General features: G+C 71.5%; 93 protein-coding genes, 1 tRNA gene, 1 pseudogene and 1 riboswitch (1 of these 96 running past the window's edge). Of the genes and pseudogenes, 47 read left to right on the top strand and 48 right to left on the bottom strand.

The features are described from left to right. Positions 1-386, top strand: partial view of a type 1 glutamine amidotransferase domain-containing protein gene (locus HMPREF2833_RS02720; RefSeq protein WP_070636622.1) — the 3' portion only. Its footprint begins 169 nt before the window's first position; only the last 386 of its 555 coding nucleotides appear in the window; the start codon falls outside the window, past its left edge; its stop codon occupies positions 384-386. 87 nt (positions 387-473) lie between these two features. Here the strand turns inward: HMPREF2833_RS02720 and HMPREF2833_RS02715 are convergent, their stop codons facing one another. From HMPREF2833_RS02715 to HMPREF2833_RS02690, 6 genes are all read right to left on the bottom strand, one after another. Then, positions 474-1,568, bottom strand: a complete 1,095-nt coding sequence (locus HMPREF2833_RS02715) for a pyridoxal-phosphate-dependent aminotransferase family protein (RefSeq protein WP_070636621.1) — start codon at positions 1,566-1,568, stop codon at positions 474-476. Positions 1,569-1,799: 231 nt separating this feature from the next. Next, positions 1,800-3,023, bottom strand: a complete 1,224-nt coding sequence (locus tag HMPREF2833_RS02710) for an MFS transporter (RefSeq protein ID WP_070636620.1) — start codon at positions 3,021-3,023, stop codon at positions 1,800-1,802. A gap of 231 nt (positions 3,024-3,254) precedes the next feature. Continuing rightward, a complete protein-coding gene (locus HMPREF2833_RS02705; RefSeq protein WP_039100965.1) occupies positions 3,255-3,719 on the bottom strand; it encodes an SRPBCC domain-containing protein in 465 nt (154 codons plus the stop codon). 65 nt (positions 3,720-3,784) lie between these two features. Next, complete coding sequence (locus HMPREF2833_RS02700) at positions 3,785-4,501, bottom strand: glycosyltransferase (RefSeq protein ID WP_223246105.1); 717 nt, start codon at positions 4,499-4,501, stop codon at positions 3,785-3,787. A 269-nt stretch (positions 4,502-4,770) separates the two neighbouring features. Then, positions 4,771-6,108: a PIG-L family deacetylase gene (locus HMPREF2833_RS02695; RefSeq protein WP_019311089.1), complete on the bottom strand. Its 1,338-nt coding sequence runs from the start codon at positions 6,106-6,108 to the stop codon at positions 4,771-4,773. Then, positions 6,102-7,265, bottom strand: a complete 1,164-nt coding sequence (locus HMPREF2833_RS02690; protein ID WP_019311088.1) for an acyl-CoA dehydrogenase family protein — start codon at positions 7,263-7,265, stop codon at positions 6,102-6,104. The genes HMPREF2833_RS02695 and HMPREF2833_RS02690 overlap by 7 nt, the downstream gene beginning before the upstream one ends. Before the next feature lie 154 nt (positions 7,266-7,419). Here HMPREF2833_RS02690 and HMPREF2833_RS02685 point away from each other — a divergent pair, with 154 nt between their 5' ends. From HMPREF2833_RS02685 to HMPREF2833_RS02670, 4 genes are all read left to right on the top strand, one after another. Continuing rightward, positions 7,420-7,788: a GntR family transcriptional regulator gene (locus HMPREF2833_RS02685; protein ID WP_070636618.1), complete on the top strand. Its 369-nt coding sequence runs from the start codon at positions 7,420-7,422 to the stop codon at positions 7,786-7,788. Between the two features lie 158 nt (positions 7,789-7,946). Then, positions 7,947-8,360, top strand: a complete 414-nt coding sequence (locus tag HMPREF2833_RS02680; protein WP_019311086.1) for a hypothetical protein — start codon at positions 7,947-7,949, stop codon at positions 8,358-8,360. A gap of 4 nt (positions 8,361-8,364) precedes the next feature. Next, positions 8,365-8,973 (top strand): molybdenum cofactor guanylyltransferase, encoded by a 609-nt coding sequence (locus HMPREF2833_RS02675; RefSeq protein ID WP_019311085.1) that lies wholly within the window; start codon positions 8,365-8,367, stop codon positions 8,971-8,973. A gap of 22 nt (positions 8,974-8,995) precedes the next feature. Next, positions 8,996-10,384, top strand: coding sequence for a molybdopterin molybdotransferase MoeA (locus HMPREF2833_RS02670; RefSeq protein WP_019311084.1), 1,389 nt, complete (start codon positions 8,996-8,998; stop codon positions 10,382-10,384). A gap of 433 nt (positions 10,385-10,817) precedes the next feature. Here the strand turns inward: HMPREF2833_RS02670 and HMPREF2833_RS02665 are convergent, their stop codons facing one another. Together HMPREF2833_RS02665 and HMPREF2833_RS02660 are read right to left on the bottom strand one after the other, a co-directional pair. Further along, positions 10,818-11,318, bottom strand: coding sequence for a DUF456 domain-containing protein (locus tag HMPREF2833_RS02665; RefSeq protein ID WP_070636617.1), 501 nt, complete (start codon positions 11,316-11,318; stop codon positions 10,818-10,820). A 281-nt stretch (positions 11,319-11,599) separates the two neighbouring features. Beyond that, the gene (locus HMPREF2833_RS02660) at positions 11,600-16,732 is read right to left on the bottom strand and encodes an NAD-glutamate dehydrogenase (RefSeq protein WP_070636616.1); all 5,133 of its coding nucleotides are present in this window, start codon (positions 16,730-16,732) and stop codon (positions 11,600-11,602) included. Positions 16,733-17,071: 339 nt separating this feature from the next. Between HMPREF2833_RS02660 and HMPREF2833_RS02655 the strand changes: the two genes are divergently transcribed. After that, entirely contained in the window at positions 17,072-17,926 is an 855-nt protein-coding gene (locus HMPREF2833_RS02655) for a formate/nitrite transporter family protein (protein WP_019311081.1), read from the top strand. A 58-nt stretch (positions 17,927-17,984) separates the two neighbouring features. Here the strand turns inward: HMPREF2833_RS02655 and HMPREF2833_RS02650 are convergent, their stop codons facing one another. After that, positions 17,985-18,530 (bottom strand): histidine phosphatase family protein, encoded by a 546-nt coding sequence (locus HMPREF2833_RS02650; RefSeq protein WP_019311080.1) that lies wholly within the window; start codon positions 18,528-18,530, stop codon positions 17,985-17,987. Positions 18,531-18,771: 241 nt separating this feature from the next. Further along, positions 18,772-19,221: a YsnF/AvaK domain-containing protein gene (locus HMPREF2833_RS02645; protein ID WP_070636615.1), complete on the bottom strand. Its 450-nt coding sequence runs from the start codon at positions 19,219-19,221 to the stop codon at positions 18,772-18,774. Positions 19,222-19,327: 106 nt separating this feature from the next. Between HMPREF2833_RS02645 and HMPREF2833_RS02640 the strand changes: the two genes are divergently transcribed. The 3 genes from HMPREF2833_RS02640 (at position 19,328) to HMPREF2833_RS02630 (ending at position 21,724) form a co-directional block, all read left to right on the top strand. Beyond that, entirely contained in the window at positions 19,328-19,963 is a 636-nt protein-coding gene (locus HMPREF2833_RS02640) for a tetratricopeptide repeat protein (protein ID WP_019311078.1), read from the top strand. Then, on the top strand, positions 19,960-21,036 hold the full coding sequence (locus tag HMPREF2833_RS02635; RefSeq protein WP_224764901.1) for an aldo/keto reductase: 1,077 nt from the start codon (positions 19,960-19,962) through the stop codon (positions 21,034-21,036). The genes HMPREF2833_RS02640 and HMPREF2833_RS02635 overlap by 4 nt, the downstream gene beginning before the upstream one ends. Positions 21,037-21,172: 136 nt before the next feature. Beyond that, positions 21,173-21,724, top strand: a complete 552-nt coding sequence (locus HMPREF2833_RS02630; protein WP_019311076.1) for a DUF2617 family protein — start codon at positions 21,173-21,175, stop codon at positions 21,722-21,724. A 21-nt stretch (positions 21,725-21,745) separates the two neighbouring features. Here the strand turns inward: HMPREF2833_RS02630 and HMPREF2833_RS02625 are convergent, their stop codons facing one another. After that, positions 21,746-22,222 carry an acyl-CoA thioesterase gene (locus HMPREF2833_RS02625; RefSeq protein ID WP_019311075.1) on the bottom strand — a complete coding sequence of 159 codons (477 nt, stop codon included), beginning with the start codon at positions 22,220-22,222 and terminating at the stop codon, positions 21,746-21,748. Positions 22,223-22,339: 117 nt separating this feature from the next. Between HMPREF2833_RS02625 and HMPREF2833_RS02620 the strand changes: the two genes are divergently transcribed. The 4 genes from HMPREF2833_RS02620 to HMPREF2833_RS02605 all read left to right on the top strand — a co-directional run bounded on the left by HMPREF2833_RS02620 (position 22,340) and on the right by HMPREF2833_RS02605 (position 26,160). After that, positions 22,340-22,978 (top strand): YdcF family protein, encoded by a 639-nt coding sequence (locus tag HMPREF2833_RS02620; RefSeq protein ID WP_223246107.1) that lies wholly within the window; start codon positions 22,340-22,342, stop codon positions 22,976-22,978. Positions 22,979-23,301: 323 nt separating this feature from the next. Then, a complete protein-coding gene (locus HMPREF2833_RS02615) occupies positions 23,302-24,216 on the top strand; it encodes a metal-dependent hydrolase (RefSeq protein ID WP_019311073.1) in 915 nt (304 codons plus the stop codon). Between the two features lie 173 nt (positions 24,217-24,389). Beyond that, a tRNA-Leu gene (locus tag HMPREF2833_RS02610) sits at positions 24,390-24,473 on the top strand. A gap of 211 nt (positions 24,474-24,684) precedes the next feature. Next, positions 24,685-26,160, top strand: coding sequence for an RNA-binding domain-containing protein (locus HMPREF2833_RS02605; RefSeq protein ID WP_019311072.1), 1,476 nt, complete (start codon positions 24,685-24,687; stop codon positions 26,158-26,160). 160 nt (positions 26,161-26,320) lie between these two features. Here HMPREF2833_RS02605 and HMPREF2833_RS02600 read toward each other — a convergent pair whose 3' ends face one another. Continuing rightward, entirely contained in the window at positions 26,321-26,809 is a 489-nt protein-coding gene (locus HMPREF2833_RS02600) for an Lrp/AsnC family transcriptional regulator (protein WP_019311071.1), read from the bottom strand. 188 nt (positions 26,810-26,997) lie between these two features. On the opposite strand from HMPREF2833_RS02600, the gene hisC reads away from it, so the two are divergent. From hisC to HMPREF2833_RS02585, 3 genes and pseudogenes are all read left to right on the top strand, one after another. Next, positions 26,998-28,131: a histidinol-phosphate transaminase gene (hisC, locus tag HMPREF2833_RS02595; RefSeq protein WP_180956141.1), complete on the top strand. Its 1,134-nt coding sequence runs from the start codon at positions 26,998-27,000 to the stop codon at positions 28,129-28,131. 5 nt (positions 28,132-28,136) lie between these two features. Beyond that, positions 28,137-29,570, top strand: a complete 1,434-nt coding sequence (locus tag HMPREF2833_RS02590) for an amino acid permease (protein WP_070636613.1) — start codon at positions 28,137-28,139, stop codon at positions 29,568-29,570. A gap of 11 nt (positions 29,571-29,581) precedes the next feature. Further along, positions 29,582-31,267 (top strand): annotated as a pseudogene (locus HMPREF2833_RS02585) (thiamine pyrophosphate-dependent enzyme). Positions 31,268-31,311: 44 nt separating this feature from the next. Here the strand turns inward: HMPREF2833_RS02585 and HMPREF2833_RS02580 are convergent. From HMPREF2833_RS02580 to HMPREF2833_RS02570, 3 genes are all read right to left on the bottom strand, one after another. Then, entirely contained in the window at positions 31,312-32,697 is a 1,386-nt protein-coding gene (locus tag HMPREF2833_RS02580) for a hypothetical protein (RefSeq protein WP_239356529.1), read from the bottom strand. 279 nt (positions 32,698-32,976) lie between these two features. Continuing rightward, positions 32,977-34,014: an NAD-dependent epimerase/dehydratase family protein gene (locus HMPREF2833_RS02575; protein ID WP_059281800.1), complete on the bottom strand. Its 1,038-nt coding sequence runs from the start codon at positions 34,012-34,014 to the stop codon at positions 32,977-32,979. A 125-nt stretch (positions 34,015-34,139) separates the two neighbouring features. Then, positions 34,140-35,231 carry a DUF808 domain-containing protein gene (locus tag HMPREF2833_RS02570; protein ID WP_070636612.1) on the bottom strand — a complete coding sequence of 364 codons (1,092 nt, stop codon included), beginning with the start codon at positions 35,229-35,231 and terminating at the stop codon, positions 34,140-34,142. Between the two features lie 306 nt (positions 35,232-35,537). Between HMPREF2833_RS02570 and HMPREF2833_RS02565 the strand changes: the two genes are divergently transcribed. Further along, the gene (locus HMPREF2833_RS02565; RefSeq protein ID WP_070636611.1) at positions 35,538-36,641 is read left to right on the top strand and encodes a type I restriction endonuclease; all 1,104 of its coding nucleotides are present in this window, start codon (positions 35,538-35,540) and stop codon (positions 36,639-36,641) included. 49 nt (positions 36,642-36,690) lie between these two features. Here the strand turns inward: HMPREF2833_RS02565 and HMPREF2833_RS02560 are convergent, their stop codons facing one another. Next, positions 36,691-37,290, bottom strand: coding sequence for a class I SAM-dependent methyltransferase (locus HMPREF2833_RS02560; RefSeq protein ID WP_070636697.1), 600 nt, complete (start codon positions 37,288-37,290; stop codon positions 36,691-36,693). 152 nt (positions 37,291-37,442) lie between these two features. On the opposite strand from HMPREF2833_RS02560, the gene HMPREF2833_RS02555 reads away from it, so the two are divergent. Together HMPREF2833_RS02555 and HMPREF2833_RS02550 are read left to right on the top strand one after the other, a co-directional pair. Further along, positions 37,443-38,288: a sulfite exporter TauE/SafE family protein gene (locus HMPREF2833_RS02555; RefSeq protein ID WP_235012809.1), complete on the top strand. Its 846-nt coding sequence runs from the start codon at positions 37,443-37,445 to the stop codon at positions 38,286-38,288. A gap of 152 nt (positions 38,289-38,440) precedes the next feature. Then, positions 38,441-39,898, top strand: a complete 1,458-nt coding sequence (locus tag HMPREF2833_RS02550) for an MFS transporter (RefSeq protein ID WP_039101370.1) — start codon at positions 38,441-38,443, stop codon at positions 39,896-39,898. A 190-nt stretch (positions 39,899-40,088) separates the two neighbouring features. On the opposite strand, the gene HMPREF2833_RS02545 is transcribed toward HMPREF2833_RS02550, so the two are convergent. Both HMPREF2833_RS02545 and HMPREF2833_RS02540 read right to left on the bottom strand, forming a co-directional pair. Then, positions 40,089-41,318, bottom strand: a complete 1,230-nt coding sequence (locus tag HMPREF2833_RS02545) for an MFS transporter (RefSeq protein WP_070636610.1) — start codon at positions 41,316-41,318, stop codon at positions 40,089-40,091. 160 nt (positions 41,319-41,478) lie between these two features. Beyond that, entirely contained in the window at positions 41,479-42,228 is a 750-nt protein-coding gene (locus HMPREF2833_RS02540) for a rhomboid-like protein (protein ID WP_047978773.1), read from the bottom strand. Positions 42,229-42,562: 334 nt separating this feature from the next. On the opposite strand from HMPREF2833_RS02540, the gene HMPREF2833_RS02535 reads away from it, so the two are divergent. Next, positions 42,563-43,102, top strand: coding sequence for a gluconokinase (locus HMPREF2833_RS02535; RefSeq protein WP_070636609.1), 540 nt, complete (start codon positions 42,563-42,565; stop codon positions 43,100-43,102). 138 nt (positions 43,103-43,240) lie between these two features. On the opposite strand, the gene rlmC is transcribed toward HMPREF2833_RS02535, so the two are convergent. Next, complete coding sequence (gene rlmC, locus HMPREF2833_RS02530; protein WP_070636608.1) at positions 43,241-44,377, bottom strand: 23S rRNA (uracil(747)-C(5))-methyltransferase RlmC; 1,137 nt, start codon at positions 44,375-44,377, stop codon at positions 43,241-43,243. Between the two features lie 143 nt (positions 44,378-44,520). Here rlmC and HMPREF2833_RS12645 point away from each other — a divergent pair, with 143 nt between their 5' ends. Continuing rightward, a complete protein-coding gene (locus tag HMPREF2833_RS12645; RefSeq protein ID WP_019311057.1) occupies positions 44,521-45,429 on the top strand; it encodes a hypothetical protein in 909 nt (302 codons plus the stop codon). Positions 45,430-45,492: 63 nt separating this feature from the next. On the opposite strand, the gene HMPREF2833_RS02520 is transcribed toward HMPREF2833_RS12645, so the two are convergent. The 3 genes from HMPREF2833_RS02520 to HMPREF2833_RS02510 form a co-directional block, all read right to left on the bottom strand. Further along, positions 45,493-46,662, bottom strand: coding sequence for a PrsW family intramembrane metalloprotease (locus tag HMPREF2833_RS02520; RefSeq protein WP_070636607.1), 1,170 nt, complete (start codon positions 46,660-46,662; stop codon positions 45,493-45,495). Continuing rightward, positions 46,659-47,204, bottom strand: a complete 546-nt coding sequence (locus HMPREF2833_RS02515) for a hypothetical protein (RefSeq protein WP_059281793.1) — start codon at positions 47,202-47,204, stop codon at positions 46,659-46,661. Before HMPREF2833_RS02515 ends, HMPREF2833_RS02520 begins: the two co-directional genes overlap by 4 nt. A gap of 221 nt (positions 47,205-47,425) precedes the next feature. After that, complete coding sequence (locus HMPREF2833_RS02510) at positions 47,426-48,799, bottom strand: LssY C-terminal domain-containing protein (protein ID WP_070636606.1); 1,374 nt, start codon at positions 48,797-48,799, stop codon at positions 47,426-47,428. Between the two features lie 348 nt (positions 48,800-49,147). On the opposite strand from HMPREF2833_RS02510, the gene HMPREF2833_RS02505 reads away from it, so the two are divergent. Further along, the gene (locus HMPREF2833_RS02505) at positions 49,148-50,917 is read left to right on the top strand and encodes an alpha/beta hydrolase (protein WP_224764903.1); all 1,770 of its coding nucleotides are present in this window, start codon (positions 49,148-49,150) and stop codon (positions 50,915-50,917) included. Positions 50,918-51,196: 279 nt separating this feature from the next. Here the strand turns inward: HMPREF2833_RS02505 and HMPREF2833_RS02500 are convergent, their stop codons facing one another. From HMPREF2833_RS02500 to HMPREF2833_RS02465, 8 genes are all read right to left on the bottom strand, one after another. Beyond that, positions 51,197-54,349, bottom strand: a complete 3,153-nt coding sequence (locus tag HMPREF2833_RS02500) for a hypothetical protein (RefSeq protein WP_070636604.1) — start codon at positions 54,347-54,349, stop codon at positions 51,197-51,199. Then, positions 54,349-55,431: a DUF1839 family protein gene (locus HMPREF2833_RS02495; RefSeq protein WP_070636603.1), complete on the bottom strand. Its 1,083-nt coding sequence runs from the start codon at positions 55,429-55,431 to the stop codon at positions 54,349-54,351. Before HMPREF2833_RS02495 ends, HMPREF2833_RS02500 begins: the two co-directional genes overlap by 1 nt. After that, positions 55,428-56,360: a class-II aminoacyl-tRNA synthetase family protein gene (locus HMPREF2833_RS02490; protein ID WP_239356499.1), complete on the bottom strand. Its 933-nt coding sequence runs from the start codon at positions 56,358-56,360 to the stop codon at positions 55,428-55,430. The genes HMPREF2833_RS02495 and HMPREF2833_RS02490 overlap by 4 nt, the downstream gene beginning before the upstream one ends. 5 nt (positions 56,361-56,365) lie before the next feature. Then, on the bottom strand, positions 56,366-57,580 hold the full coding sequence (locus HMPREF2833_RS02485; RefSeq protein ID WP_019311049.1) for an acyl-CoA dehydrogenase family protein: 1,215 nt from the start codon (positions 57,578-57,580) through the stop codon (positions 56,366-56,368). Continuing rightward, the gene (locus HMPREF2833_RS02480) at positions 57,573-57,827 is read right to left on the bottom strand and encodes an acyl carrier protein (RefSeq protein ID WP_019311048.1); all 255 of its coding nucleotides are present in this window, start codon (positions 57,825-57,827) and stop codon (positions 57,573-57,575) included. Before HMPREF2833_RS02480 ends, HMPREF2833_RS02485 begins: the two co-directional genes overlap by 8 nt. Positions 57,828-57,926: 99 nt before the next feature. Next, positions 57,927-58,337 carry a holo-ACP synthase gene (locus HMPREF2833_RS02475; protein WP_047978976.1) on the bottom strand — a complete coding sequence of 137 codons (411 nt, stop codon included), beginning with the start codon at positions 58,335-58,337 and terminating at the stop codon, positions 57,927-57,929. Further along, positions 58,334-59,488: an alpha/beta hydrolase gene (locus HMPREF2833_RS02470; protein ID WP_235005119.1), complete on the bottom strand. Its 1,155-nt coding sequence runs from the start codon at positions 59,486-59,488 to the stop codon at positions 58,334-58,336. Before HMPREF2833_RS02470 ends, HMPREF2833_RS02475 begins: the two co-directional genes overlap by 4 nt. Continuing rightward, entirely contained in the window at positions 59,485-61,149 is a 1,665-nt protein-coding gene (locus HMPREF2833_RS02465) for an alpha/beta hydrolase family protein (RefSeq protein WP_239356497.1), read from the bottom strand. Before HMPREF2833_RS02465 ends, HMPREF2833_RS02470 begins: the two co-directional genes overlap by 4 nt. A gap of 499 nt (positions 61,150-61,648) precedes the next feature. On the opposite strand from HMPREF2833_RS02465, the gene HMPREF2833_RS02460 reads away from it, so the two are divergent. The 3 genes from HMPREF2833_RS02460 to HMPREF2833_RS02450 are packed head-to-tail and all read left to right on the top strand — an operon-like array spanning position 61,649 to position 65,077. Next, positions 61,649-62,914, top strand: coding sequence for a glycosyltransferase family 4 protein (locus HMPREF2833_RS02460; RefSeq protein WP_019311044.1), 1,266 nt, complete (start codon positions 61,649-61,651; stop codon positions 62,912-62,914). Between the two features lie 52 nt (positions 62,915-62,966). Next, complete coding sequence (gmd, locus tag HMPREF2833_RS02455) at positions 62,967-64,010, top strand: GDP-mannose 4,6-dehydratase (protein WP_019311043.1); 1,044 nt, start codon at positions 62,967-62,969, stop codon at positions 64,008-64,010. After that, positions 64,007-65,077 (top strand): GDP-L-fucose synthase family protein, encoded by a 1,071-nt coding sequence (locus tag HMPREF2833_RS02450; protein WP_019311042.1) that lies wholly within the window; start codon positions 64,007-64,009, stop codon positions 65,075-65,077. The genes gmd and HMPREF2833_RS02450 overlap by 4 nt, the downstream gene beginning before the upstream one ends. Positions 65,078-65,346: 269 nt before the next feature. On the opposite strand, the gene HMPREF2833_RS02445 is transcribed toward HMPREF2833_RS02450, so the two are convergent. From HMPREF2833_RS02445 to HMPREF2833_RS02430, 4 genes are all read right to left on the bottom strand, one after another. After that, positions 65,347-66,606, bottom strand: a complete 1,260-nt coding sequence (locus HMPREF2833_RS02445; protein WP_019311041.1) for a lipopolysaccharide biosynthesis protein — start codon at positions 66,604-66,606, stop codon at positions 65,347-65,349. Next, on the bottom strand, positions 66,600-67,454 hold the full coding sequence (locus HMPREF2833_RS02440; protein ID WP_070636601.1) for a glycosyltransferase family 2 protein: 855 nt from the start codon (positions 67,452-67,454) through the stop codon (positions 66,600-66,602). The genes HMPREF2833_RS02445 and HMPREF2833_RS02440 overlap by 7 nt, the downstream gene beginning before the upstream one ends. A gap of 67 nt (positions 67,455-67,521) precedes the next feature. Further along, the gene (locus tag HMPREF2833_RS02435) at positions 67,522-68,931 is read right to left on the bottom strand and encodes an O-antigen polymerase (RefSeq protein WP_070636600.1); all 1,410 of its coding nucleotides are present in this window, start codon (positions 68,929-68,931) and stop codon (positions 67,522-67,524) included. A gap of 14 nt (positions 68,932-68,945) precedes the next feature. Further along, the gene (locus HMPREF2833_RS02430) at positions 68,946-70,292 is read right to left on the bottom strand and encodes a polysaccharide biosynthesis tyrosine autokinase (RefSeq protein WP_158217872.1); all 1,347 of its coding nucleotides are present in this window, start codon (positions 70,290-70,292) and stop codon (positions 68,946-68,948) included. A 563-nt stretch (positions 70,293-70,855) separates the two neighbouring features. On the opposite strand from HMPREF2833_RS02430, the gene HMPREF2833_RS02425 reads away from it, so the two are divergent. The 4 genes from HMPREF2833_RS02425 to HMPREF2833_RS02410 all read left to right on the top strand — a co-directional run bounded on the left by HMPREF2833_RS02425 (position 70,856) and on the right by HMPREF2833_RS02410 (position 76,233). Further along, positions 70,856-71,392, top strand: a complete 537-nt coding sequence (locus HMPREF2833_RS02425) for a DapH/DapD/GlmU-related protein (protein ID WP_070636599.1) — start codon at positions 70,856-70,858, stop codon at positions 71,390-71,392. Between the two features lie 5 nt (positions 71,393-71,397). Further along, on the top strand, positions 71,398-72,513 hold the full coding sequence (locus HMPREF2833_RS02420) for a glycosyltransferase (protein ID WP_070636598.1): 1,116 nt from the start codon (positions 71,398-71,400) through the stop codon (positions 72,511-72,513). 574 nt (positions 72,514-73,087) lie between these two features. Continuing rightward, entirely contained in the window at positions 73,088-74,284 is a 1,197-nt protein-coding gene (gene serA / locus HMPREF2833_RS02415) for a phosphoglycerate dehydrogenase (RefSeq protein ID WP_019311034.1), read from the top strand. A 308-nt stretch (positions 74,285-74,592) separates the two neighbouring features. Continuing rightward, positions 74,593-76,233 carry an SLC13 family permease gene (locus tag HMPREF2833_RS02410; RefSeq protein ID WP_070636695.1) on the top strand — a complete coding sequence of 547 codons (1,641 nt, stop codon included), beginning with the start codon at positions 74,593-74,595 and terminating at the stop codon, positions 76,231-76,233. A 280-nt stretch (positions 76,234-76,513) separates the two neighbouring features. On the opposite strand, the gene HMPREF2833_RS02405 is transcribed toward HMPREF2833_RS02410, so the two are convergent. After that, positions 76,514-77,131 (bottom strand): Dps family protein, encoded by a 618-nt coding sequence (locus HMPREF2833_RS02405; RefSeq protein WP_047979305.1) that lies wholly within the window; start codon positions 77,129-77,131, stop codon positions 76,514-76,516. A 193-nt stretch (positions 77,132-77,324) separates the two neighbouring features. On the opposite strand from HMPREF2833_RS02405, the gene HMPREF2833_RS02400 reads away from it, so the two are divergent. From HMPREF2833_RS02400 to pknB, 8 genes are all read left to right on the top strand, one after another. Then, positions 77,325-79,427 (top strand): NADPH-dependent 2,4-dienoyl-CoA reductase, encoded by a 2,103-nt coding sequence (locus tag HMPREF2833_RS02400; RefSeq protein ID WP_070636597.1) that lies wholly within the window; start codon positions 77,325-77,327, stop codon positions 79,425-79,427. A 247-nt stretch (positions 79,428-79,674) separates the two neighbouring features. Further along, a complete protein-coding gene (locus HMPREF2833_RS02395) occupies positions 79,675-80,502 on the top strand; it encodes an FhaA domain-containing protein (RefSeq protein WP_019311030.1) in 828 nt (275 codons plus the stop codon). 1 nt (position 80,503) lies between these two features. Next, positions 80,504-81,019: an FHA domain-containing protein FhaB/FipA gene (locus tag HMPREF2833_RS02390; protein WP_047979306.1), complete on the top strand. Its 516-nt coding sequence runs from the start codon at positions 80,504-80,506 to the stop codon at positions 81,017-81,019. A 3-nt stretch (positions 81,020-81,022) separates the two neighbouring features. Beyond that, the gene (locus HMPREF2833_RS02385; protein WP_070636596.1) at positions 81,023-82,606 is read left to right on the top strand and encodes a PP2C family protein-serine/threonine phosphatase; all 1,584 of its coding nucleotides are present in this window, start codon (positions 81,023-81,025) and stop codon (positions 82,604-82,606) included. Beyond that, positions 82,603-84,312: an FtsW/RodA/SpoVE family cell cycle protein gene (locus HMPREF2833_RS02380; protein ID WP_059281466.1), complete on the top strand. Its 1,710-nt coding sequence runs from the start codon at positions 82,603-82,605 to the stop codon at positions 84,310-84,312. The genes HMPREF2833_RS02385 and HMPREF2833_RS02380 overlap by 4 nt, the downstream gene beginning before the upstream one ends. Further along, positions 84,309-85,751, top strand: a complete 1,443-nt coding sequence (locus tag HMPREF2833_RS02375; protein ID WP_039101341.1) for a peptidoglycan D,D-transpeptidase FtsI family protein — start codon at positions 84,309-84,311, stop codon at positions 85,749-85,751. The genes HMPREF2833_RS02380 and HMPREF2833_RS02375 overlap by 4 nt, the downstream gene beginning before the upstream one ends. Continuing rightward, complete coding sequence (locus HMPREF2833_RS02370; RefSeq protein ID WP_083310909.1) at positions 85,748-87,496, top strand: protein kinase domain-containing protein; 1,749 nt, start codon at positions 85,748-85,750, stop codon at positions 87,494-87,496. Before HMPREF2833_RS02375 ends, HMPREF2833_RS02370 begins: the two co-directional genes overlap by 4 nt. Before the next feature lie 5 nt (positions 87,497-87,501). After that, a complete protein-coding gene (gene pknB, locus HMPREF2833_RS02365; protein WP_070636594.1) occupies positions 87,502-89,436 on the top strand; it encodes a Stk1 family PASTA domain-containing Ser/Thr kinase in 1,935 nt (644 codons plus the stop codon). A 171-nt stretch (positions 89,437-89,607) separates the two neighbouring features. On the opposite strand, the gene HMPREF2833_RS02360 is transcribed toward pknB, so the two are convergent. After that, complete coding sequence (locus tag HMPREF2833_RS02360; RefSeq protein WP_059281469.1) at positions 89,608-90,249, bottom strand: anthranilate synthase component II; 642 nt, start codon at positions 90,247-90,249, stop codon at positions 89,608-89,610. A gap of 186 nt (positions 90,250-90,435) precedes the next feature. Here HMPREF2833_RS02360 and HMPREF2833_RS12580 point away from each other — a divergent pair, with 186 nt between their 5' ends. Together HMPREF2833_RS12580 and HMPREF2833_RS02350 are read left to right on the top strand one after the other, a co-directional pair. Then, positions 90,436-91,143 carry a cell division protein CrgA gene (locus HMPREF2833_RS12580; RefSeq protein WP_052239279.1) on the top strand — a complete coding sequence of 236 codons (708 nt, stop codon included), beginning with the start codon at positions 90,436-90,438 and terminating at the stop codon, positions 91,141-91,143. After that, positions 91,140-91,388, top strand: a complete 249-nt coding sequence (locus HMPREF2833_RS02350; RefSeq protein WP_124109503.1) for a hypothetical protein — start codon at positions 91,140-91,142, stop codon at positions 91,386-91,388. Before HMPREF2833_RS12580 ends, HMPREF2833_RS02350 begins: the two co-directional genes overlap by 4 nt. Before the next feature lie 198 nt (positions 91,389-91,586). Here HMPREF2833_RS02350 and HMPREF2833_RS02345 read toward each other — a convergent pair whose 3' ends face one another. The 4 genes from HMPREF2833_RS02345 to HMPREF2833_RS12485 all read right to left on the bottom strand — a co-directional run bounded on the left by HMPREF2833_RS02345 (position 91,587) and on the right by HMPREF2833_RS12485 (position 94,863). Further along, positions 91,587-92,141 carry a YceI family protein gene (locus HMPREF2833_RS02345; RefSeq protein WP_059281470.1) on the bottom strand — a complete coding sequence of 185 codons (555 nt, stop codon included), beginning with the start codon at positions 92,139-92,141 and terminating at the stop codon, positions 91,587-91,589. Positions 92,142-92,295: 154 nt separating this feature from the next. After that, on the bottom strand, positions 92,296-92,958 hold the full coding sequence (locus HMPREF2833_RS02340) for a flavin reductase family protein (RefSeq protein WP_019311019.1): 663 nt from the start codon (positions 92,956-92,958) through the stop codon (positions 92,296-92,298). A 272-nt stretch (positions 92,959-93,230) separates the two neighbouring features. Further along, complete coding sequence (locus HMPREF2833_RS02335) at positions 93,231-93,758, bottom strand: flavin reductase family protein (RefSeq protein WP_039101334.1); 528 nt, start codon at positions 93,756-93,758, stop codon at positions 93,231-93,233. Between the two features lie 160 nt (positions 93,759-93,918). Next, positions 93,919-94,863 (bottom strand): alpha-ketoglutarate-dependent dioxygenase AlkB family protein, encoded by a 945-nt coding sequence (locus tag HMPREF2833_RS12485; RefSeq protein WP_168165709.1) that lies wholly within the window; start codon positions 94,861-94,863, stop codon positions 93,919-93,921. Between the two features lie 296 nt (positions 94,864-95,159). Between HMPREF2833_RS12485 and HMPREF2833_RS02320 the strand changes: the two genes are divergently transcribed. Both HMPREF2833_RS02320 and HMPREF2833_RS02315 read left to right on the top strand, forming a co-directional pair. Beyond that, positions 95,160-96,137, top strand: coding sequence for an LLM class flavin-dependent oxidoreductase (locus HMPREF2833_RS02320; protein ID WP_039101333.1), 978 nt, complete (start codon positions 95,160-95,162; stop codon positions 96,135-96,137). A gap of 251 nt (positions 96,138-96,388) precedes the next feature. Then, positions 96,389-97,651: a low temperature requirement protein A gene (locus tag HMPREF2833_RS02315; RefSeq protein ID WP_070636593.1), complete on the top strand. Its 1,263-nt coding sequence runs from the start codon at positions 96,389-96,391 to the stop codon at positions 97,649-97,651. A 27-nt stretch (positions 97,652-97,678) separates the two neighbouring features. Here the strand turns inward: HMPREF2833_RS02315 and HMPREF2833_RS02310 are convergent, their stop codons facing one another. The 8 genes from HMPREF2833_RS02310 to HMPREF2833_RS02275 all read right to left on the bottom strand — a co-directional run bounded on the left by HMPREF2833_RS02310 (position 97,679) and on the right by HMPREF2833_RS02275 (position 104,555). Then, on the bottom strand, positions 97,679-98,551 hold the full coding sequence (locus HMPREF2833_RS02310) for a prenyltransferase (protein ID WP_070636592.1): 873 nt from the start codon (positions 98,549-98,551) through the stop codon (positions 97,679-97,681). After that, positions 98,541-98,903 (bottom strand): lycopene cyclase domain-containing protein, encoded by a 363-nt coding sequence (locus HMPREF2833_RS02305; protein WP_070636591.1) that lies wholly within the window; start codon positions 98,901-98,903, stop codon positions 98,541-98,543. Before HMPREF2833_RS02305 ends, HMPREF2833_RS02310 begins: the two co-directional genes overlap by 11 nt. Beyond that, the gene (locus tag HMPREF2833_RS02300; RefSeq protein ID WP_065118179.1) at positions 98,900-99,298 is read right to left on the bottom strand and encodes a lycopene cyclase domain-containing protein; all 399 of its coding nucleotides are present in this window, start codon (positions 99,296-99,298) and stop codon (positions 98,900-98,902) included. Before HMPREF2833_RS02300 ends, HMPREF2833_RS02305 begins: the two co-directional genes overlap by 4 nt. Then, the gene (gene crtI, locus HMPREF2833_RS02295; protein WP_083310921.1) at positions 99,298-100,959 is read right to left on the bottom strand and encodes a phytoene desaturase family protein; all 1,662 of its coding nucleotides are present in this window, start codon (positions 100,957-100,959) and stop codon (positions 99,298-99,300) included. The genes HMPREF2833_RS02300 and crtI overlap by 1 nt, the downstream gene beginning before the upstream one ends. 35 nt (positions 100,960-100,994) lie before the next feature. After that, on the bottom strand, positions 100,995-101,894 hold the full coding sequence (locus HMPREF2833_RS02290) for a phytoene/squalene synthase family protein (RefSeq protein WP_070636590.1): 900 nt from the start codon (positions 101,892-101,894) through the stop codon (positions 100,995-100,997). An 11-nt stretch (positions 101,895-101,905) separates the two neighbouring features. Continuing rightward, positions 101,906-103,066 (bottom strand): polyprenyl synthetase family protein, encoded by a 1,161-nt coding sequence (locus HMPREF2833_RS02285; protein ID WP_059281473.1) that lies wholly within the window; start codon positions 103,064-103,066, stop codon positions 101,906-101,908. Then, entirely contained in the window at positions 103,063-103,584 is a 522-nt protein-coding gene (locus HMPREF2833_RS02280; protein WP_246829067.1) for a MarR family winged helix-turn-helix transcriptional regulator, read from the bottom strand. Before HMPREF2833_RS02280 ends, HMPREF2833_RS02285 begins: the two co-directional genes overlap by 4 nt. Before the next feature lie 101 nt (positions 103,585-103,685). After that, positions 103,686-104,555 carry a fructosamine kinase family protein gene (locus HMPREF2833_RS02275; RefSeq protein ID WP_070636589.1) on the bottom strand — a complete coding sequence of 290 codons (870 nt, stop codon included), beginning with the start codon at positions 104,553-104,555 and terminating at the stop codon, positions 103,686-103,688. 307 nt (positions 104,556-104,862) lie between these two features. On the opposite strand from HMPREF2833_RS02275, the gene HMPREF2833_RS02270 reads away from it, so the two are divergent. The 6 genes from HMPREF2833_RS02270 to metE all read left to right on the top strand — a co-directional run bounded on the left by HMPREF2833_RS02270 (position 104,863) and on the right by metE (position 113,258). Next, a complete protein-coding gene (locus HMPREF2833_RS02270; protein ID WP_245190506.1) occupies positions 104,863-105,786 on the top strand; it encodes a carbohydrate ABC transporter permease in 924 nt (307 codons plus the stop codon). Further along, positions 105,783-106,601, top strand: coding sequence for a carbohydrate ABC transporter permease (locus tag HMPREF2833_RS02265; RefSeq protein ID WP_070636587.1), 819 nt, complete (start codon positions 105,783-105,785; stop codon positions 106,599-106,601). Before HMPREF2833_RS02270 ends, HMPREF2833_RS02265 begins: the two co-directional genes overlap by 4 nt. Positions 106,602-106,656: 55 nt before the next feature. Continuing rightward, positions 106,657-107,958, top strand: coding sequence for an ABC transporter substrate-binding protein (locus tag HMPREF2833_RS02260; protein ID WP_070636586.1), 1,302 nt, complete (start codon positions 106,657-106,659; stop codon positions 107,956-107,958). A gap of 155 nt (positions 107,959-108,113) precedes the next feature. Continuing rightward, complete coding sequence (locus tag HMPREF2833_RS02255) at positions 108,114-109,268, top strand: ABC transporter ATP-binding protein (RefSeq protein WP_019311272.1); 1,155 nt, start codon at positions 108,114-108,116, stop codon at positions 109,266-109,268. A gap of 101 nt (positions 109,269-109,369) precedes the next feature. Then, a riboswitch (SAM riboswitch) is annotated at positions 109,370-109,486 on the top strand. Between the two features lie 43 nt (positions 109,487-109,529). Continuing rightward, a complete protein-coding gene (locus tag HMPREF2833_RS02250) occupies positions 109,530-110,627 on the top strand; it encodes a methylenetetrahydrofolate reductase (protein ID WP_053069486.1) in 1,098 nt (365 codons plus the stop codon). A gap of 198 nt (positions 110,628-110,825) precedes the next feature. Then, a complete protein-coding gene (gene metE, locus HMPREF2833_RS02245) occupies positions 110,826-113,258 on the top strand; it encodes a 5-methyltetrahydropteroyltriglutamate--homocysteine S-methyltransferase (protein ID WP_070636585.1) in 2,433 nt (810 codons plus the stop codon). Positions 113,259-113,837: the final 579 nt, after the last annotated feature.

The raw sequence follows: 113,837 nt of genomic DNA, 5'->3' as shown, positions 1-113,837 counted from the left end.
GCGAGACCTTCCCCGTGGACGCGACCATCTCCTCCGTGGACGACGCCGCGTACGACCTCCTGCTGCTGCCCGGCGGCACCCTGAGCGCGGACTCCCTGCGCCTGGACGAGGACGCGCAGAAGATCGCCAAGGCCTTCGCCTCCTCCGGGCGCCCGGTGGCCTCCATCTGCCACGGCCCGTGGCTGCTCGTGGAGACCGGCCTGGTGGACGGCAAGACCCTGACCTCCTACCAGTCGGTGAAGACGGACATCGTCAACGCCGGCGGCAGCTGGGTGGACGAGCAGGTGAAGGTGTGCCCCGCCAACGGCTGGACGCTCATCACCTCCCGCAACCCCGGTGACCTGGACGCGTTCGTGGGCGCCATCGAGGACCAGCTCACCGCCTGATCCGCGCCCCTTCACACCGCACGACGACGGCGGGCCCCACCTTCCCGGTGGGGCCCGCCGTTCGCGTGGGTCAGGTGGTTGCAAGGGTCAGCGACCCAGCACGTTCCTCAACGCACCGAGGATCAGGGTCACGGACTCCATCGACGCGTTCGGGCCCATGAGACCGATGCGCCACACGGTGCCCGCGTACTCCTTCACACCGGGGCCGATCTCCATGTTGTAGGTCTCCAGCAGCTCCTTGCGGACCGCGGCGGAGTCCACACCCCCCGGGACCTTCACGGTGGTCAGCTCCGGCAGGCGGTGGCCCTCGCGGGCGAAGAGCTCCAGGCCCATCTCCTGCAGACCGTCCTGCAGCGCACGGCCCGCGGCCTCGTGACGCTCGCGGACGGCGTCGAGCCCCTCCGCCAGCACGCGGCGCAGACCGGCCTCCAGCGAGGCGACCATCGCGACCGGCGCGGTGTGGTGGTAGGTGCGGGTGGCCCCGGAGGCCTCACCCACGTAGCCACCGAGCATCCCGAGGTCCAGGTACCACGAGCGGGGCTTCTCCACGCGGCGCTCCCACGCCCGGTCGGAAACCGTGAACGGCGCCAGGCCGGGGGCCACGCCCAGGCACTTCTGGGTGCCCGCGTAGCCGATGTCGATGCCCCACTCGTCCGCCTTGAGCTCGATCCCGCCGATGGACGTCACGGCGTCCACGAGCAGCAGGGCGTCACCCTTGAGCGCGCCGAGGGCGGCGATGTCCGAGCGGACACCCGTGGAGGTCTCCGCGTGCACCGCCGCGATGATCTTCGGGGACGGGTGCGCCGCGGCCACCTTCTCGGGGTCCACGGGCTCGCCGAACGGGAAGTCCACGCGGGTCACCTCGGCACCGCAGCGGGCGGCGACGTCGCACATGCGCTCCCCGAACAGGCCGTTGACCGCGATCACCACGGGGTCCCCCGGGTTCACGAAGTTCACGAACGCGGCCTCCATGCCCGCGGAGCCGGTGGCGGACAGCGGCAGGGTGCGGCGGTTCTCGGTGCCCCACACCTTCCGCAGCCCGTCGCACGCGCTGTCCATGACCGCGAGGAACTGGGGGTCCAGGTGGCCGAGCAGCGGGCGCGCGAGTGCCTCGGTGGCCTCCGGGTACGGGTTGGTGGGGCCGGGGCCGAACAGGTGGCGGACGGTCATGATCTCGCTCATGGAAGGGTCTCCTGACTGCGCCGGCCGCGCTCACGTCCTCGCGAGGCGGTGTCCGCGGGACAACCGGCGGACGGCGGCGCGCTGTGGTGTGCGGGGCCACCTCCAGAGTAGAGCCATATCACAGCCCACGCGATGACCGGCCGTTTCACGCCCCGGCCCCTCGCTCGCGCTTCTGCGGTCGAACCGCTTCACCCCGGCGCTCTCGTGCCGTGCCTTCCGCCCGAGGAGGGCCTATCGGCAGGATGCTGCCGCTCTGGGCAGGAGGCTCAGTGCGAGAACCACGGCCGCGACGATGAGCCCCAGGATGCACAGCACCGCCCCGTTCCACCCCGCGGCGGTGAACGGGACGCCCACCGCGTAGCCGAGCACCGACGATCCCCCGTAGTAGAACAGCGTGTACAGCGAGGACGCCTGCGCCCGACCCTCCGTGGCGAGGGCGGGGACCCACCCGTTGGCCACGGAGTGCGCCGCAAAGAATCCGGCCGTGAACACGAGCAGCCCCGCCACGACCACCGGCAGCCACGGCACGGCGGTGAGCAGCAGCCCGCCGAGCATCACCAGGGAGGAGCCGAGCAGCACGGGCTTTCGGCCGAAGCGACCCGCGAGGCCCCCGGCCCGGGCGGAGGACCACGTGCCGGAGAGGTAGGCCAGGAACAGCACCGAGATCACGCTCTGGGGCACGTTGAACGGCTCCTCCCCCAGGTGGAAGCCGATGTAGTTGTAGACGGCCACGAACCCGCCCATGAGCAGGAAGCCCTGCAGGTAGAGGGTCAGGAGGCGGGGGTCCTTGAGGTTGGTCCACAGGTGGTCGAGCAGTCCGTGCTGGCCCGTGATCTTGACGGGCTGGGCCGTGAAACCGCGCTGCCGGGGGGCGAGCAGGATGAAGACGACGGCGGCGGCCGCCGCGATCAGGGCAACCACCGACGTGCCCACGCGCCAGCCGAAGAAGTCCGCGAGGGGTGCGGCCACGATCCTGCCGGAGAGCCCACCGAGACTCGTTCCGGAGATGTAGGTGCCCGCGGCCACCGCTCCGTGGCGCGAGCTGACCTCCTCCGCGAGGTAGGCCATGGCCACCGCCGGGATGCCACCCAGGGCCACACCCTCCGCGAAGCGCAGGGCCACGAGGGACTCGAACGTGGGCATGAGCCCCACGAGCACACCGAGCACGGTGGCCGCGCTCACCGCGGCGACCATCGTGCGACGTCGCCCCCACCGGTCGGAGACCAGGGACCAGGGGATCACACCCACCGCCAGGCCCATGGTGGCGGCGGAGACCGCGAGTGCCGACTGGGCGGCGTCCACGTGGAGGTCCTCGGCGAGGATGGGGAGCACACCCTGCACGGAGTACAGCTGCGCGAACGTGGCCACCCCCGCACACAGCAGCGCCACGAGGATCCGCCGGTACCCCGAGCTGCCCTTCTCGTAGCCCTGCCACGCTGTGCGCGACGATCCCATGCTCGAAGCCACCTTCTGCTCGCCGACGATCCTCTGCCCCGGGCACCACGTGGACGTCCGTGCTCCGCCCGGCCCCCGCCAGGCTACGCCCGGACGACGACGCCCGGGTCCAGGAGGCGACCGTGCGGCGTCGCCCGCACGGCCCCGAGCACGACGGCGCCCGCACCCTCCCGTGGGAGAGCGCGGGCGCCGTGCTTCACCGCTGTGCGAGGCAGTGGCCCCGCGAGAGTGTCAGGAACCCGAGACGGACGCGGCGAGCTTGTCCAGGGACTCCTCCAGGACGTTCTGGTCGAAGACCGGGAAGCTGACCTTCTTCTCCACCTTGGGGTTGGCGTGCTCCCACGAGTAGGTGAGGGTCACGGTGGTGGAGTCCGAGCCCTCGGGCTGCAGCTCGTACATCCACTCCCAGCCGTTGTCCTCCACGGAGGTGCCCTCCGGGCAGGGCTTCCACGCGATGAGCTTGTTGGGGTCCAGGCCGGTGACGTGGTTCTCCATCTTGTAGTCCCCGCCCATCATCTCGGCGTTCATGTTCATCACGAACACGTCCCCCACCTTCTGGATGCGCTGGTCCGTGCCGGAGATGACGGTCCCGGAGGCGTCCAGGCCGGGGTGCTTGGCCGGCAGGGTCAAGACCTCGAAGATCTCCTCCGCCGGGGCGTCGATGACACGGCTGACAGTGATGCTCTTCTCGCTCACGAGATACCTCCTGTGTGGTGACGTGCTCTTTCCCACCCACGGTAGCCAGGACCGGGGGTGGAGGTTCAAGCGTTTTTGCGGTGGGCGAAGAACTCCGGGCCGTTCGGGCGGCCCGCGGGCTCGGGCCGCTGCGGCTGCGCGGGCCACGGCCACGGCGCCTCCTCCGGCTGACCGGCCAGCTGCGCGAGGCCCAGCAGGTGGTGGGCGAACCCGAGCTCGGCGCGGCCCTCGAACCGCGCGGAGGTGATCGCCCGGATCCGGTCCGTGGCCTCGATGCGCGCTCCCACCCGGTGCAGTGCGGCCACGAGCGCCTCGTCCTCGCTGCACTCCAGCGCGGGAAACCCACCCGCACGCTCGTAGCTGCGCGCTCGCACCCCCATGTTCGCGGCGTGGATGTGCGGGTGCCCCTCCGCGAGCGTGTGCTCCCGCTGCCACAGGCGGTACACGGCCACCGGGCACTCCGAGGGGTCCGGCTCCACGGTGCCGAGGACCGCGTCCACCCCGTGCGCCGCGCGCTCCAGCTGGTAGGCAACCCAGTTCTCGGGCACTGCGGTGTCCGCGTCCGTGGATGCGATCCACTGCGGCCGGCTGTTCGCCAGGGCCCACGACGCCGCGGCCGCCCGGGCCCCGCCCGCGCTGCGCCACGATCCCGTCACCACCTCCAGCTGCGCGGTTTCCGCAGGCAGTCCCGACGCCGCCCACGCGGCGCTCGCGCGCTCCACCGTGCGGTCGGTGCACGCGTCCGCGGCAAGCACCACGGTCACGTGGAGCGGCGCGGACACGCCGGGTCCGCCGGGTCCGTCGGGTCCGTCGGGTCCGCCTGGAGACGATAGCTCGGAGTCGGCCGGCGGCACGGCGGCGTCGTCCCCCGGCGGCGCGGGCTCCGACCCCGTGGGCACGGCAGGCACCACCCCGGGGGCCGTCTGCGACGGCGCGCCCATCACGCGAGCCGTGGTGCAGGCCGCCGCAATCGCCGCGGCCACGGACGCGATGCACCGTCCCACGCGCTGCTCCTCGTTGCAGGCCGGGACCACCACCGCGACCCGCCGGATCATCCCTGCTCCCACGGCACGGGTTCGAAGATCTCCAGCTCGAAGTCCCGTTCCCGGTGGCTCACCACGCGCCGCAGGTCCGGGCGGCGACGCGCCTCGCGGTGCACGTCCGCGCCGTCCAGGGGCCAGTCCTGGATGGGGTGGCGCCAGTGGCACAGCACCAGGTGCCCCTCCGGCTCCAGGGCGGTGGCACAGCGCTCCAGCAGCTCGTCCCACTGCTCGGGCGAGCAGAAGTACCCCATCTCGCTCACCACGATCAGGTCTCTGGGAGTCCACTCCTCTCGCCACTCTGCGGGCAGCACGGCGTGGACGAGGTCGACGTTGGCGGCGCCCACCTCCGCGAGCCGGGCGCGGGCGGCACGCAGGGCGACGTCGCTCGCGTCCACCGCGGTCACGGCACCCGCCCGCCGGGCGAGCTCCGACGTGAGCGCGCCCGTGGAGCAGCCGATGTCGAGCACACGCTCGTAGCACGGACGCGGCAGGCAGCCGAGGAGCACCTCGCGCTTGCGCCGCTCGTACCAGGAGGTGTCCACGTCCCAGGGGTCCTCGGCGTCGGAGTGCACGCGGTCGAACACGGCCGCCTGGTCCGGGGCGGCCAGCACGAAGAGCTCGGCGGAGCGGTCAAAGTGCGCGAGCACGTGCTCCCCCAGCAGCACCTCGTCACCGGGCCGGTCCGAGAGCGGACGCACCTGCGTGACGTGGTGGGCCAGGGCGTCCCGCTTGGCCGCGCGGTCCTCTTCCGACAACGGAACCCGCACCAGCCCGCGAGGCAGGCGGGTGGGTGAGCCCCAGTGCCAGAACCACACGGGGTACTGCACGCAGCGCACACCCCGCGCACCGGCGGCGCGGGCCACCGCGCGGGCGAGCACCTCGTGGTCGGTGTGGCCGTCCCGCTCCCACGTGCAGAGCGCCAGGGGCTTCTCACCCTGCTCCGCCCAGTCGAGGTGCTCGGCCACGGGGGCATCGAGCTGCTCCTCGGTGAGGCCACCGTCCGTCAGGGACAGGTACACGGGTGGCGCATCCTGCCCGGTCAGGGTCCGCACCGCGGCGGCCAGCTCCTCGTGACGCAGCCGCGCGAGCTCGGCCGACGTGAACGTGGTGGAGTCCGGGTGGGAGTTCTCCCCCAGGGTCGCCACGACCACGCGCACCTCCGTGCCCTGCCGCGCGAGCCGGTGCACGGTGCCGCCCGCGCCGAGGGTCTCGTCGTCCGGGTGCGCGGCGAACACGACGGCGCGGTCCACCCCCGCGAGGTCCAGCTCCGGGGCACGGTGCAGGGCGCCGCAGCGGGCCCAGTCCTCCTCCGGGGTGCCCGGATCCCGGTGGTCGAAGGTCACCACGGGGTGTCCTCTGGAGCCGCTCCGGCACCGGGGACAGTCCGGGGCGTTCCCGATGCCCAGCTCTCGGCGGCCGAGCGGGTCGCCCGCGCGGGCGAAGTCGCGGCGGGCCCAGTGGTTGCCGCGTCATCGGCCCGGGCCGAGTCCTCGGCGGCGAGCGCCAGCAGGGTGCGCCCCAGCGCGGCGGTGTCCCGCTCGGCGTGGTCCTGGCGGATGTAGACCTGGAGGGACTCCACGCGGCGGATGTGTGCGGGGTCCCCGGTGAGCGGGCCGGGACCCGTGGCGCGGGAGACCACGCGGATCACGGTCTCGGCGGCGTCGGCCACGGTGCGGCGCACGCGCAGGGCCCAGGCGGCACCGCGGTCCCCGGCGGCGTCGCCCGCGTCCACGGCCGCCGCGGCCTGCTCCAGCACGGCGCGGGCCGCCCCGAGCGTGAGGTCCAGCTGCCCGAGGGCGGTGTGGGCGGCGTCGTCCACGGGGCGGCGGGGGTGGCGCAGCTGGTGCCACAGCAGGTCCGCGACGGACTGCGCGCCACCCAGCCAGATGGCGGCCACGCCCATACCGCCCCACGCGAAACCGGGGCGCGTGAGGTACCACTCGTCCGCGCCGAGCGGCTCGGCCGGGACGGCCTCGAAGGTAACTGGCACGGTCACGACCTCCGCGAGCCCGTGCGAGGTCCACTGCGTCACGGGCGCGGGCTGGAAGCCGGGGTGGTCGGTGGCCACGACGAAGGCGCGGCGATGTCCGGTCGGCTCGCCGTGCTCGTCGGTCACGTGGGCCGTGACGACGGCGCGGGTGACGGAGTCCGCGAGCGAGCACCACGGCTTGGTGCCGGTGAGGGCCCAGGTGGTGCCCGGCTGGCCGCCCGCGCCGGTGCCCCCGGGCGGCGTCGTCGGCGTGGCCAGCAGAGGCTCTCCCGGACCCTCCGCGGCCCACACGGCCCAGGTGTCGTGGTCGGTGACGAGGTCCTCGCGACCGGCCTGGTGGAGGATCGCGAGGGCGTCCAGGTGGGGCTCGATGATGCGCGCGTACGCCAGATCGGTGCGCCCGAGCTCGCTCAGGGTGCGCCACAGCTCGGCCGTGCGTCCCTCCCCCGGTGCGGGCAGCTGCGGCCCGAGTTCGCGGGCACGCTCCAGGGCACGGTCGACGAAAACCCGCACCGCGTGCGGATCTGGAACGGCAGCGGGCGGAAACGGAAGTTCTGCAGGCTCGGACACGACCATCAGCCTACGTGCAGTGACGGGCGTCTCCGCCGCACCCCGCCGGAGGTGGGACGGGCCCTACGATGAGGGCAGACGACGGAAAGGCGCACCCATGTTCACGGTCGATCCCCACTCCACCACCCCGGTGTACGAGCAGCTCGTGGAGTGCGTGCTGCGGGACGTCTCCGCAGGTGACCTCGTGGTCGGTGACCGCATCCCGCCCGTGCGCACCCTCGCGGCAGATCTCGGGCTCGCGGCCGGGACCGTGGCCAAGGCGTACCGGGAGATGGAGACCCGAGGGATCATCGAGACCCACGGCCGAAAGGGCACGTTCATCGCGCAGGGCCGTGACGACCGGGAGGGCGCGGCGGCACGCGCGGCCACCGCGTACCTGAGCGTGGTGGCGGGACAGCTGCACTACTCGCCCGAGGAGTGCGTGGCGCTGGTGGAGCGGGCGCTGGAGAGGCGAGCGGTGGGCTGAGAACCGGAGCAACCACCCGCCCGGCGCCGCGAGTGCGGGGGCATCATGACCGCCCCAGAGCTCGGCCGCCGTGGTGCTGTGCTGCCTCCACTGCGCAGCGGGTTCCACGCGCCCGCTCCCTGCGGGCGCCCGGCCGGCCGCGCCTAGACTGGTGACCCATGAAGTCCTTCGTAGCTCCCGCCCTGCTCGTGATCACCGCCGTCCTCCAGTCCATGGGGGTCTACCCCTACTTCCAGGACGGCATCACGCTCGCCGGGCAGCTGCTTTTCCCCATCCTCTTCGGGCTCACGGCCATGTACCTCTCCCGCAAGGGCCGTCCCGGGGTCTTCGGCACCGCGCACATGATCGTGCTGATCCTGTCCGTGGTCCTGCTGGTGCTGTCCCTGGTGGGCATGAGCCAGCAGCTGCCGTACTTCTACCCCACGATGATCATCTACTACATCGCCTTCGTGCTGCTCGTGGTCGAGTGCGGGCTGCGGATCGCCGGGCTGCCCAAGAAGGAGCGTCCCAAGGATCCCGAGCTCGACGAGGACTTCGAGGACGCGCAGGACGCCGACGAGCCCGCCCGCTGATCCCGTGACCACCCGCGGCGACGCCCGCCAGGGCCCCCGTTTCGACACCGTGGTCGTGGCGGGTGGCCGCTCCTCGCGGCTCGGGGGAACCCCCAAGGCGCTGCTGCCCGTGGCGGGCTCCACCCTGCTGACCCGCACCGTGGACGCGGTCCTGCCGCTCGGGACCGTGGTGGTCGTGGGCCCGGAGGACCTCCCTCTGCCGCCTCACGTGCTGCGCGTCCGCGAGGATCCCCCGTTCTCGGGGCCGGCCGCCGCGGTGGCCGCGGGCGTCGTCGCCCTGGCGGCCACCCCCGAGCGGCTCCCCTGGACCGCCGTGCTCGCGTGCGACATGCCGGACGTGCACCGCGCCGTGGCGCAGCTGCGCGCGGCGGCGGGCCGGGCGGCGTCGGACGTGGCAGGGCTGATCGCGGTGACCGGTGAGGGACGCCGGGAGAACCTGGTGGTCCTGGCCCGCACGGACGCGCTCTCCCGCGCCCTCGCGGCTGCGCCCACCGAGAACGCGTCCCTGCGTTCCGTGTGGCGGCGGCTGGGCCCGCAGGAGGTCACCGTGCCCGCCGGGAGCACTGCGGACGTGGATACGTGGGAGGATGTTCACAGGCTCGACTCGTACTGAATCAGCACGCTGAGGAGACAAGATGCCCGGACTTCCGCACCCGCACGATGCCGCCGCCCACGAGGACCACGAGCAGTCGCAGCACCGCGAGGCCGGCGAACCAACCGCGCACTGGGCGTCCTGGGACGAGGCCCGCCGCATCGCGTACGGCGTGCCCCAGCCGCTGCCCAACATCCTCCTGCCGCTCGCCCAGTGCCTCGAGGAGACCCTTGCCGAGTCCGTGACCGCAGAGATGCCGGTCCCCCACTACGCCACGGCCGCCACGGACGGCTGGGCGGTGGCCGGCGAGGGCCCGTGGCGGGTCCGCACCCCGCAGCCCGCCGAGACCGACGAGCGGCTGCTGCTGACCCTGCCCCCGGAAAAGCGCATGCTGGCCGTGGTGGAGCTGCACCCCGGGGAAGCCACCCACGTGAACACCGGGGACGCCGTTCCCTACGGAACCAGTGCCGTGCTGGAGGCCCACCGCGGTCACGTGGTGCCGGCGGACCCCGCCGCTGACGTCCCCGAGGACACCGAGCACGGACGCAGGGCCGTGGAGGGCGACACCCTGGAGGACGCCACCCCCGCCGCTCCCCTGGTGAAGAACCAGGACGTCCGCGCCGTGGGCGAGGAGATCCAGCAGGGTGACCTGCTGCTGCGTGCGGGCCGCAAGCTCAACCCCGTGCACCTGGGGCTCGCGGCGAGCGCCGGCCACGACATGCTCCCCGTACGACGCCGCCCGCGCGTCACCGTGCTGCTCGGCTACGCCAACGTGGTGGAGGACGGCATCCCCGGGCCCGGTGAGGTGCGCGACTCGCTGAGCCTGCAGCTGCCCGCGGTGCTCCGGGAACTGGGCGCGAACGTGGACCAGGTGCGCCGCGTGGCGGACGGCTGCGAGGGCATGGTCTCCGCCCTCACGGAGTCCCCCATGGGTGCGGGTTCGCTGCTGGACGCCCGCGCCGAGATGGTCGTGACCACGGGCGGCACGGGCCACGGGGAGGACGACCACGTCCGTCAGGCCCTCGAGGAGCTGGGCGCCCACCTCATCCTGGACGGGGTGGCGCAGGAACCGGCTCACGGCGTGATCCTGGCGAAGCTCCCGGAGGACGGTCCCGTGGTGCTCGCACTGCCGGGCTCGCCCCTGTGCGCCATGACCGGTCTGCTCACGGTGGGCCACGCGCTGATCGCCGGGGCCACCGGTGAGGGACTGCCCACCACCCGCCGGCTCACGGCCGGACGTGCACTGGACCCCCTGGGCCGCACCCGCGTGATCCCGGCCTACATCCAGGACGGCCGGGTGATCCCCGAGCCCACGGTGGGCCCGGCCATGCTCTCGGGCCTCGCCCACGCGGACGTGCTGCTGGTGGTCCCCGAGGACGGGATGCAGCCGGGCCAGGACATGGAGGCCATCCCGCTGCCCTGGCGGTTGTGAGCCGTCTCGCGGGGGAAACACGCCGGTGCTCCGTGGCGTGAGCCGGGCCCTGCAGAGATCAGCCGAATCCCCACCCCTGAGGTAGTGGGCTCCGCGCCCAGAAAAAGTGCAGGTTTTGCCACAAAAGCGTCGTTCTGTGGCAAAACCTGCACTTTTCGTTGGAGGAGGTCAGTGGACAGGGCGCGTGGGCCACTCTCCCGTGCCGCGCTGTGCTGTGAGGTGCTGTGCTGTGAAGTGGAGTAAATGCAACAGAACGGGCCTCAGCGTGCTTTTACTCCACTAGAGAGCACCATGATTCGGCTCCGCTGCCGCCCGGCGGGGCGCCTCGCCGGTAGAGGCGCGCCTCCGGTCGGGCCGCACCGTCAGCAGAGGCGCACCGCCGGTCGGGGACCCCCGGTAGGGGCGCCCCCACCGATCACGCCGGCTGCGGCTGTCACGCCGTCACGAAGTACGTGATCGCCCCCACGATGAACGTCAGGGACGCCAGCAGCGCGCACGTGAGCTCCAGCAGGAGCCCCACCCCCATGGCCTTGGCCGCCACCCAGGAACTGGCCAGCGCCGTGTTGAGGTTGCGGTTGCGCACGGTCTCGGAGAGCAGCAGCCCCACCAGGAACCCCACGAACAGGCCCACCACCGGGATCACGAACATCCCGACCACGGCGCCCACCACTCCGAAGAGCAGCGTGCGGTTGGGGATGGCCCGGCGCTTGAGCTTGCTGCTGGTGAGCACCATGCTCGAGGACAGCCCCGCGATCAGCAGGGTCCCACCCAGGGCGAGCACCACCCACCCCTCGGGGGCGTTCACCACGAAGGCCCAGATCACCAGCCCGATCAGCGCCAGGATGGATCCGGGCAGCACGGGGATCACGATTCCCACGCAGCCCACGATGATGAGGGCGACGGTCACGATGGTGGCAATGATGTCTGCGGTCACCGGCCCATCGTACGGTGACGGGCCCGTGGGCGACGGCGCTCCCGCACCGGGGCGGTGAGATCCAGCCCTCGCCGCTCGCCTGCCCACCGGGCCACCTCCCCGGCCCCATCGTTCGCCTACCCACCGGGCCACCTCTCCGGCCCCCGCGCTCCGGACGCCCGCGCCGGTCGGGTGCCAGGACCGGTCGGGTGCACGACCGCGCCCCCGCCGCCCGGCACCTGGGGTGCGTGGGCCGCGGGGGCGCGGTGCGGCGTCGTCGGGCGGGGCCGACGGCGTGAGGATCAGTCCACGAGCGCCCCGCGCAGGGTGCGCAGCGCCACGGACAGCGCGGCGAGCTCGGCGCCGGCGTCGTCCGACTCGGACATGGACTCGATCTCGTCCAGCACCTCCCGCAGCCGCTCGAGCCGGTCGGCGTTCTCCTGCTCCCACGCCTGCACCTTCTGCTGGGCGTCCTCACCCGGGGACTCGAGCGCCTGCGCGGCGAGCGCCACGAGCGTGGAGTACAGGTCCTCGCGCATCGCGATCCGCGCCATGTTCTCCCAGCGGGTGGTCTGCGGCAGGGCGCTGATGCGGTTGAGCAGGTTCTCCAGCCCGTAGCGGTCGAACAGGGAGAAGTAGACGCGCGCGATCATCTGCACGCTCACGCCGTTCCCGTCCGTTCCCCCGGTCAGGCCGCGCTCGGAGGACGACGCCGCCGCGCCGCCTCCGCCGCCCGCCGTCCCGTCCTGCGCCGGGCCGGTGATGCCCTGCTGCTCGGCGAGCCGTGCCACGTCCAGCAGCGCGAACGCGTCCAGCAGCTCCGCCCACTCGACCGCGAGGTCCAGCGGCACGCCGTGGCGCTCGGCGAGCTCCGCCTCGGTCTGGGTGCGCTCCTCGGACTCCGGGCCCATCAAGTGCTCGGAGCCGAAGCGCAGGGCCACGATGGGACGGTAGGTGTCCACGAGCTCCTGGATCCCGGTGTCCGCGTCCTGGCGGTGCAGGAACCAGCGGACCACGCGGTCCAGCAGGCGCCGCATGCGCAGCGACATCCGGTTCCACACCTCCAGGGGCACGTCCGCACCCAGCTGGGCGTGGCGGTCGGCGTAGCTCTCCAGCTCGAAGATCTCCATGGCCGCGGTGAACGCGCGCGCCACGTCCGCGAGGTCCGAACCGGAATCGTCCACCACGCGGTACGCGAACGCGATCCCGCCGAAGTTGATGATCTGGTTGGCCACCACGGTGGAGATGATCTCCTTGCGCAGCGGGTGGGTGTCCAGCTCCGCGTCGAAGCGCTCCCGGATCTGCGCCGGGAAGTACTGGGACAGGGTGCGGTGGAACCACGGGTCGTCCGCGAGGTCGCTGTCCACGAGCGCCGCCGTGAGCTGGATCTTGGCGTACGCCGTGAGCACGGACAGTTCCGGGCCGGTCAGGGGCTGGCCCTGAGCGGCACGCTCACGCAGCTCGGCGTCGGAGGGCAGGAACTCCAGCTCCCGGTTGAGGTCCGCGGTGTCCTCGAGCCAGTGCATGAGCCGGATGAACATCTCCGTGAAGGAGACCCCGCGGGCGCGCTCGGTGGTGAGCAGCACGTTCTGCGCCACGTTGGTGCGCAGCACCAGCTCCGCCACCTCGTCCGTCATGGACTCGATGAACTCGGCGCGCTCCCCCGCGGAGAGCAGCCCGGCCTGGACCATGCCGTCCACGAGGATCTTGATGTTCACCTCGCGGTCGGAGGACTCCACACCCCCGGAGTTGTCGATCGCGTCCGTGTTCACCAGGATCCCGTTCAGCGCGGCCTCGATGCGCCCGAGCTGGGTGGCGCCCAGGTTGCCGCCCTCGCCGATCACCTTGACGCGCAGGTCCTCGCCGTTGACGCGGATGGCGTCGTTGGCCTTGTCCCCGACCTCCTGGTGGGTCTCGGAGGAGGCCTTCACGTAGGTGCCGATGCCGCCGTTGTAGAGCAGGTCCGCCGGCGCGAGCAGGATGCGGCGCACGAGCTCCTGCGGGCTGAGCGACTCCACACCGTCCTCGATGCCCAGCGCCTCGCGCACCTGCGGGGTGAGCGGGATGGACTTCTCGCGGCGCGAGTACACGCCGCCGCCCTCGGAGATCACGCTGCGGTCGAAGTCCTGCCACGAGGTGCGCCCCGCGTTGAACAGCCGCTCACGCTCCTTGTAGGAGGCCGCGGCGTCCGGGGTGGGGTCCAGGAAGATGTCCCGGTGGTCGAACGCGGCGATCAGGTGGATGTGCTCGGAGAGCAGCATCCCGTTGCCGAACACGTCCCCGGACATGTCCCCCACGCCCACCACGGTGAACGCCTCGGACTGGGTGTCCACGCCGAGCTCGAAGAAGTGGCGCTTCACGGACTCCCACGCACCGCGGGCGGTGATGCCCATGGCCTTGTGGTCGTAGCCCACGGAGCCGCCGGACGCGAACGCGTCCCCGAGCCAGAAGCCGCGGTCCAGGGAGATCGCGTTCGCGGTGTCGGAGAACGCCGCCGTGCCCTTGTCAGCCGCGACCACCAGGTAGGAGTCGTCGCCGTCGCGGCGCACCACGTTCTCGGGGTGCACCACGGTGTCCCCGGCCTCGCCGGAGGTCTCGGCGGAACCGCTCGCACCGCCCTCGGCACCCGGGGTGGCATCCCCGCGGGACGACGACGCCGCACCCTGCCCGGTCTCGTCCGTCCCGTTCTGCGCGGAGACCTCCTGGCCGGCACCGGTCTCCGCCTCGCGCACGATGTTGTCGGTGACGTCCAGCAGGGACGCGATGAACAGCTTGTAGGCCTCGCGCCCCTCGGTCAGCCAGCCCTCGCGGTCCGTCGCGGGGTCCGGCAGCTGCTTGGGGAAGAACCCGCCCTTCGCGCCCGTGGGCACGATCACGGCGTTCTTGACCATCTGGGCCTTGACCAGGCCCAGCACCTCGGTGCGGAAGTCCTCGCGGCGGTCGGACCAGCGCAGACCGCCGCGGGCCACCTGGCCGAAGCGCAGGTGCGTGCCCTCCACGCGCGGGGACCACACCCAGATCTCGAAGGCCGGGCGCGGCTGCGGTGCCGCGGGGATGGCCGCGGGGTCCAGCTTGAACGCCATGGTGGGGCGGTTCTGGAACACGTTGGTGCGCAGGGTGGCCGTGACCACGTCCGCGAGCGCCCGGAACAGGCGGTCCGCGTCCAGGCTGGGAACGCTCTCCAGCACCGCGGCCAGCCGCTGGAGGGCGGCCTCGCGCGCCTGGCCGCGGGCGGCGTCGTCGTCCGTGAAGCGGGACGGGTCGAAGCTCGCGGAGAACAGCTCGGCGAGCTCGTGCGTGGCCTGCGGGTGGTCCACCAGGGTGTCCGCGATGAACTCGAACGAGTTGGGGTAGTTCAGCTGCAGCAGGTAGCGCACGTAGGCGCGCATCACGGCCACGGTGCGCCAGCCCATGCGCTCGGTGAGCACCAGGCGGTCCATGCTGTCGGACTCCGAGCGGTTGGAGAGCACCGCGCACAGGGTGTCCTCGATGAGGTCCTCCGTCTTGGCGTCCTCGGGGCCCTCGGGGTCCACGCCCTCGGGCAGCTCCACGCCGAAGTCGTAGAGCTGGAACTCGCGGCCGTCCGCAGGGGTGACCGTGTAGGGGCGCTGGTCCAGCACGCGCAGGCCCATGTTGTGCAGCAGGGGCAGCAGCTCGGTGAGGGACAGGGACTGCGTGAGGTAGATGTTCAGCCGGACCTGTCCGTCCTCGGTCTGCGCCACACGGACCTCGGCGGGCAGGTCCGGGTCGCGGCCCCACAGCTCCTCGCAGCGCTTGAGGTCCTGGATGGCCTCCTCGATCTCGTAGTCCTCGCGGTACGAGCCCGGAAACGCGTCCGCCCACACGGGGCCCAGCGCGCCGGCCTTCTCGTCCTCGAACTCGTGGCCGATCGCGCGGCCCAGGGACTCGGGCCAGGAGCGCACCGCGGCGCGCAGGCGGGACTCGAGGTCCTCGTGGTCGAAGTCCCGCACCTCGCCCGTGTAGGGCAGCCGGATGCGGAAGAACAGGCGGGCCAGGGAGGAGGAGGTCAGGCGCACCTCGAAGTCGATGGCCTCGGCGTCGAAGACCTCGAACAGCTGGGTCTCGATGCGCTGACGCACCGAGGTGTTGTAGCGGTCCCTGGGCAGGAACACCACCGCGGACATGAAGCGCCCGAAAGTGTCCTGGCGCAGGAACAGGCGGGTCTGGCGGCGCTCGTTGAGCCCCAGCACGCCACCGGCCGTCTCGTAGAGCTTCTCCGCGGACATGTGGAACAGCTCGTCCCGCGGGTAGTCCTCGATGATCCCCATGAGGTCCCGCGCGGAGTGCGAGTCCGGGAGGAAGCCGAAGCGCTCGACCACGCGCTCCACCTTCTCCCGCACGAGCGGGGTCTGCTGCGCGGGCACGGAGTAGGCGTGACGGGAGAACAGACCCAGGATCAGGTACTCCCCGTCCACGTCCCCGTTCTCGGCGAACGTGCGCACACCGATGTAGTCCAAGTACTCGCGGCGGTGGATCGAGGAGCGGCGGTTCGCCTTGGTCACGAACACCGCCTGGTGGTCGCGGGCGTGCGCGCTGCCCAGACCCGTGAGCTTCTGCGCGTGGCCCTCGGACCCCTGCTCCCGCAGGAGCCCCAGGCCCGTGTCCGGGCGGGAGTGCAGCACGGCGTCCTCGCCGTCCGCCTCGAGGTCGTAGCGCTTGATGCCCATGAACACGAAGTTGCCGTCCCGCAGCCACTGCAGGAAGTCCTGGGAGGCGCGGACGTCCGGAAGCCGGGAGCCGTCCTGGAACGTGAGGTTCTCGAGGGGCGCGAGGGAGTCTGCGATCACCCGGGCCTGCTCGTGCATGGCCTCCTGGTCCTCGGCCACCCGGCTCACGTCCGCCACCAGCGACTCGATGTGACGGGCCAGCTCACCGCGTTCCACCTGGTCCAGGGAACGGTGCAGCTCCATGCGGATCCACGACTCCACCGCGGTGGACGAGTCACGGCCCCCGGCTGCCGCCCCGGCCAGCTCGTCCGTGATGGGGATGGCCGTGGTGTCACCGGAGGACACCGCGGAGATGTTGGGGACCTCGTCCAGGGACGTGAGCTCGTGGGAGCCGGCGTCGCGCACGGCCAGCAGCAGCGGGTGCAGCACCAGCTTGGCGCCACCCCAGTTGGCGGCGATCTCCGTGGTCAGCGTGGACACCAGGAACGGCATGTCGGTGGTGACCATGTAGAGCACGGTGACCCCGTGGTCCTCGCGGACGTCGATGCACAGCTCGCCGGCGCCGCGGGTGCGGCCCACCTCCCGGTGGGTCTCGGCCCGGTCGGTGAGCACCGGTTCCTGGGTGCCCACAAGGTCCGCGTCCGGCGCGGAGCGGTAGTACTCGTTGATCCATGCCTGCGCTCCGCTCCATCGCGGTCGCTGCCACACCGTGGGGATGGCCTGGGTGGTGGCTTGAGGAGAGGTCACTACTGCATCACGCCTTAGCTGTCGTTGAGTCGGGGATCGTAACTCCACGGCGTGGCACGTGACGCCCTGTGGGGCACCTCCGGGCAGGGTCCACCGGAACGCTCTCCCGGAGTCCACGACCTCTGCACCGCCCACGGCCACACTGCCGCATGTTCCACCACCATAGGACCCGAAACGCACGGGGACCAGACACGGCGCGTGTTCACCGCAGGGTTGCACGGTCCTACACTCGTGCGGTCACGGTTTTCCCGCTCGCATCCCCCTGCACGAGCCGGTGCGGGCGCCCGTGGCGCCACCGACGGGCACCCGGCCCGCCCCAAGACAGAGAGCAGGGCAGCCATGACCACCGTGAAACCCGCAGACGTGGTGACGGACGCCGTCGCCGCCGGACAGGCGAAGGCGACCGCGTCGTCCGGTGCCCTGGTGCTGCGCGGCGTGCTGGGCGGCGCCGTCCTGGCGGCCACCACCTCGTTCGCCGTGTCCGCGACCGTGAGCTCGGGATCCCCCGTGGTGGGGGCCGTGCTGTTCCCCGCCGGGATCACGATCGTGATCCTCATGGGGATGGAGCTCGTCACGGGCGGTTTCGCCCTGACCCCCATGGCGGCGGTGCGCGGGCTCGTGCCGTGGTCCGCCGTGGGTCGCTACAGCCTCATGGTGGTCGTCGGCCACATCATCGGCGCCGCCGCGTTCGCCCTGCTCTACGCGGGCGCGCTCACGGGCTTCGGCTCGCACGACGCCGGTGCGCTCGGGCAGAAGTTCGTGGACACCGCCCAGGCCAAGACCACCGCGTACGCCGCCATGGGAGGCGCCGGCATGGCCACGGTCCTGGTCAAGGCCGTGCTGTGCAACTGGCTCGTCTGCCTGGGAGTGTTCATGGGCATGGTCTCCAAGGACACGATCGGGAAGATTGCGGCCATCTGGCTGCCCATCATGGCGTTCTACGGGCTGGGCTTCGAGCACGCGGTGGTCAACTTCTTCATGATCCCCATGGGCATGCTCCTGGGCGCGGACGTCTCGTTCGGCGACTGGTGGCTGTGGAACCAGATCCCCGTGCTCGTGGGCAACTTCGTGGGCGGGTTCGTGTTCACGGGGCTGTCACTGCTGCACGCCCACCGCCCAGCTCGCTCTCACCAGGACGACGCCGCGGGCCCGTCTACCACCTCGGCCGGCAGCTCCCCGGGCACCGCGTCCTGAGCGGGGCCCGGCGGACGGGCGCCGCAGACGGGCGCGGGAAACGTCTGGCGAGACCCGTTCAGTCCGCGGACAGCACCTGCTCCGCGGTGACCGTGAGCACCTGACCGTTCTCCAGGCTGGGCAGCTCGGTGTCCAGCACACGGTCCAGGGTGAGCCGGATGAGGGTGCCGTGGGCCACCACCATCACGTCCTTGCCGGGGAAGTCCGCGAGGATCGTGCGCAGCACCGAGAGCCCCCGCTGCACCACGTCCTCGGTGGCCTCACCGTGCTTCTCCATCATGGCGTGGCGCTCGTTGTCGCCCATTCCCGTGCAGTCGCGGCCCTCCACGTCACCGAAGGCGCGCTCCACGAGATCCTCGTAGGTGCGGGAGAGCTCCAGCCCGATCTCCCGCCCGATGACCTGCGCGGTCTCCCTGGCGCGCTGCAGCGGTGAGGAGACCAGCACGTCCCAGTGCCCGCCCGAGGCCGCCAGCTCGCGGCCCACCGCTCGTGCCTGCTCCCGGCCGGTGTCGTTGAGGGGGATGTCCGAGCGTCCCTGCAGCCGGCGCTGCAGGTTCCAGTCGGTCTGGCCGTGGCGGATCAGGGTCAGGGTCGTTTCACTCACCCGCCCAACCTACCCCCGGGCCACGGCCACGGACGGACGACGCCGCCCGCGCCCCACGGCACGTCCGGCGGAGGACACCGTGCCGGTTCCGCAGGGTGGCCCCTGAGAGCTCAACGCCCCGTGAGCCGCCCCCTCGCGGAGCGCGGCACCCCGCCATTCGGTGGCCCGGCAGAGCACGACGCCGCGCCCCCGATCGGCGGGGCGCGGCGTCGTGGTACCGGCAGGGCCGGGAGACAAGACCTCAGACGCGGGGCTCGTCCTGGGTCTCGATGTCCACGCGCTCCTTGCGCAGGGTGTCCTCGACGACCTCGGTGCGCTCCACCCGACGGGCCACGAGACGCACGCGCTGGTAGGGCACACGCACGGTCTGCACCACGGGCTCGGAGCGGTAGAGGATGACCTCGTCCTCCCCGATCGGCAGCTCGCGGCCGTCCAGGAACGCCTGGCGCTCCTCGGCCGTGATGGGCGTGCGCACCAGGTCCGGCTCCTCGGAGCCCAGGGTGACCTCCTGGCGCACGGGCTCGGTGACCACGTACTTGCGCAGCCGGGCGCGGCCCGTCTCGGCCTGCTCCCGCTCGATGACCAGCCGCTCCTCGTGACGGATCACGGAGGCGTGGTCCTCGTGGTGGGCTGCTGCTGCGTGGCGGGGATTGCGCGGGTCCTGCCCCGGCGCGGTGTGCTGTGCTGCCATCCTGACCTCCTGGGAGAGTGTGGGTCCGAGATTATCAGCAGGGTTGCCACCCCCGCTCCCCGAGTAGCATGGGGGGACTTCGCTGCGATCCCGGGAGGACGGGCCGATGAGCTACTCGGATGACGGAAACGGCTTCTTCACACGCGCCCTGGACGCGGAGGACCGAGGTGACCACACCCTGGCGGAGACCTCCTACCGGCAGGCCATCGAGCTCTTCCAGGAGTCCGGCCCCGCGCACAGGGAACTCGCCGCGTGCCACTACAACCTGGGGCACATCCACCTGGTCATGGACCGCACCAGCAAGGCGGTGGCGGAGTACCAGAGCGCCCTGGAGCACTTCTCCCGGCTGGAGGGCAGCGGCAAGCACAAAGCCCGTGCGCACCTGATCCTGGGGTCGCTCCTCGTGGAGACCGGTGACCTGCACGGCGCGGAGACGCATCTCCTCGACGCCCTCGGGCAGTACTTGGACGCCCCGCACGAGCCGCGGGACCAGGCGGACTGCTACGTCAACCTCGCGCGCGTCTACCGGGAGACCCGCCGCCACGCCCAGGCCGTGACCGCCTACAACCGCGCCGTGGACTTCTACGAGCAGGACCCGGACTCGTTCCGGGACCGTTCCGACTGCTTCACCGAGCTGGGCGCTCTCCACGAGTCTGCGGGGCAGCTGGACGAGTCCGCCGCGGCGTTCGCGGAGGCCGCCCGGCTGCGGCGCGCCGCCGAGCAGCACGGCGGACGCGCGTGAGCCACTCCTTGGTCTTCGGATGCATGAACCTGGGCGGCGCCTGGGGCCAGGAGCGCATCCCGGCCGCCCAGTACGACGCCGCCCGCGACGCCGTGCACGCCGCGCACCGTGCCGGGTACACGCTCTTCGACCACGCGGACATCTACATCGGCGGGGACTCCGAGACCGTGTTCGGGCGGATCATCGGCGAGGACGCCGTGCTGCGCCAGGCCGTGCAGGTCCAGACCAAGTGCGGCATCCGGCTCCCCGGGAACACCGCTCCCGCGGGGGCTCCCGCCCACTACCGGCTGGACCGGGACGCCGTCCGCTCCTCGCTCGAGGGTTCCCTGCAACGGCTCGGGGTGGACCGGGTGGAGCGGCTGTTCCTGCACCGCCCGGATCCCCTGACGCCCCCGGATGAGACCGCCGCCGCCCTGGACGAGCTGCACCAGGAGGGGCTCATCGGCTCCGTGGGGCTGTCCAACATGACCACGGAGCACGTGGTGGAGCTGCGCCGCCACCTGCGGGCACCCGTCACTGCCGTGCAGATGCAGCTGAGCCTGGCCCACCGGGACCTCGTGGAGGCCCAGGTGCTGGCCAACCACCCGGACGGGGCCGCCGTGTCCTTCCCCCGCGGCCTGCCGGAGCTGTGCGACGCGGAGGGCATCGAGATCCAGGCGTGGGGTGCGCTGGCCGGCGGCGTCTACTCCGGTGCCACCCCTCCCCGGGCGCCCGCAGCGGCCCACGGCCCCTCGGACCAGGGTGATGAGGGCGGACGGGACCGCACGGCCGCCGACGCCGCGGGGGAACCGGACCGTGCGGCGTCGTCCGCCGGTGCCGGGGGCCTCCCCGACACGCCCGAGGAGCGCACGAGCGCGCTGGTCGCCCGACTCGCTGAGCGCCTGGAGGTGCCGGCGGAGGCCGTGGTGGTCGGCTGGCTGCTGCGACTGCCCCACGGCATCCGCCCCGTGGTGGGGACGCTGAATCCCCGGCGGATCGCGGCCTGTGCGCAGGCTCCCCGGGCGGCGCAGCTCATGACGCACGAGGACTGGTACGCCCTGTGGACCGCGGCACGCGGACGCCCGCTGCCGTAGCCCCGCAGTCCTGATGCGCGCCTCCCGTCACCGAACAGTGACCATTCGGTGCTTGCCTGTCCCCCGAGCCGGGGATATTTTCGATCGTTAAGAAGGCGCGGCGGGCTGCCGCGCGGCCGACAGGAAGATGGCAAGCATGGAGCATGACTGGCTCACCCGAGTGCCCGGGCACGTCGTGTGCCGCCCGGACCAGTTCGGCTACCGCACGGACCTCCCGGTGCTCGACGCCCCCGCGGGCCGCCGCCTCCGGGTGGACGGGCTCACGGACGTGGAGCTGCGCGTGGGATCCGGGCACCACCAGTTCGTCATCACCCACGCGGGGCAGAGCTGGGTGGAGACGGTGGGGGTCTTCGAGGACGGCGCCGCCGAGCTGCCCATCCTGCGCGACATCTCGCACCCCTGCCCCTTCGCCTCCCGCGTGGAGGTGGGCTGCACCGTCACCGAGCACTCCGCCCGCGGACTGCGCAAGGAGCTCGCGCGGATCCGGACCACGCTGGAGAGCGCGCCCCTGGCGGTCTGCGTCCAGGACCCGGAGGAGCCGGCCGCCATCACGGCAGCCACGTGCCACGTGGACCGGGAGTCCCACGCCCTGCTGTGGTGGACCTGGCGCGTGCTGCCCGAGCACGGCGCGGTCCTGCGCACGCGCGCCGAGCTGCAGTTCGCCACGGCCCCGGGCGTCGCGGCCTGAGCCCTGCGCGCCCGTCCTGCCTCAGAACGGCGACGGCGCGGTGTGCGGCGCGAGCACGTCCCGCTGCTCACGCGTGAGGCGCAGCACCGTGCGGGTCTCCGGCAGGTAGAACGCCAGCTGGGTCTGCGCGCGCACGCACGGGGAACCGTCCGCGGAGTCCAGGATCTCGAACCCCAGCACCAGGGTGGCGGCCCTCGCCGAGACCACCCACACGCGCACGTCCACCGGTTCGTTGCGGTACTCCAGGGGCCGCAGGTACTTCACGCGGTGCTCTGCGATCAGTGCCTGGGTTCCTTCCGGCAGCACGGAGAACAGCGGAATCCTGGGCGGGACCACCTGCTCCCCCGTGCCCACGGGAACGCCGAAGGCCGCGATCCGAGCTTCCTCCAGAACACGGATGACCTCCACGTTGTTCACGTGGCCGTACGGATCCATGTCCCCCCACCGCAGAGGAACCGGGCAGGTCACGGCGCGTTCGAGGTGTTCATCCGATCGCATGTGCTGACTCCTTGCTGGGCGTTTACCGGCGGACGCACGCAGCCGTGGGTCCCTGCCGTGCTGGGTGAGATGATATCCGCGGCGCGCCCGCCGAACAGCCCCAGTGAGAGGAACCCCGTGGCCCCGACTCCCTCCGGGCACCCCCCTGCGCTCAGGCGGAAGTGGCCCCTCGTGGTGCTGATCACCCTGACGCTCCTCGTGACCCTGTGGCTCGCCGTGTGCCACGCCGTCCTCGACAGCCCGGACGTGGACCCGCCCCGCACCTCCGACGCCGTGTTCGTGCTGGGCCCTCCGGACCCCGCCCGCATGGCCTACGCGGAGGACCTCGTCTACAACCAGCACATCGCGGACACCCTGGTGGTCTCCACACCGGACGCCCAGCCCTTCGACCCGCCCGAGATGGTGGAGTACTACACCGCCAAGTCGTTCTGCGAACCCCGCGACGGTGTGGAGGTGCTGTGCTTCAAGCCCAATCCCTCCACCACGCAGGGAGAGGCCATCAAGCTGCAGGAGCTCTCGGCGCAGCACGGCTGGGACACCGTCACCGCCGTGACGTTCACCCAGCACGTCTCCCGTTCCCGGCTGATCCTGGAGCGCTGCTACTCCGGGGAGCTGCGGATGTCCGCGGTGGACTTCCAGCTCACGGGCAAGAGTCTCTTCAACCAGTACCTCCACCAGAGCGCCGGGTACGTGAAGGCCTGGGTCACCCCGGGGTGCGACCAGCAGCTGCCCTGGACCCCCAAGTCCGAGGACTGAACCGGAGCGCAGCCGTCCGATCTCGTGGCCCCGCTCCGGATCGTTGCGGCCGGAGGCTCTGAAGGTCGCGCGACGGGCACCCCGCCCACGGGGTCACCGGCCCGCACCGCGGGGACACCGGGCGCGCCCTCTCCGTGGGGACACCGGCCCACTTCGCGGAGACACCGAGCGCGCCGGTCCGCGAGCGGCGTCGCCCCCACGCAGACCGGCCCAGGACGCTGACCGGAGGGCGCTTATGCGGGTCGGAACCCGTTCCTAACCTGGGGTTTCTCTTCTTCCCCGAGGTCTGGAAAGGACCGCCCCATGCCCAGGACCGCCCCGTGATGGGCCCCAGCCACGCCGCGTGCGGTGCCGCCGCGTGGGTGGCACTGACCGGCACCTACACCGTGGATCTCGCGGACGTCTCCTTCCCCGTGGGCCTCGGTCTCATGCCCGTGGGGGATCCCGGGGTGGTCACCGGCGCGCTGATCTGCGCCGGGGCGGCCCTGCTGCCGGACCTCGACCACCCGGGCGGAACCGTGGCACGGTCCCTGCCGCCGGTCTCGCGCTGGCTCGCGAAGGGTCTGAGCCGACTCGCCGGCGGGCACCGCCGCGGCACGCACTCGCTTCTGGGCTTGCTTGCGATCATGGTGCTCGCCGAGCTCTCCCAGCGCGCTTCTGTTCCGGTGGGCGACGCCCTGCAGTGGAGCGGCACGGAGTCCGCGGCGGACACGACAGGCGGTGCGGCCACCGGTGCCGCGGTGTCCGGCGGGCTGGGCGCAGGGTCCGGGGGGTCGGGGGCGGTCGGTGACGCGGCGGCGTTGTTGCCCGGGCAGGTGTGGCCGCTGGCCGCGGTGCTGTCCGTGCTGCTGATCGCGTGCGCGGTCAAGGTGCTGGCCTTCGTCCCGGACCGGCTCTCCCACGCCAACTGGGTGGTGGGCATCCTGCTCGGGGCGTTCGTGGCCGCGCACCCCCCGGAGCATCCGCACTGGTTCGTGGTGGCCGTGGGACTCGGGTGCGCCGTGCACATGGCCGGCGACCTGCTGACCACCCAGGGCATCCACCTGCTGTGGCCGCTGCGCCTCCCCCTCCCGCTCCCCGCCTCCCTCTACCGGCGGCGCTCGTTCGTGCGCCTCCCCCTGCTGGGCAACGCCGGATCCGGCCGGGAGATCCTGCTGCTCGTGCCCGTCACGCTGTACGCGGTGGCGGGGCTGCTCTGCGCCGCGATCGCGTGGACGGGGCTCACGGTCAGCATGTGATGGCGACGACGCCGCGGCCCGGGTCGCGGGCGGCGTCGGCCCCGGCTCCGAGCACGCCGCGACGCGCTGTCGCGCGCCGCACCCCGCCTTCCGAGGCCACGATTCGCCAACCCGGGCAGGGTGGGGTAGGCTTTTCGACGTTGCTCACGGGCGTACGCCGAGTGGGACAACGAGCGCGAGTGGCGGAATAGGCAGACGCGCACGGTTCAGGTCCGTGTGCCCGAGAGGGCGTGGGGGTTCAACTCCCCCCTCGCGCACCGCAGGAAGTCCCGTTCGACCGGATGGTCGGGCGGGACTTCTGTCATTCCGATGGTCATGCGCCCCGGGGACTCTCATCACGCACTTGTCACTCACTTGCACCGTCACTGAGAATCAAAGTGTCAATCAAACTCACAATTTTGTCACTGATGCCAGTACTCTGACGCCACGGCATGGAGCACCGCCCGTCTGCAGTCCGTTCTGGAAGACATGCGTGCCCGCAGGGGAGACACCACCTCGGTCGAAGTCAAACGGGCGTCCGGTGGCCTACCCCACCTCGCCGACACCATCTGTGCCTTCGCAAACATGCCCGGGGGCGGAAGCATCATCCTGGGGGTCGACGAGTCCTCGGGGTCGTTCGACGTGACAGGACTGGACGACGTCGCAGCAGCAGAAAGCGGGCTCGTAGCCACCGCGAGACAATCGGTGTCCCCCTCCCCGCACATCACGACCGAAACCCACACCCTCGATGGGCGTGTGGTGCTCGTGGCCCACGTTGCCCCATTGCGCATCGTCGACAAACCGGCAACTACGGGCGGTCGAGCCTACCTACGGCAATCGGACGGCGACTACACCATGCAGGAGCACGAACTCCGGATGCTGGAGGTGGCCAAGCTGCACGCTGACGAACAGGTCGACTACGACCTTCAGCCAGCGCGGGGCCGCTCCATCGACGATCTGCTGCCCGAGGCGGTGAGCACGTACCTTCACACCACCCGCGAGCGGGACCAGCGCCTTCGATCGCTTGACGACGACAAGATTCTTCGCACGACCTCGGTGGTGACGGCGGACGGCGTTCCGACCCTCGCAGGACTCTATGCCCTCGGCATGTATCCCCAGGGACACTATCCAGGGCTCACTGTCACGGCTGCCGTGCAGCTGCCGGAGAGCGGGGGCAATGTTCGAAATCAGAATTTGGAGGATTTCACCGGGCCACTCCCCGTCCTTCTCGAAGACCTCTTGGCATGGGTTCGGCGGAACCTGGGGACAGTTCAGCGGTACAGGGAAGACGGGCACATGGAATCCGTGGCCGAGATCCCGTTGAACGCCGTCCGAGAGCTCATCGGAAATGCTCTCGTCCACCGGGATTTGGGACCGAACACCCTCGGTGTGGGCAAGTCGATCCAGGTCAGACTGACGCCAAGAAATCTGTTCGTCCTGAGCCCCGGGGGACTGCGCGGGGTGTCTCTCGCACAGCTTGAAAGTGAGGACCATGCTCAGGCTGCAGTGAACCAGCGCGTTTACCAGATGGCAAAAAAGCTCACCACGAGTGACGGCGCTTCGATCATCGAAGGCGAGGGCGGCGGGCTCCGGGAGGTCTACGACGCCGCCCGCCGGCACGGCCTGCCGCGCCCGCAGTTGCACGACACGGGGGTGCAGTTCAAGGCACTGCTGTGGCGCCCCACGAGCCAGACCCCGCATTCCGGGACTCCGCCAGCTGCGAGCGCAGCGCAGCGCAGCAAGGCCACGCCGCAAACCTCCGCCCCTACCGTTCACGAAGCCAAGGTGCTGGAGGTTCTGCGTCTCCATTCCCCTCTTCGGCTGGAAGATCTCGCAGTCCAGACGGGTTTGACCACATCCCAACTCCGCTATGCCCTGCGCTTGCCGCTCGCGGAGGGTCTTGTGGCGATGCAGGGCGGCCAGGGACGCAAGGGGACGCGGTACGTCATGAACAACGACGCATAGGGCTGCCGCCGTCGTCGACAACCATCTTTCGAAAATGGGCAGTTGCGCGTCCGCCACGAAAGACTGCAAGCCGCACTGCACGAGCAGTGGTGGGTGCGCCGGTACGAACCAAGGCATCCATTTGGGTTGTTCGCGACTTCTCAACTCGCCGGGGCCCGAATTATCCCTCCTGTGCCGCGGCCGACCCGCCCACCTGCGCGAACAGCGGCAGCACCCGGTTCTGGAAGTGGGTCTGCAGCACCACCACGCTGCGGGTGCGGTTCACGGCTCCGGTCCGGGCGATCGCGTCGATGACCCGCTGCAGGTCGTCGTTGGAGCGGGCCACCACGCGGACCATCACGTCGTGGTCCCCGGAGACCGTGTACATCTCGATCACCTCGGGGATCTCGCGCAGCGCCTCCCCCACGGGAACGTGGCCCACCCCCTGGCTGATCTCGATGGAGACGATCGCCATCACGGGGTAGCCGAACCGGGCCGGGTTCAAGGTGGGTGCCACGTCCTGGATGACACCCGCAGCCTTGAGCTTGTCGAGGCGGGACTGCACAGTGGGGCGGGCCACCCCGAGCGCGCGCGACGCCGCGAGCACCCCGATCCCGGAATCCTCGCTGAACAGCTGCACGATCCGGACGTCGAGCTCGTCGATCTTCATATCCGATCCCCTTGCCTGAGTACCGCCTGAGTGCCACCGCACACGCGTTGCACATGACATATTGTGCAGTGATCACCGGCACACACGCTGAGAACTGCACATTGTGCTCACTCCGGACTGACCCGGTTGTGCGCCCCCATGGGCTGTGTCACTGTGACTGCCACCACAGATCCCGCAAGGAGTCCTTCGTGTCCCATCATTCTTCGGGAGACGCGGCCCGATCCGCCGTGTCCCTGCGTTCCGCCCTGCAGTCGCTTCCCCCGTACAAGCCGGGGAAGTCCGCGGCCTCGTCCGACGTCATCACGTACAAGCTGTCCTCGAACGAGAACCCGTACCCGCCCCTGCCGTCCGTCCTGGACGCGGTCAACCAGATGTCCCCGGAGATGAACCTCTACCCGGACATGACCTGCCAGGCCGTCACGGAAGCCGTGGCCAGCCGCTGGGGCGTGGACCCCTCCTCCGTGAGCTTCGGCAGCGGTTCCGTGGAGGTCGCCTCCCAGATCATCCGCGCCGTGTGCGAGGAGGGGGACGAGGTCGTCTTCGCGTGGCGCTCCTTCGAGGCGTACCCGATCCTCACGGGGCTCGCGGGCGCCAAGGCCGTGCACGTGCCGCTGGACGAGAACGAGCGCCACGACCTGCCAGCCATGGCCGCTGCCGTCACCGAGCGCACCAAGGTGATCCTGGTCTGCACGCCCAACAACCCCACCGGCACCTCCGTGACCGCTGACGAGCTCCACGAGTTCATGAAGCAGGTCCCCGAGCACGTGCTCGTGGTGGTGGACGAGGCCTACGTGCACTTCAACGTGGACCCGGACGCGGCCCGCGGCATCGACTTCTTCCGCGCCTACCCGAACGTGGTGGTCCTCCACACGTTCTCCAAGGCGTACGGGCTGGCCGGTCTGCGGATCGGCTACGCGATCTCACCGGACTACATCAGCGCCGCGCTGCGGGCTGTGGCCATTCCCTTCGGAGTGACCAACCTGGCGCAGCAGGCGGCCCTGGCCAGCCTCGCCGCAGAGTCCGAGGTCGAGGAGCGCATCACCGCCCTCGTGGAGCAGCGCGACCACGTGCACCAGCGGCTCACGGAGCAGGGCTGGGACGTCGTGGAGTCGCAGGCGAACTTCGTGTGGCTGCGCACCGGTGAGCACACCGCGGCCGCGGAGGAGATCTTCACCCGGCACGGCGTGATCGTGCGCGCCTTCACCGACGAGGGCATCCGCGTGAGCATCGGCTCCCCCGCCGGCAACCAGGCCTTCCTGGTGGCTGCGGAGGAAGTCCGCGCCCACCTCGACGGCGCCGCGACCTCCCGGAACGAGGGCTGAACCCCATGAGCACCACCCCTCAGGCCCCGGGTCACGCCCCGGACGCCTCCACCAAGACCGTCCGCGGCCTCAAGCCCCGCCAGCTGACCATGATGGGACTGGGCGGCGCGATCGGCGCGGGCCTGTTCCTGGGCAGCGGCAAGGGCGTGGCCGTGGCGGGCCCCGCCATCCTCGTCTCCTACGTGGTGGCGGGCGCCCTGGTGGTCCTCATCATGTGGATGATCGGCGAGCTCTCCGCCGCGAACCCCACGAGCGGCGCCTTCTCCACCCACGCGCAGAACGCCTTCGGCCCCGTGGCCGGGTACACCGTGGGCTGGCTGTACTGGGTGCAGCTCGCGGTCGTGACCGCCGCCGAAGCCAACGGAGCCGCCACGATCCTCACGGGCATCCTGGGGGACTCCGTGGCAGGGATCGGCGTGCCACCCACATGGGTGCTGAGCCTGGTCTTCATGGCCGTCTTCACCGTGATCAACATGTTCGCCGTGAGCAAGTACGGCGAGTTCGAGTTCTGGTTCGCGTTCCTCAAGGTGGGCGTGATCCTGGCGTTCCTGGTGGTCGGCATCCTGATGCTCTTCGGAGTGATCCCCGGCCACGAGGGCGGGCTGTCCAACTTCCAGGACTTCGCCCCCACCGGGATCGCCGGTGTGGGTGCGGGCCTGCTGATCGTGATCTTCTCCTTCGGCGGCACCGAGATCGTGGCGATCGCCGCGGGTGAGACCGCGGACCCGCAGAAGAGCGTGGCCACGGCCATCCGCACCGTGGCGTGGCGCATCGTGCTGTTCTACATCGGCTCGGTGTTCATCATGGTCGCGATCCTGCCGCCCTCCCAGGCGGATCCGCCCGAGGGCCCCTTCGCGGCGGTGCTGAACGTCGCCGGCCTCCCGGCTGCGGGCAGCATCATGGCTCTGATCGCCGTGTTCGCCCTGCTCAGTGCGCTCAACGCCAACATCTATGCCGCGTCACGCATGATGCACTCCCTGGCCCAGCGCAACTACGCGCCGGCCGCGATCAAGCGCACCGCGCACAACAGTGTGCCGCGCCGCGCCGTGCTGCTCACGGTGTCCTTCGGGTTCGTGGCGAGCATCCTGGAGGCGCTGTTCCCGGGCAAGGTGCTGGACACGCTGCTGGCAATCGTGGGCTCCACGATCATCATCATCTGGATCTCCGTGGCCGCCTCGCAGATCACCCTGCGCCACCGCCGCGAGCGGGAGAACCCCGGGGTGCGTGCCAGCACGTATACCATGCCGCTCTTCCCGTTCCTGTCCTACCTCACGGTGGCCATGCTCTTGCTGATCGTGGTGGTCACCATGTTCGACCCAGCCTCCCGCAACCAGCTGCTGCTCACGGTCACCGCCACGGCGCTGATCGCGCTGACGGGCGTGTTCGTGACCCGCCGCTCCGAGCAGCCCGCCACCGAGCACGCGGACCTCGGCGAGTAGGAGCGGCACGCATGAGCACGCACGACGACGCCGCGGCCGCCCACGATTCCGGCTCGCCCCGCGGGACGACCGCCGGTCGGGCCGCCGTGGCGGCGCTGCGGGAGCACGGCGTGGACACCGTGTTCGGGATCCCCGGTGTGCAGACCTACGAGCTGTTCGAGGCTCTGCGGAAGGAACCCGGCATCTAGGTCATTGCCACGCGGCACGAGCAGGCGAGCGCCTACATGGCGCTGGGCTACGCCCAGTCCACCGGGCGCCCGGGCGTGTTCAGCGTGGTGCCCGGACCGGGCGTGCTCAATGCCGGCGCGGGCATGCTGACCTCGCTGGCGACGAGCACGCCCACGGTGTGCCTCACGAGCGAGATCCCCACCGAGTTCATCGGCAGGGGGATGGGCCACCTGCACGAGATGCCGGACCAGCAGGCCACGGTGGCCTCGTTCACCAAGTCCGCGTGCACCGTGACCGACCCCGCCGAGGTGCCCGCGGCGGTGGCCGAGGCGTTCACCCGAGCGACCGGCGGGCGGCCCGGACCCAGCGTCGTCGCCATCCCGTGGGATGTGCTCACGCAGAAGGCGGAGATGCAGAGCGTGGTGGCGCCGCCCGTGGCTGCACCGGAGGCGGACGCGGGTGAGGTGGCCCGCGCCGCGGAGCTGCTGCGCTCCGCCCGCAACCCCATGCTCATGGTGGGCAGCGGTGCCCGGCACGCGGGCACGGAGATTCTGGCCCTGGCCGAGAAGCTGCAGGCCCCTGTGGTGTCCCTACGGGGTGGTCGCGGGATCGTGTCCGACGAGCACCCGCTGGGGTTCACGAGCGCTCAGGGCTTCGAGCGCTGGGCGGAGACGGACGTGCTGCTCGGCATCGGCACCCGGCAGGAGCTCGTGTGGTTCCGCTGGCCGGACACCCCCGAGGGGCTGCGCACCGTGAACGTGGACATCGACGCGGCCCAGCAGGATCGGCTCACGCCGGACGTGCCGCTCACCGGGGACGCCCGGGCGGTCACCGCGCAGCTGCTCGAAGCCCTCGACGACATGCCCGCACGGGCATCCCGCTCCGCGGAGTTCGAGGAGGTCAAGGAGGGCGTCCGGGACGAGATTGCACAGCTGCAGCCCCACAGCGACTACCTGGCCGCGATCCGCGAGACCCTCCCCCGGGACGGCTACTTCGTGGAGGAGGTCTCGCAGATCGGCTTCGCGTCCATCTTCGCGCTGGAGGTCTACGAGCCCCGCCACTTCATCACCAGCGGCTACCAGGGCAACCTGGGATACGGCTTCCAGACGGCGCTGGGGGTGCAGGCCGCGAACCGGGACAGCGTGGTGGTCTCCGTGACCGGGGACGGTGGTTTCCTGTACGGCGTGCAGGAGCTCGCCACCGCCGTGCAGCACGGGCTGAACCTCATCACGGTGGTGTTCGACAACCAGGCCTTTGGCAACGTCCAGGCGGACCAGGTGCGGATCTACGGCCACGGCTCCGCCACCGAGCTGGCCAATCCGGACTTCGTGGCGCTGGCGGAGTCCTTCGGTGCCCTGGGCCTGCGCGCCACGTCCCCGGACGAGCTGCGCACGGCCATGACGGAGGCGATCGCCGCCCGGCGCCCCACGGTGATCGAGGTGCCCATGCCGCTGTCCCTCGAGCAGAGCCCCTGGAAGTTCCTCATGCCCGCGAGCCGCGCGAAGGCCGCGGAGCCGGAACGGCCCTGAGCGCGCGGCAGCGGTGACCACGGCGGGGCACGACGCCGCCGCGCTCAGCCCCGCGCGACCGTCACCTTCCCCGTGGCGCGGTGCCACGTGGCGGTGCACCCGTTGGAGAACTTCTGCGCCATGCCCCCGGACACCGCGTACTCGTCCGTGACGGGAAAGCCCCAGCCGTGCTCGTGTCCTGCCCTGGACCATGCCGAGCCGATCCCCCCGCTGAGCTTGACCACGTGCGTTCCTCCGCGGGGTGAGTACATGGCCCGGAAGCGGGCGCTGCCCTGGTGGAAGTCCTGGTACGCCCCACCGGAGAGAGGCTTCTCCGCCATCACGGGATATCCCCACGCGCGTTCCAGACCGGCGGCCTGGTACGCGTTGCCGATGCCGGTCCCCCACTTCACGGGGTGCGCCCCGGTCTGCGAGCTCCAGTAGTAGGTGTAGTTGGCCGTGAAGCCCTGGTAGACCCCGCCCCGGTGGCCCGTGGGCTTCTCGGGGGAGGTGGGCTGTCCGTAGCGCGCAGCCCCGCCGGTGGCCAGGTAGTCGGTCCTGATGGCGCCCTTCAACCAGGACGAGGTCTGTGCGGGTGGAGCCGGGGGCAGTGCCGCGAGGTCGTGACGCAACAGGCCCACGATGTCGTACTCCTCGTGGTCGACCCCCGGCAGGGTGGACAGGGAGGTGCGGGTGAACCCGTCCTTCACGTAGCGCTTCTGGCCCTTGGTCGCCGCGTTGCGGGCCGACCACGTGGGCGGGTTGGTGCTGCCCGCCACGTCCTCGGACCCCACGTGCCAGCTCAGGGGCAGGGAGCGCACCGCGGCCCCGGGGTCCGTCTGCATCCCGTAGGAGCCGCCGCCGCCGATGATCGTGGCACCCCCGCCCTTGATCCAGCTCTGCCGGTCCGCGAGCAGCTCGTAGGTGATGAACTCGGCACCGCCCGAGTAGCCGGTGAGCCACACGCGGGAGGTGTCCAGCCCGTACCGGGCCGTGAGGGAGCTCTGCAGGGCCCGGAACCAGTCGCCGTTGGCATCCGCTTCCTCCCACCACGTGATGCCGTTGCCCCTGGCCTGACGGTCCGGTGAGATCGGGACCACCAGCACCATGTTCTTCTTCCGGGCCTCCGCGGCCATGGCCCGCATGTGCGATCCCCCGGGGTCGTGGACCCAGGACTCGCCGGGCTTGTCGTAGTCGCCACCCAGGTAGAAGACCGCTCCCACGGCCTTCGAGGGGTCCAGGCCGTCCGCGTAGACGTGGTAGGTGGAGGTCAGTCCCGCCGCGGTGAACCTCTGGTGGAACGCCGTGGTGGGAGGGACCGCGCGGGGCGCCTGAACGGTCGCCTGCTGCGGCTGCGGTGGGGCTGCTGCGGCGGGAGAGCCGGCCAGCAGGGTCAGGGTTGCCGCACACAGGACTGCAGCGGGCATGACGGAAGAACGGGGGGAAGGCATGGGGGGATGCTTTCTGAGGGGGATGTGCAGTTGTGGCCCCGACCGGTCAGCTCAGGCCCGGTCGCGGCGGTGGTCAGGCGTGCCGGGGGCGCACGTCCGTCCAGTGAACGATCATGCCATCCCCTGGTCTCCTGTTCTGCGATGCTGGCCGTTCTGACCTGCGGTGACTCCCCCTCCCGCGGTACGGACGGTGGGCTCAGGACGCCGGGCGGGGCCCAGAGCGTGCGGCCCGGTCCTTCAGAGGTGGCGCGGGCCACGGGACCGCGACGGACACCACACTCATCCCGCCAGGCCCCGCTCCACCATGGATCGGGCGCCGTCCACCACGGCTGTGCCCCACGGGCGCGGAGAGATGCCCAGGAGTTCATGCTGGCGTGCAGCGGACACCCGCTTCACGGTCCCGAGATCAGGGACCATGCTCCGGGCCGCCGGAACCACGAGTGCGGCGGCGCGGATCAGACCGGACGGGACGCGGCGCACGGGCCTGCCGGCCCGGGTCTCCGGGAACGTGGTGCGCAGCAGCTCGGCCACCTCCCGCAGCGGGGTGGCTGCCTCCTGCGAGGCCACCAGGATGCGCTGCCCGGCGGCGCGGGGCGCCCCCAGCGCGGAGATGTGCGCGGCGGCAACATCCCGCACGTCCACCAGCGGCACGGCCACGTCCGGGACGCCGGGCATCCTGCCGTTCAGCAGCATCTGCAGCATGTGGTTGGTCCCTGTGACCGCCTCGCTGAGCACGGGGCCCACCACGGCAGTCGGAAGCATGGTCACCAGCTCCAGCTGCGGGTGACGCTCCGCGAAGTCCCAGGCCGCCCGTTCCGAGAGCACCTTGCTCCGGCCGTAGGCGTCCATGCCGGGGCCGTCCAGGGGGGACCAGTCGGCCTCCGTGAAAACCCGGTCCACGGCCCCGTGCCCGAACCCCACGGCGTGGAACGCGGACGTCAGCACCACGCGCGGTGCTCCGGTGTCCGCAGCGGCCCGCAGCACCCGAAGCGCCCCTTCCCTGGCGGGGACCACGAGATCGTCCTCGTTCTCCACACGCCCCGGCGCCACCGGGGAGGCCACGTGCAGAACCCCCGCCGTTCCCCGGGTGGCGTCCAGCCACCCGTCATCCCGTGTGAGGTCCGCCGTGACGAACTCGAGCAGGTCCACGTTCTGCGCACCGGCACGCACCAGGATGCTCCGGGCCCGCCGCGCGCTCGACTCGGAGCGCACCGTGGTGCGCACGGGCCGCCCCGCGTGCAGGAGCTGGAGGATGCAGTGGCCGGCGATGAAGCCGGTGCCGCCCGTGACCAGGACGGGCTGGGTGGGGTATGCCATAGGCCCAGTATGGCCCGGAGGTCAGACGGTCCCCGAACACCCGCCACGAAAGGCACCCCGGGGAAACACCCGGTCCATGCCCCCGGCCCACCCGCGACCTGAGCGGTGGCCGGATCGGCGCGCGGTCACCGACCGGTGGAGGGATCCTGCGCCGCACTCGATCCCGAGCCGGCGCTCGGGGATCCGAGGTCGGAACCGTGGACAGGAGCCGCGGTCCCGGAGCCCTGGTCCTGCCGGGGCGCAGTGCCCTGGGCATCGGCCTCCGAGGCCGACGCGGCGTCGTCGTCGTGCTTCTTGCCGAACGGCAGGACGTGGACGATGCCCACGATGATCGCGCCCCAGATGACGCCGAGGACCAGCGCGCACACCGTCTCCACGAGCCACGCGAGCACCGGGCCCACCACGGCCACGTGGTGCACGGCCTCGCTGAGGTGGTGGACGAGCTCCTCTGGGGCGGTGAACCCCAGCTCCGCCGTGCCCACCAGGATGATGTGTCCGCCGACCCACAGCATGGCGAACATGCCCACGATGGAAATCACGTTGAGGACCGAGGGCATGGCGCGCACCAGGAACTCACCGAAGCGCTGGGACTTCTCCGAGTCCCGCTTGGCCATGGCCAGGCCGATGTCGTCCATCTTCACGATCAGGGCCACGACCCCGTAGACCAGGAACGTGATGAAGATGGCCACCGCGATCAGGATGAGTGTGCGGGCCAGCAGGGGCTCGTTGGCCACCTCGTTGAGGGAGATCACCATAATCTCCGCGCTGAGAATGAGGTCCGTGCGGATGGCGCCCGCGGTGATCTTCTTCTCCGCATCCGGGCCCTTTTCCGCTGCAGGCTTCTTCTCCGCGTGGCCCTTGGAGAACAGGTGCTCGCCGATGGCCTCCGCACCCTCGAAGCACAGGTAGGTCCCGCCGAGCATGAGCAGGGGCGTGAGCAACCACGGCGCGAACTCGCTCAGGATCAGGGCGATCGGCAGGATGATGAGCAGCTTGTTGCGCAGCGAGCCGATCGTGATCTTCTTGATGATCGGCAGCTCGCGGCTCGGGCTGATGCCCTCCACGTAGCGGGGGGTCACGGCGGTGTCGTCCACGACGACGCCCGCGGCCTTCGCGCTCGCCCGCCCGGCGGCCCCGGCAATGTCGTCGACGTTCGCGGCCGCCATCTTGGCGAGCGCCGCGACGTCGTCCAGCAGTGCGGCAAGTCCAGCGGACATGCGTGTACCTCTTCCCGTTCACCCAACACACGTGTGCGGGTCAAGCGTACGGGGTTTGCCCGGGAGCCTTCCCCAGCGACTGGCGTTGGTCCCGCGAGAAGAGATACGTGACGTTCCGATGCCACTCGGTTCGAACCACTCGGCGCTCCCGCTGGCGACACAGAGGTGCTGCTGGATCGAGACTCGCGCGAATCAGCCCGTAAAGTGTCGACATCTCAGTAGTGTGTATGCAGTTTCGCAAATTTTCATCCGGGGGCAACAGCCTGCAGCCCAGGTTTCGCCCTCCCCTGTGCACTCGGAGGAAGCATGGATTTCGCAGAGCGGTTGTCCGCACTGGCTACCAAGGTGGCCCATCAGAAGGCCGCCCTGGAGACCGAGGAGGCCACGAAGAACGCTTTCGTGATGCCCTTCATCTCCACCATCCTCGGGTACGACGTCTTCAACCCGTCCGAGGTCGTTCCGGAGTTCACTGCCGATGTCGGCGTCAAGAAGGGCGAGAAGATCGACTATGCCATCGTCCAGGATGGCCAAATCCAGATGCTCATCGAGTGCAAACACGTCGGTTCACCCCTCTCGCTGGAGCACGCCTCGCAACTGTACAGGTACTTCGCAGTGACGAATGCCCGCATCGCCGTCCTCACAAATGGCGAGAAGTACCACTTCTACACCGATCTCGATGCACCCAACCGAATGGACGCGAAACCGTTCCTCGTTCTGGACCTGCTCGACATCGACACCACGTTGCTCCCCGAGCTGCTCAAGCTCAGCAAGACGGAGTTCGACCTGGACTCGATCATCAGCGCGGCGGGTGAGTTGAAATATGTGGGACAGATCAAGCGGGCCATCGCCGCAGAGTTCAAAGACCCCTCTGACGACTGGATCCGCTTCTTCACCAACCGGGTCTACGAAGGCGCGTTCACGCAGAAGGTGAGGGAGCAGTTCACCCCTTTGGTGGGCAAGGCATCCCAGCAGTTCCTCAACGAGCAGGTGAACAACCGGCTCGCGACCGCGTTGGGGGCTGGCTCCACTCCACCACCGCTCCCCCCAGAAGTCGACCCTGCTGGAGAGATCAGCAGCCAAGAGGAAGCTGTGCGGGATCTCGAAGAGACCCAGGAGGAAATCATCACGACTGCGGAGGAACTCTCCGCCTTCAATATCGTGCGCGCCATCGTCTGTAATCAAGTGGACATGTCCCGAGTCTCATACCGGGACGCGAAGTCGTACTGCGCGATCCTTCTGGACAACAACAATAGAAAGACCATTGCTCGGCTGCACTTCAACCGCAGCCAGAAGTACATCGGCATCCTGGATGAAAACAAGATTGAAACTCGTCACCCTTTGGACGCCCTTGAGCAGATCTACACGTTGAGCGATCAACTGCGAGCCACGGTTGAACGGCTGAGCGCCTGACGTGTAGATGGCTGGCCCAGCCAGTCATCTACACCCCGCGCTTATTGGGTCATCGGCGCCCCAGAACGGTCACCATGAAGTCGGTGTCCTCGGTCCAGGGGCGCAGGTCCCACCCCGCCAGGGTGAGCTGGGGTGCCAGACCGGAGGCGGCGGCGTCGGCGAGGAAGTCTCCGGCGGGGTAGCCGCGTCCGGCGCCGAAGCCCACGACGGCGCGTCCCTCGTTCGTCAGGTGGGCGGCGAAACCGCGCAGCACGTCCCGGCGCGTGCTCTCCGCCAGGAACGTCATCACGTTGCCGGCGCACACGATGAGGTCGAAAGGGTCGCCCAGGTCCAGCTCGGTCAGCAGCGCGAGGTCCGCCACGCGGTAGTCCGGCCCGGGGTGGTCCTCGCGGGCGGCGCGAATCAGCTCGGGGTCCACGTCCACGGCCGTGACCGTGTGGCCCACCCCGTGGAGGTGGCCGGCAATCCGACCCGCCCCGCAGCCGGCGTCCAGGATCCTCGCCCTGCGGGGGACCATGGCGTCCACGAGGCGCGCCTCCCCCACGATGTCCTCGCCGCGCCGCGCCATGGTGCGGAACCTGTCGATGTACCACTGCGAGTGCCTCGGGTTCTGCGCCACCTGGGCCATCCACCTGCTCTGTTCCACCATGGGGCCAGGGTAGGCCCTGCCGCGGTGCCGCACGCCAGGACCGTCCTCCGCCGCTGCCCGCCGCTGCCAGGGTCGGGCCCGCCACCGGTCACGACGACGCCGCGGCGTCACCCCGGTGCGCACGGCCACGAGGGAGCGCCCCGTCTGAGAGCATGGACCCCGTTCACGGGGTTGCCGTGCACCGCACCACGGACCCCGCGCCATGCCCCGCCAACCGCACACGCGCGGCGTACCCCGAGGAGCAGCACATGAGCATCCTGCTGGCCGCCCTGGCCGCCGTCCTGGTGGGCACGATCCTGCAACGGGTCTCGGGCACCGGTGTGGGCCTCGTGGTGGCGCCCGTGCTGTCCCTGCTCATGGGACCGGGTGCCGGCGTGCTGGCCACCAACGCCGCCACCACGTGCTCCGGGTTCCTCATCACGCTCTCCGTGCGCCGGCTCGTGGAGTGGCGCCACGCCGCCGTCCTGGTGGCGGCCGCGGTTCCGGGCATCGTGGCGGGGGCCGTGGTGGTGCGCCACGTGCCCAGCGCGTGGCTGCAGGTGGCCGTGGGCTCGGTGGTGCTCGCGGGGCTGGCCATCACCCGCTTCTCCCCCGCCACCCCCTACGCTTCCCGACGCGCCACGGTGGTGCCTGCGGGCGTGATCGGCGGGTTCTTCAACGCCACTGCGGGTGTCGCGGCGCCGGCCATGGTCATCTACTCGCGAGTGACCCGGTGGGACCAGGTGCACTTCGCGGCCACCATGCAGCCGGTGTTCATGTCCATGGGGGCGCTCTCGGCCGCTTCCAAGCTGGTGGCGGGTGTGCACTTCGCCCTGCCCGTTCCGGCGCTCGTGGCAGTGGTGGCCCTCGTGCTCACGGTCCTGGCCGGGATTGCGATCGGGACATGGCTGGCCCGCCACATGTCCAAGGCGACTGCGCAGAAACTGGCCATGACGCTCGCGACCGTGGGCGGCGTCGTCGTGCTGGCCCGCGGAACCATCACCCTGCTGACCGCCTGATCCGGGCGACATGCCCCGCGCCTTCGAAACCGGCGAGCGCCTGTGAGTACCATGGCGTTTTCCTCCGCTCCTCCGGGGAACACGACCGGCTGAACTCTCCGGGCACCCCGGGTCAGCAGCGGCCCTTCCCTGAGACCTGAGAGGTGGAGCGCATGTCCGCACCCTCACCACAGTCCGCCGCAACCGCCGCGGACCCCGCCTCCGCGAGGAGCGCGCCCCGCGCGCTGCGCTGGCTGGCTGCCCCACCCACGGCCCCCCGGCTGCCGGAGGACGAGGTCGCCCGGAGCTACCCCCGCCTGCGCCTGCAGGTGTTCCTCGGGATCTTCATCGGCTACGCCGGGTTCTACCTGATCCGCAACAACATCTCCCTGATCGCACCCCTGCTGATGGACGAGGGCACCATCAGCACCGTGGGGATCGGCATCATCGGCAACGCCGTGCTGCTGGCCTACGGGTTCTCCAAGTTCTTCTCCGCGACCATCTCGGACCGCTCCAACGCGCGGTACTTCCTGCCGATCGGCCTGGCGCTGTCCGCCGTGGCGAACCTCGTGGTCGCGTTCGTCCCCGCGGTCTCCGCCTCGGTGGCGCTTTTCGCCTCGGTCATGTTCCTCAACGGCTGGGTGCAGGGCATGGGCTGGCCGCCGTGCGGGCGCGTGCTCGTGCACTGGTTCTCCACCAACGAGCGCGGCTGGAAGACCGCCATCTGGAACACCGCGCACAACGTGGGCGGCATGGGCGTGGGCGCACTGGCCGCCTTCGGCCTGGCCATCACGGGCGACTCGTGGCAGTCGGCATTCTGGGTCCCGGCTCTCGGCGCTCTCGTGGTCGCCGCGATCGCCTTCGTCATGGTCCGGGACCGCCCGGAAGCGGTGGGCCTGCCCCCGATCGAGGAGTACCGGGACGATCCCGCCAAGGTCGAAGCGGATGCGAGCGACCTCGAGGGGTCCTCCTACTGGGGGATCATCACCAAGCACGTGCTGCTCAACCCCACCATGGTGTTCCTGGCGCTGGCCAACGTGTTCATCTACTCCCTGCGCTACGGCGTGCTCAGCTGGGCACCCACCTACCTGGCGGAGCACCACGGCATGTCCCTGGCACAGGGCATCGCCGGCTTCTCCCTGTTCGAGCTCGCCGGGATCTTCGGCACACTGGCGTGCGGCTGGGTCTCGGACAAGGTGTTCCGCGGCAACCGCAGCTGGACCGGCATCGTGTTCATGCTCGGCGTGGGCGTGTTCCTGGTGGCCTACTGGCTCGCCCCGGTGGGCACGCCGTACTGGCTGCTCATGGTGTTCCTGTTCTTCATCGGCGCGTTCATCTACGGCCCCGTGATGCTCATCGGCCTGCAGGCCCTGGACATGTCCGCGCGCCACGTGGCGGGCACGGCCGCCGGCTTCACGGGCCTGTTCGGCTACGTCTTCGGCGCCACGCTCGCGTCCACCGGCGTGGGGTGGGTGGTCCACGAGTTCGGCTGGGGCGCCACCTACGGGCTGCTCACGCTGTCCGTGGTGCTGACAATCGCCCTGCTGCTGTGCGTCCTGCCGCGGGAGAAGCAGCTCATGGCGCACCACCGTTCGCTGAGCGGCACGGACGCCCAGGAGACCCGCTCCTGAGCCTGCCCCGTGCCGGGCGGCGCGCGTCCGCTGCGCCGTCCGGCCCCGGACCCTGCCATTTCGCGGACGACGCCGCAGGGCCAGAATTCCGGCGGTCACCGCACGGCGCGGTCGGTGTCCACGACCGACGACGCCGCACGCCCCGTGACCCGCGCCGGGTCCGGTGGCGTGCGGCGTCGTCGCGACAAGGTCAGGAGCGCCCGGCGGCGCCCGCCTCCACCGCGTCCAGGTCCCGGACCTCGTGGCGGCGGCCGTAGGCCATGATGCCCAGGCACAGGGTGGCGATCACGGCGCCGGAGGCGAACAGCCAGGGGTAGGTGGTGAACTCGGAGATCAGCGCGAGCACCATGGGCACGAAGAACCCGATGTAGGTGAGCGAGTAGAACACGGCGGTGAGCCCGGCGAGGTCGTCCGGGCGGGCGATCCGCTGGACCTCCTGCAGGCCGGAGACCAGCACGAGCCCGTAGCCGCAGCCCAGCACCGCGGAGGCCAGCAGCACCAGCGCGAGGTTCAGGGTGGCCGAGGCCAGCACCGCCGCGAGCATCCCCAGGATCACGGCGCACATCCCCACGGCGAGCGAGCGGATGGAGCCGTCCCGGTCCAGGCGCTTGCCCAGGGGCTGGATGAAGAACCCGAAGCCCAGCCCCACCAGGCACATCAGCCCGGAGAACGCGATCCCGTACTGCGGTCCCACCACGTCCGCCATGAGGGCGGGCAGGATCGCATAGGCAGAGGCCGCGCAGCCGAAGACCCACGGGGCGGAGGGCGCCACCACGAACCAGAAGCGGTGCTGCCGGGTGGCCGGGATCTTCAGGTCCGCCAGCAGCGGCCCGTGTGGGGGCGTGGCGCGCCGGGTCTCGGGAGCGCCGGCCACCAGGAACACGGCGGGCAGACAGATCGCCAGGTTGATCATGTAGGGCAGCACGGTCTGCAGGGGCGCGAACTGCGCGAGGGCCGCGGCCACCGCGGCACCGAGGGCGAACCCGGCGGTCAGGGACAGGGAGGCGCGACGCGCTCCCGAGACGCGCTCGGGGTGCTCCTCGCACGGTTTCTCGGAGAGCTCCTTGATCCAGGAGGTGCCCACGGCCATGCCGAGCCCGAGGGCCAGCCCGGAGAACACCCGGCCCACGAACAGCAGGAGCAGACTCTCGGCACCCACGGCCAGCAGGATGCTGCCCACCATGGCCAGCACCGGGGCCGGGATCATGAGCGTGCGGCGCCCGTGCCGGTCCGAGAGCGGCCCACCGATCAGCAGTGCGGGCACGATGCCCAACACATATGCTGCAAGGAGCATGTCAACGGCCACCTGCTCGTAGCCCTCCACCGTGCGGTACATGACCAGCAGGGGCGTGAACTCGTTGCCTCCCCACGCCACCGCCAGCAGCGCGGAACTGACCCTCATCCAGGGCTTGGTTCTCATGACGTCATTCCCTCGCAGTCACCCTCGGGGTGGGGGCCCGCCACCGGCGGCACGCGACCCCTGAACAGTGTCTGCATGCTAGGGCAGGGTGGGACAGGTCACAAAACTCGCCGGTAACAAATGGGGTCCAGAGCGGGACGGACCCTGCCGCGCCGGCTGGTCAGTGCTCGCTCTGGTAGAGCCGCCGGGCACGGACCCGCGCCTCGTGGTGGACCGCGGCCTCCGGGCGCACGAGCCGGCAGAACGCGAACCCCAGCAGCGCCGCCACGGTGTGCCCGATCGAGGACCAGTCGAGGTCCAGGAGCAGGCCCGTGGCGAGCAGCGCCACGAGCGCCCCGGCCCACAGCAGTCTGCGCAGCAGCGCTCCCCGGTAGGTGGCCAGCGCGGCGAGGGCGCAGAACCCGTAGCTCGCCCCCACGTCGATCAGCACGGGGGACGGCACGGGCAGCTCCGCGGTGCGGAACAGCCACACCTGGAGGTAGGCCACGGCCACGGTGGCGCCCACGTGCCCCAGTGCGAACCCTGCAAGAGTACGCTGCCATCCGAAGCGGTGCTCCAGGGGTGCGACCACCAGGCTGAACCCCACCCACCAGATGAGCAGCTCCACGGGGGACACGTACATGGCACTGCGCACGAGCACCGTCACCGGGTTGGTGCTGAGCTCGTGCAGGTTGGTGGACTGCTCCGCGAGGAACGCCTTGCGCAGCGGCTCGGAGGTGTTGGCCAAAAGCCACGTGGTGAACGTGAGCAGCGTGAGGTACAGGTACGTCAGCGGGGCCCGGCGCACCCAGTCCTTGACCGGCTCACCACGGCGCAGCCACCACGCACTGATCCCGCGGAACCCGGGCCAGGCGTGGTCCACGGCGTAGAGGAAGCCCACCACCAGCAGCACGAGCGCGAGAGTGATCACGGGGAAAGTATGCGCCCGTGGTGCACGCCCCGGCACCGGAGTCGCCACCGCCCGGGACACCGTGCCGCCCTCGGCTCGGCCAGCACGGTGGGCCGTCGGGAAGCGGGGGGTCGTGCGCGGCCGGCCCGGCGGCGTCGTCGCCCCGTCCCCTTCGGACACGCCCGTCTCGCACGAAGGCCCCCCGGCGTGGCAGGGTTACCGGGTGACCTCGTGGTCACGCTCCGTCTGAGAGGAACACCGTGAACGACGACGACGTCCGCACCGGCCCCGCGCCCCGGGACTCCGCCCCGCAGGGCCCGGCAGCACACCCGGCGCCCACCACGGGGGCCGGGGCATGAGCCGGGTGCGCGAACCGTTGCCACCGCTCGTGGTGGTCATGGGGGTCTCGGGCTCCGGCAAGACCACCATCGGCACGCTCGTGGCCCACGAGCTGGGGGTCGAGTTCATCGACGGGGACAGCCTGCACCCCCTGGAGAACGTCCGGAAGATGGCCGCGGGCACCCCCTTGGACGACGACGACCGCTGGCCCTGGCTCGAGATCGTGGGCCGCACCCTGCACGAGCACGGCGAGCGCCGCGAGGGCCTCGTGGTGGCGTGCTCCGCGCTCAAGCGCGTCTACCGCGAGCGCATCCGCTCCCAGGTGCCCTCCGCACTGTTCCTGCACCTGGACGGCACCGTGGAGGTGCTGACCCGGCGCATCGAGGGTCGTAGCGGACACTTCATGCCGGCCGCTCTGCTGGAGTCCCAGATCGAGACCCTGGAGCCGCTCGCCCAAGAGGAGGGCGGGTACGTGCTCAACATCGACCAGCCCGTCGCGGACATGGTGGACGACGCCGTCACCCGGCTCCGCGCGCTCGTGGCCGCACAGTCCTGAGCGCGCCGGCCTGACCGGATCGTCCGGGCCGGGCCCTCCCGGCGGAAGGTCTCGGGGCCGCGGGACGGAATCGACGGGGCGGACGCGCGCTGCCCCGGGCCTGGCGGCGTCGTCCCGCGCCGGGCGCCGCCTGCCCCCTCAACCGCGCCGCAGCAGCACCGCCACCTCGTAGTGCCCGGTGTGGGGGAACATGTCCAGCAGCCGAGCCTCCACGGGGCGCAGGGACGGCATGCGGGCGAGGTCGCGCGCGAGGGTCGTGGCGTTGCACGAGGAGTACACCGCGTGACCCACGGACGAGGTCTCGAGCCACGCGCACAGGGAGGCGTCCAGACCGCGCCGCGGCGGGTTGACGATCGCGAGCTCCGGGGTGCCGGGCAGGTCCGCGGGGGTCGCGGCGGCGTCGTCCGCCAGGAAGCGCACGGAGCCCGGGCCGTCCTGCGGCAGTCCCATCGCCCGGGCGGTGCCCCGAGCCGAGGCCACGGCCTCCTCCGAGATCTCCGTGCCCACCACCTCGCGCCCCGGCCCGGCCACGTGCAGCGCGAAGCCGCCGACGCCGCAGTACAGGTCCCACACGCTGGCGGGCCCCACGGCGTCCACCCACTGCGCCACCTGCCGGTACAGCTGCTCGGTCACGGCCGTGTTGGTCTGGAAGAAAGAGCGCGGCCGCACGCGCAGGTCGATCCCGTTGAGGCCCATGACCAGCTCGCGCTGCTCGCTCAGCAGGATCTCCTCGGGGCCCTCGATCACCGCTTTGTGCTCGGGCTGGATGTTCACGGAGACCACCTCCGCCGCGGGCACCAGCTCGCGCAGCAGGTCCAGGTTCTCGGCGACCTTGGGCAGCTGGCGGGTGCTGCGCAGCACGAAGCGCACCATGAGCCGGCCCTCGGGGCTGCCTGTGACGATCACGTGCTTGATCTCCCCGCGGCGCTTCGCGACGTCGTAGGGCAGCAGCCGCACCCGCCCGATGAACTCCGCGAGCGCGTGCAGGGCGCGCGTGACGGGTTCGGGGTACAGCGGGCAGTCCCGGAGGTCCACGCCCGCCGCGCCGTCCAGGATGCCGAGCGTGGGCGCCCCCACCTCACCGGCCACCACCATCTTGGCCTTGTTGCGGAACCCCCGCTCCGCCGAGGCCACCGGCTCCAGCCACCGCGGCGCACCGTGCGCGTCCACGAGCTCCCGCACCAGCTCCTGCTTGCGGGCCAGCTGCCGCGCGTACGGGACCTCGATCACCGTGCAGGACCGGCACTCGCCCCGGTCGTAGTATCCGCATTCCACCCGCCCGAGTGTACGGCGGGCCTCGCCTGCCGGGCACGACGACGCCGCACGGCCGGGTGGGGTGCCCCTCCACCGTGTGTGGCGCGGGCCCGAGGATCGTGGCACCGTGAGGGCATTCGCCGCCCACCCCGAGGACCACAGCCATGAGCAACCAGCGCCCCTCCCCCGCCGTGATGCGGGGCCGCACCGATCCCGCGCGGGACGTGCGTCCGGTGGACTACACCTCGTGGCGCCCGTCCCCTGCGGCCCCGGGGATCGCCGGCGAGGAGGGAACGGAGACCACCGCGGCACGGAACGCGGCAGAACGGGGCACGCGGGCGGCGTCGTCCCCCGCGGCACCCGGAGCTGCGGCGCACGTGGCACCGGGCGGGACGCCCAAGCCGGGACCCGGACCTCGCCCGGCGCCCGCGGTCACCGTGGGAGACGCACCCCGCGAGCTGACCGTGGACCCGCAGCTCGCGGCCATGGTCGCGCGGCTGCGGTCCGAGGTGGCACCGGTGACGGGCACGCCGGAGAACGCGTTCTACACGGTGGACTCCGCACCGGGGCAGGAGCGGGAGCTGGACGTCCCCGCGGACGGGGTGGACGTGCACGGCGTGTGGGACGTGGGCGAGGACGCCCTGCGGGCCGTGGTGGCGGACCCCGAGGACACGTGGACCGCGGACCTGGGCCGCACCGACTACTACGTGCGCGGCCCGCTGTGCGTGCAGGTCACGCGCGCGGAGCACCGCGTGGTGGGGATCTACCGCAGCGGCTGGGCGATCGCGCGCCGACCGGACGAGACCTGGGCCGACACCCCCGACTCCCTGGAGCGCACGGGTGCCAAGCCCGGCGGCAGCGGCACGCGCTACCCCACCAACCGCCGGGAGCTGCTGGAACGGCTGCGCGCGGCGGGCTTCGAGGTCACCACCTCGGGGCCCACGCACGGCAAGATCACCCACCCGGACGTGCCCGGCCGGTTCCTGCCGTTCTCCTCCACACCGTCCTCGCAGCGCTACGGGCGCCACGTGGTCACCGCGGTCAAGCGGGTGTTCGGCATCGACGTGCGGTGAGCCGGGCCCGGGAACCAGCACGGTCCCCGGGCCCGGCCCACGGCGTTGCCCGACGACTGCCCGTCAGACGGACGCCGGCAGCTCGTCCACGCCGGTGCCGCGGCGCCCCCACGCCTGCAGCACGTCCAGGTAGCCCGCGCGGGTGCGCCGGGCCTGCTTCACGGCGCGACGCCCCCCGGCCTTGCGGGCCTCCTTGAGCCCACGACGCCGCTGCGTGCGCGTGCCCACCGCGCTCGTCACCGCGGGCTGCCCGTACTCGGCCGGGAGCTCCCGGGCCAGAGGCGACCCACGCAGCTCCTGCTCCGCCCGCGCGAGGTACTCGCGCTCCTGACGCCACGCGATCCGCGCCACCAGCACGAAGCACACCAGCGCCAGCACCACCTTGACCGGCATGCCCAGCCACGGCAGCGCCGCCACCGGAGGAGCGTTCCAGAGGAAGTGCAGCACCCACCCCAGGGCGTAGAGCCCGGCGAATGCCGAGATGCGCACCATCATGGAACAGTGCTTCACGGTGCGGCCCAGAAGATATGCCACCCCCACGCCAATGATCGCGGAGTACAGCCAGTGGGAGGAAATGCCAATGGTGCTGCGCAGCAGCGTCACACTGAAAGCACCCGAGAAATCACTGTTCGCATCCGTGGGCGCATTGTTCGCGGCATAGGAGACATTCTCGAAGATCTGGAACCCCAGACCCACGAACGCCCCCACCAGCAGTCCGTGCATGGGCCGGGTCAGCGTGCGGGAGGCCACCAGCATGATCACGAGCACTCCGATGGTCTTGCCCCACTCCTCGCTCGTGGGCCCCGCGAACGCGGCCCCCCAGTCCGCGCCCACTCCCCACGGGAGCAGCTTGGCCGCGAGCTCCAGGATGTGCTCGTTGGCGTGACCCCCGAGCCACGTGGGAACGGTGGCCCCGAACACGGTGGCCAGCAGCAGGATCCACGGCCGACGCGCCCGGTACGGGTCCGCCCACAGCACGATGACGGCGAACAGCACCAGGGTGAGCGCGAAGATCGGGGCGATCGCCAGCAGCGAGTCCTTCGCGGTGGTGAAGGACTTCGCCACCGCCAGGGACACCCCGGTGGTGCCCAGTGCCACCAGCACGCAGAACAGCCACCACACGGCCGAGCGCGGGCGGAAGAACTCGTGGCCGTACCCGGGTCCGTCCTGATCGGCTGTGACTCGCACGGCGGGGCGGGCCGGGGCCGCGGGGGTTGCGGTCGCGGTGCTCATTGCGCGCCCTCCTTGCTCGCGGCGAGGCTGTCCAGCAGACCCTGAAGGTCCGGAGCCTCGTCCTTGCTCGTGCTCGTGGCGGTGACCAGGACCACCGTGGCACCGTTGTGGACCACGGCGCACGGGCCCGTGGCCTTCTGCTCCGTCTTGATGGCCACGCAGCTCTTGCCGGTGAACCCGCCACCCCCGGACACGCTTCCGCCGTCGAACGCGGCGGAGGTGCCGTCGAGCGCCTGCTGGCGCAGCACGCGGTCCGCGGTGGTGTCGAAGTTCTGGCTGCCGTCCACCACCGACAGCGTCAGCTCCTGGTCCTGCTCCGCCCGGGTGAACGTCACCGAGGTGCGGCTCGTGGACGGGCTCGTGCTCCACCCCTCGGGCGCCCGGAACGTCACCGTGGTGCCCGCCGTGCTGTCCAGGGCACCCTGCTCGTGGGCCCCCACGGTCAGCTGCGGTGCGGGCACGGCGTGCGAGACCGCTGCGGGAACCGCCCACGTGCACGCCGTCATGACGGCGAGCACCGCGGCGGATGTTTTGTGCGTCACTTTCATTTCCGTGTATCTTTCTCCCTCACGACAAGGACACGTGACGATATCACGGAAATGCGGGGGCAATTGTTTTCCTGTGACCTCCGTCAAACATTTTGTTTATGCAGGAGAACTAAGCAACGGTAAAAGCCCATGTCGGATTAGTGGCCACGCCCGAATTGTTCTGCAGGAGTGGTGCAGAACACGCGTGGTGGACCGCGTCGACAGCGCTCCCGGACTCAGCCGGCGGCCTCGGCTCGGGCGCGCTCGGCCCCACCGCGGGTCCAGGCCCGGGCGGAGAGACTGGTGAGCGCGTACACGGTGAGCAGGTCCACGGACGCGGACAGCAGGGCTCCCGCCGTGGGACGGCCGCCCTGGAAGAACGCGATCATCTGGAAGATCTGGGAGAAGGTGACCAGCGCAATCATGATGAGCCGCGAGCGCTGGCTGCCCTGGAAAGTGCGCCACCCGAGGAACAGGATGGCTCCCAGCATCAGCGCCAGGAGGACCACCATGAACGTCACCACGGCCACGCCCAGTCCCTGCGGCTCGCCGTCCAGTTGGAGGTCGCTCGTGAGCTCACCGGGGTGCAGCACCAGATCCAGCACGAGGGCCAGGGCGGAGAGCACGGTGAGCGCCCAGGCGGCAACGATCGAGAAGGGCCTGCGGGCGACGTCCTGGAGCACGTCCTCCGCAGAGGTCGCACGGTCGGTGGCCCGCCCTGCCTGCACTGGCGTGGTGGGCCCCACCGTGGCGGGCACGTCCTCGAGCAGCAGCACGGGCAGGTCGCCGTCCGTGCGGACGGCGTCCCCGCCGCCGTTGCGGCTGTGGTAGCCGGTGGAGAAGTCCTCGATCACCGCCACCTCGGCCTCCGGCACGGCGTGCAGCACGGTGTCCACCACGTAGTCGCGCTCCACGTCGATGTCCGCGTCGATCTTGTGCGTCACCTGCAGGGTGAACAGTGAGAGCCCCACCGCACGGTCGTACGTCCCGGCGGCGAGCCACTGCACGCGGTGGCCACCCGGCAACGGCCACCCCTCGGGGCAGGGCCAGAAGCGGATGTGGTGGCGCTGGGCGGCGTTGCCGTCCACTTCCTGCTGGTACGCGAACTCCTGGACCTTCCCGAACAGCAGCAGGGGGCTCACCGGCGCCTCAGGATAGCTCTTGCGGGTCACGGACGACTTCACGATCCCCCAGCTCGACCCGATCGTGATGGGATCCGCGAGCGTCCACCCGGCCGCCCGCATGGCCGTGTGGATCTGATCCCGTGAACCGTTGACCGCGAGGTTCACGGGATCTCCGAGCAGCCCGTCCGGGGTCACGGTGCGCCCGATGAAGTAGGAGGGCACGTAGATGGCCGTGAGCGTGCGGTGCAGCCGGGGAAGCGCCAGGTACGCCATGATCCCCCAGAAGACGATGCTGTAGCCCAGCAGCGTCCACCCGTCGTCCACGCTGCGCAGGATCACCACCGCGAACACGAAGACCAGCACCATCACGATGCCGAAGAAGACGTTCTCCACCATGTCCATCCCGAGCCCGGACCGCCGGTCCTGGACCTTCACGGGCGGGTGCCGGTACTCGGCGGGCCGCCGCGACGAGTCGTAGTGCTTCATGTGGTCTCCGTCCCGGGCACATGGCGGCTTCCGCCGACCGGCCGCGCTCAAGCTGTTCTGGCGCCCCGGGAACCTCCCGGTCTGGGCACCGCGTCCTGGCCGCGATCCTAGGCCAGGGGGCGCAGAAGAATTACCCGCGCCATCCGGTGACTGCTCGTTCCCATCCGGCCTGACCCCACTTCGGGGGACCACTCCACCAAAGTGTGGGCGAGTGCTCCCGGGCCCGGGCCGGGGCGGGGAAGTTAGGCTGGCACAGTACACACGGCGTGGCGCCCGCGGCACCGCTCAGGGGAGAGACGGTGGACGCCCACGGGGCGCAGCGCCGCACGTCTTTCGGGGGAGAGTTCATTGTTCAGCTTCTCAGGTCCGGGCCGCCCGTTGCGGTCCATGATCGGCACGTCGTCCCGCGCAGCCACCGCCCGCGCGAGCAGCCCGGACGAGGGCGTGGGCCACGGCTGGATCCCTGCAGGGGAGCGCTGGCTCGCGGTGGACGTCCACGAGCCCTCGGCCCCCGCGCGCGGTGCCACGGTCGTGGTGGCCGCCCCTCCGGGCCGGGAACGGGTCACGATGACCCGCACGGTGCTCCACACGGCGCGGGCTCTCGCGGCGGACGGCTGGCGAGTGGTGCGGTTCGACTGGTCCGGGACCGGGCAGAGCCCCTGCCTGGACGAGGCCTGCGACGCCCGGTGCTGGGCCGAGGACGTGCGCGCGGTGCGGGAGTGGGCGGGCGGCGGGCACCCGGTGCACGGTGTGGCCTTCAGCGTGGCGGGGGCTCTCATGGCCGCGGACGAGGACCACGGCTGGGCCCAGCGGATCCTGCTGGCCTCCGTGTCCGGGAGGCAGTGGCTGCGCCACCAGAGTGCGCTGCGGCGGATGGCCGGCGCGGACCTGCCCCCGCGCGTCACGGAGGGAACGGAGCTGCTGGACCTGCAGCTGGCCTCTGAGGGCGTCTCAGCAGTGAAGGCCGTGCCCGCCCCTGCGGAGGATGCCGCACGAGGCCTCCGGGTGCTCGGCGAGGATCTCACCGGTCCCCTCCCCCTCGACGTCCACCCCCGAGCAGCCACGGTGCCGGAGGGTCTGACGAGCACGGTGACCCGAGCACTGGCCGAGCACGCGCCGGCGCGCGGTGCGTCCACCCGGCAGGACGACGCCGGGGGCGAACCCGTCCGGTGCCTCACACTGGACGTCCACGGCACCGCGGTCCGTGTGTCCCGCGCCACCGTGGGACACGGCGAGCGCCCCGCGATCCTCACGGAACCCGTGGAGCGGGCGGCCGAGGCGCCGGGCCTCGCCCTGGTCTCCCCTGGTTCGGACGCCATGGAGACCGCGAGCGGGCTGTGGTTGCGCACCGCGCTTCTGTCCTCGGGTCGCGGTGCCGTGTGCCTGCTGGCCGAGCGCACGGACACCGGCGAGCTGGTGGACGCCACCCTGGCCCGCAACTCGAACCCCTACGCCCGGCACACCGTGGTGGAGTGCCGCGAACTCGTCACGCGGCTCGCGGACCTCACGGACGGGCCTCTCACGGCGGCGGGCATCTGCCTGGGCGCGTGGGGACTCGTGGCGGCGGCCCCGGAGCTTCCGCGGGCGGTCGCCGAGCGGCTGACCTTGCACGTGGTCAACAACGTGGCGTGGCAGCGGGAGCCGTGGCGGTACTGGCGCCAGGGTCTGCGCAGTGGGCCCCTGGCACCCCGGCTCCCGGGGGAGGAGTCACCCGCGCCCGAGGCCGCCCCGGAGCAGGGCGCACCCGCCCCCCGTTCGCCGGGACGGGTGCTCATCTCCCGCGCGGGCAGCGTGGGCCGGACCGTGGTGCGCGGCACGCGGGCCAGGGCCCACGCGGCGTCGCCCGGGATCAACTCGCTCGCCGCCACCGTGGGCATCATCGACGTCCCGCAGCCCGCGCTGCGGCGGCTGGCCCGGATTCCGGGTCTCACCGTCAAGGCGGTCTTCGGGCCCGCCGACGCCGCGCACTGCCACGTCACCGCCGCGCAGCAGGACGGGCGGTCCGCCCTGCTGCTGCTGGAGCCGCTGGACCACTCGGTGTTCGCCACGGCCTCCCGGGACACCCTGGCCCGCTACATCGTGGACGAGACCACGGCGCTGGGGCCCACTGGGCACTGACCGGGGCGCGGGCGGCACCACCGCCCGCGCCGGACGCGCAGACAACGAACGGCGGGACCCTGCAGGGTTCCGCCGTTCGGGCACTGCGGGGCATGTCCGGACGGGCTCCGGGCGCCGTGCGGCATGAGCTTCCTGAGAGCGTCCCCGGACGCGGGGCGGTCCCCTGCAAGCGGCTCAAGGCCGTGGAGATCACCCCGGAGCGCCCACGGACTTGGGGCGGTTCCGCGGTCTCCGCCGTAAGCACCGCCGCCCGACGAGCGCCGCCCCCACCGGGCGGCCTCAGCCGCCCTCCACGACCACGGGCATGGCACCCAGTGCCCGCACGCGTGCGTCCCGCCGCACGGCAGCCGTGACGGCACCGCGCACCGGCAGGTGCGCCGTCTCACCGGGCAGCACGTGCACGTAGCCGTCCTCGGCCACCGCCTCCCCCGCCGAGAACGCGCCGGAGGCTGGGAGGTCCAGCGCCACGAACCGGGCCAGCCCCGTGGCCGTGACCGCGACCCGCCAGGCACCGTCCTCCGCACGCTCCCACCGTGCGGCGAGGTCCGGGTCACCGGGGGCGTCCCTGCGGGGCCCGCCGCTGAGGTGCGTGTCCCGCGCGAGCACGCGGCCGGCGTCGTCGAGCAGCACGGCGGAGACCGCCTCGTACGCGCGCTCCCCGAAGCCGTAGGCGTGGTCCAGGTCCCGGAACGTGCCGTCCGCGAGGTCCGCGCGCAGCGTGTACTCGCCGTGCGCGGGCACCTCCACGGGGACCTCCAGCGGCGCCTGGCAGCCCCCGCGGACCGTGGCCACGGTCAGCCGCACGGTCGCGGTGAGGGGGTGGGCGGCGTCGTTGAAGACGTGCAGGGGCAGGCCGTCCCCGCCCGCGGGCACGAAGCACAGGGCCACGGGCGCGCACGCCCGCCGCATCCCGTACCACGCGGCGGTGGGCCGGCCGGTCACGTCCAGCACGCCCCACCCCGCCCCGGGTGCCGTGGACATCGCCGAGAGCACGAGAGCTCCCCGGCACGCGGACGTGGCCGCGCGCCACTGCGCGAAGGTCCGCTGGAACACGTGGGCGAGGGCGGCACGCTCCAGATCGAGCCGCGCGCCGTGGTCCGCCGGGGCGCCCTGCGGTGCCGGCCGTGCGGGACGCGCGAGGCCCGCGTCGGGATCGCTGTCCCGGTCCAGGAAGAGCCGGTGGACGTAGAGCCGCGTGGTGTCCTCGAAGGTCCACCCGGCGCCGGGATCGTGGGCCAGACCCTGCCGCCAGGCGTGGGCGGAGCCGGTGCCGTCCAGCGGTGCGTCCGTGCCGAACTGGGCCCGCACCACGGCCGGTTCGGGAGGCACCGCGAAGGCGAGGGACTCCGCGGCGAAGCGCACCCCGCGGGTCACGGCGTCCTCGACCGGACGCCCGTACGCCCCCACGCCGAAGTAGTGGCAGACGCCGTCCGCCGCGTCCACCGGGGAGCACGCCGGACGTTCCACCGACGACGCCGCCGCCTGCGCCGTCGGGACGCGATCCGCGCTGTTCGCCCGTGCTGCCACCGCTGGCGCCGTCCCGCCCGACGGGCCGGGCCCGCGCGAGGCCGCTGTTCCGCTCGTCGTGCCCTGGGCGGCGACCACCGCGGTTATCGGGGTGGCCCCGCGCGACGGCGCCCGGCCGCCCTCCCGCCCGCCGGCAGCGGGCAGGGACGGGAACCAGAGCCTGTGCGCCCGCTGCCGGGCGGCCTCCTGGGCGTGGCGCGCCGCGTCCAGGTCAGCGTCCGAGCACGGTGAGGACGGTACGACGACCACGTCCGCCCCCACCTCCCCCACCGCTGTGGGGATGTCCCGCACCAGCACCGGCGGAGTCCACTGCTCGGCGGGCCGCCCCGCGAGCACCGGCGCCTGGATGACCTCCGTGCCGCCGGAGAGCACCGCCGTGGAGGGGTGCGCGGCCAGCCGGGACGCCAGGGCACCCACCTCGGCGCGCAGCCCCGCGCGCCAGATCGGCTCGTCCGGAGGGTCCAGGGGACCGAGAGCCACGTCCTGCCATACCAGGATTCCCAGCTCGTCGCACGCCCGGTGGAACTCCTCCCTCTCGTAGCAGCCGGTTCCCGGGATGCGGACCATGGTGGTGCCCGCGTCCCGCAGCCGCGCGAGGACCGCACGAACGCACTCGGGGGATGCCGCCACCTCGTACGGGTCGGCACCCGTCCACACCGCACCGCGCACGAACAACGGAATGCGGTTGATCGTCAGGGCCAGTCCGCGGTGCTCGGCATCGCGGGGTTCGGCCTCCACCGTGCGGAAACCCACGGTGGCCGTGTGCTCCGCGCCCGCGGCACGCACCCGCACCGTGTAGCGGGACTGCCGGCCCATGCCGTGGGGCCACCACAGCTGGGGTCGGGGCACCGTGAGCCGCAGGGTGATGCATCCGTCGCTGTCGGCGTCCGCCGTCGAGACCTCCTGCTCGCAGGACACCGGGGCGTCGGCGGTGTCTCCTACCGCCGCGACCTCCACGCGCACGCGGGCTGCCTCGCGTCCCCTCAGCAGGTCCGCCACGGCGCACCGCACGCCCACCACCCCGTCACCGTGCTCGTCCACGAGGGTGCGCACCGCGAACGGCTCCGCTGGCAGCGCGCGTGCAGCCGCGGGTGCGGAGGCGGCGTCGTCGCCAGGGCCCGGCTCGTCCCGGAGTGTGACGTGGGGCGCGCCGACCGGACGGGCGCGCGGACCGCCCCACGGTCCGATCACGGGTTCGGTACCCCTCGCTGCGGCGGCCTCGTCGTCCGTGCCCGGCGCTTGCGGGAGGGCGGCGTCGAGTGCGGAGACCGGACGGGCGCTCAGCCCGCCCCACGGACCGATCACGGGACGGGCTCCCGGCCAGTCGATCGAGCCCACGAGAGGGGTGCGGCGCCAGCGCACCGAGCGGTCGGGGACCAGCGGCGAGAGCCAGCGGGCGCGCGGCTTCCGCGGTACCGGGACAGTGCTCAGCGGCAGCAGCCGGAGAGTGATGTCGCACCGGCCGGGCGGCAGCTCCACCGTGACGTCCCACGGCAGGAAGGCCGTGTCCGAGGCGTGGACCTCCTCCCCGGCCGCGAGCAGGCGGGCCACGGTGGCCACGCCGGTCGAGGTGAAGCGGTGGGGGCCGCCCGCGGTGGTGAGGCTGGTGCGGTACTCCCACACGGCGTCGGGCGCACCCGAGCGCAGGATCTGGTCCACGGCATGCTCCCCGAGTGCGTCGCGCAGCGCGCCGGTCACGGTGCCCGGAACTCGTGCTGGAACGCCCTGCGTCAGCACCGCGGCCCACGCGGCCAAATCGCCCTCCCGGGACGGAACCTCTTCGCCGGGCAGGACGTCCTCCCCCGGCGTGGCGGCCACCCCGTGGGTAGCATCCGCCTCAGCGGCCGGGTCCACGCGGTGCAGCGTCCACGTGGCCCGGGCCAGGACGTCCTGCGCGGCAGGCATCACTCGCCCATGCCCACGGCGTCCCGCACGCTCCGCATCCCGGTGTCGTAGCCGGAGACGAAGGCCTGCGCGGACGCGTCCACCCGCGGGGTGCGGCCCGACGCCGCCCGGGCCAGCTGGAACTGCAGGGTCTTGGCGGCGGCCGCGGCCGCGTCCAGGGACTCCGCGGCGGCCCGCAGCTGCAGGGCGTCGAGGTCGCTCGGCCACTGCTCCGCTCCCTCGGCGAGGTAGCGGCACGCGTGGGCCGCGAGCCCCGCCGTGAGGCCGGCCTGGCGCGTGGTGGCGAAGGAGTAGACGTGGAAGTAGTCCATGCCGCGCTCGGCGAGCGCGGGGAGCTCCTCGCGGATGGCGGCCACGAGCCGCTGGGCCGGACTCGTGTCCGGGGCCCGGCGGACGTGGGCCCGCGCCAGCCCCGTGGCGCACTGCCAGAGCTCGCGCGGCTCGAGCCGGTGCACGTCCTGCGTCCGCACGAGCTCCACGTATGGGAACGGCACCGTGCCGGCGCGTGCCCCCGGGCCCAGCGTGTTCTCCAGGTCCTCCCCGGAGAGCACGTGCACGCCGTCGTTGTGCAGGTACACGAGCTCCCCCGCCACGGGGTCCAGCCGCAGCGGCACGATGGACGTCTTGGTGTGGGCCGCGCGGTAGGAGACGCCCGCGGTGTCCGGGAGGTGGAACGCGTCCACCTCCACCACCAGGGCGTCCCCTCGGGACATGGCGCGCTGCAGGTGCTCGCCCAGCGGGCGCCACGTGTCGTACTCCCCCACGGTCAGCCCGTAGAGGGCCTCGATGTCCTCCTGGCGGGGCTTGAGGAACTCCCACTGGTCACCCAGGAAGTCCGCGCTGAACGCGGCTCCCAGCATGGGGACCGGGTCCAGCCCGAGGACCGTGGTGAGCCCGATCCACACGTCCATGTAGCAGTTGGTTGGTGACCACGGCTCCGCAGGATCGTGCAGCGCGGAGCGGGGGGCGTTCGCCGCGGTGAGCGACTCGCACCCCCGCACCGCCAGGACGTCGGTGCCGAACGGTGCCTCGGCGACCTCCCGCCCCGCCGGGCCACCGCGGTTCTCGGTCACGGTGGTCATGACAGACCCAGCTCCTGGCGCACGGAGGCCGGCCACGCGGCCACGTCGAAGCCGTGGACGGAGGCCAGAGCCAGCGCCACACGCTCCAGACCGAAGCCGAAGCACGCGGAGTGGGCCACGGCGCCGTCGGCGGTGCGCATGCCGAAGGCCTCACCGAAGTGGTCCTCGTGCAGGTTCGCGGAGGCGATGGCCGTGGGGTGGCCCGGGTAGACCTCCGTGAGGATCTCGAACTTCAGCTGCGCCTCGCGCTGACCCGCGCTGAGCAGCTTGCCCGCGCGGCCGAAGAACGGGTCGTTCGCGGTGTCCGCCTCCACGGTGAGCCCCAGCGCGCGCAGCAGCTCGGTGCCCGCCGCGAGCCACCTCTCGCGGTGCTCCTGCGCCTGCTGGGGCGTGCCGATCCGCACCGCCTCGAACATCCGGAACGTCACGAAGCGCATGGGGTCCGGACTGGGCTCGTGGCGGTAGCACTCGCCCATCAGCTCGAACACGGTGCCGTCCACCTGCGATCCTTCCAGGTACGCGTACAGCGGGTGGCACACGGCCGGGACCAGCGCGTGTCCGGCCGGGGTGAGCTGGGAGGACCAGTCGCCCTTGTCCTCGTACGTGGCCAGCAGCTGACGGTGGGCCTTGTTGTCCCCCTCGAAGGCGGAGATCGTGCCCAGCAGCTGCGGGAAGGACGCCACGTAGTCGGTGCGCTCCAGCAGCCGGGTGCCGTTGACCGGTGGGAAGCGCAGCCGGCGGGTTCCCGTCTCCGGCGAGAGCTCCCCGGCGATCTTCCGGGCGGCGGCCGCGATGCCCTGCACCACGTCCTCGGCCTGCGGGCCCAGGCCCGTGACGCCGTCGCCCAGGGTGGGCAGCAGCCAGTCGTTGGCCTCGAGCCCCGCGCGGAACGTGTCCTGCTGGGTGGCGAGGTCCTGGTGGGTGTCCATGATGGTCATCGTTGTCCCCTCGAGACGAGTTGCATGGTGGCGGTGTGCTGCAGGATGCGGTCGTTGTTGACCATGACGGACGGCCCGATGCTGTCCCGGTACAGCCGGGCCAGGCTCACGGGCGAGCGGTTGGCGAAGCCCGTGATCCCCACGATCACCAGGGCGTCCCCCACGATCCGCCGCACGGCCTCCGCGCCGGAGACCTTCAGGGTGTTCATGGCGATCGCGAACTGCATGGACTCGCACGCGGCGGGATCGTCGTACGCGGCCTCATAGCGTGCCACGGAGGCACGGACCACGTCCGTCATGGCCTGCAGCTGGACTTCCAGCTCGGCCAGGCGCAGGGCCGACGGCGGAGTGGTTCCCGGGGTCTTGCGCGCGGCCTTCTGCACCACGGAGCGGGCGGTCAGCCCGGCCTGGGTGGCCATGCCGAGCCACGCGGAAGCCCAGAGGCAGTGCGCGCCGGGCAGCATGGTCTGCGCGGAGATGGTCTCGAACAGTGCCGTGAACACGGCGTCGGCACGGGTGGTGGCGTCCAGCTCGAATGATTCGGAGCACGTGCCCCGCATCCCCAGGGCGTCCCAGCCGCGCTGGCGCTCGAGCTGCAGGTCCGCGGCCTCGACCACGAGCAGCACCTGGTCGCTCGACGCCGCTTCCTCGCTCGCGCGGGCCGTCACCAGGATGGCGTCCGCGTACGCGCCGTAGGAGATCACGGGGCACGTCTTGTGCAGGTGCACGCGGCCGTCGCCGGCCGGGCGCACCGCGCACGTGGACGAGCGGGTGTTGCCGCCGATGTTCACCTCGGTGGTCGCCGAGGCCAGCAGCAGACCCTCGGTGGCCACCCGGCGGGTGAAGTCACGCAGGTACTCCGTGTCCGCGTGCCGGGTCAGGCACAGCGTCTGCGAGTGGTGCATGGCCAGGATCATGGCGGTGGAGGTGCACTCACGCCCCACGCGCTCCAGCATGCGGCACAACTCGGTGATGCTCCACCCCAGCCCGCCGTCCGCCTCGGACATGGGCGCACCCAGCAGTCCCTGGGTGCGGGCCTCGTCGATCGCCTCCCGGGGGAAACGACCCTCCTCGTCCACGGCGGCCGCGAACTCGCGGGCCACCGCGGCCACGGCCTCCGCGCGGGCGGCGTTGCGCTGCGTGCGGTCCTCGTTCTCCGGTTCCTCCCGCTGCGCGCGGGGGGTGTCGCTCAGGACAGTGGTCTCAGTCATTCTGGATCGCCTCCACGGCCTCGGTGATGGACTGGACGGACGTGAACGTGGCCTTGGTCAGGCGCTCCTCGGGGAACTCGATGTCGAACTCGTCCTCCAGCCCGAGCATCACGTTCACGGACGCGTGCGAGGTCATCCCGGCGCGGTACAGGTCCGCGTCCACGGCGATGCTCTGGGCGTCCTCGGAGAGCTTGCCCTGGTCCGCCAGGACGGAGCGGACGGTGGTCTCGATGGCGGTGGAATCCATGGTGTGAACCTCTTTCGGTTGATCTGATGCTTCTCGTGCTCCGCGGTACCGCCCTCTCTGCGGTCCCAGCGGTGATCTTGTGGTCTTCGACGGGTGCTGTCAGGGCGCCGTGGCGCACGCCACGGCCATGGCGAAACCTGCGTCGTGCGAGGTGCTCACGCTCCAGTCCCGCACCCCGCCACGCTCCGCGACCCGCGCGGCGGTCCCCCGCAGCCGCACCTCGGGAACGCCCCCGGGCCCGGTGCGGATCATGATCTGGGGCCACGCCACGGCGTCCTCGACCCCGGGGCGCAGCACCTTCAGCACGGCCTCCTTGGCGGCGAACCGCCCGGCCACGGACTCCGCGGCCGGAAGCTCGGACGAGCTCGTGAGCTCCGCGATCTCCTCCGGCGCGAACACCGCGCGCAGGTAGCGTTCGCCCCGCTGGGCGAGGGCCTCCGCGACCGGTGCGACACCCTGCAGGTCGCAGCCCACGCGAGCCCCGCGGGCGGCGTCGTGCGCGGCGCTCACGACCCCTCCCCGGAGGTGACCGCCTTGAACTCGGGGGCGACCGACGGCTCGCCCGCGGTGCGCTCGATCCCCACGCGCTCGGACCACCGGCCCAGGGCGACGACGGCGGCGGGGCGCCAGCACTGGAACACGTGTCCGCCGTCGCACTCACCCACCTGTCCGTACTCCGTGTACTGGTAGGGGACGCCGCGGGTGTCGAGCTCCCGCGCGAACGTGGCGGTGGTGTCCCGCAGAGCGGGCTCGATGTCCCCGTCCGCGCCGTTGCCCTGCCCCGCGAAGAGCTGCACGTGGACGTCCTCAAGCGACGCGCTGTGCGTCATGGGGTCGTGGGCCTTCCACTGCTCCTCGGTGGTGAAGTCCCCGTCACCGAACACCGCCTCCCACTGCCCCGTGGACTCGTGGGACGCGGCCGAGAAGTTCTGGCGCACGTCCTTGGAGGACAGGTCCAGGACCCCGGACAAGCTCACGGCCTCCCCGAAGAGGTCCGGGCGGTCCTCGGCGTAGCGGACGGCCCCGTAGCCTCCCATGGAGTTGCCCATCACCAGCCGGTGCTCCCGGTCCGTTGCGGTGGAGAGGTGGGAGTCCACCCACGGGACCACCTGCTCCAGGTGGAAGGTCTCCCAGTTCTGCGTCAGCTCGTCCTGCGTGGCCCAGTCGGTGTACCACCCCTGCTTGCCGCCGCTGACGATCACCGTGATCACCGGCAGGCCCTGGGTGACCTGCTCCGCCTGGCCCGCCTCGTACCACTGCAGGGCGGGGGCGTCGACCGCTCCGCTGCCCGGCAGCATGTAGACCACCGGGTACTTCTTGGCGGGGTCGTAGCCCTCCGGGGTGATCACCACCATCGAGTTGCGCCCGCCGGGCGCCTCCGGGGACACGGCGTCGGTGCTGACCCCGAGCTCCACCGCACGCGGGGAGAGACCCCGCGCAGAGGTGACCGTGATCCCGTGGTCCTGCGTGGTGATCGCCTCGGGGTCCTGGAAGCCCACCTGCGCCACCGCCTGGGCGTCGAACCCCGCGATCGAGCTCGTGCCGGTGGTGGCGTCCGGCGTGCCGCCCCCACCGCAGCCGGTGAGCAGCAGTGCGGCCGCCGCGCAGCCGGCGACGACCCGCACCGAGGCGGCGCGCGCGGTGCTGCGGTCTCTTCTCACACGGCGCACGGCGCCACCTCCTCCTGGGGGAAGGCGCTCAGCCCGAGCGCCGCGTCCACGATCTGCAGGGCGGTGCGGCGTGAGGCGCACGCCTGGAGCGAGTGGTCGAGCGCAGGAACCTGGGCCACCCGGATCCGCCGCCCCTGACGGGTGAGCCGGGCCAGCCCCTCCTCCCCGCGCTCCTGCCGGAACAGCAGGCCGTCCTCGGGGCCGAAGCAGAACAGGACCTCGGCACCTCGCGAGGCGTACTCCATGACCACCTCGGGGACGTTCGGGATGTTGCGCCTGCCCAGCGCAAGCCACACCGGGTACGGCATGCGGCGACGCACTCTGTTCTTGGCCCGGGTGCGCCAGCTGGCGCTGACCTCCACATCGGCCATGGTCCGCAGCTGCTCCAGCACGGCGTCCACGTCCCAGTTGCGGTAGAGCTTGTCGTAGTACGTCTCCCCGGCACGCCATGCCACGTTGTTGAGCACCACGCGGCTGGTCATGGCGCTCGTGGGCGGGGCCATGGCCACGAGCCAGCCCCCCACGCACAGGCCGACACCCGTGATCTCCTCCCCCGTGCGCTCCTTAAGCCAGGCGGCGCCCAGGTCCAGGTCCGCGACGCCCTGCCCGGTGTAGGGGTTGATGTCCTTGAGCTCGTCCAGACCGGCCGCGTCACCGCAGTGGTGACGCTCCACGCGGATGGCGGGCACGCCGCGGGCCGCGAGCCGACGGGCCTGCACGGTCCACAGACCCGTGGGGCCGTCCTTGGGGTCCGCGGAGGGCGGAGCCAGCAGAACGGCGCCGGCACCGGTCCCGTCGCGGCCCACGGGATGGGTGTAGGAGGCAGGCAGCAGATCCTCCCCGAGCTCGAGGAGCTCCTCGGCAACATCCACCCCGAACTCGGCCACGTGGAATCGCGCGGTGGTCCGTGGCTGCCAGGAGCTCACGTCCGCCCGCTCGGAGGCATCCTCCCGGGGGCCGTCCAGGCGGGCCACGAGCGAGGCGATCGCCTCCGGGCTGGACTTCGCGTAGATCGCCGCCACCCCGTAGAGCTTCTTGGCCACCGCGCGGTCCTCCTCGCGCACCGGCTCGAGCCCGGGAGTTGCGAGTTTGCGGGGATCCGGGAGCGCGCGGATGGCGGCGGCCTCCTCCCCCGTGAAGTGCGCTCCGCCAATCTCCACGCCGGAGTCCACCTCCGGCGGCAGGTCGAGTCCGCTGGCGCGGCGCAGCCCGGTGTACTGGCGCATGTACACGGCCCCGGAGACCGGCTCCCACAGCAGCCGCTTCTCGAACGGCAGCCCAGAGGTTGCCAGCACCGACGCCCCGATGCGCAGCCCGATCCCGTGGACCGGCAGCTCCGGGCCCACGAGCTCCCGGGCGGCGCCGTACGCCACCGCGAGGTCCCGGTGCCACACCTGCACGGGGTCGCTCCCGGGCGGGCGCTCACCCGACTCCGAGGTCCCGCTCCAGGCCATTCGGACGACCAGCCAGCCCGCCTGCGCCGCCCGCGCCGCAACCAGCCGCATGCTGCGGTGGCTGACCACTTCCTCGCGTGCCAGTGCGGGCGCCACGACGACGGCGCCGCGCACCTGACCGCTCTGCGGTCCGTGGACCCACGCGTGAATGGTGTGGTCGTCCCCCGTCAAAAAACTTGCCTGCCCGGCAATACGCATGAATTCTCCCCAGTTCTGCTCCGGATGCACCTCAGCCGTACACCGTTGCTCTGCCCCCGCCGCCACGACGAGCGCCGTTCTGCCGGCGTGTTCCCCACCGCCGACGGCGTGTCCCTGCCCCGAGCACCGCATTGCCCCCGCGGATGCCGTGCAGGTTTGCACTCACAAAGCATAGCCAGGACACGCATCAGCGGGCCGGGAAACAGTGTCCCCTAATGTGTGGTTTTCCATTGAAGCGACTATTTTCCCCGGTCCGACCAGCGCATTTACCGGGTTGTACCTACATGGGCCCACACAGAATTGTCGTCATTGCGGAGTCGAATACTTGGCGGCGTGATTATGATGGCAAACGCCGGTGTTCCAGGGAGAGAACGAGCACCGGCACCGACCGCCGTTCCCCGTGAACCGTCACGGGAAGCGGCAGGTGGGCCTGGGGAGGCCCACCGCAACTGGGGGAGAGCAGGGGCGGCGCCCCTGCTCTTCAGGGGGAGGAGAGAGCGTGGCACCACGCGTCCTGATCGTAGGTCTCAACTATTCACCGGAGCACACGGGCATCGCTCCGTACACCGCGGGCATGGCCCGGGCGCTACGCGATGCCGGGTGGGACACCGACGTCATCACCGGCCTGCCGCACTACCCGCAGTGGAGCATCCACGAGGGGTATCCGAAGCGCGGTGACGGGTACGAGGTCATCGACGGAGTGCCGGTGCTCCGCGTGCCACACCCCGTGCCGCACGACGCCGGGCAGCTGCGCCGGTTGGGCATGGAGGTCGTCTTCGGCCTGCGCGCCGCCACCGCCGCATGGGGGGACCCGGACGTCGTCGTGGTCGTCACGCCGGCGCTGTTCGCCTCCGCGATCGTGCGGGTGCGCGCGGCGTTGACCCGGACCCCGGTGGTCGCCTGGGTCCACGACATCTACACGGCTGGCCTCTCGGAGACGGGCGCGGCCAGTGGACCGGTCACGCGCCTGATGCGAGCGGTGGAGGGGACGTTCCTGCGCTCGTGCGACGGCGTCGTCGTGATCCACGACCGGTTCTCCGAGTACCTCCGCCGCCACATGGGAGTGGCGGCGGACAGGGTGACCACCGTGCGCAACTGGACCCACATCTCCGAGGCACCCAGCGTGGACACCGCCGCCCTGCGGCGGCGCTTCGGCTGGGAGCCGGAGGACGTGGTGGTGCTGCACACCGGCAACATGGGCGCCAAGCAGGACCTCGGCAACGTGGCTGCCGCCGCACAGGTGGCCGAGCGCACGGGTGCGCCGCTGCGGTTCGTGCTCGTGGGCGGCGGGCACCAGCGCCCGCAGCTCGAGGCGCTCGCGGAACGCACCCCGCGCTTCGAGGTGCTGCCCAGCGTGGACAACGACACGTACGCCGGGCTGCTGCGGGCCGCGGACATCCTGCTGGTCAACGAGCGTCCCGGGCTCACCGAGATGTGCGTGCCCAGCAAACTGACCAGCTACTTCACGGCTGACCGCCCCGTCCTCGCGGCCGTCGAGGCCGAGGGCCCCTCCGCCGCGGAGCTGGCGGCGGCGGACGCGGGCATCCGTGTGGAACCCGGTGATCCCGAGGCGCTCGTGGCGGGGGCCATGACACTGCACGAGGAGTGGATCACCACCGGGGGCGCCACCCACCGGGGCGGACGCGGCTACGTCCGTGACGTGCTGAGCCGCGGTGCCGCCGTGCGCTCCTTCACCACCGCCCTGCACAAGCTGCGCCCGGGCATCGCAGCGGAGCACAGGGCACCCGTCACCGCCCATTCCTGACACACCGGGCCGCACCGGCCCACCGCACTGATCCACCAGGGGAGAGACCACCATGAACCAGAAGAAAGCACTCATCACCGGCATCACCGGCCAGGACGGCTCGTACCTCGCGGAGCTGCTGCTGTCCAAGGGCTACGAGGTCCACGGCCTGATCCGCCGCGCGTCCACGTTCAACACGTCCCGGATCGACCACCTGTACCAGGACCCCCACAACCCGGACGCGCAGCTGTTCCTGCACTACGGGGACCTCTCGGACGCAGCACGGCTGGTCACCCTCATGGGGGAGATCGACCCGGACGAGGTCTACAACCTGGCCGCGCAGTCCCACGTGCGCGTGTCCTTCGACGAGCCCGAGCACACCGGTGACACCACCGGGCTGGGCACCGTGCGGCTGCTCGAGGCCGTGCGCCGCGCCGGCGTGAAGTGCCGTTTCTACCAGGCCTCCACATCAGAACTGTTCGGTGCCACGCCGCCCCCGCAGGACGAGAACACCCCGTTCTACCCGCGCTCGCCGTACGGCGCGGCCAAGATCTACTCGTACTGGATCACCAAGAACTACCGCGAGGCGTACGACATGTTCGCGGTGAACGGGATCCTCTTCAACCACGAGTCCCCGCGCCGCGGCGAGACCTTCGTGACCCGCAAGATCACGCGCGCCGTGGCCGCGATCGCCGCGGGCAAGCAGGAGCACCTGTACATGGGCAACCTGGATGCCATCCGCGACTGGGGCTACGCCGCCGAGTACGTGGAGGGCATGTGGCGCATGCTGCAGGTGGACGAGCCCGAGGACTTCGTGCTGGCCACCGGCCGGCCCAGCACGGTGCGCGAGTTCCTCGAGACCTCGTTCGAGCACGCCGGGCTGGACTGGGAGAAGCACGTGCGCTTCGACGAGCGCTACCTGCGACCCACCGAGGTGGACGCCCTGATCGGTGATCCGTCCAAGGCCGAGGAGAAGCTCGGGTGGAAGGCCACCGTGCACGCCCCCGAACTCGCCCGCATCATGGTGGACGCGGACCGCGCGGCCCTCGAGTGCGCGGGCACCCCGTGGATCGACACCGTCTCCCAGCACATCTGGGCCCCGGGGAAGGCCGCATGAGCACCGAACTGCACGAGGAGGAGATGGTGGACGCCACCGCACCGGGTGCCGACTGGCCCCGCACCGTCAGCGATCCGGCCGACGCCCGCACCACGGACGACGTCCGCTACACGCCGGGGCCCCTGGACCGCTCGGCACCGTTCTACGTGGCCGGGCACCGGGGCCTCGTGGGCTCCGCCATCTGGCGGCACCTGGAGTCCGCAGGGTTCGAGAACCTGGTGGGCGCCACGTCCGCGGAGCTGGACCTGCGGGACCGCGAGGCGGTCGAGGCCTTCATGGCGGAGCAGAAGCCCCAGTACATGGTGCTCGCGGCGGCCAAGGTCGGCGGCATCGGGGCGAACAGCACCCGCCCGGTGGACTTTCTCTCCGACAACCTGCGCATCCAGCTCAACCTCCTGGACGCCGCGCGCGCGGTGGACGTGGAACGGGTCCTGTTCCTGGGCTCGTCCTGCATCTACCCCAAGCTCGCGGAGCAGCCGCTGCGGGAAGATGCGCTGCTGACCGGCTACCTGGAGCCCACCAACGACGCCTACGCGATCGCCAAGATCGCGGGCATCCTGCACGTGCAGTCGGTGCGCCGCCAGTACGGGCTGCCCTGGATCTCGGCCATGCCCACCAACCTGTACGGGCCCGGGGACAACTTCTCCCCCACAGGCTCGCACGTGCTCCCGGCCATGATCCGCCGCTACGACCAGGCGGTGCGGGACGGCGACACGGAGATCACCAACTGGGGTTCCGGGTCACCGCGCCGCGAGTTCCTCCACGTGGACGACCTCGCCTCGGCGTGCCTGTTCCTGCTGGAGCACTACGACGGCCCCCAGCAGGTCAACGTGGGAGTGGGCGAGGACGTCTCGATCAAGGAGCTCTCGGAGCTCGTGGCCGCGGCCACCGGATTCGAGGGCACCACGCACTGGGACGCGTCCAAGCCGGACGGCACCCCCCGCAAGCTCATGGACGTCTCGCACCTGAGCGCGCTGGGCTGGACCGCGTCCATCGACCTGCCCACGGGGCTCGACGACGCCGTGGCCTGGTACCGCGCGCACCGGGACTCGGCGCGGGGCACCTGACACACTCCCGGCGAGCACACGACGGCGGGCGGTCCTTCACGGGGCCGCCCGCCGTTCTCGTGCTCCGCACCGTCACGGTCCCGCGTGGTGGCGGGTTCCGCCCAGGAGACGGCATCCCGGACCCTGCCCGCACCTGCAGGCGTGGCCGGTCTGCGGCTGAGCATCAGCCGGCCTGCAGGTGACGGCGCGAGGGAGCCCGAGAGCTGACGGGCGGCGTCGTCCTGCGCCGCAGGCCCCGCCCGCTCAGGGGCGGGGACCCGTGGAACGTGTCAGAGCACTCCCAGCCAGCAGACCGTGAGACCCACGGCGCTGAGCCCCGCCCCGAACCAGAAAGACCGCCACGGTGCGGCCCTGCCCACGAGCAGGTACGCGGTGAGCACCACGGCGAACTCGCGCAGCACCAGCACCGTGGCCGCGAGCTGCAGGTTGAACGACGCCACCCACGCGATCACGGCACCGAAGACGATGCCGATGACCGGCCCCACGAACGTCTTCCACGCCGCACCCGTGCGCACGAGCAGCACCGACGCCGCCCAGGACAGCACGCCGGGGAAGGACACCATGGCGATGAACGGCACCATGGCCATCGCCGGGCGCCACTCCTCCCCCAGAACCGGTGTGAGGACGATGGCGGCGACCTGCGAGACGACCACCCCTGCAACGGCCAGGATGAGCGCCCGGAACAGGTAGTGGTCGCTGGCGTCCCGGATCTCGTCGGGGGTCTCCTTGTCCGCCACCCCCACACGCACCATGTTGGCAGTCGACGCCGCGAGCGCGTCTCCCGGCGCACGGCCCACGGCGCTGCCCGCGGTGTAGGTGCCCAGCACCGCTGTCCCGGCGAAGACCGTCATGAACAGCCGCTCGGCCTGGCCCTGCAGCCAGGCCATGAGCGCGTAGCCGGACATCGTGGTCATGTCCGAGAGGATCGACTTCTCCCCGGGGGTGGACCGCGGCAGCGGTTCCGTGCTGCGTCGTGCGGCCCGCCAGCACAGCAGGGCGAAGGTGCCCTCCGTGACGGCCAGCTGCAGGGAGGGCCCCAGCAGCGAGTGGGTCATGACGAGCACCGCACCGCCCACGGCCAGTCCCGCAACGGAGGCACGCAGCTGCATCCGCGCCAGGGTCCCCCACTGGTTGGTGGCCTGCAGGGTGCCCACGTAGAGCAGCCCCAGGGCGCCGAAACCCGGAGCGAACGCGACGGGGAGCACCTGGAGGAACTCGCCCCAGGTCTCCAGGGTCCCGTTGGAGCGCAGGAAGAGCATGAGCCCCACGAGGATCGTGAACGCCAGCACGGGCATGACGGTGCGGTAGCGGTTCATGATCCGCATGCCGCCGGGCTCGGTCAGCACCCGGATCACCGCGAACCTGGCGCCGGAGTCGATGGTCACCTGGATGGCCGTGTAGCACAGCGTGACCACGTTGTAGATGCCCACGTAGTGCGGGTTGGTGAACGCCGCGAGGGTCAGGATGACCAGCGCCGAGGACACCCGGGGCAGGGCCCGCTCGATGAGTGACTTGATCTGGTTCAGCATGCGGGTTCCCTCGCCACGCCCGCGACCTGCGCCAGGTGCCGCCGCGTGTAGGGCCGTGTTCCGGGACGGACCCCGGCCACAACCGCCCGCAGCTGCTCGGCGGTGCCCACGGGACTGCCGGGACCGCCCCCGTTGTCCACGAGCCACGTCATGCCGCTCGTCCGGGCCCACGCGTCCCAGGCGCGCCGGACCTCGGGGTCCTGAGCGATGCGGGCGTGGTAGTCCGGCGCGCTCGACAGCTGCCCCGGGCTCAGCCGGTAGGCGATCAGGGGCATGGCCAGTTTGTGGATCCGGGCGCCCTGGCACAGGGCGTCGAGCCACAGGACGTAGTCCTCGGCGGTGTTGGGCCGCGCGTAGGCGTCCGCGAGTTCGAGCGTCTCCCGGCGCGCGAGCATGCTCGAGTGGAACAGCGGGTTCACGAACGGCAGCAGCAGTCCGAGCTCCGTGCTCGTGAGGCTCCGGGGGTAGGAAAGCCGAGGGAGCATTCCCTGCCCGAACCGGACGCCGCCGCCGCACACGATGTCCGCGTGGCCCAGTGCCCGCATGCTGGCGGTGAACCGCCACGGCAGCGAGAGGTCGTCCGCGTCGGTGCGCGCCACGAACGCGCTGTCGGTGGTGTCCAGCGCGTCCCGCATGCGCGCCACGGTCCCCACGTTCACGGCGTTCTCCCGCACGACGACGCGGCGGTCCGCCACCCGATGGGCGGCTCGCTCGGTCTCGGCGTCCGGGCCGTCCACGGAGACCACGAGCTCGGAGTCGCGGGGCATGGCCCGCAGCGTGGAGCGCATGGCGCTCTCCACGGTGGCACCCGCGCGGTACGCGGGCATGATGACGGTCAGCTGTGGCATGGTTCTCTTCCCGGTGATGATGGTCCGATGCGTGGGCTCCCCTGCCCCGCGGTCGGTGGATGGTGTCTCAGAGGCGGGCAGTGCTGCGCTGCCACGGGGCCTCGACCGTCTCGGACGGCTCGGGGTCGAGCGGCTGGCCCGTGTCGTACGGTCTCGCGAAGATCCGCTCGGCCACCCACAGCCCCCACAGCGGCAGGATCGAGAGCGTCACGAACACCTCGAAGGACTCCAGCTGCCCCACGATCCCCTGGAACACGAGGGTGGAGCCGATTGTGGCCAGAAGCACCCTGTTGGTCTCGCTGCGGCTGCGGCTGTAGGCGTCCGACACCACTGCGGAGACCAGCCCGAGGAGGAAGTATCCCCCCACAGCCCCGAGCACCCCGAAGTTCAGGATCATCTCGGCGGTGAAACCGGGCACCACGTAGATCTGGTCCTCCCCGCCCAGCAGGTCGTAGCCCGAGACCTCCACCATGGAGCGGAACGGGTTGTCCACGTCGATGCCCACGAGGTGCAGGAGCGAGAGAGGGACGTTGAGCAGGGCGCTCCACACCGTCTCGCCGTGGAGGGCGCCGTGGAGCTCCGTGTGGTTGGCGGCCCACGCGGCCATGGAGAACCGCCCCCACTGCCAGTCCACGAAGGACCAGGGGTCCGTGGTGGCTCCCACCCGCTGCATCGTGGTGTAGACGATGTAGCCGGCCAGCAGAGCTGCCCCCGCCACCATGAACGGCCAGCGCAGCACGTTGATCCTGGGGAGCATCAGCGCGAGCAGCGGGAACGCCACGTAGACGATCTCGGAGCGGCCGCCGTTCCAGGAGGCACTGACGGCCAAGGCTCCCAGGCCCACCACGAGCAGGATGGTGTTCCACACGGCGGGTCCCGGCGAACGACGTCGGCAGGCCAGCACCAGCACCAGCAGCGTCACAGCCCAGGGCAGCCATCCGGCCAGGAACGCGAACCTCGCGTTGCCGTCGTCCACCGCGATGATGCGCCCACCGGTCTGGTCGGTCGTGGCCCCCATGACGCGCACCAGTCCGAAAGCACCCGCGCCCGCGAGCGCGAGCGCGACACCCCCCACGGCCACCCGGTGCGCTGCGGCGAACGAGTAGAGGTTCTCCGGGGCGAGCGGTCGGCGGGGCATCGTACGGGCTCCCGCTCGGGCGGGAAACAGTCGGGGTCGAGGCAGCACGAGCCCAGCCCACAGCGCGCAGCTGCCCAGGAACGTGGCCCATGCGGCCTCCGTGAGCCCCGACGTGGAGCCCACGGGATCACCCGAGAGGACCTCGTAGAAGCCACGCTCCTTGGACCACTCGAGCACGTGGGCGAAGCCCGAGAGCACGTTGGCCAGCAGGAAGTTGAGCATCATCCACATCCGCAGGTTCAACCCGTCGATCTGCCGGGTGCGGACGTGGATGATCGCCAGCACACCCACCACTGCGGAGGCCGTCAGGAGAAGCACGGCGACCGCGACGGGATTCATCGCGCCCACGGTGCTCAGACCAGACCGGGACGACCGCGCGAGGCCCGCACCTTGTTGGCCACGAGGGACACGGGAGCGCCGCGGAAGGCGTCCACCGAGGTCTGCAGCTGTTCCGCGGAGACGCGTCCCGGGACGGCGACCAGCAGGATCTCGTCGGAGAGCTCACCGAGCACCGCGGCATCGGCGGACTCGCTCAGCGGCGGACAGTCGAGGATGACCACGTCGAACTCCGACCGCAGGTCGCGGATCAGGGACTCCATGGGCTCGGAGCACACCAGGTCGCTGGAGCGGGACGTGGGCGGGCCGGCGGGCAGGAACGTGAGGCCGGGCCCGAGCCGCACCACGCCCTGCTGTGCCACGGCACGGTCCTCCACGAGGTCCGAGAGGCCCGGGTGGTTCTGCTGCTCGAGCAGCTCGGTGACGCCACGGTCGGAGAGGTGGGCGTCGACCAGGGCCACCCGGCTGCCGAGGCCCACGAAGCTGCGCGCCAGTTCGAGCGCCACGGTGCTCGCGCCGTCACCGGCGCGGGTGCCCGCGACCACGAGGACGGCGCAGCCGTCGGTCTGCGGAAGCACAGAGGCGTGGCGCTGCTGCAGGCGCGATCGCAGTGCGGTCACGTGCGGTGCCGCGTCGTCCGACGCCGAGCGCTCCAGGGCACCGGGCTCGAAGCTGCGCGCGTCGCTCAGCCGCTTCAGCTTGGGAACCGACACGGCCAGCGTGGCACCCGGTACGCGCCGCAGCTCCTCCACGGTGCGGGGCCGGCTGTTGAGGCTGCCCAGCACGAAGGCAAGGACCACTCCCAGCAGCGCCCCCACGCCCAGGCCGATGAGCGGGTAGCTCCAGGCCGGCAGACCTGTGGTCTCGTCCGGCACCTGAGCCTTGCTGAGGACGGTGGCCTGGACGGTCCCCTCCCTGTTGGCCACCTCCGGAGACAGCGTGCCAACTCCTTCGGTCAGCTGGTCGGCGACCCCGTTGGCCACGATCTGGGCCTCCTCCGGGGAGTCGGCCGTGGCGTCGATCTGGATGATCGAGGTGGCGGTCGGATTGGTGACGTCGAGCATCTCCTCGAGCTCTGCCACGGTCTTGTCCACGCCGGTGGCCTTGCGCACGGGTTCCAGGACGTAGGGCGACGTGGCCACCGTGGCGTAGGACTTCAGCTCCCGGGACAGGTACGTGGCCGCCTGGTTGAGCTCGGTGGCCGAGTCGCTCGTGGGAATGGACACGTAGAGCTCCGACGTGGCCTCGTACTTGGGCGGCAGCACGAGTGCGAGAACTACCCCCGCGAGCACGCCCACGAGCGTGAGTGCGGCTATCGCCTTCCACCAGTTCCTCAGTACATCGACGTAATCTCGCAGCGTCATGCGTCCTCCCAGCCCCCTTGTGACGACGGCCGGGCGAATGCTCCCCGAGCACTGCCCAGCGCCCGGAGGGATTGGTCTCAGCCCGACCGTCTCTCCCCATGTGATATTCCGCAGTCTAACGCGGGCCATCTGGTCCATGAACGCGGCCGTAGTTTCTGCGGAATGGCTTTGTACCCATATTGGGGGATAAATTGGCATCCTATTTTTCTCTTTCCCGGTAATCAGGGCGGGAAAGACGCGGCGATTCACGGTGCCCCTCACAAATTCCCATTCTCACGACAAGTACTCGAAACCTGCGGCATTCGCGCCGCCACATGCGTACTCATCCATCCCGCCCCCGTCCCGCAGTCACGGCCCACGCGCACACGCCTCTCGTCCGCGCCGCTTTCCTGCCGAGTGCGACACCCTCCCCGTGTTCCCTCTTGTGGGGTCAAAGCCCTCGGCCCGGGCCGGCCGCGGTGTGCCAAGCTGGGGCGCAGCGGCCGCGGAGTGCTGGGGAGCACGGACCCGGCCGCAGGAACAGTCACGAGCACGGACTGCTCGTCACACCAGGGGGAGAGAACATGACACACCACCGACGCCGCCTCGCCACATTCACGGGCCGCGGCTACGACAAGGGCCGCAGCATCCTCCAGTGCGCGGCGTGGGCACTCGTCGCGGAGCCGCTGCAGCGCTCCGTGCTGTGCCCCCCGCGCGTGCGCACGCGCATCCTGCGCGCGTTCGGGGCCCAGATCGGGGAGGGCACCCTGATCCGTCACGACGTGCGGATCCACTGGCCCTGGAAGCTGAGCGTGGGCGAGAACTCGTGGATCGGCGTCGGCGCGTGGCTGCTGAACCTGGAGCCCGTCACGATCGGCTCGGACGTGTGCATCTCGCAGGGCGCCATGCTGTGCACGGGCAGCCACCGCGCGGACGACCCCGCGTTCGAGTTCGACAACGCGCCCATCACCGTGGGCGACGGCGCGTGGATCGCCCTGCGCGCCACGGTCCTGCGCGGCGTGACCGTGGGCGAGGGCGCCGTGGTGGGCGCCACCGCCCTGATCACCCGGGACGTCCCGGCCGGCGAGCGCGTCCTGGCCCCCGTGGCCGCGAGGGCGTGAGCGGCATGCGGATCCTGCAGATCGTGGCCCTCGTCTCGGGCACCAACGCGTACGGCGGGCCCACCACGGTGGCCTTCAACCAGTGCCGTGCCCTGGCCGACGCCGGCCACGACGTCGTGCTCGCGGCCACCGGTTCCGAGCTGGGCACCCCGCTGCCCACGGAGCGCGACGGCGTGCGCACGGCCCTGTTCCCGCCGCACTTCGTGCTGCCGGGCGCGGGCTTTGCGGGGCTGACGTCCCCCGCGATGCTCTCGTGGGTGCGCCGGGTGGCCCCAAGCGCGGACGTGGTGCACGTGCACATGGCCCGGGACCTGCTGACCCTGCCCGCGGCGTGGCTCGCGCAGCGCGCGGGCACCCGGACGGTGCTGCAGACCCACGGGATGATCGACCCGTCGGAGAACCCGCTCGCGGGTCCGCTGGACGCCGCCCTGACCCGGCGCGTGCTGCGGGACGCGCACCGCATCTTCCACCTGACGCCGCGGGAGCAGCGGGAAGTGGCACAGGTGGCGCGCGGTCCCGTGAACCTCATGGAGCTGCACAACGGCATGCCCGTGGGCGCACGGTCGCGCACGGCGAGGACGGACGGGACCTGCCGGGTGCTGTTCCTCGCCCGCCTGCAGGAGCGCAAGCGTCCGCTCGCGTTCGTGGCCGCGGCCCGCTCGCTCGCGCAGCGCTTCCCGCACGCCACGTTCACTCTGGTGGGCCCGGACGAGGGACAGAGGGACGCAGTGCGCCGCGCGATCACGGACGCGGAACTCGGGGACCGCCTCACCTGGGCGGGCCCGGTGGACTCCGCGGGTGCCGCGCAGTGGATGCGGGACTCGGACCTCTACGTGCTGCCCTCGGTGGACGAGCCGTACCCCATGTCCGTGCTGGAGGCCATGTCCTCCGGGCTCCCCGTGGTCATCACGGACACGTGCGGTTTGGCGGACACGGTGCAACGCACCGGCTCCGGGGCGGTGGTGGACGACTCGCAGCCGGATCTCGAACGCGCACTCGCAGAGCTGCTGTCCGACCCCGACCTGCGGGAACGCACCGGGCGGGCGGCACGGGACACCATTGCCCGGGAGTACGGCATGGACGCGGTCCGCGAGCGGCTGCTGCGGGCCTACCAGGACTGAGCGCCACACGCACCAGGAAAAGGTTCCGGACCTGTCCCCCGGGCGGGGGACGGCGGACTGGCCGATCGGCCAGTCCGGGCCTGGCCGGGGGTCCAGCCCAGATCTGGCCGGTGGTCGGTGGTCCCGACCGGGGCGGCTCCGTAGCGTAGTTACCACCGGGTCAGAACGGATCAGCATCCGCTCGGGGATGGCCTGGTACATGTCACCGACGTTCAACAGCAAAGGACACGCACCATGGACATCTTCACCTCCATCATCCAGTCCCTCGGCACCGTTGCCAGCATCGTTCTCGAGTTCCTCAAGGCCTTCGGCATCGCCGGCTGATTCCGGTCCTGAGACCTGGATGCGAGGTCTCATCCCGCATCCGCACCGCGCGGCCCCCGCTTCTCGGCGGGGGCCGCGCGCATGCCGTCACTACGCCGCCCGCACGGCTTCCCGCCGCGCCGCACGTCCGGCGCCGGGGCAACGACCCCGGCCCCGCGGCGTCGTGCCCGTCCGCGGGTCACCCCGGCCCGGCGGCGTCGTGCCCGGTCACGGGGCGGAGGGCCACGAACCCGGACCGTAGGATGACAGTGTGAAGGCCTTACTGCTCGAGAACATCCACACCGACGCCGTCGACGCCCTGCGCAGCCGGGGGTTCGAGGTCGAGACCCGCAAGGGTGCCCTGGACCCCGAGGAGCTGCTCACCGCCCTGGAGGGCGTGGAACTGCTGGGCATCCGGTCCAAGACGCGGGTCACCCGTGAGGTCCTGGAGGCCCACCCGCAGCTGCTGGCCGTGGGCGCGTTCTGCATCGGGACCAACCAGATCGACCTCACGGCGGCCACGGACACCGCCACGGCCGTGTTCAACGCCCCGTTCTCCAACACCCGCTCCGTGGTGGAGCTCGCGCTCGCGGAGATCATCGCCCTGGCCCGCCACCTCACGGACAAGAACGCCGCCGTGCACCAGGGCGTGTGGAACAAGTCCGCCGAGGGCTCCCACGAGGTCCGCGGCCGCACGCTCGGCATCGTGGGCTACGGCAACATCGGCAAGCAGCTCTCCGTGGTCGCGGAGACCTTCGGCATGGACGTCTACTACTACGACGTCGAGGACCGCCTGGCCATGGGCAACGCCACCAGGTGCGACTCCCTGGAGCAGCTGCTCTCCTGCGTGGAGACCGTCACGCTGCACGTGGACGGGCGCGAGTCCAACACCGCCATGTTCGGCCGGGAGCAGTTCCGCCAGATGCGACCCCGCTCCATCTTCCTCAACCTCTCGCGCGGCCACGTGGTGGACATCGAGGCGCTGCACGAGGCGCTCGTCTCGGGCCACCTGGCCGGCGCGGGCCTGGACGTCTACCCCTCGGAGCCCAAGGCCGCCGGGGAGCCCTTCGTCTCCCCGCTGCAGGGACTGCCCAACGTGATCCTCACCCCGCACGTGGGCGGTTCCACGGCGGAGGCCCAGGAGAACATCGGGGGCTTCGTGTCCGGCAAGCTGGTGGACTACTGCCGCTACGGCACCACGAGCCTGTCCGTGAACTTCCCCGAGGTCCAGCTGGACCCGGAGATCCGCGGCACGCGCCTGCTGCACATCCACAGCAACGTTCCCGGCGTGCTGGCGCGCGTGAACTCCGTGCTCGGCGAGCACGGGATCAACGTGGACCGCCAGCAGCTCGTGACCAAGGCCCAGATGGGCTACCTGGTCACGGACTGCGGCAACGGGGTCACCGAGGACGTGGTGACCGCGATCCGCGCGCTGCCCGAGACCATCCGGGTGGCCACCGTCTCCTGACGCCGTTCCGGCGCACGACGCCGCCCGCGCACCGCGCCCCCGTCACCCGCCCCGGGTGGCGGGGTCCGTTCGTGCGGGCAGGGCGCTGGCTCGTCGCCGGCCCCGCCTCGGGCGGCCGCGCACGCGGACGCGCGGTCCGCGACCGCCGTGGGCCCCGTGTCTCCGGCCGGTGCGCCCCCTCGATCGGCCGGTCCGGCGCGTTCACAACCTGACACGCGGGGCCGGCCCGGCGCGGTCCCCGGGTCCCCTCCCCCGCCCTCACCTACGCTGGAGGGGATCCCCTTTCCCACGACGATGTGGAGAACACCATGAGCCACCCGGCCGTGCCCGGCGCACACCTGAAGAACCTCGACCCGGATCCGCACCGCGGCGAGGAGGTGAACTTCCAGTCCCCGGGTGAGCGGGCTCCGGCCGAGAAGCCGCACACCCGCACGATCCGGCTGCTGGGACTGCTCGCGGGTCTCACCCTCGCCGCGGCCATCTACGCGCTGATGCCGCAGGACGTGCCCCACAACGCCAAGCTCACCGCGGCCACCGCCGTGCTCATGGGCGTGTGGTGGATGACCGAGGCGCTGCCGCTGCCCGCCACGGCGCTGATCCCCCTGGTGGTGTTCCCCACGCTGGGCGAGGACATCACGCTCGACAAGGTGGGCGCCTCCTACGGCAACAACATCATCTTCCTGTTCATGGGCGGGTTCCTGCTGGCCCTGGCCATGCAGCGGTGGAACCTGCACCGGCGCATCGCGCTGCTCACCGTCAAGGTCATGGGCACCAAGCCCTCCCAGATGGTCGCCGGGTTCATGGTGGCCACGGGCTTCCTGTCCATGTGGGTGTCCAACACCGCCACGGCCGTGATGATGCTGCCGATCGGCGTGTCCGTGCTGCTGCTGGTGACCAAGATCGGCTCGGGTGACGGGGAGACCGCCCCGGCCACCGCAGAGGCGGGGGGCTCCCGCGACACCGGGGAGGTGGACCTGCAGGACGACCAGCTCAAGGAGGAGGTGGTCAAGTCCAACTTCGGCACCGCCCTGATGCTCGGCATCGCGTACTCGGCGTCCATCGGCTCCCTGGGCACGATCATCGGCACCCCTCCCAACACGCTCATGGCGGGCTACCTCTCGGACGCGCACGACATCACGATCGGCTTCGGGCAGTGGATGCTCGTGGGCGTTCCCCTGGCCGTGGTGCTCATGGCCCTGTGCTGGCTGCTGCTCACCAAGGTGCTCTTCAAGCCCGAGATCAGCGAGATCCCCGGCGGCAAGGAGCTGATCGGCGAGGAGCTGCACAAGCTCGGCCCCATGTCCTCGGGTGAGAAGCGCGTGCTCGCGCTGTTCGTGCTGGCCGCCGCGGCGTGGATCCTGGTGCCCATCCTCTTCGACGACCCCTTGATCTCGGACGCCGGGATCGCGGTGGCCGTGGGCCTGCTGCTGTTCCTGTGCCCCGCCGGCGCCGCACCGGGCGTCCGGCTGCTGGACTGGGAGACCGCGGTCAAGCTGCCGTGGGGCGTGCTGCTGCTGTTCGGCGGCGGCCTGGCGCTCTCCGCCCAGTTCTCCACCTCGGGGCTCACCGAGTGGATCGGCCAGCAGGTCCAGGGCCTCGGCGGCCTGCCCGTGGTGCTGCTGGTGCTGCTCATGGCGGGCGGCATCCTGCTGCTCACCGAGCTCACCTCCAACACCGCCACCGCGGCCACGTTCCTGCCCGTGGCGGGTGGCGTGGCCATGGGCATCGGCGTGGACCCCATGCTGCTGGCCATTCCGGTGGCGCTGGCCGCGACGTGCGCGTTCATGCTCCCCGTGGCCACCCCGCCCAACGCCATTGCGTTCGGCTCGGGCTACGTGACGGTGAGCCAGATGATCCGGGGCGGCGTGTGGCTCAACCTCATCGCCCTGGTACTGATCACCATCACCACCATGACCCTGGGGGTGTGGGTCTTCGGCCTCACCTTCTGAACCCGCTCCGCCGGGCCCACGACGCCGCCGCGCACCTCCGGGTGCCCGGCGGCGTCGTCGTACGGGGCGCGGGAGGCGTGCCGGGACTGGGACGTGCAGCGACCGGGCACGCACGGAGACCAGCCGGCTCGTGCGCATGGTGGCAGGGGGTGCGGGGAGAAGAGCCCCGCGGGGCAGAGCGGGGCGCGCGGCCCGTTCCGTGGGCGCGCACACACGCGAAGGCCCCGGGGGTCGCGCGGGGCGATCCCCGGGGCCGTTGCGGGTTCCTGGACGGGTGGGCCTACTTCTTCTTGGAGCCCTTGGCCGAGGTGCGGGAGGACTTGGCCGCGCCCTTGCCCCCGGTGGCGGACTTCGCCGCGGTCTTCTCCGTGCGGGCCCCCGCGTGGTCCAGCACGCCCGTGCCGGACTCGATGTGCGAGCGCATGAACCACTGGAACAGCTCGAGGCCGCGGACCTGGCCGATCAGCATGTCCTCGGTGATGGGATCCACGTCGCTCACGCGGGCCAGCGCCTCGCGGTGGTCCGAGATGACGCCGTCGTACACGAGGTCCAGCGCGGCGAGGTGCTCCACGCCCGGCGCGCGGTTGATGTCGTAGTCGTCCCACGTGCGCTCGGCCACGATGGCGCCGGGCAGACCGTTGGGGGACACGCCCATGGTGGCCATGCGCTCCGCGAGGTCGTCCACGTAGCCACGGACCTCGTCGATCTGCGGGTCCAGCATCTCGTGCACCGCGATGAAGTTGGGGCCCACCACGTTCCAGTGGGCGTGCTTGAGGGTCAGCTGCAGGTCGTTGAGGGCGTGCAGGCGCTGCTGCAGGATCTCCGCGACGGCGTGGCCCTGCGCGGTGGTGAGACCCGGGACGGTGAAATCGGCGTTCCTGGTGGACTTCTTGGCCATGACAACCTCCTGGTGGAGTCGCGGCTGCCAGCGCGGGATAGCACCGGGCCCGACTTATTGTGATGAATTCAGAATAACAAGCCGAGGGCGAGCGCACCAGGGTGCGGACGACGTCGCCCGCGCCTCCCGCGGGATTGGTGATCCTGCTCACGCACTCTAGGGTGGAGAAAATACCTGAGACCTGGAGTATCGGATGACTGCCTACCCCCACCTTCTGTCCCCGCTGCGCGTGGGCTCCCTGACCCTGCCGCACCGCGTGATCATGGGGTCCATGCACACCGGCCTGGAGGAGACCCCGGGCGGTGAGCAGGAGCTCGCGGACTTCTACGTGGAGCGGGTGCGCGGCGGAGCGGGACTGATCGTCACGGGCGGCGTGTCCCCCAACCGGGAGGGTGCCGCCCGCGAGGGCGGGGCGCACCTGAGCGAGGAGTCGCAGCTGCCCCCGCACCGCACGGTCACCGACGCCGTGCACGCGGAGGGTGGCCTGATCGCCCTGCAGCTGATGCACAGCGGCCGCTACGCCATGCACGCGGACGCCGTGGCACCCTCCCCTCTCCGCGCGCCGATCAACAAGGTCACCCCGCGCGAGCTGAGCACCGAGGACGTGGAGCGGACCGTGGAGGACTTCGCGCGCGCCGCGGGTCTCGCGCAGCGGGCCGGCTACGACGGCGTGGAGATCATGGGCTCGGAGGGCTACCTGATCAACGAGTTCCTGGTGGCGCACACCAACCAGCGCACGGACCGCTGGGGCGGCTCCCCCGAGGCCCGGCGGCGCTTCGCCGTGGAGGTCGTGCGGCGGGTGCGCGAGGTCGCCGGCCCGGACTTCCTCGTGATGTACCGGCTCTCCGCCCTGGACCTGGTCCCGGACGCCCAGGAGTTCGAGCAGGTGCTCGCGCTGGGGCGGGAGGTCGAGTCCGCCGGCGCGTCGATCGTCAACACGGGCATCGGCTGGCACGAGGCGCGGATCCCCACGATCGCCACGAGCGTCCCGCCCGCCGGCTTCACGTGGGTGAGCCGCGCGCTGCGTGAGCACCTGGAGATCCCCGTGGCCGCGGTCAACCGCATCAACACCCCGGAGATCGGCGAGGCCGTGATCGAGCGGGGGGACGCGGACCTCGTGTGCCTGGCCCGCCCGTTCCTGGCGGACCCGTCCTTCGTGTCCAAGGCCCGTGAGAACCGCCCGGACGAGATCAACACGTGCATCGCGTGCAACCAGGCGTGCCTGGACCACACCTTCTCGGGCAAGCGGATGTCCTGCCTGGTCAACCCGCGGGCCATGCGCGAGACCGAGCTCGTCCTGGGGCCCACCCGCACGGCCGAGCAGATCGCCGTGGTGGGCGCGGGCCCCGCCGGTCTGGCGTTCGCGGAGGCCGCCGCTCAGCGCGGGCACCGGGTGACCCTGTTCGAGGAGCACACCGAGATCGGAGGCCAGTTCCAGCTGGCCCGGCTCATCCCCGGCAAGGAGGACTACGCCCACACCATCCGCTACTTCCGCACCCGCCTGGCGGAGCTCGGTGTCACGGTGCACACGGGCCGCACCGCCACCGCCGCGGACCTGGAGTTCGCGGACCGGGTGGTGCTGGCCACGGGGGTGAATCCGCGGGTGCCCGGGATCCCCGGCGAGGACGGACCCACCGTGCTCGGCTACAAGGAGGTCCTGGGCGGAGCGCCGGTGGGTGAGCGCGTGGCGATCATCGGCGGCGGCGGCATCGGCTTCGACGTGGCCCACTTCCTCACGCACGACCCCCGCGCGGACTTCTACGAGGAGTGGGGCGTGGACCGCACCCTCGAAGCGCGCGGCGGACTGCTGCGCCCCGCCCCCGCCGCACCCCTGCGCCGCGTGAGCGTCCTGCAGCGCACCCCGGGCAAGCCGGGAGCGCGACTGGGCACCACCACGGGCTGGATCCACCGCGCCGAGCTGCGCATGGCGGACGTGCAGTTCGTCACCGGTGTGCAGTACCAGCGGATCGACGAGCAGGGCGTCCACGTGCTCGTGCCGGGACCGGGTGCGGCGGCCCCGGAAGCCGGCCGTGCGGCGTCGTCCGGGGCCGGGGCCGGTGGCACGGCGCGTGCGGCGGGAACCACGGCGGTGGCCGAGGCCCCCGCACTGCGGGAGCTGCTGGTGCCCGCGGACACCGTGGTGCTGTGCGCGGGCCAGGAGTCCCGTGCGGAGCTCGTGGACGAGCTGCAGGGCGAGCGTCCCGTGCACGTGGTGGGCGGAGCGCACGTGGCCTCCGAGCTCGACGCCAAGCGCGCCATCAAGGAGGCCGTGGAGCTCGCCGCGTCCCTGCCCTGACCGGGGGTGCCCCACGAGGCTCGGGGTCGGCCACCGCGACGCCGGGAGGGTCACCCAGACGACGCGCCCGGCCCCGGAGCCGAATTCCCCGGACGGCGGGGCGCACTGCGGTGCACGGGCCGGGCTGTCACCACCCGCCCAGTCCGGCCGGTTACTATTCTGGGAACTGCCCACGACCGTGTGCCCCACCGCACCCCCGCGGCGGCACGGAGAACGCCGCCACTGGCCGAGCGAGAAAGGAGGCGGAATGGGTTTCTGGACCGGACTCGAGAACGGCATCGAGAAGGCCGTGCGCACCGCCTTCACCGCGGGGTCGCGCAAGCGCGTCGAGGCCGTGGAGATCGCGAGCGCGCTGCGCCGCGAACTGGACCAGGAGTCCTTCGGAGTCTCCGGCGGGCGCACCATGGCACCGAACGTCTTCACCGTGGAGTTCTCGGACGACGACTTCCCGCGAGCCCAGGAGTGGGGCGTGCAGCTGGCGGAGGAGCTGTGCGACGTGGTCATCCGCCACGCCCGGTCCCAGGCCTACACCCTCCAGGGCGCGGTGCGGGTGAGCTTCGTGCGCGAGCCCGAGCTGGAGACCGGCGAGTTCCGGATCCTCTCGTCCTTCGAGCGCACCAGCACCCCGCAGGCACCCGCGGACGCGGGAACCTCCGCGCGAGCCCCGCAGCCCCCGGCGCCCGCGCCGCACGCCCAGGGGTACGCCGCACCCGGCCACGACGACGCCGCCCCCGTCCCGCCCGCTCCGGAACCCGTGGTGCCCCGGTCCGCGCCGAACGCCGTGCCCGTGATCGAAGTGGGCTCCGAGCGCTTCTCCCTCAACGCCCCGAGCGTGAGCGTGGGCCGTTCCGCGGAGGCGGACATCACCGTGGAGGACACCGGGGTCTCCCGCAAGCACCTGGAGATCCGTCGCCAGGGCCAGAACTACCTGGCTGTGGACCTCGGCTCCACCAACGGCTCCTCCGTGGACGGCCAGAGGATCCAGGGCCGCGCCCAGCTCGTGGACGGCTCCGTGATCACCATGGGACGCACCAGGCTGGTCTTCCGGCTGCTGGTCCCGAAGGAGAGGCGCTGACGTGTCCGAACTGACCGTGACCCTGCTGCAGTTCGGCTTCCTGGCCCTGCTGTGGCTGTTCATCGCCGCCGTGGTCTTCTCCCAGGCCCGCGACCTCAGCGTGAGCGGCAAGGCCCGCTCGCGATCCCGCGGCCGCACCCGCTCCGCCGTGGCCACCGAGGAGCCCTCCGGTCGTCGCGCTGAGCCCTCCGCTGCCGCCACTCCCGTGACGGGTGGTTCCAGGCACCGGCCCCAGCAGCTCGTGGTGCTCGACGGCCCGCTCGCGGGCAGCAGCTACCAGCTGGGCGCCGCGCCCGTGATGCTCGGCCGCTCCCCCGAGGCCACCGTTCCGCTCGAGGACGACTACGCCTCGGGCCGCCACGCCCGCCTGTTCCCGCAGGGCTCACGCTGGTTCCTGGAGGACCTCGGCTCCACCAACGGCACGTTCGTGCAGGGCCAGAAGCTGACCCGTGCCGCGGCCGTGGAGCCGGGTGTCCCGTTCCGCGTGGGACGCACCGTGATGGAACTGAGGCCGTAGCCCATGCCCATCGCCTTCCGCTACGCCGCTCGCTCCGACGTGGGGCGCGTGCGCTCCAAGAACGACGACTCCGCCTACGCGGGCCGGTACCTGGCCGTCGTCGCCGACGGCATGGGCGGCCACGTGGGCGGCGACGTGGCCTCCGCCTCCGCGGTGATCGACCTCACGCACCTGGACCACGCGGGCCACGACGGCGACGCCGAGACCGTGCTCGCGGACGAGATCCAGAACGCCAACCAGAACCTCGCGAAGCTCGTGCAGTCCAATCCTCGGCTGGGCGGGATGGGCACCACCGTGACCTCCCTGCTGATCGACGGGGACGAGATCTCCGTGGCCCACATCGGGGACTCCCGCGCGTACCGGCTCTCCGAGAGCGAGGGCTTCCAGCAGGTCACCACGGACCACACCTTCGTGCAGCGCCTCATCGACGAGGGCCGGCTGCACCCCGAGGAGGCCGAGACCCACCCCCACAAGAACGTCCTGATGCGCGTGCTCGGGGACGTGGACGCCTCCCCGGAGCTCGAGGTCCGCACCGTGCGCCCCGCCGTGGGCGAGCGCTGGCTGCTGTGCTCCGACGGCCTCAACGCCGTGGTCAACGCCAGGACCATCGAGAGCGTGATGCGCTCCACGGGTGACCTCAACCAGATCGTGAACTCGCTCGTGGAGCTCACCCTGGACCGCGGCGCCCCCGACAACGTGACCGTGGTGGTCGTGCAGGTGGACGAGATCCCCCACGGCAACGAGGCGCACCCCATGACCGGGGAGGGCCACGGCGCCGTGCCGGACGAGTCCCGCACCTCGGACGAGCGGCTGCGCGTGGAGACCTACGAGGCGCTCGAGGACCACTGGAACGGGCCGATCGACTCGCCCGTGGCCGGTGGCGGGCATGACTACCGCGAGCCCGGGCGCCAGGACCCCGCCGCTCAGGAACCACCGCAGTCCTCGGCCTCGGCGCTGCGCCAGGACCTCGCCGAACGCCCCCACCTCCTGGTGGGCGCGGCGGCCAACGCCACCCAGTCGGGCCGGATCCCCACGGTCTCCGACTCCGCGATGCAGCGCCGCTCCACCATGCTCTCCACCTCCACCCTGGAGGAGACCACCGACCCCGCCGAGGTGCGCAGCCTGCTGCGCCGCAAGGGCGAGGACCCCGAGCCCGGGACCAGGCGGCGTCGTGCCGCGTGGATTGCCGGCGGTGTGGTGCTGGCGGTCGCGCTGCTGCTGGGCGGCTGGGGAGCCCGCGCCTGGACGTCGTCGCAGTACTACGTGGGCGAGGACCAGGGAAAGGTGGCCGTCTACCAGGGCGTCTCGCAGAGCCTGGGTCCCATCGCGCTGAGCGAGCTCGACTCCACCACGGACATCCCCGTGGACTCCCTGTCCCAGTACGCCCAGGAACGGGTGCGCGCCACGATTCCCGCCGGGAGCCGCGAGGAGGCGGAGGAGATCGTGGTGGAGCTCAAGAACTCGAGCAGCCCGGAGCCCCGCCCCACCGGCAAGGTGACCGTCACCACACCCACCCCCGACCCGTCCCGCAGCGCCAGCGGCTCGCCGAGCCCGGGGCGGAGCTCCTCCGGGGGTGACGACTCGTGAGCACCCTTGCCGCGCCGGCCGCCGCGCCCGCCCAGCACCCTGCCGTGCTGCCCAAACCCCGGCGCATCACCGAGCTGATGCTGCTGCTGATGGCCCTGACCCTCGGCGTGGGCGCCAACATCCTGGTGGACCCCGAGCAGCTGGAGAAGGACCCCACCCACATCATCGTGAGCGGGGCCGTCCTGGCCGGGGGCGCGCTGCTCGTGCACGTGGTGCTGTGGATCCGAGGCCGGTACGCGGACCCGTACCTGCTGCCCATTGCCGTTGCGCTCAACGGCCTGGGCCTGGCCATGATCCACCGCATCGACCTCTCCACGGGCCAGACCGCCGCGAACACCCAGGTGGTGTGGACCGCCGTGGCAATGGTCACGTGCTGCGTGGTGCTGTGGTTCCTCAAGGACCACCGCCGGCTGCGCAACGTCACCTACACCATGCTGCTGCTGTCCGTGGTGCTGCTCCTGCTGCCCATGATTCCGGGGCTCGGGGTGGAGATCAACGGCGCCCGGCTGTGGATCTCCGTGGCGGGACGCACGTTCCAGCCCGGTGAGATCGCCAAGATCACGCTCGCCATCTTCTTCGCCGGGTACCTGTCCATGAACCGGGACCTGATCCTGCTCGCGGGGCGCAAGGTGGGGCCCGTGCGGCTGCCGCGCTTCAAGGACATCGCGCCCATGCTGGCCGCGTGGCTCATCGCGATCGGGGTGCTCGTGCTGCAGAAGGACATGGGCACGGCCATCATGTTCTTCGGCCTGTTCCTGGCCATGCTCTACCTGGCCACCGGTCGCCTGGGCTGGATCGTGCTGGGCCTCGTGCTCATGCTCGTGGGCGGCTTCGCCGCGAGCCGCATCTTCTCCCACGTGAGCCTGCGCCTGGACGCCTGGCTGTCCGCGTTCGACCCCGAGGTCTACACGCGCTCCCCCGGGGGCTCCGCCCAGATCGTGCAGGGGCTCTTCGGCCTCGCCTCGGGCGGGCTCTTCGGCCAGGGGCTCGGGCAGGGCCGCCCAGACCTCGTCTCGTATGCCAACTCGGACATGATCATCACGGCGTTCGGCGAGGAGCTCGGCCTGATCGGGCTCTCGGCCATCCTGGTGATGTTCCTGCTCTTCGCCTCGCGCGGTCTGCGCGCGGCGCTCGGCACCCGGGACGCGTTCGGCAAGCTGCTCGCGGGCGGGCTGTCCGCGCTGATGGTGCTGCAGCTGTTCATCGTGGTGGGCGGCGTGACCCGCCTGCTGCCGCTGACCGGACTGACCACACCGTTCATGTCCGCCGGCGGTTCGTCCCTGCTCTCCAACTGGATCATCGTGGCCATCCTGCTGGCCATCTCCCACAGCGCCCGGCGCCCGGTGGCCACCGGCCCCGCCACGGACGAGGACCTCGCGTCGGTCGAACGACGCCGCCGCGCCCGCGAGGAGCAGCGCGCCCAGGACGGGGACGCCGCCGAGCGGGAGTCGGCCACGCAGCGCACACCGTCCGCCGCCCTGGCCTCGTCCGCCGAGCCCCTCGACGCCGCCGCGCACGACGCCGCGGGGCCGGGCTCGGCCACCGAGGTGATGTCCCGTCTCACCACCCGAACGGACGCCGCCGAGCGCGGCACACGGGGCGAGGAGGGCGCAACGGCCCACCCGGCGTCGTCGGCGCACGACGAGACCGCAGAACCGAACTCGCGCACCGGACGCGCGGCCGACGAGGAAGGAGGGAATCCGTGAACAAGGCGATCCGCAGGATGTGGCTCATGGTCGCGGGCATCGTGATGGTGCTGCTGCTGACCCTGACGTACGTGCAGTTCTTCGCGGCCGATGCCCTCCAGGCCAACCCCTGGAACAACCGGACCCTCTACGAGCAGTTCGGCCAGGACCGGGGCTCGATCCTGGTGGACGGCCAGGAGATCGCCAAGTCCGTTCCGTCGAGCGACGACTTCGAGCACCAGCGCGTCTACACGGACTCCCCGATGTACTCCAACCTCACCGGCTACTTCTCGCTGGTCTACGGCGCCACGGGGCTGGAGTCCGCCATGGGCGACGAGCTCTCCGGGGCCTCCGACGACCAGTTCTACGACCGCGTGGTCTCCCTGTTCTCGGGCGACCAGCCCAAGGGCGCGTCCGTGGAGCTGACCCTGGACTCGGAGCTGCAGAAGGTGGCCTACAACGCGCTCGAGGGTCACAACGGCTCGATCGTGGCCGTGGACCCGAAGACCGGCGAGATCAAGGCCATGGTGTCCCGCAAGAGCTACGACGCGAACGCCATGTCCTCCCACAACACCGACGAGGTGGTGGCCGCGGCGGACCAGCTCAACGCGGATCCCGCCCAGCCCCTCGTGAACCGCGCGATCGGCGGCGACCTCTACGCGCCCGGCTCCACGTTCAAGCTCATCGACACCGTGGCAGCCCTGGAGTCCGGGAAGTACACCACGGACACCACGATCCCGAACCCCAGCGAGCTGCCGCTGCCGGACACCACCGTGACCCTGCCCAACTACCGCCAGGGTGGCTGCGCGGCCCGCTCGCAGGTGAATCTGCAGTTCGCCCTGGAGCAGTCCTGCAACACGCCGTTCGCCCAGATCGCCATGGAACTCGGGCAGGACGAGATCCGCAAGACCGCCGAGAACTTCGGCTACGGCCAGGAGCTGAGCATCCCGCTGGAGGTGACCCCCTCGGTGTTCCCCGAGGAGATGAACCAGGCGCAGCTCGCCCTGTCCTCGATCGGGCAGTACGACGTCCGCACCACCCCGCTGCAGGTGGCCATGACCTCCGCGGCGATCGCCAACGACGGGGTGATGATGAAGCCCAGCCTGGTCAAGAACGTCCGTTCCTCGGACCTCTCCGTGATCGACGAGTTCAAGGCGGAGCAGCTGCGCCGCTCCACGGACGCGGAGACCGCGCAGACCGTGACCGAGCTGATGACCTCCGTGGTGGACAACGGCATCGCTTCCGGTGCGGCCGTGCCCGGCGTGAAGGTGGCCGGCAAGACCGGCACGGCGGAGACCGGCGAGGACGGATTGAACGATTCGTGGTTCACTGGATTCGCGCCCGCCGATGACCCCCAGTTGGCAGTGGCCGTGGTCGTCGAGGACGTGGACGTCACCACAGGGTCCACCGTGACCAGCCCCAGCGCACGGCAACTCTTCGAGGCGGTGTTGAACAAGTGAGACCATCGTCGAGCACCATTCTGGGCGGTCGCTACGCGCTCACGGAACGAATTGCCATCGGTGGCATGGGCGAGGTGTGGAAGGCCAAGGACCAGGTCCTGGGCCGCATCGTGGCCGTGAAGATCCTCAAGGACGAGTACAACGGGGATCCCACGTTCCTGCAGCGGTTCCGGGCCGAGGCCCGACACACGGCCCTGCTCAACCACCCCGGCGTGGCGAACGTCTTCGACTACGGCGAGGACGAGGGCTCCGCGTTCCTGGTCATGGAGCTCGTGCCGGGCGAGCCGCTGTCCAACATCATCGACCGGCAGAAGTCGCTGGACGCGGACACCGTGCTCAACTACATCGGCCAGACGGCGCGCGCCCTTGCGGCCGCCCACGCGCAGGGTCTGGTGCACCGGGACGTGAAGCCCGGCAACCTGATCATCACCCCGGACAACCGGGTCAAGGTCACGGACTTCGGCATCGCGCGCCTCGCGGACCAGGTGCCGCTGACGGCCACGGGCCAGGTCATGGGCACCGCCCAGTACCTCGCCCCGGAGCAGGCCACGGGCCAGACCGCCACGGGCTCCTCCGACATCTACTCGCTGGGCATCATCGGCTACGAGCTGCTCGCGGGGCGGCGGCCCTTCACCGGGGAGTCGCAGATCGCGATCGCCCTGGCCCAGGTCAACGACAACCCCCCGCCGCTGCCGGACTCCGTTCCGGAACCGGTGCGGGCGCTCATCATGTCCATGCTGGCCAAGGACCCCGAGGACCGGCCCGAGAACGCCGGCAAGCTCGCCAACGCCGTGGACGCCCTGCGCCGCGGGGACGTGGCCTCCGCCGTGACCATGGTGCCCGGCATGGGCCCGTGGCTGTCCGACACCGGTTCCGCCGACGACCAGCCCACCGAGGCGATGGCCCCGGTCTCCGGGCCGAGCACGCGCGCGATGCCCGGCACGGCAGGGTCGGTCGCCGCCGTCACGAGTTCCGCGGCGGCCGCGAACCGCCCGGACCCCCGGTACAGCGCCCACCCGTCCACGGCGCAGTTCGACGCGGTGGAGCAGACCCGGGGGTCGGACGGCTCGTCCGGGAAGAGGGCCGAACGGTCGGTGTGGGCGTGGCTGCTCCCCCTGCTCGCGCTCCTCGCGGTGCTCGTGCTCGCGGGCGTGTGGTTCTTCTCCACACGGGACTCTGCAGAATCCCCGGCACCGGGAACCGTGACCTCCTCCACCGTGACACCCACGCCGGAGAACACCGTGACCCTGCCCCAGAACATCGTGGGCCGGGACGCGGACCAGGTCTCCAACGAGATCACCGCCATGGGCGTGAACGTGGACAAGCGCCTGCAGCGGGACACCGGACGGCCCGCGAACACCGTGGTCTCCTCGGATCCCGCGGGCGGCACGGACGTTGCGGTCGGCTCCACAGTGGTCATGTACGTGGCATGGGATCCCGCGGCCGCTCCGACCCAGGGCTCCGGTGGCGGAGCCACCCCTGCCCCCTCGCGGCCCGCGCCCACGCAGGACCCGGACCAGGGGCCCGCGATTCCCGGCAACTCGGTCCCCCCTGCCGCTCCCAACACCGAGGGCAACGGCGCGACGAACGGCGCCGCTCCCGAGAACGGTGCCTCCGGCGACACGCAGGACGGCGGCGTCACCAACGGACAGGGCGTGCAGGCTGACGGCACCACGGACTCCACCGCCCCGCAGGACACGGGTGCCGTGGTTGCTCCCTCCCCCGGCACGGGTACGGACGGGTAGAGCGCATGGGTGGGTCTTCGGTTCCCGAGCTGATCAACGACCGCTACCAGGTCGGCGAGGTCATCGGCCGCGGCGGCATGGCCACGGTGCACGTGGGCCGGGACGTCCGGCTGGGCCGCCAGGTGGCCATCAAGATCCTGCGCCCCGAGCTCGCGGCGGACGAGACCTTCCACGAACGGTTCCAGCGCGAGGCGCACGCGGTCGCGTCCCTGAACCACCACTCCATCGTGGCCATCTACGACACCGGCGAGATCCGGCCGCAGAGCCCGGACGGCGTGCTGCGGCCGTACATCGTGATGGAGTACGTGCCCGGGGAGACCCTGCGCGAGCTGATCCACGGTCCCGGGGTGGCCCCCTCCGAGGCCGTCGAGTACATGCTCGGGATAGTGGACGCGCTGTCCTTCAGCCACCGGGCGGGGATCGTGCACCGGGACATCAAGCCCGCCAACGTGAAGGTCACCCCGGACGGCAGCGTGAAGGTCATGGACTTCGGCATCGCGCGCGCCGTGGAGGACACCCAGGCGGCGCTCACGCAGTCCCAGGCGGTGCTGGGCACCGCGCAGTACCTCTCCCCGGAGCAGGCTCGCGGGGCCGCCGTGGACCCCCGCTCGGACCTCTACTCTGCGGCGTGCGTGCTGTTCGAGATGCTCACGGGCCGGGCGCCCTTCGTGGGCGAGTCCTCCGTGGCGATCGCCGCGCAGCACGTGCGGGACGCACCGCCCGCGCCGTCGGCCCTGAACCCGCAGCTGCCGCCCGCCGTGGACCGCTTCATGGAACGGGCCCTGGCCAAGAACCCGCAGGACCGCTTCGCGGACGCCGGTCAGATGCGACGCGCCCTGCGGGAGCTCGGGGCCGCCCTGCCCGCCGATCTGGGTGCCACCCAGCCCATCAGTCCCACGGATGCCGCTGCCCTGGCGGACTCCCACACCAAGACCCTTCCCGCCGTGGGAGCCGCGGTCGCCGCCGGAGCCGTCACGGCGGCGGGGCGCAGCGAGGACACGGAGCCCACGCCGTCCCCGCGGCCCGGGCCCTTCGAGCCGGACGACGACGCCAGTGCCGACGTTCCCGAGCGGCGGCACGGGCGGCGTGGCTGGGTCGTCGTCCTGGTCGTCGTCCTGCTGCTCTCCCTGCTGGGGGCCGGGACGGTGCTGGGCGTGCAGTGGTGGCAGAGCCAGCAGGTGGAGCAGGTGGCCCGAGTGACCGTGCCCCAGGTCGAGGGCATGGACAGCACCACCGCCGAGAACACCCTGCGGGACGCGGGTCTGAACCCCACGTTCACCCCGGAGCACAGTGACACCGTGCAGGACAAGCACGTGATCGCAGTGTCCCCGGCCGCCGGCACCGAGGTGGACCGGGACTCCTCCGTGGTGGTGAGGGTGTCCGAGGGACCGGAGAACGTGAAGGTCCCGGAAGACATCGTGGGCCAGTCCCTCGAGTACGCCCGGGAGTCCATCCAGCACGCCGGTCTCACAGTGGGCCCCGTGAGCACCGTCAACAGTGCCACCGTGCCGGCGGACGCGGTGATCTCCTCGGACCCCGCACCCGGCAGCTCCGTGGTCAGGGACAGTGCGGTGAAGCTGCAGGTGTCCTCGGGAAAGGTGACGGTCCCTGACGTGGTGGGCCGCAGCCGCGCGGACGCCGAGAACGCCCTGCGCTCCGAGGACGTGCGGCTCAACTCCAACGTGGAGATCCGCGAGACGGAGGACGCGGAGACGGGAACGGTGCTCGCACAGTCCGCCCCCGCCGGTTCGTCAGTGAGCCAGGGCTCTACCATCACGCTCACGGTGGCGAAGAAGACCGAACCGTCCCCCACGCCGTCACAGACCCCGGAGGAGACCACGGAGCCCACGGCGCCCGCGGAGACAGCCACGACCACTCCGAAGCCCACCCAGGCGCAGCCCTCGGGCGGGCCCACGGCCTCGAGCGGCAGCGGCCGCTGACGTCCGCGGGACGCCTCCGTCGCACTGTTCTCCATCCGGCCACGGTTGCCAGCCCTGAGGCCGCTCCCGCGGGGGCTCGTCGCAACGGCAGACGGTGGTAGACGCAGAAGACCCGCGGCCCCTCAGGGAACCGCGGGTCTTCTCGCACGGAGCGCCGCTCGGCGCAGCGGGTCAGGCCGTCATGAGCGGGGACAGTCCCGCGGCAGCAGCGGCTGCACCGTCCTGGCCGACCTCCTCGAGCCAGTTGCCCAGCATGAGGTAGCCTCCCTCGGTGAGCACGGACTCCGGGTGGAACTGCACGCCGTGCAGCGGAGCGGTACGGTGCCTCAGCCCCATGACCACCTGCCCGTCGTCCGTGGTGGCGGTGACCTCCAGGCAGTCCGGGACGGTGTCCGCGGCCACGGCGAGCGAGTGGTACCGGGTGGCGGTGAACGGTGAAGGGACCCCGGCGAAGACGCTCTCCCCCTGGTGCACCAGCTGGGAGGTCTTGCCGTGCATGAGTTGCTGCGCGTGGCCCACCCGGGCGCCGTAGACCTCGCCCAGGGCCTGGTGCCCCAGGCAGACCCCGAGCAGCGGGGTGCGGGTGCGTTCGGCCCAGAGGATGAGGTCCGAGCACACCCCGGCGTCCGCGGGAGCACCGGGGCCGGGAGACAGCAGGACCCCCTGGTGCTCACCGGCCAGCGCGGTGGCGGCGGGGACGTCGAGGTCGTCGTTGCGCACCACGGTGGTCTGGGCACCCAGCTGCTGGAGGTAGCCCACCAGCGTGTAGACAAAGCTGTCGTAGTTGTCCACGACGAGGATCTTCACAGACACTCAAGAACTCCTGCGCGTTCACCGGTTGAAAGAACTCGCGCAAGTCTACGCCCGCGCGGGCGATAGACTGAACGGCGATGTCACGCCGGGGCCGCCGCCCCGGAGTTCACCGGTGGGCGCCCGCGCGAGCCACGGACCCACCCGCACGGCGCCGGGTCGCTCCCGCGCTAGGAGGAATGATCAGCAGTGTCGCAGCCCAAGAAGCGCTTCGGTAGATCCCGCAACGCCCAGGACGAAACACAGCAGTTCAGCCTCACGGAGGAGGACCGCGAGCTCGCCGCCCTCGCCGCGGAGATCCTGCCGCGCAACAGCGCCGCGGCCTCATTCGAGCGTGCGGCCACCCGCCAGACCGGTTCCACCTCCGTCTCGGCGCGGGACGCGGTGACGGACACCGAGCTCGCCGAGGGCCCCGGAACCGGCTCGGGCGCCGCGGCCGACCACGAGCCCGACGCCGCTGTCACGCCTTCCACGAAGCACAGGAAGCGCAGGAAGAAGACGAGCGCGCAGACGTCGGCCACGGCGTCGTCGGACGCGGCGAGCACCACCGGCGCGGGCGACGCCGCCCCGCAGGCCGCCACCGTGGGCGCCGAGGACACCGCGGAGGAGACCCCGGCGGAGGCCAAGGCCCGCATCAAGGCCGCCCGGCAGGCCAAGCGCCGCGAGGAGAAGGCCGCCAAGGCCGAGGCCCGCGAGCACCGCGCCACCGAGTACCGCCCCACGCCCATGTGGTTCAAGGTGATCATGATCGGCCTGATGATCGTGGGGCTGCTGTGGATCATCGCCTACTACCTGTTCCAGGGCCTGGTGCCCATCCCGGGGATCGGCGAGTGGAACCTCTTCATCGGTCTCGGGTTCATGCTCGCCGGGCTGATCATGACCACGCAGTGGCGATGAGCACGCCTCAGGGCCCGCGCCCCGGGGACCGCTCCGACCCCGACGGACCCGGGACGACGCCGCCGGGGCCCCTCACGGAGGCCGATGACCTCGAGGGCAGCTCTCAGACCGACAACGGTTCCGGCCCCCGCGAGCACACCCCTCGGATCAACCCCGCGCGCATGGAAGTGCGGGTGCGCCGGATCGCGCTGCTGGGGCTCGTACTGGTTCCCCTGATCTACTTCATCATGCAGTCGCTGCGCTGAGACCCGTCAGCTCGCACGGCGCACGATCCCGAGCACGGGCCACGGCACCAGGACACGGCTGAGGCATCCGCGCACCGCAGCGGTTCCCGGACGCAGCAGTGCCGGCGCCCCGTCGAGGATCGGGGGCACCGGCACATCATGAGCACCGCTCAGGGGCGGAGCCGCTGAGGTGGGGACCCGCTCAGACTGCTGAGCGTCTCAGGCCGCGGAGCCGGGAGCGATGAACTCCACGTCCAGGTCGATCCGGACCTTGTCCGAGACCATGACCCCGCCGCCCTCCAGGGCCGCGTTCCAGGTGATGCCGAACTCCTTGCGGGAGATCGTGGTGGCGGCAGTGAAGCCCGCCCGGGTGGTCCCGAACGCGTCCACGGCCACGCCGTTGAACTCCGTCTCGAGCTCCACCTCGCGGGAGACCCCGCGCAGGGTCAGGGTGCCCGTGACCGTGCCCTCCCCGCCGTCCAGGTGCACGCCGGTGATGTCGTAGCTCATCTGCGGGAAGGTCTCCACGTCGAAGAACTGCGCGGAGCGCACGTGGTTGTCGCGGGCCTCGTTCTTGGTGTCCACCGAGGCCATTTCGATCTCCACCCGGCCGGTGGACCGGGCGGCGTCCTCGGCCACGGTCAGTTCGCCGGAGACCCCTGCGAACGTGCCGCGGACCTTGGAGATGCCGGCGTGGCGGACCGAGAACCCCACCTCGGTGTGCGCCGGGTCGAGAGTCCAGGTTCCGGTGGTCATGCCGTCGAGTGTGTTCATGGGTGCGTTCCTCCGCGTCTCGTGGGTCGGCGCTGCGCCGACCACTTGCTTGCTTCGGAAACTAAATTACGCACACTTTGATGATGCGTCAATGTATGTTGCAGAAACATTCTGCGCGGGTCCCAGCAGGGGCCGCAGCACCTCCCCGGCCGGACTAGAGGTGCAGGTCCAGCACCGAGTTGTGGCTCAGGCCGTGGAACTGGCGCTGGTGGTACACCAGGGGGCTGCCGGAGCCCTCCTCGCCCAGGACGTCCACCACCGCGGCGTTGAACACCAGCGCGGGCCCGGCCTTGATGCGAGCCAGCGGAATGGCGCGCAGCACGCGGCGCACACCCGTGAGCCGGGGTTCACCTGTGGGCAGGGTCTCCCAGGCCATGTCCTCCCCGAAGCGGGGGGCACCGGAGATCGCGAAGGAACGGGCCAGCTCCACGTTGTCGGAGTCCAGGAAGTGGACGATGAACGAATCCGCGGTGGCCACCACCGCGGCGGAGCCGCGCTTGGCCTGCAGGGAGAACCCCAGGATGGGCGGGTCCGCGGAGATCGAGGACACCGAGGACGCCGTGAGGCCCACCGGGCCCTCCGGGCCGGCCACCGTGATGATGGCGATGCCCGCGGGGTGCTGGCCGAACGCGGACTTGAACCCCTCGGTGAGTCCGGGATCGCTCTGCAGCGCCTCCGTGGGGGCCACGAGATCCACGGCGTGCGCCGCCACGCTTTCAGCCTCCCGCCCCGTGGCGGGCACACCCTCCAACTCCGCCCCGCTCTGTGGTGTGGTGTCCTGGGGGGTTCTCTCGCTGACGCGCTCCGACATGATCATGGGTTCCTCTCCCGCGGTGCTCCGGGGTCGTCGGCCCGGCCCTCGTCTCTCCCTGCACCTCCGATCCTGCCAGGGACGGCCACCGCATGACACCGCCCGAGGGTCCACAGTCTGGGCCACACGGCGCAGAGCGGCGCCACCTTGGGGGACAGATTCGCACCTGCAACTCCGCCGTTCGCCCCACAGGTGCCACGCGCTCGGGGCCATTCCGTCCGCGCGCTGTCAAGGATCGGCCCGGGGCGGGCGGTCGGGGGACACTGCTCGGTTTCATGTCATCCGATGCTCTTGTACTCCCTGGCGTAGTGGATCAGGGGACGGTCCGTGGGACCGGCCCCCGCGCCGCGGCCCATCGCGGTGACCCTGCCCACCACCACCAGGTGCGTGGCCGCCGTGTGTACGGAGACGGTGTCCAGCTCGAACCAGCTCAGGCAGCCGTCGAGCACCGGGGTGCCCGTGCGCTCGGTGCGGTGGAACGGGACGGAGTCCAGCAGCCCGTCCACGGGATTGCCGGGACTCGCGAGCCAGTTGGCCACGGAGCGCTGACCCGAGGCCAGCAGGGACAGCGTCCACGTGCCGCTGCTCTCGACGGCCTCGCACATCCTGCCCATGTCGTACAGGCACACCAGCATGGTGGGCGGGTCGTAGGAGACGTCCGCGAAGGCCGTCACGGTGATCGCATGGTCCTTGCCCCGGTACCGGGAGCACACCACTCCCACTCCCGAGGCGTGCTCGGCGGCCAGGGTGCGGTACCGCTCCACCTGGGCCTCGGCGGGGTTCGGATCCACGGGTTCGCTCTGCATGGGCCCAGTGTGTCACCGCCACACACGACGCCGCCCGGCCCGGTCCACGCCGGGGACCGGCAACCGCGCGCGCCATCCCGCGTCGAGCTCGTCACGTCCGCGCGCAGCCGACCGTCCTGCGCCAGCCCTCGGTCTCCCCGACGACGGCGCCCGCGTCCCGTCACCTGCCGCCGCGGCCACCCGTCATGCGCAGCGTGATGTTCAGCCGCCCGCCGTTCTTGAGCCCCAGCTGTCGCCCACCGGTGCCCGGCAGCACCCTGGGCACGCCGTGGAACGCGTAACGAGACGGTCCGCCGAACACGAAGAGGTCCCCGGACCGCAGCTCCACGTCCTGGTACGGCGCCGTGCGGGTCTCGGTGTTGCCGAAGCGGAACACGCACGTGTCCCCGAGCGAGAGGGAGACGATGGGCGCCGCAGAGAACTCGTCCTTGTCCTGGTGCATGCCCATGTGGGCGGCGTCGTCGTAGAAGTTGACCAGCGCGGAGTCCGGGCGGTGCTCGCGCACCACCCGTTCGATGCCGTCGAAGGCCACGGGGTCCGGGGTGGACTCGGCCACCCGGTCCACGGGAGCCGTGCCGTTCGGCCCCCTGAGTCCGCCCGGTCGCGCGGCGGTGCCTTGTCCCGCCGCGCCGTTCGGCACTCTGAGTCCGCCCTGTTGCGCAGCGGCATCCTGCGCCGCAGGGGTCTCTGGTCTCGCCGTCGCGCCCCTCTCCGCAGCGGTGCCCGGATCTGCCGGGCCACCCGACCGAGCGCCTCGACCCGGCCCCGCGGCGTCGTCGTCCGTGCCCGGCGCATAGGCCTCCGCCACCGCGCGCGTGCCGAGCGCCATGAGCCACTCCGGCAGCTCGGGCAGGCGCGGGCCCGCGGCAGCGCCGTAGCGGTAAGGCTCACGCGTGCCCAGCATGACCGACTGCACGGACATCCGGCCCCCACCGGGCATGACCTGGTGCTTCATGGGAGCGGCTCGTACCCACTCCCGGCAGACCGTCACCAGCTCCTGCTGCTGCCCGTGGTCCAGCCAGTTGGGCAGGTGCACCGCACCGGGTGCCAGCACTCGGCGTGAGCGTGGGACGGTGAAGAGCTCCGCGACCTCGTAGTCGGACATGGCCCGAGCGTAGAGCCGCGCTCCGACACCCACACCCGAACTCCCCGACGACCTGCCGGGAAGATCACCGCTGACGAGCGCGGGGCGCTCGAGAGCACGGCTGGACCACGCGGCCAATCGGCGGCACGGCGGGGACGGCGCGGCGGTTCGTAGGCACTGCAGCCGCTCGGCGCCGCCACGGTGCGGCGCAGCGGCGCCACTGCACGGGCCGCACCCAGCCGCCCCGGCCCTGCGGAATACCACGCCCGCCCACCCCGTTATTTCCACAGCAAGTTTTCGTCTGGAAAGGATTCGGCATGGCCCTGCCCCTGTCCGTCATCGATTTCGCCACCGTGCGCAAAGACCAGTCCCTCGGGGAGAGCTTCGCGGACTCCGTGACCCTCGCCCAGCACGCCGAGAAGCTGGGCTACTCCCGCGTCTGGTACGCGGAGCACCACAACATGCCCACCATCGCATCCTCCGCCCCGGCCGTGCTGATCGCGCACGTGGCTGCCCACACGGAACGCATCCGGTTGGGCTCCGGCGGCGTGATGCTGCCCAACCACTCGCCCCTGACGATCGCCGAGCAGTTCGGCACCCTGGCGGAGCTGCACCCCGGACGCATCGACCTGGGACTGGGACGCGCCCCCGGCACGGACCCGCGCACCCTGCGGGCGCTGCGCCGCTCCCCGGAGGCCGCGGAGAACTTCCCGCAGGACGTCAAGGAGCTGCAGGGCTACCTGCGGGACGAGTCCATCATCCCGGGGGTGCGCGCGGTGCCGGGTGCGGGCACGAACGTACCCCTGACCATCCTCGGCTCGTCCCTGTTCGGCGCCCAGCTCGCGGCGGCCTACGGCCTGCCGTACGCGTTCGCCTCGCACTTCGCCCCGGACGCCCTGGTGGACGCCGTGGCCGCCTACCGCTCCCAGTTCCAGCCCTCCGAGCAGCTCGCGGAGCCTTACGTGATCGCCGCGGTGAACGTGATCGTCTCCGAGGACACGCAGGACGCCGCGCGCCAGCTCGAGGCCACTCAGCGCGGCCGGGTCAAGGCCATGGTGGGCCGCGGACGCGAGTTCACGGACGAGGAGATGGACATGGTCATGGCCTCCCCCGCCGCGTCCCAGGTGCTGCACATGCTCAGCTACATGGGGGTGGGCACCCCGGACACCGTGGTGGACTACCTGCACCGCTTCGCGGACCACGCGGACGCGGACGAGCTCATGGTCTCCCCGCTGTCCACGCGCCAGCCGGACGTCCTGCAGTCCATGGAGCTGCTCGCGCGGAACTGGTCCTGAACCCCGCGTCCAGGGGAGGCCGCCCGGCGAGCGCGTGAGAGCGGCGTCGTGCGCGGCGGGGCTCTGCGCGCACGACGCCGCCACCGCACGGCGCGACACCGCACCGCACCGCACCGCACCGCACCTCGAGGCATCGCATCACACCGCACGGCCCGGGGCCGCGCAGCCCCGACGACGCCGCTGCGCCGCCTTCCCCGCGTGCGGCACCGCTGATTCCCCGCCCGCCTGCGGGGCACCCTACGATGGCTCCCATGACCCACACCCCCGCGGGGACCACCCCCGCTCCCCACGGCCTGCGACGCATCACTGCCCGGGACCGCACCGAGTCCCACCGGGCCGCAACACCCCTGGAGCTGCTGTACGACCTCGTGTTCGTGGCGGCCTTCTCCCAGGCCGGTGTGGCGCTCGCGCACCAGGTGGAGACGGGCAACGTGGCGAGCGGGGTGCTTGCGTTCAGCGTGGCCATGTTCGCCGTGGTGTGGGCGTGGGTGGGCAACACGTGGTTCTCCTCCGCGTTCGACACCGACGACTGGCTGCAGCGGCTGTCCACCATGGTGCAGATGGCCGGTGTGGTGATCCTGGCCCTGGGGATCCCCCCGTTCTTCGAGTCCCTGCACGACGAGCACGTGCACAACGGACCCATGGTGGCCGGGTACATCGTGATGCGCCTGGGGCTGCTGGCGCAGTGGGTGCGCGTCTACCTCAGGGTTCCCGAGCACCGCCACCGCGCGGGCGTGGTGATCCTCTGGACCGTGGTGGCTCAGATCGGCTGGACCCTCACCGCCGTGTTCCCCACCACGTGGCCCGTGTTCGTGGGCGCCGGCCTGGTGCTGACGGGCTTCGAGCTCCTGGGCCATCTGCTCCCCGGTGGCAGCCAGCAGGCCCCGTGGCACCCCCACCACCTCGCGGAACGCTTCGGGCTCATCGCGATCATCACCCTGGGCGAGAGCATCGTGGGAACCATTGCCGCCCTGCAGACCGCCCTGCCCGAGGAGGGCGGCTGGACGCTGCAGCCCGTCCTGGTGGTCGCGGCCGGGCTCGGTCTCACGTTCGGCGTGTGGTGGAGCTACTTCGGTGTGGACTTCGGCAGGGCGCTCGCGGCCCGGCCGTCGGTGGCGGGGATCTTCACTATCCTGCACCTGGTGATCCTGGGCGCCATCGCCGCCATGGGCGCCGGTCTGCACGTGGCCGGCGCCGCACTGGCCCACCCGGAGGAGGCCTCCCCCGCACTCGCCGTGCTGTTCGTGGGGGTGCCGCTGCTGGTGTTCTACCTGGGCTTCTACGGGCTGTACACGGTGTTCGTGCCGGAGGCGGACCTGCGCCACATCGTGCTCATCCTGATCACGCTCGCGCTCGCCGCCACGGGCCCCCTGCTCGCGTGGTGGGGCGTGCCCATGGGCTGGTGCCTGCCGGTATTCGCGGCCGCCACGCTGCCCACGGTGGTGGGCTACGAGTGGTTCGGCCACGACCACCAGGAGCAGCAGCTCCGGCGCCTGGAGCGCCGCACGCGCTGACAGTCTGCACCACGCGGCGAGCGGTCCTCAGCCGCGGACCTGGGACCACCAGATCAGCAGCATGGTCACCAGGAATCCCGTGAGGTAGTTCAGCCACAGGAAGGTCCTCCACCCGGCATTCGCCCGCCCGGAGTCGGCGTCCGTGACACCACGGAAGCGCAGGGCGTTGAGCAGGTACGGCACCGCGAGCAGCACGGCCAGCTGACCGGGCCACTCGGTGCACAGCATCAGGATCCCGGCGAGCGCGTACAGCCCCGCGGAGAGCCACACGGTGGGGCGGGCGCCCAGCACGGTGGCCACGGAGGCCAGCCCGCCCTCACGGTCCGGAACCACGTCCTGCACCGCCCCGAACATCTGCGAGGCCATGCCCCACAGGAAGAACCCGGCCAGCAGGGCCCACAGCCCGCCGGTGAACTCGGCGCCCGCGAGCGTCAGCCCGTACACCGCGGGGGAGACGAAGTGCGTGGCGGAGGTCGCCGCGTCCAGGAACGGGCGCTCCTTGAACCGCAGCCCCGCCCACGAGTAGGCGACCACCGCGAACAGGGACACCGCGAGCACCGCCAGCGAAACCCAGTTGCCCGTGGCCAGGCCCCACCCCGCGAGCACCAGCACGAACGGCACCGGCAGCAGGCAGGACGCGAGCAGCACGGGCCGCTGCGCCGCCCGGTCCACCACCGCGCCCTCCACACCGCCCTTGCGGGGGTTGCGCAGGTCGGACTCGTAGTCGAAGACGTCGTTGATGCCGTACATCGCCAGGTTGTAAGGCACCAGGAAGAACACTGTGCCCAGCACCACGAGCCCCCACGGCAGCCCGCCGGTCAGCAGCACGGCCGCCGCGAACGGGTAGGCCGTGTTGACCCAGCTCAGGGGGCGCGAGGCCCAGAACAGCCTAGTGAGCACGTCCGCTCCCCTCCTCGGCACCACGAGCACCGGGGGACGAGGCCGCCCCCTCCCGTTCGCGGCCCAGCAGCAGCCACAGCGCGGGCAGCAGCAGTACACCCGCCACGGGGTAGGCGAAGTCCTCGAGCGGCGCGAGTCCGATCCGCACTCCGGAAATGTTCTGCTCCGTGTACGTCATGATCCCGGAGGCGATCATCACGTTGTCGAACACCGCCGTGAGGACCACGAGCAGCACCGCGGCCCCCGCGAGCGAAACCCAGAACAGTCGTCCCGGACGGCGCAGCAGCACCGCCACCGCGAGCACCACCACGGCGATCCCCAGGAAGATCGCGTTCACACCCCAGTACGTCATGAACGTTCTCCCGTCGGTGGTGTGCGGCTCGTCTCTGCCGCACGTGCCACGGCGTCCCCGGCGCTGGGGTGCCCCGCCGCGCGGGACCGCAGCCAGCGCCACAGCACGGGCGCGCCCAGCACGTAGACCATGGTCTGGTAGCCCAGGAACGCGAGGAAGAAGACCTCTTCCAGGGGCAGCTCGGGGGCCACGAAGATGCCCAGGGTCAGCGAGTTCTCGCCGTGCCAGAACAGGCCGTTGGCGATCCCCACGAGGTCCCAGGCCAGGAAGAACACCGTCCCCGCGAGCAGCACGAGCCACGCGCGCAGCGGGTTCCCGGACCAGAAGAACAGACCCCAGCGCCGGTCGAGCAGCGCGAAGCACCCCAGGAGCACGAGCAGAACGGCCAGGTACATCAGCGGCCCCCGTGTCCCCGGACCGCGTCCCGGACCACCTCGGAGGAGATCAGGCACATGGGCACGCCGATCCCCGGGCGCACCGAGGACCCCGCGTAGAAGAGGCCCGCGATCCCCGGGTCCGTGACACCCGGGCGGAACAGCGCCGACTGCCGCAGCGTGTGGCCCGGGCCCAGCATGGAACCGCGCCACGCGTTGAACTGCGCCTCGAAGTCCTCGGGGCCGTAGGTGCGGCGCACCACGATCCGCTCGGCAAGGTCCGGGATGTCCGCCCAGCGTGCGAGCTGCGCGATCGCGGCGTCCGCCACCCGCTCCACCTGCGGGGAACCGGGCTCGTCCACCTCGGGGGTGCGCACCCCGCCGCGGCCCCACTCCGGCACCGCCGGGGAGGGCACCAGGATGAACAGGTTCTCGTCCCCCTCCGGGGCGGTGCCCGGGTCCGTGGCCGACGTCATGGACACGTAGATCGAGGTCTGCTCCGCGAGCGGCGAGCCGTCCGCGATGCGCCCGAAGTTGTCGTCCCAGTCCGCGGTGAACAGCAGGTTGTGGTGCACGAGCTGCGGCAGCTTCCCCCGCACGCCCAGGCACACGAGCACCCCGGAGGGCCCGGGGTCACGGTGCGTCCACCGGGTCTCCGGCGCCCGGAAACGCTCCGGCAGCAGGCGGGTCTGCAGGTGGTGCAGGTCCGCGGCACCGATCACCACGTCCGCGGGGACCCTGACCTCGCCGACGCCGCCCGGCTCCCCCACGCGGTAGGTCACCCCGGTCACGGAGCCGGCCGAGCGGCGTCGTGCGCGGGCCGCACGCGCGAGGGACCGCGGCGAGGGTCGTGCGGACGAGACCTCGATGCCGCTGACCGCGGCACCGGTGACGATCTCCACCCCGGCCGCGCGCACGAGGCGTTCCATGGCGTCGACGAGCGCCGCGAACCCGCCCACGGGGTACTGCACCCCGTCGGTGAGGTCCAGGTGGCTCATGAGGTGGTACATCGCTGGGGCGGTGTCCGGGGAGGCGCCCAGGAACACGGCGGGGTAGCCCAGGATCTGGCGCTGCCGCGGGTCCCGGAACCGGGCCGCCACATAGCTCTTCATGGACGAGCTCAGCAGCCCGCCCAGCCGCGGCAGGTTGCGCAGCACCTCGGTGCGCGCGAGGTCCGTGGGGCGGGAGAAGTTGGTGTACAGGAAGTGCTTCTTGGCCAGCTCGTACACCTCCGCACCCGAGTCCAGGTACTCCCGCAGGGCCTCGGAGGAGCCGGGGTCGAGCTGCTCGAACAGCTCTTCCGCGTGCCCGGCGCGCACGTCCGTGGGCGGCTCGTCCAGGTGCTGCTCGAAGAACGTGCGGTAGCCGGGGTCCAGGCGGCGCAGGTCCAGCTGCTCGGCGGCGCTCGAGCCCATGAGCCGGAACCACCGGTCGATGACCTCGGGCATGAGGTACCAGCTGGGGCCGGTGTCGAACGTGAACCCCTCCGCGGACCAGCGCCCGGAGCGCCCACCCAGGGTGTCCCGCTGCTCCAGCAGGGTCACCCGGTGCCCGTCCCGGGCCAGCAGTCCCGCGGTGGCGAGCCCCGCGAACCCGCCACCGACCACGACCGTCCGCGGGGCACCCCCGCCGCCGTGAGCCGTGTGCGTGCTCGTGGTCTCGTTCGTGCTCGTCGTGGCCATGTGTGCTCCGCCCTGGTGCTCGTGGTCTTTCCGGTTCACGCCGTCACCTCCGTGTTCGACAGGGAACGCGCGGCGATCCGCAGCTTCACCGCGGTGGGCACGCTGATCCGGCGCCGCGTCAGCTCATGGGCGGGAACCCGCTCGATCCGGCGCGCGAGCTCCCCGAACAGCCCGTGGGCCATGGCCACCGCGCGGCGAGCGCGCCGGTCCAGGGCGAGGATGCCGGGCACGGCGGCGTCGAGGTCCGCGGTGAGGTCCGCGAGCAGCTCGGTCTTCTGCGCCTCGGTGAGGTGCTCGGGGTCCGCGCCGGGGAAGTACGTGCGCCCCAGCTGGTCGTGGTCCGCGCCAAGGTCCCGCAGGAAGTTGACCTTCTGGAACGCCGCGCCCAGCCGACGGGCGCAGTCCGTCAGCAGCTCGCGCTGGGCGGGGGTGTCCGCGAGGGTTCCGGGCATGTCCATGAACACGGCCAGGCACATCAGGCCCACCACCTCCGCGGAACCGTAGATGTAGGACTCCAACGAGGCGCCGTCGTGCTCCGCGACCTCCAGGTCCGCGCGCATCGAGGCGAAGAACGGGGCGATCAGCTCGCGCCCGAAGCCGTGGCGGCGGGCCACGTCCGCGAAGCCGTGGACCACCAGGTCCGTGGCGAACCCGGTGTCCAGTGCCCGGTCCACGGCCGCCTCGTAGTCGTCCAGCGCGGCGCGCACCTGCGCGGCGTCCAGGCCCGCGGCCCGGGCGGTGCCGTCCACCACCTCGTCCGCCACGCGCACGAGCGCGTAGATCCCGGCGATGTCCCGGCGCACCGGACCCGGCAGGGTGCGGCAGGCCAGGGAGAACGAGGTGGAGTACTCGCCGATCACCCGCCCGGAGGCCGTCAGGGCGGTGCCGGTGTACAGGCGCAGCGGCGCGAACGCCTGCGCGTCCGGAGCGGTCATGGGGGTCCTCACTACGAGTCTCGGTTCAGGACGTGGTGGCACAGGCTGTCTAGCTGGGCGCGTTCATCCTCCGGCAGGGCCAGCCCGTCCAGGAGCTCGCGGGCCTGCCCCACCAGGTCGGTGGCCAGCTCCACGGCGGCCTCCCGCGCACCCGACGCCGCCAGCGCCTCCCGCGCACGCTCCACCGTGGCGGTGCCCGACGCGAGCTGCCCGAGCACCCGGCGGGTCCGCGGGACCTGCATCCCGTGGGCCGTGAGCACGGTGGCCTTGCCCGAGCGCAGGTCCGCGTCCACGGACTTGCCCGTGACCTCCGGGTCCCCGAAGGTGCCCAGGACGTCGTCGACCACCTGGTAGCCCACGCCCAGCAGCGCACCCGCGCGGGCCAGCCGCTCCGCGTCCTCCGCCGCCGCGCCCGCGAGCAGGGCCCCCGCGCGCAACGGGGCCTCGAACGAGTACGTGGCCGTCTTGAGACGCTCCATGTCCAGGATGTCCTGCACGCCCGGGTGCCCCGCACCGAAGCGGCGCAGGGACAGCAGCAGATCGTCCAGCTCTCCGGCCGCCGAGGCGGTCACGGCCTCGAACACCACGTCCGCCACGGCGCGGGAACGCCGCGGATCCTCGGTGCACGTGGTGGCCAGTCGCAGCGCGCCCGAGAGCAGCAGGTCCCCGGCGAGGATCGCCGCGGACTCCCCCGCGTGCTCCGCCTCCTCCGGGCTCGCACCGGCCGCCACGGCGTCCCGGCGGAACAGCTCGCCCACCGTGGGGCGGCCCCGGCGGCGCCAGTCCCGGTCCACCACGTCGTCGTGCACCAGCAGCGCCGCGTGCAGCATCTCGAACGACGCCGCCAGCCGCACGCAGGACGCGTCCGGAACCTGCGCGGCGGCGCCCCCGCCGGAAACCCGGGCGAAGGAGCGCCACGCGATGAGCGTCAGGCGCGGGCGGATGAGCTTGCCGCCCGCCAGCTGCTCCCGGATCCGCTCCCACAGCAGCGGAAACCCCGGGCTGCAGGGCACGCGGTGGGCGGGCGATGCGAAGAAGTCCTCCAGCTCGCGCAGGACGGCGGCGCGGAAAGGGAGCCATGCGGCGTCGTGGCCGGAGGCGGTACGGGGACCTGCGGTCACGGGGGTGCCCCCCGCGGGGACCTCGGGAAGATCGCGCGCGGAGCCCGTCACGAGGATTCCTCCGCGTGGACCGGACACACGGGCCCACCCGCCGCGGCCGCTGCCGGGCGCCCGCACAGCTGCTCCAGGTGGTCCTCCATGCGGGTGACCATCCCCGTGAGGAACTGCAGCACCGCGCGGCGGCCGGGCTCATCGAGGGTCGCGAGCTCCTCCTCGACCATGGCGACCATGGGGGCGACCTGCGCGGCCACCTCTGCCGTGGAGCGCTCCACGGCCCGCACTGTCATGCGGCGGCGGTCCTCGAGATGGGGTTCACGCACCACGTGCCCCGCCCGGACCAGCCGGTCCACCATGGCCGTGGCCGATGCCGTGGTGATGTGCAGCGCCCGCGCCAGCTCCGTGGGGCCCATGGGGCGGCGCATCAGAAGGGCCATGGCCGAGAAGTCCGTCTCCTTCAGGCCCATGATCCGCTGCAGCTGGTGGTCGATCTCGTGGTTGAGCGTGATCACCCGGCGCAGAGCACGGGCCTCGGGCCCGGCGGCCAGCAACCCCGCGGCACTCTGCGCCATGCTCCACCTCGCGTCACCGATAACTAGACAATCTAGTAAGCATCATGCTGTACGGGCGGGAGCCGTGTCCAACGCCACGGGACCCGCCCGCGAGGCGGCACTCACCCCAGACGGCGCAGCGCGCTCATCACGGACGCCCCGTAGCCGCCACCGAAGCGGATCGCGTGGATGAGCAGCGGAGGCAGCTGGTACCACGGCACCCGCTCATGCCAGCCGTCCGCGAGGGGGTGGGCGTCGTCGTACGCGGCGAAGCACTCGCGGCCGAAGCCACCGAAGAGCTGCATCATGGCAAGGTCGTACTCGCGGTGGCCGTAGAACGAGGACGGGTCGATCAGCCAGTTGCCCCCGGAGGCGTCCACCACGCGGTTGCCGGCCCACAGGTCGCCGTGCAGCAGGCTCGGGGGCTCGGGCGGACCGGCCAGCTCGGCCGCCCGCGGAGCCAGCGACTCCAGCAGCGCCGACGCCGCCGGGTCCAGGTTCCCGGCGTCCACGGCCTGCCGCAGGAGGGGCTCGATGCGCCGCTCCAGCAGGAAGTCCGCCCAGTCGTCCGTGGGGGTGAGGTCCACCGGAACGGACCCGATGCGCTCCGGCAGCTCCGGGCCCAGCCAGCCCACGTGCGGAGCGGGAGCCGCATGGACCGCCGCGAGCCCTGTGCCGAAGCTGCGTTCGGTGGCCCGGTCCGGCGCCCCGTGCGCCTCCTCGATCCACTCCAGCGCCAGAGCCTCCTCCGACACGAAGCGCACGGCCGGAACACTGATCTCCTCGGGTGCCACCGCCCGCAGCTTCTCCAGGGCGGCGGCCTCCAGGGGAAGCACCCCGGGGGCCGGGTGGGGCATGGTCTTGGCGAAGACCGGGCCGTTGCCGGTCTCCAGCCGGAAGGCGTTGGCGCTGTCCCCGCCGCTCAGGCTGCGGGCACCGCTCACCCCCAGTGCGCTCACGAGGTCCCGGGGTAGCTGCTCCAGAAGTGCCATGGATCCTGTCTAGCACCTGCCACCGTCCCGCTGGGACCGGCCCCGCCCACCGCGCGGGGACCAGATCCACCCTCCCGCGGGCCGGGCCACCGTCTCGCACACCCTCGTGCCCGACGGCCGGAACGGGCGAGGGGCTCGCGGGGCCCGGCGCGGTGCTGCCGCGAACGTCGTGGCGACTAGCAGCGCCAGGTTGCCACCAGGCGAACTCGGAGTGACGGCTCACCCCCGGTGCTGTTTGCCGGCCCGTCACACCGGCCCTCCACGATGGTTACCTGTGAGTACATCCCTGCCCGCTGGTCGTGAAGCCGTGCCTTCCGCCAGCCGCCCTCATGCCACCGTTCGGCGCCGACGCCGCTGGAACGCCAAGCAAGCAGCCCTGGCGTTCGCACTGATCGTCCCGAACCTCCTGCTGCTGGCCGTGTTCACCTACCGGCCGCTGATCGACAACATCCGGTTGTCCTTCTACAGCTGGAACATCTCCTCGCCCAAGGCCACGTTCATCGGCCTGGACAACTACGTGGAGTGGTTCAAGGACCCCGTCAGCTGGCAGATCCTCTGGAACACCGTGGTGTTCACGGGGTTCGCCGTGGTGGGCTCCATGGTCCTGGGGCTCGCGCTCGCGCTGCTGCTGGACCAGAAGCTCAGGGCCCGCGGCTTCGTCCGCTCCTTCGTCTTCGCGCCGTACGTGATCTCCGGCGCGGCCGTGGGCGTGGCGTTCCAGTTCGTCTTCGACCCCAGCTACGGGCTGGTGCAGGACCTGCTGCGCCGGGTGGGCGTGGACTCGCCCAACTTCTACCAGGAGCCGGGCTGGGCCCTGTTCATGATCACGGTCACCTACGTGTGGAAGAACCTGGGCTACACCTTCGTGATCTACCTGGCCGCCCTGCAGGCACGGCGCACCGACCTGGACGAGGCCGCCGAGATCGACGGCACACCGGCCTGGCGCCGCTTCTGGCGGATCACGCTGCCCCAGCTGCGGCCCACCACGTTCTTCCTGTCCATCACCGTGCTGCTGAACTCGTTCCAGGTCTTCGACATCATCCAGGTCATGACCGGCGGCGGCCCCTTCGGCACGTCCACCACCACGATGGTCTACCAGGTCTACCAGGAGACGTTCGTCAACAACCGGGCGGGCTACGGCGCCGCGGTCGCCACCATCATGTTCCTGATCGTCCTGGTGATCACCGCCGTTCAGGTGCGCTTCCAAGAGCGGAGTGAGCAGTTCTCATGAAGATGTCCCGCATTCTCGGCTACCTGGCCATGGCGTTCGCCTTCGCGGTCGTGGCGGTCCCGGTGTACTTCATCATCATCACGTCGCTCAAGGAGCACTCGGACATCTACTCCGACCCCATCACGTGGTGGCCCAGCCCCTTAGCGCCGGAGAACTACCGCTACGTGTTCGAGACGGTCAACTTCGGCCAGTACCTGCGCAACTCGATCATCATCACCACGGTCCTGACCGTGATCGAGGTGGTGCTGGGCGTGCTCACTGCCTATGCCTTCGCGTTCCTCGAGTTCCCGGGGCGGAAGGTGCTGTTCCTGTTCGTCATCGCGTCCCTCATGGTGCCGAGCCAGATCACGATCATCTCCAACTACGCGCTCGTGGCGGAGCTGGGCTGGCGCGACACGTTCCAGGGCATCATCATCCCCCTGGCCGGGGTGGCCTTCGGGACGTTCCTCATGCGCAACCACTTCCTGAGCCTGCCCCGCGAGGTCATGGAGGCCGCGGAGATGGACGGCACCGGCTTCCTGCGCAAGCTGTTCCGCGTGGTGCTGCCCATGTCCTGGCCCACGCTGATCGCCTTCATCCTCATCACCGTGGTGACCGAGTGGAACCAGTACCTCTGGCCGTTCCTGATGTCCGACACGGATGCCGTGGCCCCGCTTCCCATCGGCCTCACCCAGCTGCAGAACAACGAGGGCCTGAGCAACTGGGGCCCGGTGATGGCCGGGACGGTCATCGCGACCGTCCCCATGATCATCGTGTTCATCCTGCTGCAGCGCCACATGATCAAGGGTCTGACGGCGGGCGCGGTCAAGGGCTGACCCTCCACACACCACCCTCCAGCACATCCACCACCTCCTGAAGGAAGAAGCACACATGGAACTCTCACGTCGCCACGCCCTCGGCCTGCTGGGCCTCGGAACCGCCGCCGTGGCCCTGTCCGGCTGCGCCGGCACCGGAGGCGGAAGCTCCTCCGGCGGACAGGAGGCCTCCGGCCCACTGCAGTTCTGGTCCAACCACCCTGCCAGCTCCAAGAGCCTGGAGCAGAAGCTCATCGACGCGTGGAACTCGGCCAACCCCGACACCCCGGCCGAGCTGATCGACGGCGGTGCCGACTACGAAGAGGTGGCGCAGAAGGTCAACGCGGCTCTCGCGGGCGGGGACCTCCCGGACGTGTTCGTGGCGTCGGACGTGAACTGGTTCAACTTCGCCCTGAACGAGGCCGTGACCCCGCTGGACGACCTGTGGCAGAAGGCCGGGATCGACTCCAGCACCTACGTGGACACGCTGCGCGAGGACTACAACTTCAACGACAAGCACTACTGCGCGCCGTACGCCCGCTCCACCTGCATCATGTACTTCAACAAGGACATGATGCAGAAGGCCGGTCTGCCCACGGACCGCGGGCCCCGCACGTGGGACGAGTTCGCCCAGTGGGCGCCCCAGCTGGTCAAGGCCAACGGCGGCAAACCGGCGCTGATCCTCCCGGACGGTGCCAACTACATGGACTGGTACTTCCAGGGCATGATCTGGACGTTCGGGGGTGCCTACTCCCGTGACTGGACCGCCACCTTCACCGAGGAGAACTCCATCAAGGCCGGCGAGTACCTCAAGAAGCACGTGGCGGAGGGGCACATCAAGATCGTCCAGGACGGCGCCAACGACTTCGGGATCGGCAGCGGTGCGACCCTGCTGGAGTCCACGGGCTCCCTGGGTGGCCTCAAGGAGGCCGCCACGTTCGACTTCTACACCACCTACCTGCCCGGCCCGAAGCCCGGCTGCGCCACCGGTGGCGCCGGCCTGGCGATCCCCAACGGCATCAGCGACGAGCGCAAGCTCACCGCCGCCAAGTTCATCGACTTCATGACGAACACCGACAACACGATCACGTTCACCCAGGCCACCGGCTACATGCCTGTGCGCAAGGACGCCATGGACAAGCCCGAGGAGAAGAAGTTCCTCGACGAGAACCCCAACGCCATGACCGCGATCAAGCAGCTGAACGAGAACACCCAGCCGCAGGACGCGGCCCGCGTGTTCGTCTCCGGCGGCGGTCAGCGGATCGGCGGCGCGCTGGACCGCATCACGTTCGGCGGCGAGGACGTCAAGACGGTCTTCCAGCAGCTGCAGGACGAGACCCAGAAGATCATCGACTCGGACATCAAGCCCAAGCTGTGATCCTCCGCGGGTGGCGGCCCCTCTCGGGGCCGCCATCCGGGGCCCGCCCCGAACGGCCCCCGCACCACTGAGCGCCACGGCGTGCCCGCAGCCGCCGTCACGCCGGAGCGCCGATTCCGTCCCCACCGTCACCATCCGAGAGCCTGAGGAGCACCATGGCCACCGTCGAGTACAAGCACGCATCCCGCATCTTCGACCCGGGCAAGCCCCCGGCGGTGTCCCAGCTCGATCTCAGCATCCGTGACGGTGAGCTCCTGGTCCTGGTGGGCCCCTCCGGCAGCGGCAAGTCCACGGCCATGCGGATGCTCGCCGGTCTCGAGCCCGTGGACGAGGGGGCCGTGTTCATCGACGGCCGCGACGTCACGGGCACCCGGGCCCGCGACCGGGACGTGGCCATGGTGTTCCAGTCCTACGCCCTGTACCCCAACATGACCGCGCGGCAGAACATGTCCTTCGCGCTGGAGAACGAGAAGCTGGACCGCGCCGAGATCGAGCAGCGGGTGGAGCGCGCCGCCGCCATGCTGGAGCTCGGGCCCCTCATGGACAAGCGTCCCGCGGCCATGTCCGGGGGCCAGCGGCAGCGTGTGGCCATGGGCCGCTCGATCGTGCGCAACCCCAAGGTGTGGTGCATGGACGAGCCGCTGTCCAACCTGGATGCCACGCTGCGCGTGTCCACCCGCGCCCAGATCGCGGACCTCCAGCGGGAGCTGGGGGTCACCACCATCTACGTGACCCACGACCAGGTCGAGGCCATGACCATGGGCGACCGCGTGGCCGTGCTGCGCGACGGACAGCTGCAGCAGGTGGCCGATCCGATCCACCTCTACGAGCACCCCGCGAACGTGTTCGTGGCCCGTTTCATCGGGTCGCCGGCCATGACGATCGTGCACGACGTCCCCGTCCGGGACGGCCACGCGGTCCTCGACGCCGCGAGCGGGCTGCGGGTGCCCGTGCCGGCCGAGTTCTCGGCGCACGTGCGGGACACCGTGACCGTGGGTGTCCGTCCGGAGTCGTGGGAGATCACGGGCGAGGGTGACGCGCCGGGGACCCCCGCTCTGCCCCTGCGGGTCCACCTGGTGGAGAAGCTCGGCTCCGAGGCGTTCATCCACTGCGTGCTGCCGGGCACCTCGGACCCCGGGACCGAGGACGCCCGCGCCATGCGGCTGGAGAAGGGCCGCGCGACCGTCCGCGTGGACAAGTTCCTGCAGATGGAGGCTGGATCCACGATCCACGTGCGGCCGAACGCCCGGGAGACGTGCTTCTTCGACCCCGCCTCCGGCGAGAACCTGGAGGTCGTGGTCGGGCGCTGAACACGCGTGTGTCCCCGGGGTCCGGCCCCGGGGACACGCCGTTCCGGGCCGTGCGCCTTCCACGGCGCGGGGCCCTCGTGCTACCGTCTCACCCACCAAAGGATCATGAGACCCGGCGAAAAGCTCTGGCTGGCCGGGCGGCAACCCTCCTGCTGTAGTGGGGTGCCCCAGATGACGATCCGGCCGCCGCGCAACCGCGTGGCTGGCAAGTACGGCGCACGGGGTCCACCTCCGGCGTCCTACCGCCGGAGGTTTTCTCAGATGCCCGTCACACCGCCGACCGCCCGCGCCGAGGACAGGCCGAAGCTCGTGGCCGCGCCCCGCGCCGCGGACCAGTCCGCTCCCGCGCCAGGCGGCCACCCCGCCGCCGCAGCCACTCCCGTGGCCCCCGCCGCCGGGACGACCTCCTCCGAACCGCCCGCGGGCACGTCCTGGCTGGTGCGCCGCCCCCGGCGCTCCACGCTCGTCTCCTTCGAGGTGTTCCCGCCCCGCCCCACCGCGGACCCGGACACCGTGTGGCGCAGCATCGACGCCATGGCCCAGGCCGGGCCCGACTTCTTCTCCGTCACGCACGGCCACTCGGGTGGTCGTGGTGTGTCCCGCGAGGCGCTGCGCCATCTGCGCCGCACCACCAGGACCCCCGTGATGGCCCACTTCACGTGCGGGGGCACCGACCGCGCGGGGCTGGAGCGTTCGGTGGAGCAGCTGCTGGACGACGGCGTCCGGGACCTCCTCGCGCTGCGCGGGGACCCGCCCCTGGGCGCCGGGCAGTGGCGGACCCCGCCCGGTGGGATCGGCCGGGCCTCGGAGCTGGTGCGGCTCATCCGGGACGTCGAGCGGCGTCGTTTCGGGGACGGGTTCCGCCCCGGGACTCGGCCGCTGTCCGTGTCGGTGGCGTGCTACCCGTCCCCCGCCCGGGGGCGTGACCCCGAGGCGGATCTCGCGTCCCTGTGGGAGAAGCAGGAGGCAGGGGCGGACTACGCGATCACGCAGGTGCTCTACGAGCCCGAGGACTACGCGTCGTTCCTGGAGCGGGCGCGCTCCGAGGGGATCCACATCCCGGTGGTCGCGGGTCTCATGCCCCTGACCAACCCGAAACGGTTGCAGCGGATGACGGAGATCACCGGAGTGCCCGTTCCCGAGCGGCTCACCCGGTTCCTCACCGCGGACTCCCCCGAGGAGCTGCGGCACCGGGGCACCGCGGCCACGCTGTCGCTGATCGACGACCTCCTGGACCTGGGCTGCGCCGGCTTCCACCTCTACACGTTCAACCGCCCGGACGCGGCGCTCACCATCCTGGAGCACCTGCGCGTGCGGGACGCGGCCCGCGAGTACCGGGGCCGCAGCCCCGCGGCCTGACCGTGCGGCGTCGTGCGCCCCGCCCACCGCGGAGCCGCACGCACGGCTCTGCCCACGCGCGCTGGAGCACGTGCCCCGGTACGCCCGCCGCACCAGTCACGCCCAGTGACCCCGTACAGCACCGTCGCCGGCCCACCCGCGACGCGGCTGCCTCACACCCTGTTCACGCCACCACACCAACCCTCGCGAGGAGAGATCATGACCGTCACGAATTCCACCCCCCTGCCCAGCGCCACGATCCTGGGCTACCCGCGCATCGGCCCGGACCGGGAACTCAAGCGGGCACTCGAGGCCCACTGGGCGGATCCCGCACGGCACCCGGCCCAGACCGTCCTGGACACCCTCGGCGACCTCCGGGAGCGCACGACCCTCAGGCTGCGCGAGCTGGGGCTCACGCAGGACTGCGCGGTGCCGTCCGAGGGCTTCGCCGTGGACCACGTCCTGGACACCGCACTCGCCCTGGGTGCCGTGCCGGCCCGGTTCCGGGCGGAGGGCCTCCTCCCCGCCGCGCCGGACACCGAGCGAGGGATCGAGCTGATCACGGCCCTGTCCCGGGGGACGGACGATCGGGAGCCGCTGGAGCTGACCAAGTGGTTCGACACCAACTACCACTACTACGTCCCCGAGCTCGATCCGGGCACCGCCCTGCGGGCGCACCCGGAGAGCCTGGTCTCCCGGTACAGGGACACCCAGCGGCGCACCGGCGTGCGGACCCGCCCCGTGCTGGTGGGCCCCGTGACCTTCCTGCTGCTCTCGCGCCCGGAAACCCCCGTGGCCCACGGCGCTCGGGTGGACCCCCTGGCCGGGCTCGACGACGTCCTGGCCCAGTACGTCTCGATCCTCAGCTCTCTGCACGCGGCCGGTGTGCCGTGGGTGCAGCTGGACGAACCCGCTCTCGCCGCGGACGGCTGGGGCGCGTCCCGCGAGCGGATCCTCTCCGCGGTGACCACCGCGTACACGCGGCTGACCGCCCTGTCCGACCACCCCTCGGTGCTGGTGACCGTGGGCTACGGGGACGCCGGCCAGGACGCCCACCTGGCGCTGGCCCGCACGGGCGTGGACGCCCTCGCCGTGGACCTCGACCGCGGGGACGTCCCCTCGGCCACCGCCCTCGAGGCGTGGGGAGAGCGTCCGGTGGTGGGCGGCGTCGTGGGCGGACGCACCGTGTGGCGCACGAACCTGGCGGGCGCCACGGACACCCTGGACCGGTTGCGTGCCGCGGCCCGCGGCCCCGTGGCGGTGGGCACGGCGACGCCGCTGCTGCACGTCCCGCACGACGTCACCCGGGAGACCGAACTGGACCCGGACGTGCGCAGCTGGGTGGCGTTCGCGGACCAGAAGGTGAGCGAGGTCGTCGAGCTGGCGCGCGGCGTCGAGCACGGCTGGAAGGAGATCAGCGAGGCCCTGGAGACCGACACCCGCATCCGCAAGGCCCGGGCCGCCCACCCCGCGACGCGCCGCCCCGAGATCCGCGAGCGCACCGCGGCCGTCTCCCCGGAGGACCGACGGCGCCCCTCAGCGGCTGAACGCCGGGCGGCGCAGCAGGAGCGGCTGAGGCTGCCGCTGCTGCCCACCACGACCATCGGCTCCTTCCCGCAGACCGCCGAGATCCGGGCGGCCCGCGCCGCCCACCGGGCGGGTCGCCTGGACGGCGCCGCCTACTGGGAGGCCATCCGGTCCGAGATCGCCCGCGCGGTGCGCGCCCAGGAGGAGCTGGGGCTGGACGTGCTGGTGCACGGAGAGGCGGAGCGCAACGACATGGTCCAGTACTTCGCGGAGTCCCTGGAGGGCTTCGCGACCACCCGCCACGGCTGGGTGCAGTCCTACGGCTCGCGGTGCACACGCCCGTCCATCCTGTTCGGGGACGTCTCCCGGCGCGTGCCCATCACCGTGGACTGGACGCGCTACGCGGCGTCGCTCACCGACCGTCCTGTGAAGGGCATGCTCACGGGTCCGGTCACGATTCTCGCGTGGTCCTTCGTGCGCGACGACGTCCCCGCGGCCGAGGTGGCCGATCAGGTGGCACTGGCGCTGCGGGACGAGATCACCGACCTCGAAGCCGCCGGTACCGCCGTGGTGCAGGTGGACGAGCCCGCCCTGCGGGAGCTGCTGCCGCTGCGCGAGACGGACCGCCCGGCCTACCTCGACTGGTCCGTAGGTGCGTTCCGGCTGGCCACCGGCGCTGCCGCCACCGACACGCAGATCCACACCCACCTCTGCTACTCCGAGTTCGAGACCGTGCTGGACGCAATCGAGGCTCTGGATGCAGATGTCACCACTCTGGAGGCCTCCCGCTCCGGCTCGGGCATCGTGGACGGGCTGGCCGCCGCGGACTTCCCGAGAGACGTGGGGCCCGGAGTGTGGGACATCCACTCCCCGCGCGTGCCCTCCTTCGAGGAGGTGGCTCGCAGGGTGCGCCATGCCGCCCACGCCATCGGCGCGGAGCGCGTGTGGGTCAACCCGGACTGCGGGCTGAAGACCCGTGGCTGGCCCGAGACGGAGGCAGCACTCGACCGTCTCGTGGCCGCCGCGGTGTCCGTGCGCACGGAGCTCGAGCGGGAGGACGACTCCCTGCGCGGACGCGCACATGCGTCAACGGGGACGCCAACGGGTGTGTTGGCCCGGGCGTGAGCCAGCCGCCGGCGTGACGGTGCGGGCGCGCAGCGACCAACGGGCTCGAGCCCACTCGTGACAGCACGGGTGGGCTCGAGCCCAGTGCGTGGGGTAGCGCCCGTGACGGGGCCGCCTCGTACCGCCCGGCCCCCAGGTCCGGGCGGGGCTGGTGCCGGGGGCTAGAGCTCAGAAGCTGGTGTCGGGCCGTATCGGCCCGGGGCCGGTGCGGGGGTCGTATCGGCCGTGGCCGGTGTGCAGGGGCGTATCGGCCATCCATGGAGGTGGGGCGTATCGGTCCGTGGCTGGTGTTGGTGTGCAGGTACCGCAGAGCTGGGGGCCCACATGCTGGGACCACCCTGCGGCGACTGGGACCAGGCGGGGTGAGGCGGACGCCAGTGTGTAGCGTTCCAGGGCTGACGCCGGGGTGAGGTCGGCGTGCTGGCCGGTTCGGGGTGGCCGGTGAGCGCGGGGTGCGGTGGTGGCGCGGGGATGCGTGGCCGGCCTCAAGCCGTTTGCCCACTCGGGGCCCGTGGGGAAGGGTGTACCCGGTTGGGGTGACCCCGGCCCCGGAGGCAGACCGCGCATTCCGAAAAGCGC

It is taken from the genome of Kocuria sp. HMSC066H03 (genome assembly GCF_001812045.1).
Lineage (GTDB): Bacteria > Actinomycetota > Actinomycetes > Actinomycetales > Micrococcaceae > Kocuria > Kocuria rhizophila.
Note: the sequence above shows the minus strand (reverse complement) of the source record. Positions and strands in the feature narration are given on the sequence as shown.

What these genes read in the sequence shown, in the direction of transcription:
- HMPREF2833_RS02710 (WP_070636620.1), bottom strand. Translation starts at nt 3,023, where the DNA reads ATGGGATCGTCGCGCACAGCGTGGCAGGGCTACGAGAAGGGCAGCTCG.
- HMPREF2833_RS02405 (WP_047979305.1), bottom strand. Translation starts at nt 77,131, where the DNA reads ATGGCCAAGAAGTCCACCAGGAACGCCGATTTCACCGTCCCGGGTCTC.
- HMPREF2833_RS02500 (WP_070636604.1), bottom strand. Translation starts at nt 54,349, where the DNA reads ATGCCTGCCGCGCAGGACGTCCTGGCCCGGGCCACGTGGACGCTGCAC.
- HMPREF2833_RS02420 (WP_070636598.1), top strand. Translation starts at nt 71,398, where the DNA reads ATGCGGATCCTGCAGATCGTGGCCCTCGTCTCGGGCACCAACGCGTAC.
- HMPREF2833_RS02400 (WP_070636597.1), top strand. Translation starts at nt 77,325, where the DNA reads ATGACTGCCTACCCCCACCTTCTGTCCCCGCTGCGCGTGGGCTCCCTG.
- HMPREF2833_RS02680 (WP_019311086.1), top strand. Translation starts at nt 7,947, where the DNA reads ATGAAGTCCTTCGTAGCTCCCGCCCTGCTCGTGATCACCGCCGTCCTC.
- gmd (WP_019311043.1), top strand. Translation starts at nt 62,967, where the DNA reads ATGAACCAGAAGAAAGCACTCATCACCGGCATCACCGGCCAGGACGGC.
- HMPREF2833_RS02335 (WP_039101334.1), bottom strand. Translation starts at nt 93,758, where the DNA reads ATGCAGAGCGAACCCGTGGATCCGAACCCCGCCGAGGCCCAGGTGGAG.
- HMPREF2833_RS02555 (WP_235012809.1), top strand. Translation starts at nt 37,443, where the DNA reads ATGGACCCCGTTCACGGGGTTGCCGTGCACCGCACCACGGACCCCGCG.
- HMPREF2833_RS02465 (WP_239356497.1), bottom strand. Translation starts at nt 61,149, where the DNA reads ATGCGTATTGCCGGGCAGGCAAGTTTTTTGACGGGGGACGACCACACC.
- metE (WP_070636585.1), top strand. Translation starts at nt 110,826, where the DNA reads ATGACCGTCACGAATTCCACCCCCCTGCCCAGCGCCACGATCCTGGGC.
- HMPREF2833_RS02430 (WP_158217872.1), bottom strand. Translation starts at nt 70,292, where the DNA reads ATGACGCTGCGAGATTACGTCGATGTACTGAGGAACTGGTGGAAGGCG.
- HMPREF2833_RS12485 (WP_168165709.1), bottom strand. Translation starts at nt 94,863, where the DNA reads ATGTCCGACTACGAGGTCGCGGAGCTCTTCACCGTCCCACGCTCACGC.
- HMPREF2833_RS02305 (WP_070636591.1), bottom strand. Translation starts at nt 98,903, where the DNA reads ATGACGTACTGGGGTGTGAACGCGATCTTCCTGGGGATCGCCGTGGTG.
- HMPREF2833_RS02655 (WP_019311081.1), top strand. Translation starts at nt 17,072, where the DNA reads ATGACCACCGTGAAACCCGCAGACGTGGTGACGGACGCCGTCGCCGCC.
- HMPREF2833_RS12645 (WP_019311057.1), top strand. Translation starts at nt 44,521, where the DNA reads ATGAGCAACCAGCGCCCCTCCCCCGCCGTGATGCGGGGCCGCACCGAT.
- HMPREF2833_RS02510 (WP_070636606.1), bottom strand. Translation starts at nt 48,799, where the DNA reads ATGAAGCACTACGACTCGTCGCGGCGGCCCGCCGAGTACCGGCACCCG.
- HMPREF2833_RS02715 (WP_070636621.1), bottom strand. Translation starts at nt 1,568, where the DNA reads ATGAGCGAGATCATGACCGTCCGCCACCTGTTCGGCCCCGGCCCCACC.
- HMPREF2833_RS02590 (WP_070636613.1), top strand. Translation starts at nt 28,137, where the DNA reads ATGAGCACCACCCCTCAGGCCCCGGGTCACGCCCCGGACGCCTCCACC.
- HMPREF2833_RS02340 (WP_019311019.1), bottom strand. Translation starts at nt 92,958, where the DNA reads ATGATCATGTCGGAGCGCGTCAGCGAGAGAACCCCCCAGGACACCACA.
- HMPREF2833_RS02395 (WP_019311030.1), top strand. Translation starts at nt 79,675, where the DNA reads ATGGGTTTCTGGACCGGACTCGAGAACGGCATCGAGAAGGCCGTGCGC.
- HMPREF2833_RS02320 (WP_039101333.1), top strand. Translation starts at nt 95,160, where the DNA reads ATGGCCCTGCCCCTGTCCGTCATCGATTTCGCCACCGTGCGCAAAGAC.
- HMPREF2833_RS02425 (WP_070636599.1), top strand. Translation starts at nt 70,856, where the DNA reads ATGACACACCACCGACGCCGCCTCGCCACATTCACGGGCCGCGGCTAC.
- HMPREF2833_RS02545 (WP_070636610.1), bottom strand. Translation starts at nt 41,318, where the DNA reads ATGAGAACCAAGCCCTGGATGAGGGTCAGTTCCGCGCTGCTGGCGGTG.
- HMPREF2833_RS02630 (WP_019311076.1), top strand. Translation starts at nt 21,173, where the DNA reads ATGGAGCATGACTGGCTCACCCGAGTGCCCGGGCACGTCGTGTGCCGC.
- HMPREF2833_RS02385 (WP_070636596.1), top strand. Translation starts at nt 81,023, where the DNA reads ATGCCCATCGCCTTCCGCTACGCCGCTCGCTCCGACGTGGGGCGCGTG.
- HMPREF2833_RS02480 (WP_019311048.1), bottom strand. Translation starts at nt 57,827, where the DNA reads ATGGATTCCACCGCCATCGAGACCACCGTCCGCTCCGTCCTGGCGGAC.
- HMPREF2833_RS02640 (WP_019311078.1), top strand. Translation starts at nt 19,328, where the DNA reads ATGAGCTACTCGGATGACGGAAACGGCTTCTTCACACGCGCCCTGGAC.
- HMPREF2833_RS02565 (WP_070636611.1), top strand. Translation starts at nt 35,538, where the DNA reads ATGGATTTCGCAGAGCGGTTGTCCGCACTGGCTACCAAGGTGGCCCAT.
- HMPREF2833_RS02435 (WP_070636600.1), bottom strand. Translation starts at nt 68,931, where the DNA reads ATGAATCCCGTCGCGGTCGCCGTGCTTCTCCTGACGGCCTCCGCAGTG.
- HMPREF2833_RS02615 (WP_019311073.1), top strand. Translation starts at nt 23,302, where the DNA reads ATGGGCCCCAGCCACGCCGCGTGCGGTGCCGCCGCGTGGGTGGCACTG.
- HMPREF2833_RS02605 (WP_019311072.1), top strand. Translation starts at nt 24,685, where the DNA reads ATGCGTGCCCGCAGGGGAGACACCACCTCGGTCGAAGTCAAACGGGCG.
- HMPREF2833_RS02575 (WP_059281800.1), bottom strand. Translation starts at nt 34,014, where the DNA reads ATGGCATACCCCACCCAGCCCGTCCTGGTCACGGGCGGCACCGGCTTC.
- HMPREF2833_RS02485 (WP_019311049.1), bottom strand. Translation starts at nt 57,580, where the DNA reads ATGACTGAGACCACTGTCCTGAGCGACACCCCCCGCGCGCAGCGGGAG.
- HMPREF2833_RS02300 (WP_065118179.1), bottom strand. Translation starts at nt 99,298, where the DNA reads ATGTACCTGGCCGTTCTGCTCGTGCTCCTGGGGTGCTTCGCGCTGCTC.
- HMPREF2833_RS02410 (WP_070636695.1), top strand. Translation starts at nt 74,593, where the DNA reads ATGAGCCACCCGGCCGTGCCCGGCGCACACCTGAAGAACCTCGACCCG.
- HMPREF2833_RS02445 (WP_019311041.1), bottom strand. Translation starts at nt 66,606, where the DNA reads ATGCTGAACCAGATCAAGTCACTCATCGAGCGGGCCCTGCCCCGGGTG.
- HMPREF2833_RS02290 (WP_070636590.1), bottom strand. Translation starts at nt 101,894, where the DNA reads ATGACCGCTCCGGACGCGCAGGCGTTCGCGCCGCTGCGCCTGTACACC.
- HMPREF2833_RS02490 (WP_239356499.1), bottom strand. Translation starts at nt 56,360, where the DNA reads ATGGACACCCACCAGGACCTCGCCACCCAGCAGGACACGTTCCGCGCG.
- HMPREF2833_RS02600 (WP_019311071.1), bottom strand. Translation starts at nt 26,809, where the DNA reads ATGAAGATCGACGAGCTCGACGTCCGGATCGTGCAGCTGTTCAGCGAG.
- HMPREF2833_RS02280 (WP_246829067.1), bottom strand. Translation starts at nt 103,584, where the DNA reads ATGGCGCAGAGTGCCGCGGGGTTGCTGGCCGCCGGGCCCGAGGCCCGT.
- crtI (WP_083310921.1), bottom strand. Translation starts at nt 100,959, where the DNA reads ATGGCCACGACGAGCACGAACGAGACCACGAGCACGCACACGGCTCAC.
- HMPREF2833_RS02440 (WP_070636601.1), bottom strand. Translation starts at nt 67,454, where the DNA reads ATGCCACAGCTGACCGTCATCATGCCCGCGTACCGCGCGGGTGCCACC.
- HMPREF2833_RS02625 (WP_019311075.1), bottom strand. Translation starts at nt 22,222, where the DNA reads ATGCGATCGGATGAACACCTCGAACGCGCCGTGACCTGCCCGGTTCCT.
- HMPREF2833_RS02645 (WP_070636615.1), bottom strand. Translation starts at nt 19,221, where the DNA reads ATGGCAGCACAGCACACCGCGCCGGGGCAGGACCCGCGCAATCCCCGC.
- HMPREF2833_RS02580 (WP_239356529.1), bottom strand. Translation starts at nt 32,697, where the DNA reads ATGCCTTCCCCCCGTTCTTCCGTCATGCCCGCTGCAGTCCTGTGTGCG.
- HMPREF2833_RS02495 (WP_070636603.1), bottom strand. Translation starts at nt 55,431, where the DNA reads ATGACCACCGTGACCGAGAACCGCGGTGGCCCGGCGGGGCGGGAGGTC.
- HMPREF2833_RS02315 (WP_070636593.1), top strand. Translation starts at nt 96,389, where the DNA reads ATGACCCACACCCCCGCGGGGACCACCCCCGCTCCCCACGGCCTGCGA.
- HMPREF2833_RS02345 (WP_059281470.1), bottom strand. Translation starts at nt 92,141, where the DNA reads ATGAACACACTCGACGGCATGACCACCGGAACCTGGACTCTCGACCCG.
- HMPREF2833_RS02255 (WP_019311272.1), top strand. Translation starts at nt 108,114, where the DNA reads ATGGCCACCGTCGAGTACAAGCACGCATCCCGCATCTTCGACCCGGGC.
- HMPREF2833_RS02560 (WP_070636697.1), bottom strand. Translation starts at nt 37,290, where the DNA reads ATGGTGGAACAGAGCAGGTGGATGGCCCAGGTGGCGCAGAACCCGAGG.
- HMPREF2833_RS02670 (WP_019311084.1), top strand. Translation starts at nt 8,996, where the DNA reads ATGCCCGGACTTCCGCACCCGCACGATGCCGCCGCCCACGAGGACCAC.
- HMPREF2833_RS02350 (WP_124109503.1), top strand. Translation starts at nt 91,140, where the DNA reads ATGAGCACGCCTCAGGGCCCGCGCCCCGGGGACCGCTCCGACCCCGAC.
- HMPREF2833_RS02570 (WP_070636612.1), bottom strand. Translation starts at nt 35,231, where the DNA reads ATGTCCGCTGGACTTGCCGCACTGCTGGACGACGTCGCGGCGCTCGCC.
- HMPREF2833_RS02550 (WP_039101370.1), top strand. Translation starts at nt 38,441, where the DNA reads ATGTCCGCACCCTCACCACAGTCCGCCGCAACCGCCGCGGACCCCGCC.
- HMPREF2833_RS02275 (WP_070636589.1), bottom strand. Translation starts at nt 104,555, where the DNA reads ATGGCACTTCTGGAGCAGCTACCCCGGGACCTCGTGAGCGCACTGGGG.
- pknB (WP_070636594.1), top strand. Translation starts at nt 87,502, where the DNA reads ATGGGTGGGTCTTCGGTTCCCGAGCTGATCAACGACCGCTACCAGGTC.
- HMPREF2833_RS02535 (WP_070636609.1), top strand. Translation starts at nt 42,563, where the DNA reads ATGAGCCGGGTGCGCGAACCGTTGCCACCGCTCGTGGTGGTCATGGGG.
- HMPREF2833_RS02260 (WP_070636586.1), top strand. Translation starts at nt 106,657, where the DNA reads ATGGAACTCTCACGTCGCCACGCCCTCGGCCTGCTGGGCCTCGGAACC.
- HMPREF2833_RS02685 (WP_070636618.1), top strand. Translation starts at nt 7,420, where the DNA reads ATGTTCACGGTCGATCCCCACTCCACCACCCCGGTGTACGAGCAGCTC.
- HMPREF2833_RS02250 (WP_053069486.1), top strand. Translation starts at nt 109,530, where the DNA reads ATGCCCGTCACACCGCCGACCGCCCGCGCCGAGGACAGGCCGAAGCTC.
- HMPREF2833_RS02265 (WP_070636587.1), top strand. Translation starts at nt 105,783, where the DNA reads ATGAAGATGTCCCGCATTCTCGGCTACCTGGCCATGGCGTTCGCCTTC.
- HMPREF2833_RS02450 (WP_019311042.1), top strand. Translation starts at nt 64,007, where the DNA reads ATGAGCACCGAACTGCACGAGGAGGAGATGGTGGACGCCACCGCACCG.
- HMPREF2833_RS02520 (WP_070636607.1), bottom strand. Translation starts at nt 46,662, where the DNA reads ATGAGCACCGCGACCGCAACCCCCGCGGCCCCGGCCCGCCCCGCCGTG.